At 61.0% G+C, this 112,974-nt stretch carries 109 protein-coding genes, 1 tRNA gene and 2 pseudogenes (2 of these 112 cut by a window edge); 57 read left to right on the top strand and 55 right to left on the bottom strand.

Annotated features, from left to right (window positions below; genetic code table 11):
* The 8 genes from IEX53_RS05795 to IEX53_RS05760 form a co-directional block, all read left to right on the top strand.
* Positions 1 to 1,126, top strand: the 3' portion of a protein-coding gene (locus IEX53_RS05795; protein WP_188822339.1) for a pyruvate dehydrogenase complex E1 component subunit beta. It extends 293 nt beyond the left edge of the window; only the last 1,126 of its 1,419 coding nucleotides appear in the window; the start codon falls outside the window, past its left edge; it ends in the stop codon at positions 1,124 to 1,126.
* Between the two features lie 17 nt (positions 1,127 to 1,143).
* The gene (locus tag IEX53_RS05790; RefSeq protein WP_188822337.1) at positions 1,144 to 2,484 is read left to right on the top strand and encodes a pyruvate dehydrogenase complex dihydrolipoamide acetyltransferase; all 1,341 of its coding nucleotides are present in this window, start codon (positions 1,144 to 1,146) and stop codon (positions 2,482 to 2,484) included.
* Between the two features lie 283 nt (positions 2,485 to 2,767).
* Positions 2,768 to 3,358 carry a GNAT family N-acetyltransferase gene (locus IEX53_RS05785; protein WP_188822336.1) on the top strand — a complete coding sequence of 197 codons (591 nt, stop codon included), beginning with the start codon at positions 2,768 to 2,770 and terminating at the stop codon, positions 3,356 to 3,358.
* A gap of 67 nt (positions 3,359 to 3,425) precedes the next feature.
* Complete coding sequence (gene lpdA / locus IEX53_RS05780; RefSeq protein WP_188822334.1) at positions 3,426 to 4,871, top strand: dihydrolipoyl dehydrogenase; 1,446 nt, start codon at positions 3,426 to 3,428, stop codon at positions 4,869 to 4,871.
* Between the two features lie 258 nt (positions 4,872 to 5,129).
* Positions 5,130 to 5,375, top strand: a complete 246-nt coding sequence (locus IEX53_RS05775) for a GlsB/YeaQ/YmgE family stress response membrane protein (protein ID WP_188822332.1) — start codon at positions 5,130 to 5,132, stop codon at positions 5,373 to 5,375.
* Positions 5,376 to 5,444: 69 nt separating this feature from the next.
* Positions 5,445 to 6,416 (top strand): lipoyl synthase, encoded by a 972-nt coding sequence (lipA, locus tag IEX53_RS05770; RefSeq protein ID WP_188822330.1) that lies wholly within the window; start codon positions 5,445 to 5,447, stop codon positions 6,414 to 6,416.
* Positions 6,417 to 6,422: 6 nt separating this feature from the next.
* Positions 6,423 to 6,872, top strand: a complete 450-nt coding sequence (locus IEX53_RS05765) for a type II toxin-antitoxin system RatA family toxin (protein WP_188822328.1) — start codon at positions 6,423 to 6,425, stop codon at positions 6,870 to 6,872.
* 26 nt (positions 6,873 to 6,898) lie between these two features.
* A complete protein-coding gene (locus IEX53_RS05760; protein ID WP_188822326.1) occupies positions 6,899 to 7,120 on the top strand; it encodes an amino acid transporter in 222 nt (73 codons plus the stop codon).
* 116 nt (positions 7,121 to 7,236) lie between these two features.
* Here the strand turns inward: IEX53_RS05760 and IEX53_RS05755 are convergent, their stop codons facing one another.
* Genes IEX53_RS05755 through IEX53_RS05745 form a run of 3 tightly spaced genes read right to left on the bottom strand, consistent with a single transcriptional unit; the run spans position 7,237 to position 9,107 of the window.
* A complete protein-coding gene (locus IEX53_RS05755) occupies positions 7,237 to 7,398 on the bottom strand; it encodes a hypothetical protein (protein WP_188822323.1) in 162 nt (53 codons plus the stop codon).
* A gap of 12 nt (positions 7,399 to 7,410) precedes the next feature.
* On the bottom strand, positions 7,411 to 7,917 hold the full coding sequence (locus IEX53_RS05750; RefSeq protein WP_188822322.1) for a CinA family protein: 507 nt from the start codon (positions 7,915 to 7,917) through the stop codon (positions 7,411 to 7,413).
* Positions 7,914 to 9,107 (bottom strand): bifunctional 2-C-methyl-D-erythritol 4-phosphate cytidylyltransferase/2-C-methyl-D-erythritol 2,4-cyclodiphosphate synthase, encoded by a 1,194-nt coding sequence (locus IEX53_RS05745; RefSeq protein ID WP_188822476.1) that lies wholly within the window; start codon positions 9,105 to 9,107, stop codon positions 7,914 to 7,916. Before IEX53_RS05745 ends, IEX53_RS05750 begins: the two co-directional genes overlap by 4 nt.
* A gap of 175 nt (positions 9,108 to 9,282) precedes the next feature.
* On the opposite strand from IEX53_RS05745, the gene dusB reads away from it, so the two are divergent.
* Genes dusB through ntrC form a run of 3 tightly spaced genes read left to right on the top strand, consistent with a single transcriptional unit; the run spans position 9,283 to position 12,859 of the window.
* Positions 9,283 to 10,269: a tRNA dihydrouridine synthase DusB gene (gene dusB / locus IEX53_RS05740; protein ID WP_236016058.1), complete on the top strand. Its 987-nt coding sequence runs from the start codon at positions 9,283 to 9,285 to the stop codon at positions 10,267 to 10,269.
* Positions 10,269 to 11,408, top strand: coding sequence for a two-component system sensor histidine kinase NtrB (locus IEX53_RS05735; protein ID WP_373288574.1), 1,140 nt, complete (start codon positions 10,269 to 10,271; stop codon positions 11,406 to 11,408). Before dusB ends, IEX53_RS05735 begins: the two co-directional genes overlap by 1 nt.
* The gene (ntrC, locus tag IEX53_RS05730; RefSeq protein WP_188822320.1) at positions 11,405 to 12,859 is read left to right on the top strand and encodes a nitrogen regulation protein NR(I); all 1,455 of its coding nucleotides are present in this window, start codon (positions 11,405 to 11,407) and stop codon (positions 12,857 to 12,859) included. The genes IEX53_RS05735 and ntrC overlap by 4 nt, the downstream gene beginning before the upstream one ends.
* A gap of 232 nt (positions 12,860 to 13,091) precedes the next feature.
* Here ntrC and IEX53_RS05725 read toward each other — a convergent pair whose 3' ends face one another.
* Entirely contained in the window at positions 13,092 to 14,159 is a 1,068-nt protein-coding gene (locus tag IEX53_RS05725) for a polysaccharide deacetylase family protein (protein WP_236016052.1), read from the bottom strand.
* Positions 14,160 to 14,356: 197 nt separating this feature from the next.
* Between IEX53_RS05725 and IEX53_RS05720 the strand changes: the two genes are divergently transcribed.
* The 4 genes from IEX53_RS05720 to hflX all read left to right on the top strand — a co-directional run bounded on the left by IEX53_RS05720 (position 14,357) and on the right by hflX (position 19,845).
* Positions 14,357 to 16,612 (top strand): sensor histidine kinase NtrY-like, encoded by a 2,256-nt coding sequence (locus IEX53_RS05720; RefSeq protein ID WP_373288573.1) that lies wholly within the window; start codon positions 14,357 to 14,359, stop codon positions 16,610 to 16,612.
* Positions 16,613 to 16,616: 4 nt separating this feature from the next.
* Positions 16,617 to 17,978, top strand: coding sequence for a nitrogen assimilation response regulator NtrX (gene ntrX, locus IEX53_RS05715; RefSeq protein ID WP_188822314.1), 1,362 nt, complete (start codon positions 16,617 to 16,619; stop codon positions 17,976 to 17,978).
* A gap of 218 nt (positions 17,979 to 18,196) precedes the next feature.
* Positions 18,197 to 18,436 (top strand): RNA chaperone Hfq, encoded by a 240-nt coding sequence (gene hfq / locus IEX53_RS05710; RefSeq protein WP_188822313.1) that lies wholly within the window; start codon positions 18,197 to 18,199, stop codon positions 18,434 to 18,436.
* 14 nt (positions 18,437 to 18,450) lie between these two features.
* Positions 18,451 to 19,845 carry a GTPase HflX gene (gene hflX, locus IEX53_RS05705; RefSeq protein ID WP_236016051.1) on the top strand — a complete coding sequence of 465 codons (1,395 nt, stop codon included), beginning with the start codon at positions 18,451 to 18,453 and terminating at the stop codon, positions 19,843 to 19,845.
* Between the two features lie 289 nt (positions 19,846 to 20,134).
* Here hflX and mazG read toward each other — a convergent pair whose 3' ends face one another.
* Positions 20,135 to 20,959: a nucleoside triphosphate pyrophosphohydrolase gene (gene mazG / locus IEX53_RS05700; protein ID WP_188822311.1), complete on the bottom strand. Its 825-nt coding sequence runs from the start codon at positions 20,957 to 20,959 to the stop codon at positions 20,135 to 20,137.
* A 157-nt stretch (positions 20,960 to 21,116) separates the two neighbouring features.
* Between mazG and galE the strand changes: the two genes are divergently transcribed.
* From galE to IEX53_RS05655, 9 genes are all read left to right on the top strand, one after another.
* On the top strand, positions 21,117 to 22,124 hold the full coding sequence (gene galE, locus IEX53_RS05695; RefSeq protein ID WP_188822310.1) for a UDP-glucose 4-epimerase GalE: 1,008 nt from the start codon (positions 21,117 to 21,119) through the stop codon (positions 22,122 to 22,124).
* 249 nt (positions 22,125 to 22,373) lie between these two features.
* On the top strand, positions 22,374 to 23,354 hold the full coding sequence (locus IEX53_RS05690) for a bile acid:sodium symporter family protein (RefSeq protein WP_188822308.1): 981 nt from the start codon (positions 22,374 to 22,376) through the stop codon (positions 23,352 to 23,354).
* A complete protein-coding gene (locus IEX53_RS05685; protein WP_188822306.1) occupies positions 23,351 to 24,172 on the top strand; it encodes a class I SAM-dependent methyltransferase in 822 nt (273 codons plus the stop codon). The genes IEX53_RS05690 and IEX53_RS05685 overlap by 4 nt, the downstream gene beginning before the upstream one ends.
* Before the next feature lie 107 nt (positions 24,173 to 24,279).
* The gene (locus tag IEX53_RS05680; RefSeq protein WP_188822304.1) at positions 24,280 to 26,202 is read left to right on the top strand and encodes a S9 family peptidase; all 1,923 of its coding nucleotides are present in this window, start codon (positions 24,280 to 24,282) and stop codon (positions 26,200 to 26,202) included.
* Positions 26,203 to 26,220: 18 nt separating this feature from the next.
* Complete coding sequence (locus IEX53_RS05675; protein ID WP_188822302.1) at positions 26,221 to 26,667, top strand: GNAT family N-acetyltransferase; 447 nt, start codon at positions 26,221 to 26,223, stop codon at positions 26,665 to 26,667.
* A gap of 100 nt (positions 26,668 to 26,767) precedes the next feature.
* Positions 26,768 to 28,027 carry an Hsp70 family protein gene (locus IEX53_RS05670; protein WP_188822300.1) on the top strand — a complete coding sequence of 420 codons (1,260 nt, stop codon included), beginning with the start codon at positions 26,768 to 26,770 and terminating at the stop codon, positions 28,025 to 28,027.
* Positions 28,028 to 28,262: 235 nt separating this feature from the next.
* Positions 28,263 to 28,847 (top strand): hypothetical protein, encoded by a 585-nt coding sequence (locus tag IEX53_RS05665; RefSeq protein ID WP_188822299.1) that lies wholly within the window; start codon positions 28,263 to 28,265, stop codon positions 28,845 to 28,847.
* Positions 28,848 to 28,855: 8 nt separating this feature from the next.
* A complete protein-coding gene (locus IEX53_RS05660) occupies positions 28,856 to 29,386 on the top strand; it encodes a hypothetical protein (protein ID WP_188822297.1) in 531 nt (176 codons plus the stop codon).
* Between the two features lie 102 nt (positions 29,387 to 29,488).
* Entirely contained in the window at positions 29,489 to 30,133 is a 645-nt protein-coding gene (locus IEX53_RS05655) for an HD domain-containing protein (RefSeq protein ID WP_188822295.1), read from the top strand.
* 18 nt (positions 30,134 to 30,151) lie between these two features.
* On the opposite strand, the gene IEX53_RS05650 is transcribed toward IEX53_RS05655, so the two are convergent.
* From IEX53_RS05650 to IEX53_RS05610, 9 genes are all read right to left on the bottom strand, one after another.
* Positions 30,152 to 30,961: an MBL fold metallo-hydrolase gene (locus IEX53_RS05650; RefSeq protein ID WP_188822293.1), complete on the bottom strand. Its 810-nt coding sequence runs from the start codon at positions 30,959 to 30,961 to the stop codon at positions 30,152 to 30,154.
* On the bottom strand, positions 30,954 to 31,751 hold the full coding sequence (locus IEX53_RS05645) for a TatD family hydrolase (protein WP_188822291.1): 798 nt from the start codon (positions 31,749 to 31,751) through the stop codon (positions 30,954 to 30,956). Before IEX53_RS05645 ends, IEX53_RS05650 begins: the two co-directional genes overlap by 8 nt.
* Before the next feature lie 5 nt (positions 31,752 to 31,756).
* The gene (gene metG, locus IEX53_RS05640) at positions 31,757 to 33,301 is read right to left on the bottom strand and encodes a methionine--tRNA ligase (RefSeq protein WP_188822289.1); all 1,545 of its coding nucleotides are present in this window, start codon (positions 33,299 to 33,301) and stop codon (positions 31,757 to 31,759) included.
* A gap of 88 nt (positions 33,302 to 33,389) precedes the next feature.
* Positions 33,390 to 33,563 carry a hypothetical protein gene (locus IEX53_RS05635; protein WP_188822287.1) on the bottom strand — a complete coding sequence of 58 codons (174 nt, stop codon included), beginning with the start codon at positions 33,561 to 33,563 and terminating at the stop codon, positions 33,390 to 33,392.
* A 19-nt stretch (positions 33,564 to 33,582) separates the two neighbouring features.
* Positions 33,583 to 34,653: a DNA polymerase III subunit delta' gene (locus IEX53_RS05630; RefSeq protein WP_188822285.1), complete on the bottom strand. Its 1,071-nt coding sequence runs from the start codon at positions 34,651 to 34,653 to the stop codon at positions 33,583 to 33,585.
* Complete coding sequence (gene tmk, locus IEX53_RS05625) at positions 34,650 to 35,297, bottom strand: dTMP kinase (protein ID WP_188822283.1); 648 nt, start codon at positions 35,295 to 35,297, stop codon at positions 34,650 to 34,652. Before tmk ends, IEX53_RS05630 begins: the two co-directional genes overlap by 4 nt.
* 83 nt (positions 35,298 to 35,380) lie before the next feature.
* Positions 35,381 to 36,502 carry a D-alanyl-D-alanine carboxypeptidase family protein gene (locus IEX53_RS05620; protein WP_188822468.1) on the bottom strand — a complete coding sequence of 374 codons (1,122 nt, stop codon included), beginning with the start codon at positions 36,500 to 36,502 and terminating at the stop codon, positions 35,381 to 35,383.
* A 308-nt stretch (positions 36,503 to 36,810) separates the two neighbouring features.
* A complete protein-coding gene (locus tag IEX53_RS05615) occupies positions 36,811 to 38,088 on the bottom strand; it encodes a septal ring lytic transglycosylase RlpA family protein (protein ID WP_373288572.1) in 1,278 nt (425 codons plus the stop codon).
* 308 nt (positions 38,089 to 38,396) lie between these two features.
* Positions 38,397 to 38,795: a rhodanese-like domain-containing protein gene (locus tag IEX53_RS05610; RefSeq protein WP_188822464.1), complete on the bottom strand. Its 399-nt coding sequence runs from the start codon at positions 38,793 to 38,795 to the stop codon at positions 38,397 to 38,399.
* A gap of 71 nt (positions 38,796 to 38,866) precedes the next feature.
* Here IEX53_RS05610 and ftrA point away from each other — a divergent pair, with 71 nt between their 5' ends.
* Positions 38,867 to 39,886 (top strand): transcriptional regulator FtrA, encoded by a 1,020-nt coding sequence (ftrA, locus tag IEX53_RS05605; protein ID WP_188822281.1) that lies wholly within the window; start codon positions 38,867 to 38,869, stop codon positions 39,884 to 39,886.
* 125 nt (positions 39,887 to 40,011) lie between these two features.
* A tRNA-Ser gene (locus tag IEX53_RS05600) sits at positions 40,012 to 40,101 on the top strand.
* Between the two features lie 230 nt (positions 40,102 to 40,331).
* Here IEX53_RS05600 and IEX53_RS05595 read toward each other — a convergent pair.
* Positions 40,332 to 40,575 (bottom strand): annotated as a pseudogene (locus IEX53_RS05595) (transposase); the annotation flags it as partial.
* Between the two features lie 194 nt (positions 40,576 to 40,769).
* Between IEX53_RS05595 and IEX53_RS05590 the strand changes: the two are divergent.
* Positions 40,770 to 41,150 carry a pentapeptide repeat-containing protein gene (locus tag IEX53_RS05590; RefSeq protein ID WP_188822279.1) on the top strand — a complete coding sequence of 127 codons (381 nt, stop codon included), beginning with the start codon at positions 40,770 to 40,772 and terminating at the stop codon, positions 41,148 to 41,150.
* 303 nt (positions 41,151 to 41,453) lie between these two features.
* Here the strand turns inward: IEX53_RS05590 and IEX53_RS05585 are convergent, their stop codons facing one another.
* From IEX53_RS05585 to IEX53_RS05565, 5 genes and pseudogenes are all read right to left on the bottom strand, one after another.
* Entirely contained in the window at positions 41,454 to 42,119 is a 666-nt protein-coding gene (locus IEX53_RS05585) for a DUF2726 domain-containing protein (RefSeq protein ID WP_188822278.1), read from the bottom strand.
* 16 nt (positions 42,120 to 42,135) lie between these two features.
* Positions 42,136 to 42,558 carry a type II toxin-antitoxin system VapC family toxin gene (locus IEX53_RS05580; protein WP_188822275.1) on the bottom strand — a complete coding sequence of 141 codons (423 nt, stop codon included), beginning with the start codon at positions 42,556 to 42,558 and terminating at the stop codon, positions 42,136 to 42,138.
* Positions 42,555 to 42,809, bottom strand: a complete 255-nt coding sequence (locus IEX53_RS05575) for a FitA-like ribbon-helix-helix domain-containing protein (protein WP_188822273.1) — start codon at positions 42,807 to 42,809, stop codon at positions 42,555 to 42,557. The genes IEX53_RS05580 and IEX53_RS05575 overlap by 4 nt, the downstream gene beginning before the upstream one ends.
* A 95-nt stretch (positions 42,810 to 42,904) precedes the next feature.
* Positions 42,905 to 43,321, bottom strand: a complete 417-nt coding sequence (locus IEX53_RS05570) for a hypothetical protein (protein ID WP_188822271.1) — start codon at positions 43,319 to 43,321, stop codon at positions 42,905 to 42,907.
* Positions 43,322 to 43,505: 184 nt separating this feature from the next.
* Positions 43,506 to 45,587: pseudogene (locus IEX53_RS05565) on the bottom strand (ParB/RepB/Spo0J family partition protein).
* On the opposite strand from IEX53_RS05565, the gene IEX53_RS05560 reads away from it, so the two are divergent.
* Entirely contained in the window at positions 45,538 to 45,744 is a 207-nt protein-coding gene (locus IEX53_RS05560; RefSeq protein WP_188822487.1) for a hypothetical protein, read from the top strand. The pseudogene IEX53_RS05565 and the gene IEX53_RS05560 sit on opposite strands and share 50 nt — an antisense overlap.
* Positions 45,745 to 46,413: 669 nt before the next feature.
* Here IEX53_RS05560 and IEX53_RS05555 read toward each other — a convergent pair.
* Positions 46,414 to 47,277 carry an AraC family transcriptional regulator gene (locus IEX53_RS05555; RefSeq protein ID WP_188822269.1) on the bottom strand — a complete coding sequence of 288 codons (864 nt, stop codon included), beginning with the start codon at positions 47,275 to 47,277 and terminating at the stop codon, positions 46,414 to 46,416.
* Between the two features lie 165 nt (positions 47,278 to 47,442).
* Between IEX53_RS05555 and IEX53_RS05550 the strand changes: the two genes are divergently transcribed.
* On the top strand, positions 47,443 to 48,492 hold the full coding sequence (locus IEX53_RS05550) for an aldo/keto reductase (RefSeq protein WP_188822267.1): 1,050 nt from the start codon (positions 47,443 to 47,445) through the stop codon (positions 48,490 to 48,492).
* 401 nt (positions 48,493 to 48,893) lie between these two features.
* On the opposite strand, the gene IEX53_RS05545 is transcribed toward IEX53_RS05550, so the two are convergent.
* A complete protein-coding gene (locus tag IEX53_RS05545; protein ID WP_188822265.1) occupies positions 48,894 to 49,451 on the bottom strand; it encodes a BA14K family protein in 558 nt (185 codons plus the stop codon).
* Between the two features lie 247 nt (positions 49,452 to 49,698).
* On the opposite strand from IEX53_RS05545, the gene IEX53_RS05540 reads away from it, so the two are divergent.
* Positions 49,699 to 49,962 (top strand): hypothetical protein, encoded by a 264-nt coding sequence (locus tag IEX53_RS05540; RefSeq protein WP_188822262.1) that lies wholly within the window; start codon positions 49,699 to 49,701, stop codon positions 49,960 to 49,962.
* A 69-nt stretch (positions 49,963 to 50,031) separates the two neighbouring features.
* Here the strand turns inward: IEX53_RS05540 and IEX53_RS05535 are convergent, their stop codons facing one another.
* The 4 genes from IEX53_RS05535 to ugpB form a co-directional block, all read right to left on the bottom strand.
* Positions 50,032 to 51,093: a sn-glycerol-3-phosphate import ATP-binding protein UgpC gene (locus IEX53_RS05535; protein WP_188822261.1), complete on the bottom strand. Its 1,062-nt coding sequence runs from the start codon at positions 51,091 to 51,093 to the stop codon at positions 50,032 to 50,034.
* Entirely contained in the window at positions 51,094 to 51,942 is an 849-nt protein-coding gene (gene ugpE, locus IEX53_RS05530; protein ID WP_188822259.1) for a sn-glycerol-3-phosphate ABC transporter permease UgpE, read from the bottom strand.
* A 10-nt stretch (positions 51,943 to 51,952) separates the two neighbouring features.
* Entirely contained in the window at positions 51,953 to 52,882 is a 930-nt protein-coding gene (gene ugpA / locus IEX53_RS05525; RefSeq protein WP_210311627.1) for a sn-glycerol-3-phosphate ABC transporter permease UgpA, read from the bottom strand.
* Positions 52,883 to 53,142: 260 nt separating this feature from the next.
* Positions 53,143 to 54,453: a sn-glycerol-3-phosphate ABC transporter substrate-binding protein UgpB gene (gene ugpB, locus IEX53_RS05520; RefSeq protein ID WP_188822255.1), complete on the bottom strand. Its 1,311-nt coding sequence runs from the start codon at positions 54,451 to 54,453 to the stop codon at positions 53,143 to 53,145.
* Positions 54,454 to 54,702: 249 nt separating this feature from the next.
* Between ugpB and rirA the strand changes: the two genes are divergently transcribed.
* The gene (gene rirA, locus IEX53_RS05515) at positions 54,703 to 55,164 is read left to right on the top strand and encodes an iron-responsive transcriptional regulator RirA (RefSeq protein ID WP_188822253.1); all 462 of its coding nucleotides are present in this window, start codon (positions 54,703 to 54,705) and stop codon (positions 55,162 to 55,164) included.
* Here rirA and IEX53_RS05510 read toward each other — a convergent pair.
* From IEX53_RS05510 to IEX53_RS05485, 6 genes are all read right to left on the bottom strand, one after another.
* Positions 55,161 to 55,949 carry a heme ABC transporter ATP-binding protein gene (locus tag IEX53_RS05510; protein WP_188822251.1) on the bottom strand — a complete coding sequence of 263 codons (789 nt, stop codon included), beginning with the start codon at positions 55,947 to 55,949 and terminating at the stop codon, positions 55,161 to 55,163. The two genes, rirA and IEX53_RS05510, sit on opposite strands and share 4 nt — an antisense overlap.
* An 8-nt stretch (positions 55,950 to 55,957) precedes the next feature.
* Positions 55,958 to 57,091, bottom strand: coding sequence for a FecCD family ABC transporter permease (locus IEX53_RS05505; protein ID WP_188822249.1), 1,134 nt, complete (start codon positions 57,089 to 57,091; stop codon positions 55,958 to 55,960).
* A 90-nt stretch (positions 57,092 to 57,181) separates the two neighbouring features.
* Positions 57,182 to 58,063 (bottom strand): heme/hemin ABC transporter substrate-binding protein, encoded by an 882-nt coding sequence (locus tag IEX53_RS05500; RefSeq protein ID WP_188822247.1) that lies wholly within the window; start codon positions 58,061 to 58,063, stop codon positions 57,182 to 57,184.
* An 11-nt stretch (positions 58,064 to 58,074) separates the two neighbouring features.
* The gene (locus tag IEX53_RS05495; RefSeq protein ID WP_188822246.1) at positions 58,075 to 59,130 is read right to left on the bottom strand and encodes a hemin-degrading factor; all 1,056 of its coding nucleotides are present in this window, start codon (positions 59,128 to 59,130) and stop codon (positions 58,075 to 58,077) included.
* A 9-nt stretch (positions 59,131 to 59,139) separates the two neighbouring features.
* A complete protein-coding gene (gene hemP / locus IEX53_RS05490; RefSeq protein WP_188822462.1) occupies positions 59,140 to 59,334 on the bottom strand; it encodes a hemin uptake protein HemP in 195 nt (64 codons plus the stop codon).
* A gap of 185 nt (positions 59,335 to 59,519) precedes the next feature.
* Positions 59,520 to 61,793: a TonB-dependent hemoglobin/transferrin/lactoferrin family receptor gene (locus tag IEX53_RS05485; RefSeq protein ID WP_188822244.1), complete on the bottom strand. Its 2,274-nt coding sequence runs from the start codon at positions 61,791 to 61,793 to the stop codon at positions 59,520 to 59,522.
* A gap of 124 nt (positions 61,794 to 61,917) precedes the next feature.
* Between IEX53_RS05485 and IEX53_RS05480 the strand changes: the two genes are divergently transcribed.
* The 6 genes from IEX53_RS05480 to rpmG all read left to right on the top strand — a co-directional run bounded on the left by IEX53_RS05480 (position 61,918) and on the right by rpmG (position 65,613).
* The gene (locus IEX53_RS05480) at positions 61,918 to 62,382 is read left to right on the top strand and encodes a hypothetical protein (RefSeq protein WP_188822242.1); all 465 of its coding nucleotides are present in this window, start codon (positions 61,918 to 61,920) and stop codon (positions 62,380 to 62,382) included.
* 25 nt (positions 62,383 to 62,407) lie between these two features.
* Positions 62,408 to 62,728 carry a heme-degrading protein HmuQ gene (gene hmuQ / locus IEX53_RS05475; RefSeq protein WP_188822240.1) on the top strand — a complete coding sequence of 107 codons (321 nt, stop codon included), beginning with the start codon at positions 62,408 to 62,410 and terminating at the stop codon, positions 62,726 to 62,728.
* Positions 62,729 to 63,135: 407 nt separating this feature from the next.
* Positions 63,136 to 63,447, top strand: coding sequence for a (2Fe-2S)-binding protein (locus tag IEX53_RS05470; protein WP_188822238.1), 312 nt, complete (start codon positions 63,136 to 63,138; stop codon positions 63,445 to 63,447).
* Complete coding sequence (gene bfr, locus IEX53_RS05465; protein ID WP_188822236.1) at positions 63,413 to 63,898, top strand: bacterioferritin; 486 nt, start codon at positions 63,413 to 63,415, stop codon at positions 63,896 to 63,898. The genes IEX53_RS05470 and bfr overlap by 35 nt, the downstream gene beginning before the upstream one ends.
* 304 nt (positions 63,899 to 64,202) lie before the next feature.
* Complete coding sequence (locus tag IEX53_RS05460) at positions 64,203 to 65,288, top strand: MFS transporter (RefSeq protein WP_373288586.1); 1,086 nt, start codon at positions 64,203 to 64,205, stop codon at positions 65,286 to 65,288.
* Positions 65,289 to 65,445: 157 nt separating this feature from the next.
* Positions 65,446 to 65,613, top strand: coding sequence for a 50S ribosomal protein L33 (rpmG, locus tag IEX53_RS05455; protein WP_188822232.1), 168 nt, complete (start codon positions 65,446 to 65,448; stop codon positions 65,611 to 65,613).
* A gap of 410 nt (positions 65,614 to 66,023) precedes the next feature.
* On the opposite strand, the gene IEX53_RS05450 is transcribed toward rpmG, so the two are convergent.
* Both IEX53_RS05450 and IEX53_RS05445 read right to left on the bottom strand, forming a co-directional pair.
* The gene (locus IEX53_RS05450) at positions 66,024 to 67,397 is read right to left on the bottom strand and encodes a PleD family two-component system response regulator (RefSeq protein WP_188822230.1); all 1,374 of its coding nucleotides are present in this window, start codon (positions 67,395 to 67,397) and stop codon (positions 66,024 to 66,026) included.
* A gap of 69 nt (positions 67,398 to 67,466) precedes the next feature.
* Positions 67,467 to 67,838, bottom strand: a complete 372-nt coding sequence (locus IEX53_RS05445) for a response regulator (protein WP_188822229.1) — start codon at positions 67,836 to 67,838, stop codon at positions 67,467 to 67,469.
* Between the two features lie 213 nt (positions 67,839 to 68,051).
* On the opposite strand from IEX53_RS05445, the gene IEX53_RS05440 reads away from it, so the two are divergent.
* Positions 68,052 to 68,351 (top strand): DUF3572 domain-containing protein, encoded by a 300-nt coding sequence (locus tag IEX53_RS05440; protein WP_188822227.1) that lies wholly within the window; start codon positions 68,052 to 68,054, stop codon positions 68,349 to 68,351.
* Positions 68,352 to 68,354: 3 nt separating this feature from the next.
* Positions 68,355 to 69,680 carry a DNA polymerase IV gene (locus tag IEX53_RS05435; RefSeq protein ID WP_188822225.1) on the top strand — a complete coding sequence of 442 codons (1,326 nt, stop codon included), beginning with the start codon at positions 68,355 to 68,357 and terminating at the stop codon, positions 69,678 to 69,680.
* Between the two features lie 399 nt (positions 69,681 to 70,079).
* Here the strand turns inward: IEX53_RS05435 and dnaE are convergent, their stop codons facing one another.
* Positions 70,080 to 73,544 (bottom strand): DNA polymerase III subunit alpha, encoded by a 3,465-nt coding sequence (gene dnaE / locus IEX53_RS05430; RefSeq protein WP_188822460.1) that lies wholly within the window; start codon positions 73,542 to 73,544, stop codon positions 70,080 to 70,082.
* Between the two features lie 611 nt (positions 73,545 to 74,155).
* Here dnaE and IEX53_RS05425 point away from each other — a divergent pair.
* Both IEX53_RS05425 and IEX53_RS05420 read left to right on the top strand, forming a co-directional pair.
* Complete coding sequence (locus IEX53_RS05425; protein WP_188822223.1) at positions 74,156 to 74,614, top strand: MaoC family dehydratase; 459 nt, start codon at positions 74,156 to 74,158, stop codon at positions 74,612 to 74,614.
* The gene (locus IEX53_RS05420) at positions 74,611 to 75,294 is read left to right on the top strand and encodes an aldolase/citrate lyase family protein (RefSeq protein ID WP_188822221.1); all 684 of its coding nucleotides are present in this window, start codon (positions 74,611 to 74,613) and stop codon (positions 75,292 to 75,294) included. Before IEX53_RS05425 ends, IEX53_RS05420 begins: the two co-directional genes overlap by 4 nt.
* Positions 75,295 to 75,299: 5 nt before the next feature.
* On the opposite strand, the gene IEX53_RS05415 is transcribed toward IEX53_RS05420, so the two are convergent.
* Positions 75,300 to 75,908 carry a flavin reductase family protein gene (locus tag IEX53_RS05415; RefSeq protein ID WP_188822219.1) on the bottom strand — a complete coding sequence of 203 codons (609 nt, stop codon included), beginning with the start codon at positions 75,906 to 75,908 and terminating at the stop codon, positions 75,300 to 75,302.
* Positions 75,908 to 76,498, bottom strand: a complete 591-nt coding sequence (locus IEX53_RS05410) for a nitroreductase family protein (protein ID WP_188822217.1) — start codon at positions 76,496 to 76,498, stop codon at positions 75,908 to 75,910. The genes IEX53_RS05415 and IEX53_RS05410 overlap by 1 nt, the downstream gene beginning before the upstream one ends.
* Positions 76,499 to 76,774: 276 nt before the next feature.
* On the opposite strand from IEX53_RS05410, the gene IEX53_RS05405 reads away from it, so the two are divergent.
* Positions 76,775 to 77,755 (top strand): RgsD C-terminal domain-containing protein, encoded by a 981-nt coding sequence (locus tag IEX53_RS05405; protein ID WP_373288571.1) that lies wholly within the window; start codon positions 76,775 to 76,777, stop codon positions 77,753 to 77,755.
* On the opposite strand, the gene IEX53_RS05400 is transcribed toward IEX53_RS05405, so the two are convergent.
* The 4 genes from IEX53_RS05400 to IEX53_RS05385 all read right to left on the bottom strand — a co-directional run bounded on the left by IEX53_RS05400 (position 77,719) and on the right by IEX53_RS05385 (position 80,675).
* Entirely contained in the window at positions 77,719 to 79,527 is a 1,809-nt protein-coding gene (locus IEX53_RS05400) for a recombinase family protein (protein ID WP_188822215.1), read from the bottom strand. The genes IEX53_RS05405 and IEX53_RS05400 overlap by 37 nt on opposite strands.
* 316 nt (positions 79,528 to 79,843) lie before the next feature.
* Positions 79,844 to 80,065 carry a hypothetical protein gene (locus IEX53_RS05395; RefSeq protein WP_188822214.1) on the bottom strand — a complete coding sequence of 74 codons (222 nt, stop codon included), beginning with the start codon at positions 80,063 to 80,065 and terminating at the stop codon, positions 79,844 to 79,846.
* Entirely contained in the window at positions 80,055 to 80,270 is a 216-nt protein-coding gene (locus tag IEX53_RS05390) for a helix-turn-helix transcriptional regulator (RefSeq protein ID WP_188822212.1), read from the bottom strand. The genes IEX53_RS05395 and IEX53_RS05390 overlap by 11 nt, the downstream gene beginning before the upstream one ends.
* Before the next feature lie 174 nt (positions 80,271 to 80,444).
* Complete coding sequence (locus IEX53_RS05385) at positions 80,445 to 80,675, bottom strand: helix-turn-helix domain-containing protein (protein WP_188822210.1); 231 nt, start codon at positions 80,673 to 80,675, stop codon at positions 80,445 to 80,447.
* A 166-nt stretch (positions 80,676 to 80,841) separates the two neighbouring features.
* On the opposite strand from IEX53_RS05385, the gene IEX53_RS05380 reads away from it, so the two are divergent.
* Both IEX53_RS05380 and IEX53_RS05375 read left to right on the top strand, forming a co-directional pair.
* A complete protein-coding gene (locus tag IEX53_RS05380; protein WP_188822208.1) occupies positions 80,842 to 81,495 on the top strand; it encodes a hypothetical protein in 654 nt (217 codons plus the stop codon).
* The gene (locus IEX53_RS05375; RefSeq protein ID WP_210311625.1) at positions 81,486 to 82,457 is read left to right on the top strand and encodes a HEPN domain-containing protein; all 972 of its coding nucleotides are present in this window, start codon (positions 81,486 to 81,488) and stop codon (positions 82,455 to 82,457) included. Before IEX53_RS05380 ends, IEX53_RS05375 begins: the two co-directional genes overlap by 10 nt.
* Here the strand turns inward: IEX53_RS05375 and traA are convergent.
* Positions 82,417 to 85,380, bottom strand: coding sequence for a Ti-type conjugative transfer relaxase TraA (traA, locus tag IEX53_RS05370; protein WP_188822206.1), 2,964 nt, complete (start codon positions 85,378 to 85,380; stop codon positions 82,417 to 82,419). The two genes, IEX53_RS05375 and traA, sit on opposite strands and share 41 nt — an antisense overlap.
* A 180-nt stretch (positions 85,381 to 85,560) precedes the next feature.
* Between traA and IEX53_RS05365 the strand changes: the two genes are divergently transcribed.
* Entirely contained in the window at positions 85,561 to 85,887 is a 327-nt protein-coding gene (locus tag IEX53_RS05365; RefSeq protein WP_236016050.1) for a conjugal transfer protein TraD, read from the top strand.
* A 1-nt stretch (position 85,888) separates the two neighbouring features.
* Positions 85,889 to 86,161 (top strand): conjugal transfer protein TraD, encoded by a 273-nt coding sequence (locus IEX53_RS05360; protein WP_188822204.1) that lies wholly within the window; start codon positions 85,889 to 85,891, stop codon positions 86,159 to 86,161.
* A 406-nt stretch (positions 86,162 to 86,567) separates the two neighbouring features.
* On the opposite strand, the gene IEX53_RS05355 is transcribed toward IEX53_RS05360, so the two are convergent.
* Positions 86,568 to 87,506: a hypothetical protein gene (locus IEX53_RS05355; RefSeq protein WP_188822202.1), complete on the bottom strand. Its 939-nt coding sequence runs from the start codon at positions 87,504 to 87,506 to the stop codon at positions 86,568 to 86,570.
* 186 nt (positions 87,507 to 87,692) lie between these two features.
* Between IEX53_RS05355 and IEX53_RS05350 the strand changes: the two genes are divergently transcribed.
* The 5 genes from IEX53_RS05350 (at position 87,693) to IEX53_RS05330 (ending at position 93,663) form a co-directional block, all read left to right on the top strand.
* A complete protein-coding gene (locus IEX53_RS05350; RefSeq protein ID WP_236016057.1) occupies positions 87,693 to 89,759 on the top strand; it encodes a type VI secretion system Vgr family protein in 2,067 nt (688 codons plus the stop codon).
* Positions 89,759 to 90,811: an ankyrin repeat domain-containing protein gene (locus IEX53_RS05345; protein WP_236016049.1), complete on the top strand. Its 1,053-nt coding sequence runs from the start codon at positions 89,759 to 89,761 to the stop codon at positions 90,809 to 90,811. Before IEX53_RS05350 ends, IEX53_RS05345 begins: the two co-directional genes overlap by 1 nt.
* Positions 90,812 to 90,814: 3 nt before the next feature.
* On the top strand, positions 90,815 to 92,191 hold the full coding sequence (locus IEX53_RS05340; protein ID WP_236016048.1) for a Tle-like phospholipase domain-containing protein: 1,377 nt from the start codon (positions 90,815 to 90,817) through the stop codon (positions 92,189 to 92,191).
* A gap of 69 nt (positions 92,192 to 92,260) precedes the next feature.
* Positions 92,261 to 93,253 carry a DUF2169 family type VI secretion system accessory protein gene (locus IEX53_RS05335; protein ID WP_236016047.1) on the top strand — a complete coding sequence of 331 codons (993 nt, stop codon included), beginning with the start codon at positions 92,261 to 92,263 and terminating at the stop codon, positions 93,251 to 93,253.
* Complete coding sequence (locus tag IEX53_RS05330; RefSeq protein WP_188822197.1) at positions 93,250 to 93,663, top strand: DUF4150 domain-containing protein; 414 nt, start codon at positions 93,250 to 93,252, stop codon at positions 93,661 to 93,663. The genes IEX53_RS05335 and IEX53_RS05330 overlap by 4 nt, the downstream gene beginning before the upstream one ends.
* Before the next feature lie 141 nt (positions 93,664 to 93,804).
* Here IEX53_RS05330 and IEX53_RS05325 read toward each other — a convergent pair whose 3' ends face one another.
* The 12 genes from IEX53_RS05325 to IEX53_RS05270 all read right to left on the bottom strand — a co-directional run bounded on the left by IEX53_RS05325 (position 93,805) and on the right by IEX53_RS05270 (position 108,282).
* Positions 93,805 to 95,352: a peptidoglycan DD-metalloendopeptidase family protein gene (locus IEX53_RS05325; RefSeq protein WP_188822195.1), complete on the bottom strand. Its 1,548-nt coding sequence runs from the start codon at positions 95,350 to 95,352 to the stop codon at positions 93,805 to 93,807.
* Positions 95,353 to 95,504: 152 nt separating this feature from the next.
* On the bottom strand, positions 95,505 to 96,158 hold the full coding sequence (locus tag IEX53_RS05320) for a protein-L-isoaspartate(D-aspartate) O-methyltransferase (protein WP_188822193.1): 654 nt from the start codon (positions 96,156 to 96,158) through the stop codon (positions 95,505 to 95,507).
* Between the two features lie 53 nt (positions 96,159 to 96,211).
* Positions 96,212 to 97,492 (bottom strand): serine--tRNA ligase, encoded by a 1,281-nt coding sequence (serS, locus tag IEX53_RS05315; protein ID WP_188822191.1) that lies wholly within the window; start codon positions 97,490 to 97,492, stop codon positions 96,212 to 96,214.
* 75 nt (positions 97,493 to 97,567) lie between these two features.
* Positions 97,568 to 98,395 carry a twin-arginine translocase subunit TatC gene (gene tatC, locus IEX53_RS05310; RefSeq protein ID WP_188822189.1) on the bottom strand — a complete coding sequence of 276 codons (828 nt, stop codon included), beginning with the start codon at positions 98,393 to 98,395 and terminating at the stop codon, positions 97,568 to 97,570.
* Positions 98,392 to 99,030 carry a Sec-independent protein translocase protein TatB gene (gene tatB, locus IEX53_RS05305; RefSeq protein WP_188822187.1) on the bottom strand — a complete coding sequence of 213 codons (639 nt, stop codon included), beginning with the start codon at positions 99,028 to 99,030 and terminating at the stop codon, positions 98,392 to 98,394. The genes tatC and tatB overlap by 4 nt, the downstream gene beginning before the upstream one ends.
* A gap of 102 nt (positions 99,031 to 99,132) precedes the next feature.
* Complete coding sequence (locus IEX53_RS05300) at positions 99,133 to 99,366, bottom strand: twin-arginine translocase TatA/TatE family subunit (protein ID WP_188822186.1); 234 nt, start codon at positions 99,364 to 99,366, stop codon at positions 99,133 to 99,135.
* Positions 99,367 to 99,876: 510 nt separating this feature from the next.
* Complete coding sequence (gene scpB, locus IEX53_RS05295) at positions 99,877 to 100,536, bottom strand: SMC-Scp complex subunit ScpB (protein WP_236016056.1); 660 nt, start codon at positions 100,534 to 100,536, stop codon at positions 99,877 to 99,879.
* Between the two features lie 61 nt (positions 100,537 to 100,597).
* Complete coding sequence (locus tag IEX53_RS05290; protein WP_373288568.1) at positions 100,598 to 101,452, bottom strand: segregation and condensation protein A; 855 nt, start codon at positions 101,450 to 101,452, stop codon at positions 100,598 to 100,600.
* Between the two features lie 15 nt (positions 101,453 to 101,467).
* Positions 101,468 to 102,487, bottom strand: a complete 1,020-nt coding sequence (gene nagZ / locus IEX53_RS05285; RefSeq protein WP_188822182.1) for a beta-N-acetylhexosaminidase — start codon at positions 102,485 to 102,487, stop codon at positions 101,468 to 101,470.
* A 210-nt stretch (positions 102,488 to 102,697) separates the two neighbouring features.
* Positions 102,698 to 105,103 carry an SPOR domain-containing protein gene (locus IEX53_RS05280; protein ID WP_188822180.1) on the bottom strand — a complete coding sequence of 802 codons (2,406 nt, stop codon included), beginning with the start codon at positions 105,101 to 105,103 and terminating at the stop codon, positions 102,698 to 102,700.
* A 192-nt stretch (positions 105,104 to 105,295) separates the two neighbouring features.
* Complete coding sequence (gene argS, locus IEX53_RS05275) at positions 105,296 to 107,050, bottom strand: arginine--tRNA ligase (protein ID WP_188822178.1); 1,755 nt, start codon at positions 107,048 to 107,050, stop codon at positions 105,296 to 105,298.
* Between the two features lie 29 nt (positions 107,051 to 107,079).
* Entirely contained in the window at positions 107,080 to 108,282 is a 1,203-nt protein-coding gene (locus IEX53_RS05270; RefSeq protein ID WP_188822176.1) for a deoxyguanosinetriphosphate triphosphohydrolase, read from the bottom strand.
* A 166-nt stretch (positions 108,283 to 108,448) separates the two neighbouring features.
* Here IEX53_RS05270 and IEX53_RS05265 point away from each other — a divergent pair, with 166 nt between their 5' ends.
* The 6 genes from IEX53_RS05265 to IEX53_RS05240 form a co-directional block, all read left to right on the top strand.
* Positions 108,449 to 108,778, top strand: a complete 330-nt coding sequence (locus tag IEX53_RS05265) for a HesB/IscA family protein (protein WP_188822449.1) — start codon at positions 108,449 to 108,451, stop codon at positions 108,776 to 108,778.
* Positions 108,779 to 108,933: 155 nt separating this feature from the next.
* Entirely contained in the window at positions 108,934 to 109,227 is a 294-nt protein-coding gene (locus IEX53_RS05260; protein WP_236016046.1) for a hypothetical protein, read from the top strand.
* 2 nt (positions 109,228 to 109,229) lie between these two features.
* Entirely contained in the window at positions 109,230 to 109,793 is a 564-nt protein-coding gene (locus IEX53_RS05255; protein ID WP_188822174.1) for a type II toxin-antitoxin system VapC family toxin, read from the top strand.
* Positions 109,794 to 109,862: 69 nt separating this feature from the next.
* Positions 109,863 to 110,147, top strand: a complete 285-nt coding sequence (locus IEX53_RS05250; protein ID WP_188822172.1) for an acylphosphatase — start codon at positions 109,863 to 109,865, stop codon at positions 110,145 to 110,147.
* A 73-nt stretch (positions 110,148 to 110,220) separates the two neighbouring features.
* Positions 110,221 to 112,593, top strand: coding sequence for a heavy metal translocating P-type ATPase (locus IEX53_RS05245; RefSeq protein WP_188822170.1), 2,373 nt, complete (start codon positions 110,221 to 110,223; stop codon positions 112,591 to 112,593).
* A gap of 4 nt (positions 112,594 to 112,597) precedes the next feature.
* Positions 112,598 to 112,974: the 5' end (the start) of an aminoglycoside phosphotransferase family protein gene (locus IEX53_RS05240; RefSeq protein WP_188822168.1), read on the top strand. Its footprint extends 508 nt past the window's final position; the window shows 377 of its 885 coding nt (coding positions 1–377); it begins with the start codon at positions 112,598 to 112,600; the stop codon falls past the right edge of the window.

The raw sequence follows: 112,974 nt of genomic DNA, 5'->3' as shown, positions 1-112,974 counted from the left end.
TACGCCTGCTGCCCCATCCGATGCCGCGGGCGGCAAGGCCCGCCAGTCGAGCGAAGAGCGGTCATCCTCCTCCGACAGCAGGGCGCCTGCCCAGCCGAAGGTGGAGGTCGCTTCCGACCCTGATATTCCCGCTGGCACCGAGATGGTGAGCATGACCGTCCGCGACGCGCTCCGCGATGCGATGGCCGAGGAAATGCGCCGCGATCCCGACGTCTTCGTCATGGGCGAGGAAGTGGCTGAATATCAGGGCGCCTACAAGGTCACGCAGGGACTGCTGGAAGAGTTCGGCCCGCGCCGCGTGGTGGATACGCCGATCACCGAGCATGGCTTCGCCGGCGTCGGCGTAGGCGCGGCTTTTGCCGGGTTGCGGCCGATCGTCGAGTTCATGACCTTCAATTTCGGCATGCAGGCGATCGACCAGATCGTCAATTCGGCAGCGAAGACGCTTTATATGTCCGGCGGCCAGATGGGCGCGCCTATCGTCTTCCGCGGACCGAGCGGTGCAGCCGCCCGCGTCGCCGCTCAGCATTCGCAGTGCTATGCCGCGTGGTACAGCCATATTCCGGGTCTGAAGGTGGTGATGCCTTACACCGCCGCCGACGCCAAGGGCCTGCTCAAGGCGGCGATCCGCGACCCGAACCCGGTGATCTTCCTCGAAAACGAAATCCTTTACGGCCAGCACTTCGACGTGCCGAAGCTCGATGATTTCGTCCTGCCCATCGGCAAGGCGCGCATCCACAAGGTTGGCAAGGATGTCACCATCGTCTCCTTCGGCATCGGCATGACCTATGCGATCAAGGCGGCGGAAGAGCTGGCGGGCCTCGGCATCGATGCTGAGATCATCGACCTGAGGACTATCCGCCCGATGGACCTGCCGACAGTGATCGAATCTGTTAAAAAGACCGGACGCTGCGTGACGGTCGAGGAAGGCTATCCGCAATCGTCAGTCGGAACCGAGATCGCGACCCGCATCATGCAGCAGGCATTCGATTATCTCGATGCGCCGGTCATTACCGTCGCGGGCAAGGACGTGCCGATGCCTTATGCCGCCAATCTTGAAAAGCTGGCGCTGCCCAGCGTCGCGGAAGTCGTCGAGGCGGTGAAAGCCGTAACCTACACCGCTTGAAGTGGAAGGATCAGGACATGCCGATCAATATCACCATGCCGGCCCTTTCCCCGACGATGGAAGAGGGCAATCTGGCCAAATGGCTGGTCAAGGAGGGCGACAAGGTCGCCCCCGGTGACGTGATCGCCGAGATCGAGACCGACAAGGCGACCATGGAAGTGGAAGCCGTCGACGAGGGCACGGTCGCCAGGATCGTCGTCCCGGCGGGCACGGAAGGCGTCAAGGTCAATGCGCTGATCGCGATCCTCGCCGAAGAGGGCGAGGACGTGGCCGATGCGGCGAAGGGCGGCGGTTCTGCCGCTCCGGCCAAGGCGGATGCGCCGAAGACCGAGGAAAAACCCGCTCCCGCCCCCGAGGCGAAAGCTGCCGAGCCGGCGAAGCAGGAACAGCCCAGGGCGGCTCCCGCTCAGGCATCCGGTAACCGTGTTTTCTCCTCGCCGCTCGCCCGGCGGCTGGCGAAGGAAGCCGGGCTCGACATATCGGCCATTTCCGGCTCCGGCCCGCATGGCCGCGTCGTGAAGGCGGATGTGGAGAAGGCAGCTAGCTCCGGCGGCGCAAAGGCTGCTCCGGCTGCCCAGCCGCAGGCCGCGCCGGCCATGGCCAAGGGCCCGTCCGATGAGGCGGTGCTCAAGCTCTTCGAGGAAGGCTCATACGAGCTTTTGCCGCATGACGGCATGCGCAAGACGATTGCGGCGCGCCTGACCGAATCGCACCAGACGGTTCCGTCATACTTCGTTTCGATGGATTGCGAGATCGACGCATTGCTTAAGCTGCGCGCCGAGATCAACAAATCCGCCCCGGTGACGAAGACGGAGAAGGGCGAGGTTCCAGCCTTCAAGCTCTCGGTCAACGATTTCATCATCAAGGCGATGGCGCTCGCGTTGCGCGACGTGCCGATGGCGAATGCTTCCTGGACCTCGACGGCCCGCGTCAAGCACAAGCACTCCGACGTCGGCGTCGCCGTGGCGATCCCCGATGGGCTGATCACGCCGATCATCCGCAAGGCGGAGACGAAGACGCTGTCCGTCATCTCCAACGAGATGAAGGACCTCGCCAAGCGCGCCCGCGACAAGAAGCTGAAGCCGGACGAGTATCAGGGCGGCACCACGGCCGTTTCCAATCTTGGCATGTTCGGCGTGTCGAACTTCACCTCCATCATCAACCCGCCGCATGCCTCCATCGTCTCCATCGGCGCGGGCATCGAAAAGCCGGTGGTGAAGAATGGCGAGCTCAAGGTCGGTACTGTCATGACGGCCACCTTCGCCTTCGACCACCGCGTCATCGACGGCGCGCTCGGCGCGGAACTGGCCTCCGCCTTCAAGCGCTACATCGAGAACCCGATGGGCATGCTGGTCTAATCAATGTTCCCCTCCCCCTTGCGGGGAGGGTGGACGCGTAGCGGACGGATGAGGGTGGTGACGCGCTGGAGCCCCTTCACCCTCGTGGTTCGAGGCTCATTCCGCTGCGCTCCAATCGCACCTCACCATGAGGGTGAAGGGGCGTCGGCGCTACCAGTAGCCCTCATCCTGAGGTGCTCGTGGAGCGCAGCGGAATGAGCCTCGAAGGACGTGGGCGCTTGGCGATTTTATTGGAGAGACGCTCCACCCCCTTCCTGCAAGGGAGAGCGGAACCCGGAGAGCAATGACGGTCGAACATCTTCACCTCCGCCCGGCTGAACGCCGCGAAGCCGCAGAGATCGCCATTCTGGTGGATATCTCGGCGCACGGTTTTGCGTCCTGGCTCTGGTATGGTGCGGTGCTCGACGGCCGCACCGAGACCGCTATGGAGCGTGGGCTGCAGATAATGCGCTCCGATGAGGAGCAAGGCTGGAAAAGCACGACCATAGCCGAATGGGGCGGCGAGATCGCCGGTTTGTCTGTCGGCTTTGCGCTGGATGAGAGCGTCACAGATTGGTTTGGGCGACATCCGGTGCTGGATCAGCTGATCGAATTGCAGCGGAAGGCGGTCGGCCATCGCTTTGTCGATAGCGTCGGCGTGTACCGGGAGTTCCGTGGCAAAGGCATCGGTCGCGCGCTTGTCGCCCATGAGATCGAGATGGCGAAGCGCAACGGCAATCCGGCGATCAGCCTCATCACCGAAAGCCACAATACGATAGCGCTTTCGCTTTATGCGGCGCAGGGTTTCAAGGAAATTGAACGGCTCGAAGCGCTGGAGCGCATCGGCCAGGACAAGAGACACGACTGGGTGCTGCTCACCCGTGAAGTGAACTAGAGCATGGTCCCAAAAAGCTGCAGACTTTTTTGGATAGGATCACGCGACCAAAACAAGGCAGGGTAGTATGGCCAACAACTACGACGTCATCGTTATCGGTTCCGGTCCGGGAGGCTATATCGCCGCCATTCGCGCCGCCCAATTGGGCATGAAGGTGGCGGTCGTGGAGCGTGAGCATCTGGCCGGCATCTGCTCCAACTGGGGCTGCATCCCGACCAAGGCGCTCTTGCGCTCCGCCGATGTGCTGACCACCGCGCAGCACGGCAAGGAATATGGCCTGACGCTCGACGGCACGATCAAGCCTGACATCAAGGCCATCGTCACCCGCTCGCGCGGCATCGCGCACAGGATGAACAATGGCGTCGGCTTCCTGTTCAAGAAGAACAAGGTCGACATCATCTGGGGCGAAGCGAAAATCACCAAGCCCGGCGAGATCACCGTCACCAAGCCGTCGAAGAAGCCGGTTGAGCCGGTCGGCCCCGTGCCGAAGAATACGCTGGGCGAGGGGACCTACACCGCCAGGCACATCATCATCGCCACCGGCGCCCGCCCGCGCGCGCTGCCGGGCATCGAGCCCGATGGCAAGTTGATCTGGACCTATTTCGAGGCGATGAAGCCGGAAGCGCTGCCGAAATCGCTGCTCGTCATGGGCTCGGGCGCGATCGGCATCGAGTTCGCCAGCTTCTACCGCGCCATGGGCGTTGACGTCACGGTCGTCGAGATCATGAACCAGGTCATGCCGGTGGAGGATGCCGAGATATCCGCCATCGCCAGGAAGCAGTTCGAAAAGCAGGGCATGAAGATCCATCTGGAGGCGAAGGTCGCCAAGGTGGAAAAGGGCGCGGATTCCATCACCGCGACCATCGAGAAGAAGGACGGCTCGAAGGAGACCATCACCGCCGACCGGATGATTTCCGCCGTGGGGGTGCAGGCCAATATCGAGAATATCGGGCTGGAAGCCGTCGGCGTGAAGACGGATCGCGGCTTCATCGTGATCGATGGCTACGGCAAGACCAATGTGCCGGGCATCTACGCCATCGGCGACGTGGCCGGCCCGCCGCTTCTCGCCCACAAGGCGGAGCATGAGGCGGTGATCTGCGTCGAAAAGATCGCGGGCCTGCCGAATGTCCACCCGATGGACAAGCTGAAGATTCCCGGCTGCACCTATTGCACCCCGCAGGTCGCCTCCGTGGGCCTCACCGAAGCCAAGGCAAAGGAGCAGGGCCGCGACATCCGCGTCGGCCGCTTCCCGTTCACCGCCAATGGCAAGGCCGTGGCGCTGGGCGAAGACTACGGCATGGTCAAGACGATCTTCGACAAGAAGACCGGCGAACTCATCGGCGCTCATCTGGTGGGCCCGGAAGTGACCGAACTCGTCCAGGGCTTCGTCATCGCCATGAATCTGGAGACGACCGAGGAAGAGCTGATCCACACGATCTTCCCGCACCCGACCCTTTCGGAAGCGATGAAGGAAAGCGTGCTGGATGCCTACGGGCGGGTGCTGAACGCTTAATTCGGGCGGATGCGCCAGGCACCCCCCTCTGGCCTGCCGGCCATCTCCCCCACAAGGGGGGAGATTGGATGAGATTGCCGGTTTCGCCAATCGCCTACGTTGCAGGATGTAGCTTGGCCATCGATGAAGGCCAATCTCCCCCCTTGTGGGGGAGATGCCCGGCAGGGCAGAGGGGGGTGTCTTGGCGCAACGTTCAATCGTTGCATAATTGCAAATAACCGCCCATATCATGGGGGGCTTTTTCAGGAGGGAATTCAAATGGGTGTGGGTTGGATTGCAGCTGTTATCATTGGGGGCCTGGCGGGCTGGCTTGCCGGGATCGTGATGGGCCTTCGTTTCGGCGTGTTCATGAACATCGTGATCGGCATTATCGGCGCGGTGCTTGCCAATGCCATTTTTGATGCCGCGAATATCCATATCGCGGCGGGATGGCTCGGCTATCTGGTGCAGGGCTTTGTCGGCTCCTGCATCTTGCTGTTCATCGCCAAGATCGTCAGGAATTGACGCAAGGCGTTTCATTGCATGACCCTGATCGTTTCGGGGTCATGCCAACGGGTTGAAAGCAGGTTTTCGATGGTCACCATTCTCGACAGGACGAACCTTTCTGCTGAAAAGCGTCTGCGTCACCCGGAAAAGGCGCATCGGCCGGATTCGGAGATTCTCAAGAAGCCGGACTGGATCCGCGTGAAAGCGCCGGTGTCGAGAGGCTATAACGAGACGCGCGAGATCGTCCGCTCGAACAAGCTGGTGACCGTGTGCGAGGAGGCGGGCTGCCCCAATATCGGTGAGTGCTGGGACAAGAAGCACGCCACCTTCATGATCATGGGTGAGATCTGCACCCGCGCCTGCGCCTTCTGCAATGTCGCGACCGGCATTCCCACGGCGCTCGACAGACAAGAGCCGGAAAATGTGGCGAAGGCCGTCAAGCAGATGGGCCTTACCCATGTGGTCATTACCTCAGTGGACCGTGACGACCTCGACGATGGCGGCGCGCAGCATTTCGCCGACGTCATCCACGCCATCCGCGCCACGTCGCCGGCGACGACCATCGAAATCCTGACGCCGGATTTCCTGCGTAAGGACGGCGCGCTCGAAATCGTGGTGAAAGCGAAACCTGACGTCTTCAACCACAATCTCGAAACCGTGCCGTCGAACTATCTCAAGGTTCGCCCCGGCGCGCGCTATTTCCACTCCATCCGGCTGCTGCAGCGGGTCAAGGAACTCGACCCGACGATCTTCACCAAGTCCGGCATCATGGTGGGTCTGGGCGAGGAGCGCAACGAAGTGCTCCAGCTGATGGACGATCTCAGATCCGCGGAAGTGGATTTCCTGACCATCGGCCAATATCTCCAGCCTTCGCGCAAGCATCACCCGGTCATCCGCTTCGTGACCCCCGAAGAATTCAAATCCTATGAAACCATCGGGCGGACCAAGGGTTTCCTGCTTGTGGCATCGAGCCCGCTGACGCGCTCCTCGCACCACGCGGGCGAGGATTTCGCCAAGCTCAAGGCGGCGCGCGAAGCACAAATGGCAGGACGAGCTTAATTACTCATGCCTCAGTTCACGACGATACGGCAGGTGCGGCATCGGGCTGAAGAGATGTTCGCGCTTGTCGCCGATGTCGAAAAATATCCGCAGTTCCTCCCCATGTGCGAGGCGTTGACGATCCGCTCGTGCAAGGAGCGCGACGACCGCACGCTGCTCATCGCCGACATGACGGTGGGCTACAAGCTGATCCGCGAAACCTTCACCAGCCAGGTGTTCCTCAACCCGGCGGAAAACATCATCGACGTCAACTATATCGACGGCCCGTTCCGTTACCTCAACAATCGCTGGTCCTTCCGGCCCGTGGGCGACGGATCGTCCTGCGAGATCGAGTTCTTCATCGATTATGAGTTCAAAAGCCGTACGCTCGGGCTGCTGATGGGCACGATGTTCGACATCGCCTTCCGCAAGTTTACGGAGGCGTTCGAGCGTAGGGCGGATGAGATATATGGGTGAATAATATCACTTGGGGGAGGGGTGGCATGACTTTGATTCATAACGAGCGCATCAAGCTGCTGGCGACATATCTCAATGGCATTGGCATTGCTCTTTTTGCTGTTGGCGGATTGGCTCCTCTTTTTTCCGCCCTGTACAGTAATTCTGGCCCAACGCTATTTTTAATTTTTATGAGCATGAATTGCGTTATCGTCTCCGCTGGCTTACATTATATGGCAAGCATAGCCCTCAGAAGGATGCGAACATGACAACGCTACAAATGCTGTCGCTGTTCATTGCCCCGGTTGGTGGACTACTCATCGGCGCTTGGGGGCTCTATTACGTGAGACATATACGCTGATATCCCGGCTTGTTTTCCTTCTGGTCATAACTCAACCACCTCCAGCGCTGTCAGCACCGTCGCGCGGCGCACGCCATCTCGGGTGGCTGCATCGGCAATAGCGGTGCACAGAACAACAGTTTCCGCACGGGCGAGCGATGTGCCTGACAGGATGCCAAGTAGAGCAATAGTTACCAGACGTCGCATTTGATTGCCCCGTCACTTGTTGGTTTCAGTCCCCAACACTTCCGCCACCAGCCCCAACGCGGTCAGCACCGTAGCGCGGCGCACGCCATCGCGGCCCAGATCGCCAAACCGGCATTCGCGGTGGACCGCCTTGCCGTCCCGGCGCATGGCGGCGATGTGGACGAGGCCCACGGGCTTTTCTTCCGAGCCGCCATCCGGGCCGGCAATGCCGGTGACGGCGATTGCGACGCCTGCATGCGAGTGGGCGAGGGCGCCTTCCACCATGGCGAGGGCGACTTCCCTGGATACCGCGCCGACCTGTTCGATCAGCGCAGCCGGGACGCCCAGCATCTCCTGCTTTGCCTCGTTGGAATACGTGATGAAACCGCGGTCGACCACATGGGAACAACCGGCAATATCGGTCAGCGCCGATATGATCTGGCCGCCGGTGCAGGATTCCGCCGTCGCGAGCATCATTCCGGCCTTGCGACAGGCGGCGAGCACGGCTTCAGCTTTTTCTTCTACAGCCTTGTCTTTCATTCGGGCACCTCTCCCGGGTAGATGACAGTTGCGGTGGCGATGGCCGCGATGCCTTCGCCGCGCCCTATAAACCCAAGTTTCTCATTGGTGGTTGCCTTGATCGAGATGCGATCCGGCGCAATGCCAAGCATATCGGCGAGGGCGGCGGTCATGCGCTCGCGATGCGGGCCGACCTTTGGCGCTTCGCAGATCAGCGTGATATCCGCATTGGCGATCCGCCCGCCCTTTTCCCGTACCAGCTTGACCGCGTGCTCGACGAAAATGCGGGAGGCGGCCCCCTTCCATTGCGGGTCGGAGGGGGGAAAATGCGTGCCGATATCCCCGGCGCCCCGCGTCGCGAGCAGGGCGTCGGTGAGGGCATGGAGGCCGACATCGGCATCCGAATGGCCGGAGAGTTTTTGCGTGTAGGGGATTTCCACGCCGCACAGCGTCACATGGTCGCCCGGCTCGAAGGCGTGGACGTCATAGCCATTCCCTGTACGCACGTCAGGGAACATTCCGCGCTCCTGCGCGAACCGCTTGTCGGCCATTTCGATATCCTTCGCCCAGGTGAGTTTGGTATTGTCGGCGGAGCCTTCCACCACGCGCATCGCAAGCCCGTGCCATTCGGCGATGGCGGAATCGTCGGTGAAATCCGCGCGGCCGACGCGCCATGCGGCTTCATGGGCGTCGAGGATCGGGCCGAAGGGGAAGGCCTGCGGCGTTTGCGCTGCATAGAGGCCCGCTCGCGGCACGGTCGTCTTCACATGCGCGTCCGGCCCCGCCTGCTTCAGCGTATCGGAAACGGCAAGCGCCGGGAGCACGCCGATAGCCGGGTGCAGCGTGCGGATGATGCGCTGGAGAAGGTCCTGCGCGATGAACGGGCGGACGCCATCATGAATCAGCACGTAATCCGGCTGGTGCGCGGTGAGCGCCAGAAGCCCGAGCCGGGTCGATTCCTGTCGCGTCGGACCGCCGGTGACGACGATCGCCCGCGCGCCGAGTTCCCCTGTCGTCTGCTCGTAAAGTTGATGGTCGTCGGGGTGAATCACACTGACGACATGGGCGATCTGCAGACAGTCGAAAAAGGCGCGCAGCGTATGCGCAAGCACGGCTTCGCCGCCGATGCGCCTATATTGCTTCGGCCCTTCGGTGCTCTGGCCGGCACGCTCTCCACGGCCGGCTGCGACAATGACGGCTGCGACTTTAATGGTACTTCTGCCTTATTTTCTGCTTCGATGCCGGATTAATGCCTGCTGTGGGGAAATACCAGACGGGAATCAATGCCATCGTTGCCAAGCACTGCTTTTCCTTGCGGAAATTCTTCTTCCTGTCTAATGACTAGGCTAACCAAGAGCAATGCACATGAAACAGGCAATGGCGAGCGTGATCAATCTCGGTGAAGCTTTATACGTAGGCGATATCAGATTGCGCAACCGCGTATTTCTGGCGCCGATGTCGGGCGTATCGGATCTCCCTTTTCGCAAGCTGGCATGGGCGGCGGGGGCGGGCATGGTCGTCTCGGAGATGGTGGCGAGCGCGGAACTGTGCTCGCGCGACCGTGAAAGCCTGACCCGTATGATGGGCGAGGGGCTGGAGACCCATGTGGTGCAGCTCGCGGGGCGCGAGGCGCGCTGGATGGGCGAGGCGGCGCGTATCGCGGAAGGCGAGGGCGCTCATATCATCGATATCAATATGGGCTGCCCGGCCAAGAAGGTGACGGGCGGCTATTCCGGCTCGGCGCTGATGCGCGATCTCGACCATGCCATGACTTTGGTCGAGGCGACGGTGAAGGCCGTGCAGGTGCCGGTGACGCTCAAGATGCGGCTCGGCTGGGACGAGAAGAGCATCAACGCGCCGGAACTCGCCCGCCGCGCCGAAGAGGCGGGGGTACGCATGGTGACGGTTCATGGCCGCACCCGCTGCCAGTTCTATGAGGGCAAGGCCGACTGGGACGCCATCCGCGCGGTGCGCGAGGCGATCAGGATTCCGCTCGTCGCCAATGGCGATGTGCTCTCGGCGGCGGATGCCAAGGAGATACTCGTCCGGTCAGGCGCGGATGGGGTGATGATCGGCCGGGGGAGCTATGGGCAGCCCTGGCTGGCGGGAGAAATTGCCAGCGGAACGCCGGCGAAGCCGGGCGATATCCTTCATTACGTCATCGCCCATTACGAGGCGATGCTCGATCATTACGGCGCGTCCACCGGAACCCGCCATGCCCGCAAGCATCTGGGCTGGTATCTCGACCGCCATGCGAGCGGCTTGTCCGCAGGCGACCGGGCGGCGATCATGACGGAAACCGACCCCGCCGCCGTCATCCGGAAACTGACCCAAGCCTTTTCCCAGCCAATCGAAATGAAGAAGGTGGCGTGATGAACGTGCGCGAGAAGTCGGCAACCGAGGCGATGGCCTCGATCGTGCTCAATACGATCAGTCATCCCGTCATCATGGTGGATGCGGAAGGCTACATCACCTTCGCCAATGCGGATGCGGAACAGTTTTTCCGCTCCAGCTCGAACATCCTCGCCCGCAACAAGCTCGACGCCTTCCTGCCCTTCGGCAGCCCGCTCACGGCGCTGGTGGAGCAGGTGAGGGCGCATCCATCGCCGGTCAACGAATACCGCGTCGATATCTCCTCGCCTCGTCTCGGTAGCGACCGGGTGGTGGATATCTATGTGACGCCCGTGAGCGAATTTCCGGGCGCCGTCGTCATCCTCTTCAAAGAAAAATCGATGGCGGAGAAGCTCGACCGGCAGATGACCCATCGCGGCGCGGCGCGCTCGGTCACCGGGCTTGCCTCGATGCTGGCCCATGAAATCAAGAACCCTCTGTCGGGCATTCGCGGCGCGGCGCAGCTTCTGGAAAGCGTTGTCAGCGACGAGGACCGTTCCCTGACCCGGCTCATCACCGACGAAACGGATCGGATCGTCTCGCTGGTGGACCGCATGGAGGTCTTCTCGGACGAGCGTCCTATCGACCGCGAGGCGGTCAATATCCATGTCGTGCTCGACCATGTGAAGGCCATCGCCCGCAACGGTTTTGCCAGCCACATCAAATTCGTCGAGGATTACGATCCCTCGCTGCCGCCGGTCTATGCCAATCGCGACCAGCTGGTGCAGATATTCCTTAATCTAGTGAAGAATGCCGCCGAAGCCATCGGCCATGACGAGGCGGGGGAGATCACGCTTTCGACCGCCTACCGCCCCGGCATACGGCTTTCCGTGCCCGGCGTGCGCGACCGTGTGGCGCTGCCGCTGGAGTTCTGCGTACATGACACCGGGCCGGGCGTACCGCCTGACCTGCTGCCGCATCTCTTCGATCCGTTCGTTACCACCAAGCCCAACGGCTCCGGCCTTGGCCTTGCCCTGGTCGCCAAGATTGTCGGCGACCATGGCGGCGTGATCGAATGCGATAGCCAAGGCAAGCGCACCACCTTCCGCATTCTCATGCCCGCCTGGAAAGGCGAAGAGACGGAAACCAACAGCCACAAAATGACAGGAACCGACGCATGAGCCTGGGCAGCATACTCATCGCCGATGACGATGCCGCGATCCGCACTGTTTTGAACCAGGCGCTGTCGCGCGCCGGTTATGACGTCCGCGTCACCTCAAATGCCGCCACGCTCTGGCGCTGGATTTCCGGCGGCGATGGCGATCTCGTCATCACCGATGTGGTGATGCCGGACGAGAATGCCTTCGACCTCCTGCCGCGCATCAAAAAATCCCGGCCCGATTTGCCCGTGCTGGTCATGAGCGCGCAGAACACCTTCATGACCGCAATCAAGGCCTCGGAGGCCGGGGCCTATGAATATCTGCCCAAACCCTTCGACCTGACGGAGCTCGTCAGCATTGTCGGCAGGGCGCTTTGCGAGCCAAAGAAAAAGCTCGAGGTGCGGGGCGCGGAAGAGCAGGGCGAGAACATGCCGCTCGTCGGCCGCTCGCCGGCGATGCAGGATATCTATCGTGTGCTCGCGCGGATGATGCAGACGGATCTGACCGTGATGATCACCGGCGAGTCCGGCACCGGCAAGGAACTCGTCGCCCGCGCGCTGCATGAATATGGCCGCCGCCGCAAGGGGCCGTTCGTGGCCATCAATATGGCGGCGATCCCGCGCGATCTGATCGAATCCGAACTGTTCGGCCATGAGAAGGGCGCCTTCACCGGCGCACAGAACCGCTCCAGCGGGCGTTTCGAGCAGGCCGATGGCGGCACACTGTTCCTCGATGAAATCGGCGACATGCCGATGGAGGCGCAAACGCGGCTGCTGCGCGTGCTCCAGCAGGGCGAATATATGACGGTCGGCGGGCGCACGCCGATCAAGACCGATGTGCGCATCGTCGCGGCGACCAATAAGGATTTGCGCATCCTCATCAATCAGGGGCTTTTCCGCGAAGACCTCTATTACCGCCTGAACGTGGTGCCGCTCCGCCTGCCGCCTTTGCGCGAGAGGAGCGAGGACATTCCCGATCTCGTGCGGCATTTCTTCAAGCAGGCAGTGAAGGACGGCCTGCCGGAAAAGCACATCACCGCGGCGGGCATCGACCTGATGCGCCGCTATCCATGGCCAGGCAATGTCCGCGAACTGGAAAACATGGTGCGGCGTCTGGCGGCGCTCTACCCGCAGGAGGAGATCGCGCCTGAAGTGATCGAGGCGGAGCTGAAATCCGATTTGCATGGGCCGGAGCCGGTCAGCGGATCGCTCGTCTCTGACAATATGACCATCGCCCAGGCGGTGGAGGTCAACATGCAGCGCTATTTCGCCTCCTTCGGCTCCGACCTGCCGCCCCCGGGCCTTTACCAGCGTGTGCTGGCGGAAATGGAATACCCGCTGATCCTCGCCTGCCTCACCGCCACGCGCGGCAACCAGATCAAGGCGGCGGATCTGCTGGGGCTCAACCGCAATACGCTGCGGAAGAAGATCCGGGAGCTGGGGGTGAATATTTACCGGGGGGCGAAGGGGTAGGGCATTCCGGCTCGCACCTTCCCTCCCCCTTGTGGGGAGGGTGGCCCGAAGGGTCGGGTGGTGACGCGTACGCTACATTCTTCGAAGCAAGCGCAAACGTCACCAACGCGTACGCTACATTCTTCGAAGCAAGCGCAAACGTCACCACCCCCATCCGCCCGCTAACGCGGGCACCTTCCCCGCAAGGGGGAAGGAGGGCGCGCAGCCGCGGACGTCCCGATATCACACCAATTCATCTCATTATGCGAAACAGCAGCCCCGATATCAGCGCCTCGACATAACGCTTCTTCTGGTAATGCCCATTCAGCGACACGCGTGGCAGTCCTGTCGGCTTATCAAGGCTAGCGCGGCTCAACACCCCCGGCTGTGTCGTGACGGCGACGGTAAAGCCCGCATCCGCCGCCGCGCGAAATTCTCGTTCTCCAGCAGCGGAGGGAAAGCCATAGGGGTAGGAGAACGAACGGGGACGAATGCCCACATAGCGCTCTATGGCATCCGCCGAGAGCCGAATTTCCCGGTCAAGGCGTTCCGCACTTACCCTACGCAGGTTCACATGCGTGACGGTGTGCGCGCCGAAATGAACGAGCGGATCCCTTGCCAGTTCCAGCAATTCCCGTTCGTTCATGACGAGATCGTCGACAATGGCCATCGGATCGATCCGGTGAGCTATTGCCATCTCATCGATCTTTCGCACCGCTTCGTCTTCGTCCGTTGAGTGGACGAAGGCAGCCAAACGCTCGAATGCCGCGAATTTCTGGGTCACCGTCGCCGTTTCGATCACCTCCGGCCCATCGCCGAAATCGAAGCGGATCACAGAGGCGTCTTTTATCGCCGCCGCCGCAGTTTCCCACCAGATTGTGCGTGTCCGCTCGACAAATCCCGGCGCGACAAAGATCGTATAGGGCACTTTGAATTTGCGGAAGACCGGCGCCGCAAACGCCGCATTGTTCCGGTAGCCGTCATCGAGCGTGAAGGCAACGAATGTACGTTTATCGTTGGGGTTTGCCAGCAGCGCTGGAAGGTCATGTAGGTGAACGGGCAGGAGACCATGCGCCAAGGCCGCATCGATTGCCTGTTCCAGGAATTCCGAGGTAACGGATAGATGGGCATTGGGCGCAAAGCCGGTTTCCGTCTCCGGACGGACATGGTGGAGCGTGAAGATCACCCCGCGTCCGCCGGATGATGGAAAGAACCTCCCTAGCCGTGAAAGTGCAACCGCCTCAAGGCCCGCGCGTATTGTAGCATATTTCACATAACGCATGATCGCGCCGCGGGGAATCAGCAGGTGAAAGCTTTTCAAAACGGCAAATTCCCAGGCAAGTTTGACGGCTGCATTGAGGAAATTGGTTACATCTCGTGACGGCAATTCGCAACTTCTGCAATGCGAGGCTTTCATTCCGAGGCTTTTCACAATTTTCGCCGTAGCCTCGTCAAAAGCGTTGCAATTTCGCCACAATGCGTTGCACTGATGCAACGCATTCGTTTAAATTGGAAGTCATGGCGATATTGAATCGGTTGAGTCTTCTAGAGCAACTGACCGCATCCTCCCGCAATGGCGAGGGGCGCAAGCTGCTCGCCCTGCCTGGCATCATCACCGTCATCACGGCGCTGGTGACGGCGGCGGTGTCCTTCGTCATCCTGATCGGATTGACGCCGATCACCCCCGACCGGACCGTGACGCTGGCGCTGACGACGATCAACGTGGCGCTGATCCTGGTGCTCATCCTGCTCATCTGCCGGGAAATCTACCGCATCGTCCATGCAAGACGCCATGGCAGGGCGGCGGCGCGGCTGCATGTGCGCATCGTCGCGCTTTTTTGCCTCATCGCCGCGATCCCCGCGATCATCGTGGCGATCGTCGCCTCGGTCACGCTCAATCTCGGCCTCGACCGCTGGTTCGAGACGAACACCAAGCAGATCATCGAATCCTCACGCAATCTCGCGGATGCCTATATCAACGAAACCGCCCGCAACCTGCAGGGCACGACCTATTCGATGCTGCAGGACCTCGATTCGCAGCGCACGCTCTATAGCCTGGACCGCAGCGGCTTCATCAAATTGTTGTCGCTGCAGGCGCGGGGGCGCGGCATGCTGGGCGCCTTCCTCCTGCGCGAGAATGGCGACATCATCCTGAAAAGCGATCTCGGCTCCGAGAAGGCGCTGCCGCCGCCCCCACCCGGGACGTTGGAAACCGCACAAGACGGCAAGGCCGTTCTGATTCCCCCCGGTACGACCCATTATGTCGGCGCCATCATCAAGATGCGCCAGATACCGGACGCCTATCTCTACACGATCCGCCAGGTCGAGCCGCAGATCCTCGATTCGATGAATCTGATGGAGGCCAACAGGCAGCGCTATCAGGCTATGGAAGCGAACCGCATTCCGACGCAGTTCGCCTTTGCGCTGCTCTATTTCGGCTTGACGCTGGTTGTGCTGCTTTCGGCCATATGGACGGGCATTGCCGTCGCCGACCGGCTGGTGCGGCCTATCCGCCTGCTGATCGGCGCGGCCGACGATGTGGCGTCGGGTAATCTCGACGTGTCCGTTCCGGTCAGAAGCTCCGATGGCGATGTGGGCGCCTTGTCCGGCACCTTCAACAACATGGTGGCGGAGCTGAATAGCCAGCGCAACGAGCTGATCGCCGCCAAGGACCAGATCGACGAGCGACGCCGGTTTTCGGAAGCGGTGCTGTCCGGCGTCACCGCTGGTGTCATCGGCATCGATACGGACGGGCTCATCAGCATCGTCAACCGCTCGGCGGAGCATATGTTCGGCATCAAGGCGAGCAAGGCCATCGGCAAGAGCCTGTCGGGGATCGCGCCGGAAATCGGCCAGGTCTTCGAAATCGCGCGCTCGGCAAGACGCCCGGTCAATCGCGAGCAGGTGACCATGACACGGGGCGGCGCGGCGCGGACCTTCAACGTGCAGGTGACGGTGGAAGACGCTCAATCGGACGAGCATTCCTATGTGGTGACGGTGGACGACATCACCGATCTCGTGCAGGCGCAGCGCTCATCTGCCTGGGCGGATGTCGCGCGCCGCATCGCGCACGAGATAAAGAACCCGCTGACCCCGATCCAGCTTTCCGCCGAGCGGATACGCCGGCGCTATGGCAAGGTCATCACCGAGGACCGCGAGGTGTTCGACCAATGTACGGAGACAATCATCCGGCAGGTGGGCGACATAGGCCGCATGGTCGACGAATTCTCGGCCTTCGCGCGCATGCCGAAGCCCGAAATCAAGCCGATGGATCTGCGCGAGGCGCTGCGCGAGGCGGCATTCCTGATCGAGGTGAGCCGCAGCGATATCCGGTTCGAGCACGCCTTCAATGGTGAGCCGCTGGTCGGCGATTTCGACAGCCGCCTGCTCGGACAGGCATTCGGCAACGTCATCAAGAACGCCAGCGAGGCGATCGACGCCGTGCCGAAGGAGGAGAGGGGCGGGGGGCATATCCTGGTCCGCGCCTTCCGCGAGGACGGGCAGCTGGTCGTGGAGGTGATCGACAATGGCAAGGGCCTGCCGGGCGAGAACCGGCAGCGGCTGCTGGAGCCCTATATGACGACGCGCGAGAAAGGCACTGGGCTGGGCCTCGCCATCGTCAAGAAAATCGTCGAGGAACATGGCGGGCACATGGAATTGCATGACGCGCCGGTGGATTTCCACAGCGGCAAGGGCGCGATGATACGCATGGTCTTCCCCGCGAAGGAAGAGGGTGGGGAGAAATCCCTGATAAAGGCGAAGGCAGGCAGGTGAACTGATGGCGGCTGATATTCTTGTTGTGGACGACGAAGCAGATATCCGTGATCTCGTGGCCGGTATCCTGAGCGACGAGGGGCATGAAACACGCGTGGCTCATGACGCCGACAGCGCTCTGGCGGCAATCGGCGACCGGGTGCCGAGGCTGGTGTTCCTCGATATCTGGATGCAGGGCAGCCGGCTCGACGGCCTGGCGCTGCTCGACGAGATCAAGAGCAGGCATCCCGGTTTGCCGGTAGTGATGATTTCCGGCCACGGCAATATCGAAACCGCCGTCTCCGCCATCCGCCGCGGCGCCTATGATTTCATCGAAAAACCGTTCAAGGCGGACCGGCTGATCCTCATCGCCGAAAGGGCGCTGGAAACATCGAAGCTGAAGCGCGAAGTTTCCGACTTGCGCAAGCGCAGCGGCGACAGCCTCGAACTGCATGGCAGTTCGCTCGCCATGAACCATCTGCGCCAGACCATCGAGCGCGTCGCGCCGACCAACAGCCGCATCATGATTATGGGTCCCTCCGGCTCGGGAAAGGAACTGGTGGCGCGCACCATCCATGCGCTTTCCAGCCGCGCCCATGGGCCCTTCGTGACGCTGAACGCGGCGATGATCACGCCGGAGCGCATGGAGATCGAGCTTTTCGGCACCGAGATGGACGGCGGCGAACGCAAGGTCGGCGCGCTGGAGGAGGCGCATGGCGGCATCCTCTATCTCGACGAAGTGGCCGACATGCCGCGCGAGACGCAGAACAAAATCCTGCGCGTGCTTGTCGACCAGCAGTTCGAGCGCGTCGGCGGCACGAAGCGGGTCAAGGTCGATGTCCGCATCATTTCGTCCACGGCCCAGAACCTCGAGGGGATGATCGCCGAAGGCCGGTTCCGCGAGGATTTGTTCCACCGTCTCGCGGTCGTGCCGGTCATGGTACCGGGCCTGGCGGCAAGGCGCGAGGACATTCCGGCGCTGGTCGAGTTTTTCATGAAGCAGATCGGCGAGCAGTCGGGCATCAAGCCGCGCAAGATCGGGCCGGACGCCATGGCCGTTCTGCAGGCGCATAGCTGGCCGGGCAATGTGCGCCAGCTGCGCAACAATGTGGAGCGGCTGATGATCCTGGCGCGCAGCGACAATCCCGACGCGGTGATCACCGCCGACCTGCTGCCGTCGGAGATCGGCGACACGCTGCCGCGCGCGCCGACCGAATCCGATCAGCACATCATGGCGCTGCCCCTGCGCGAGGCGCGGGAATTGTTCGAGAAAGAATATCTGATCGCCCAGATCAACCGCTTCGGAGGAAACATCTCGCGCACTGCCGAGTTCGTCGGCATGGAACGGTCGGCGCTTCATCGGAAACTCAAGTCTTTGGGCGTGTAAAAACGGCAGGCTGCAATAGTTTCTTAATACAATCAATTTTCGGATTGCAGAAAAAACGCCATCCTGTTACCCAAAACAAAGAGGGGTGGATTTGGCGTTCGCATAGCCTGCCACTGTCGGCTCGATTGGCCTTGAGCCGCTTGGCTTTTTGAGGCAAGCGAGCCTATGCCACATACCGCGTATGAGTCAGTTGCTGATCGAATTAAAGGATAAAAACAATGGCTGAGCGATCGCAAAATCTTCAGGATCTCTTCCTCAATTCCGTACGGAAGCAGAAGATTTCGTTGACGATCTTTCTCATCAACGGCGTCAAACTGACCGGAATCGTCACGTCGTTCGACAATTTCTGCGTGCTTCTGCGGCGGGATGGTCATTCGCAGCTCGTTTACAAGCATGCGATCTCCACCATCATGCCTAGCCAGCCGGTGCAGATGTTCGAAGGCGAAGACGCGCAATAAACTGGACAGATAATTTGAGCAAATCAAAAGGGCGCACGCCACAGGGAGGCGACGCGGAGTTCGGATTCGACGCCTCCGCGAAAGGCCCCACGCGCGCCATCGTCGTCGTTCCCGTGCTGCCTGAGCGCATGCAGGATGCTGGGCAGGGGGATGATGCTCACCGCCCGCAATTCCGCCGCAGCAATGAGGCGCGGCTGGAGGAGGCGGAAGGGCTCGCGCGGGCCATCGACCTCGACATCGTCCATTCCGAGATCGTCACCGTCAGCAATCCGCGCCCGGCAACCCTTTTGGGAACCGGCAAGGTTGAAACGGTCGCGGAAGCCATCAAGGAAAAAGAGGCCGAACTCGTCATCGTCGATCATGCACTGACGCCGGTGCAGCAGCGCAACCTCGAAAAGGAATGGCACGCCAAGGTCATCGACCGGACAGGGCTGATCCTCGAAATCTTCGGCCGGCGGGCGCAGACCAAGGAAGGCGCGCTACAGGTCGAGCTTGCGCATCTGAATTACCAGAAGGGCCGCCTCGTCCGCAGCTGGACCCACTTGGAGCGGCAGCGCGGCGGCGGGGGCTTTCTCGGCGGCCCGGGCGAAACCCAGATCGAGGCCGACCGGCGTATCCTGCAAGAGAAAATCCTGCGCATCCGCCGCGAGTTGGAGACGGTCGTGCGCACCCGCACCCTGCATCGCCAGAAGCGCAAGAAGGTGCCGCATCCGATCGTGGCGCTTGTCGGCTATACCAATGCCGGCAAATCGACGCTGTTCAACCGGCTGACCGGGGCCGAAGTGCTGGCCGAGGACATGCTGTTCGCCACGCTAGACCCGACGCTGCGGCGTATCCGTCTTCCCCATGGCGAAACGGTAATCCTCTCCGATACGGTGGGCTTCATCTCCAACCTACCGACCCATCTCGTCGCCGCCTTCCGGGCAACGCTGGAAGAGGTGGTGGAAGCAGACCTCATCCTGCATGTCCGCGACATCTCCGATCCCGACAATGCGGCGCAGGCGGAAGACGTCGAGAGCATCCTCGTAAGCCTCGGGATCGAGCGCGGCGACAACAGGCGCATCCTGGAAGTCTGGAACAAGATCGACCTCCTCGACGAAGGCGCGCGCGAAGCCGCCCTGCGCCTGAGCGCGGCGGCTCCGGAGGAGGCCCAGCCCATCCCCATCTCCGCCGCGACAGGCGAGGGCGTCGATCGCCTTCTTTCGATCATCGAAAGCCGCATATCGGGTGTTCTGGAGCATGTCGAGCTCACCCTCACCCCCGATGAACTGCACTTGGTCGACTGGATCTACCGCAATGGCAGCAATATCCGCCGCAAGGACATGGAAGACGGTTCCATCCGGATCGAAGCCGACCTGACCGCCACGGCGCGCAAGACGCTGCAGGAGCGGGTGAAGGGCGGGAAGTAGAGCATTTTATTTTAGACGGAAGCAACGAAGCTTGATCTTCGTCGTGACTGGAAACTTTACCGTAGAGGAATGGATCCCAGTGACAAGCACTGGGATGACGAGGCGGTGAGGTATTCGCCCTGCTAGACAACCATTGTGGCATGCGGAACGGTTGGAGATTATCGAGAACATCCAACCCACCCGTCATCCCAGTGCTTGTCACTGGGATCCATTCCTCTCCCTATCCACTTCAACAATGACAAAATGGCAAGCAGTAGATTCCGTCATAAGACGATTGCTGTAGCAGCCGCTATTCCTTCGGCTTCTTCGCCGCCTGCCATAGCGCTTCCATCTCCTCCAGCGAAGCTTCGTCCAGCGAGCGATTCCGTACTTTCAACGACTCCTCGATGAAGTGAAAACGGGAGCGGAATTTCTCGTTCGTGGCGCGCAGGGCGCTCTCCGGCTCTATGTCGAGATGGCGGCCGAGATTGACGAGCGCGAAGAGCAAGTCGCCATATTCTTCCGCGATGTCCGCCTTGCGCCCGCTCTGCATCGCCTCGCGCAGTTCCGCCGTCTCCTCCGCGATCTTGTCGAGGATCGGCTCGGCTTCGGACCAGTCGAAGCCCACCTTCGCCGCCTTCTGCTGCAGTTTCAGCGCCCGCATCAGCGCGGGGAGGGCTTGCGGCACGTCGTCGAGGAAGCCGTTTCGCTCGCCCGAATCGAGGCCTAGCTCCGCCCGGCGTCTGGCGCGCTCGGCCTTTTCCTCCGCCTTGATGCGGTTCCATGCGCCCTTCGCCATGCCCGCCTCACGCGCTTCTTCATCGCCAAAGACATGGGGATGGCGGCGGATCATCTTGGTGGTGATGGCTTCCACGACGGCGCCGAAATCGAAAGCGCCTTCTTCCTCGGCCATGCGGGCATGGAAAACGACTTGGAGCAGCAGGTCGCCCAGTTCCTCACGCAGATCGTCGAGATCGCCGCGCTCGATCGCGTCGATGACTTCGAACGCTTCTTCCAGCGTATAGGGCGCGATGGAGCGGAAATCCTGCTCCAGGTCCCACGGGCAGCCGGTAACGGGCGTGCGGAGCGCGGCCATGATCTCGATCAGGCGGTCGATGTCGCGGGAGGGTTTCATGGCAAAAATCCTTGGGGCTTAAGCGGAAATTGTTCGTTGACCGAGATGTGACGCGGGCGGGCTTGCGGGGAGGGGACATTTTGCCTAGAGCCTAGCTGAGCTCCAGTCTCATCCCGTCAGACTGAATCCTTCTATCGCGGCGAAAAGGCGGATCGCAATGACAATTCTCGTGACCGGCGGCGCCGGCTATATCGGCTCCCACACCTGCGTCGAGCTTTTGCAGGCAGGGCAGGATGTGGTGATCGTCGATAATTTCGACAACAGCCATCCGGAAGCCTTGCGCCGCATCGAAAAGATCACGGGAAAAGCCCCGGCGCACGAAACCGGTGATATCCGCGACCGCGCCTTTCTCGAGGACGTACTTCGCCGCTATGGCTGCACGGCGGTGATCCATTTCGCCGGGCTGAAGGCGGTGGGCGAATCCAGCGAGAAACCGCTTCACTACTATGATTACAATCTCGTCGGCACGCTGCGCCTGCTGGAGGCGATGGGCGCTGCCGGCGTGAAGAAGCTCGTCTTCAGCTCGTCGGCTACCGTCTATGGCGAGCCGCAGAAGCTGCCGCTGGAAGAGGACCACCCCCTCTCCGCCACCAACCCCTATGGCCGGACGAAGCTGATGATCGAGGAAATGCTGCGCGATCTGCATCGCAGCGATTCCTCCTGGCACTTCGGCATTCTGCGCTATTTCAACCCGGTCGGCGCGCATGAGAGCGGCCTCATAGGCGAGGACCCCAAGGGCATTCCCAACAACCTGATGCCCATCATCGCGCAGGTCGCGGGCGGGCGGCGCGAGAAACTGCATGTCTGGGGCAATGATTATCCGACGCCTGATGGCACGGGCATCCGCGATTACATCCATGTGGTCGACCTGGCGCGGGGGCATCTGAAGGCGCTGGAGAAACTAGACGAGCCGCAATGCTTCGCCGTCAATCTCGGCACGGGGCAGGGCTATAGCGTGATGGAGGTAATCAAGGCCTTCGAGCACGTTTCAAACCGCCAGGTCACCTATGAAATCGCCCAGCGCCGCGCCGGTGACGTGGCTGCATGCTATGCCGATCCCTCCCATGCGCGGGATTTCCTCGGCTGGTCGGCAACGAAGGAACTGCGAGAGATGTGCCAGGATATGTGGAACTGGCAGGTGAAGAACCCTGATGGGTATGAGTAGAGCGGTATTTTTAATGGCATCGCTAGACACCCCCCTCTGTCCTGCCGGACATCTCCCCCACAAGGGGGGAGATTACGCCTTCATAGGTCGTTCGCGCCAATCGCGGACCTTGCAGAATATGCGTCGCGTACGATGCCAGCCAATCTCCCCCCTTGTGGGGGAGATGCCGCCCTTCGACAAGCTCAGGAGGGCAGAGGGGGGTACTGTCCCGCCAACATTTCAAAACGAAATGCCAAGGTAACTGCCTCCATGCGTTTCCTCCCCGACAAATTCATCTTGAGCCTCATTTGCGCGGTCGTCCTCTCCTCCTTCCTGCCTGTCCGGGGAGAGTTCGCCGAATGGTTCGCGCTTGCGACGAAGATCGCGGTGGGGCTTTTGTTCTTCCTGCATGGGGCACGGCTGTCGCGGTCGGCGGTTGTGGCGGGGCTGGTGCATTGGAGGCTGCATCTGGTGGTGCTTAGCGCCTCCTTCATCCTCTTTCCCATTCTGGGGCTTATGGCGGGGTGGCTCGTGCCGGGCCTGCGCGCGTCGGCCTTCTACACCGGCATCCTCTTCCTCTGCGTGCTGCCCTCGACAGTGCAGTCCTCCATCGCCTTCACCGCGATTGCCGGCGGCAATGTTTCGGCAGCGGTCGTCTCGGCCTCCGCCTCGAATTTGCTCGGCATGTTTCTGACGCCGCTGCTGGTCGGCCTGCTTTTCACCGTGCAGGGCCATGGCATGTCGTTCCATGCGCTTGAGGAAATCCTTCTGCAATTGCTTGCGCCCTTCGTGCTCGGGCAATTGCTGCAGCCCCTCATCGGCGATTTCATGCGTCGGCATAACAAGGCGCTTGGGCTCGTCGACAAGGGCTCGATCCTGATGGTCGTCTATCTCGCCTTCAGCGAGGCGGTGGTGGCCGGGCTCTGGCACAGCGTGTCCTGGCACGACCTCGCCATGATGGTCGGCGTCGATATGGTGTTGCTGGCCCTCGTGCTTGTCATCACCGCCTATGGCAGCAAATGGCTGGGCTTCGGGCTGGAGGACCGGATCACCATCATGTTCTGCGGCTCGAAGAAGAGCCTCGCCAGCGGTGCCCCCATGGCGAATGTGCTGTTCGCCGGGCAGAATGTCGGCGGCATCGTCCTGCCCCTGATGCTGTTCCACCAGATACAGCTCATGGTCTGCGCCATGCTGGCGCGCAGATATGCGGACAGAAAACTGAAACTCGAAGCGGCGGAAGGCAAGGCATGAGCGGATTTGACGAGGAAGCGCTGGCGGAAGCCTATAACCGCGCCCTGGCGCTGGAAAAGGCCGGCGATTTCGACGCGGCGGCGCGCGCCTATACGCAAGTGCTGGCGCTGGACCCCGACGATCATGGCGGCGCAACGGTCAGGCTCGCCAGCATCGGCCGGGGCGAGACGCCGTTCAAGGCCCCCGACGCCTATGTGGCGACGCTGTTCGATCAGCATGCGGAGATGTTCGACACCATCCTCGTCGACGAGTTGGGCTATGACGTGCCGCTGCAATTGCGCGACATGCTGCTGGAGCGAAACCCCGAGGCGCAGTTCTCGCGCATGCTGGATCTGGGCTGCGGCACCGGCCTCTCCGCCGACGCGCTCCACGACATGGCCGAGCACAAGACCGGCGTCGACATATCGGAAAACATGATCGAGATCGCCCATGAGAAGGGCGACTACGACGCGCTGTTTGTCGGCGAGGTCGTGAACTTCCTGAACCAGACGCAAGGCCCGGCCTGGGACCTGATCGTCGCCACCGACGTGCTGCCCTATATGGGCGCGCTCGACGCCTTCTTCGCAGGAGTGAGCCGCCACCTTACCCCCGGCGGCACCTTCGCCTTTTCGAGCGAGACGCTTCCGGACGCGGCGCTGGAGGGCAGGCCATTCATGGTCGGCCCGCACCAGCGCTTCGCCCATTCGGAAGCCTATGTGCGAAACATGCTCCAGGAAAACGGCATGGCATGCGCCCACTGCCTCGACATCACCGTGCGCGCGGAACAGGGGAAACCGGTGCCGGGTCACCTCATGTTGGCGTTGAAGAAGCTGAAATGACAATTGAGAATATGCGTATAACTAATTGATTCTATACGCATATACGAAAGCGTTTGACGCGATGGCACTCATCGGATGTTCTATCTCCAGCAGGAGGAGGACACGCGATGACTCGATACGAAGCGGGCACACTTGTTCCACGGCGGCTTTTCTTCGACCCACCGGAGAAGCGGACGGTACGAATCAGCCCCGATGGCCGATGGATCGCCTTCCAGGCCCCGGTGGATGGAGTCCTCAATCTCTGGCTCGCTCCTATAGACAAGCCGGAAAATGCCAAGCCGCTCACCGCCTTCCCGGACCGCAATCTCGGACCGCTGCTCATCTGGGCTTATGACAATCGTCATATTCTGACCATTCGCGACAAGGCCGGCGACGAGAACTGGTGCGTCTGGAGCATCGATATCGAGACCGGCGAGGGTAGGGCGCTCTCGCCCATTGACGGCGTAAAAGCCTATGTTCAGGAGACTTCGCAGCATTTTCCCGATGAAGTGTTGATTGCGCACAATGCCCGTGACAGGCGCTATTTCGACATCTACCGCTGCAATGTCGCGACGGGAGCCAGCGCCCTCGTGATGCAGAACGAGGGCTTCTTCGCATATTGGACCGACCGGCATTTCCGGATACGGCTCGCGCAGAAATATGACGATGAGGGCGGCATCGAATTCCTAGCCCCCGACGAAGGCGGCCAATGGTCGAAACTGCTTGCCCGTATTTCGATAGAAGACAGCCTGACGACACGGCCGCTTGAATTCAGCGACGATGGCGAAGATATCTTCTGGATGGATAGCCGGGGCCGCGATACCGTCGCCCTGACGGCGGAAGATATGAAAAGCGGAAAAATCCGCGTGCTGGCCGAGGATGCCCGGTCTGATATCACGGGTGTGCTGCTCGACCCGGTGACGATGCGTCCGGTGGCCGCCGCCAGCTATTATGACCGCGTCCATTGGCAGGTCCTCGATCCCGAATACCGGCAGGATTTCGAAACTTTGCTGGAGCGCTTCTCCGGCGATCTTGTCATACCCAGCATATCGGGTGATGAAACCAGGCTCATCATTGCTCACTGCCGGGATACCCGCCCAACCGAATATTACTGCTACGACCGCTCCACCCGACAGGCCACAAGGCTCTTTTCATCCCAGCCGCGGCTCGAGAATCTCCCGCTGGCGCCGATGGAGCCGGTTGTCGTGCGGGCACGCGACGGGCTCGACCTCCTCTGCTACCTCTCGCGTCCGCCGGAAAGCCGGGATGGCCCGGTGCCGATGGTGCTTCTCGTCCATGGCGGCCCGTGGGGACGAGACGAGTGGGGTCTCAACCCGGTACACCAATGGCTGGCCAATCGCGGCTATGCCGTGCTGAGCGTCAATTTCCGTGCTTCCACCGGTTTCGGAAAAGCATTCGTAAATGCCGGCAACCGGGAGTGGGGCGGGCGGATGCAGGACGATCTCATCGATGCCGTGGATTGGGCGATCGCCGCAGGGATCGCCGACAGCAAACGCGTGGCGATCATGGGCGGAAGCTATGGGGGCTATGCGGCGCTTGCCGGCCTCACCGTCACGCCGGAGAAATTCGCCTGCGCCGTAGATCTCGTCGGCATCTCCAATCTCGTGACATTCATCAATACGATCCCGGACTACTGGCGGACATGGCAGTCCGAGTGGAAGCTGCGAATGGGCGACTATACCACGGAAGAGGGGAGGCGTTTCCTGGAGGAACGGTCGCCCTTGAATTATGTGGACCGGATCGTGCGCCCTCTCCTCATCGCGCAGGGCGCCAACGACGTTCGTGTAAAGGTCTCGGAATCGGACCAGATCGCCGCAGCGATGACGGCGCGGGGCATTCCGGTGACCTATATTCTCTATCCCGATGAAGGCCATGGCGTGGAGCGGGCCGAAAACCGCCGCTCTTATTTCGCGGTGGTGGAAGCATTCCTGAGCGCGCATCTGGGTGGGCGGTGCGAGCCTGTGGGAGACGATTTCACGGGCTCGTCTATCGAGTTCAAAGCGGGCAGGGAACTGATCGAAGGGTTGTGAAGGAAGGAGGATAATAGAATGCCCTACGAACTCCACCCCGTCACCTCCGCCGAAGAGTGGCGTCAAATGCATGCAATCCGTCGCGCTGTTCTTTTCGCTCCGGGGCGCGTTCCCTTTGCCTATGACGAAAACCATCCGGATGACCGCGCGGACGGCAATGTCCCGTATCTGCTGTTGCTCGACAAACGCCCTATCGGCGTCGTCCGGCTCGATTTCCGGAAGGATGTGACGACAGTCCGGCTGGTCGCCATCGCTGAAGAAGAACAGGGCAAGGGCCATGGGCGGATGCTGGATGCGCTGGTCACTGCCGAGGCGAAGCGGCGGGGTGTCAGGATTTTGCAAGTCAACGCCGCGCCGGATGCGGTCGGCTATTATGAAAAGACGGGATGGCGCCGTGCAGGCTGGGATCCGTCCGAACTCAGGGGCATCGCGGCGAACTGCGTCCAGATGACCAAGCATTTGTGACGGCTGCGAGGGGTTCCCATTCGCCTTACGATGGGCTACAGACGCGCCTCCCGATCATTCCGCGCCATCGCGCCCCATCGCTATCCCCACGAGCGTTCCCATGAGCCGTTATTCCTGTGGCGTCGATTTCGGCACCACCAATTCCACTGTCGGTCTTTGCGAGAAGGGCCGGGACCCGTTCCTGATTCCCGTCGAGAGCGATCACGTCACCATCCCCTCCGCGCTGTTCTTCAGCCTGGAGGATAGCAGCGTGCATTTCGGTCGCTCCGCCGTGCATGAATATATGGACGGCGCGGAAGGGCGTTTCATGCGGGCGTTGAAGTCGATCCTCGGCACCAGCCTGATGAAAGAGACAACGCTGGTCGGGCGCGAGCGCATGACCTTCCAGCAGTTGATCGGCCGCTTTCTCCGGCATCTGAAGCTTCGCCTGGAAGAGCACACCGGCGGCCTGCCGGATGCGGTGGTGCTGGGCCGGCCCGTCTTCTTCGTCGATGGCGATGAGACCGCGGACCGTGCGGCGCAGGACCAGCTGGGGGCAGCCGCACGCGGGGAGGGGTTCCGTAATATCGAATTCCAGTTCGAGCCGGTCGCGGCGGCGCTGCATTTCGAGCGCACCCTCAATGCCGAATCGCTGGCGCTGGTGGTGGATATCGGCGGCGGCACGTCGGATTTCTCGGTGCTGCGCCTTTCGCCCGAGCGTGCGCAGGCGCCGGACCGGCGCGGCGATATATTAAGCACCTCCGGCGTGCATGTCGGCGGCACGGATTTCGACCGCATGCTCAATATTGCTCAGGTCATGCCGCATATGGGCCTCGGCACCAGGACCAGCGACGGCAAGCGCCATCTTCCCGTCTGGTATTTCAACGACATGGCGACCTGGCATCGGATCAACCAGCTCTACACGGCGAAGAACCTGCGCGACATTCAGTCCCTGGCGCGCGAGGCGGCGGAGCCGGAGAAACTTGCCCGCTTCGAGCATCTGCTGACCTACCGCTCCGGCCACAGGCTGGCGGCACAGGTGGAGCGGGCGAAGATCGAGCTGACGGATGCGCAGGAAACCACCATCCGCTTCGACGAGCCAGACCTGTCGCTGTCCCTGCCGGTAACGCGCGAGGCATTCGATGCCGCATGCGGAGAGTTGGCGGTCAAGATCGATGGCGCGATTGACGAAGCGCTGCAAAGGGCAGGGGTGGCGGCAGAGGCGGTCGACACCGTGATCATGACCGGCGGCGGCGCGCTGGTTCCGCTGGTGCGAACCACTGTCGACGCCCGTTTCCCGCATGCCCGCATCGCGCAATCCGACCAGTTCGGATCGGTCGGGCTTGGGCTGGCGCTCGATGCCGTCAGGCGTTTTGGCTAGTTGGCGGATTATTAGGCTCATAACCGCCGGCGAGCACCGATACAGGTTCCGGTGATTATGAGCCAACCCAAAACATTATTTCACTCATCCCAATTTTAGGGGATTGGTTCGGCTCCCGTTTTCCGCCATTGAGCGGTTGAGGAGGCGGGCCCTTAAGCTCGCCATAAAGAGAGATCGCCGGCAGCGGGCCGGTGATCGCAACATGCCGCTCAGGGGGAGCGGAAAGGAGTGGGGTATGTTTGCTGGAAATCTCCGGCTGCGCGGATGGACCAGAGCGGTTCTTGCCGTGATCATCGCCGCCTTTGTCGTGACAGGATGCACTACGCGCGATCCTCGTCTCGTCGAAGCCTTGAAAGGTGTGCGGATCACCGAAATCCAGGTGGAATCCACGCCCGATGTGGCGACGGGCTTGCCGATGATTAATGGCAAGACACCGGAACAGCAGGTCGCCATTGTCGAAAACGCGCTGCGTGCGGTCGCCACCCGCGACCTGAAAGGCTATCCTGGCGGCTCAAGCCCGACGCGCCTGGTGATCACCCTGCAGCGCGCCGACCTTGCCTCTGCGCAAGGCCGTGTGCTCATGGGAAGCAACAGCTCCATCACCGGCACGGTTCGCCTGGAAGACGTAAGCACCGGACGGCTGATCGCGCAGAACCCGCGCATTTATGGTGAGAACAGGGGCGTGAAAGGCGGCGATCTGGGTGGCCATCTCATTGCTATAGCCATCAATGCGGCCATGACCAAAAGCCAGGAGGCGCTGGCGGAAAAGCTAGCGACGGATTTTGTCGGGCACGTCAAAACCTGGCTCACGCCAAAATAAGCAACGGGATGAAGAGCGAGATTATGGAACTGAAACCGGTAATCATGGCCGCAAGAACGTGCAGGAACGGCATCGCATTGGCGGTCGCGCTGGCGTTTCTGACCGGCTGCAGCACGTCTTCTTCGAACACGGATGTCGCATCTGCGACAAAGACGGTTTCGGCCGACTATGCGGGGATAGAAACATTCAAGGATGTATGCCTCGCGACCGCGCCGTCATTCGATGGAGCCGTCGAGGCCGCCAAGCGGCGCGGCATCGTGAAATATTTACCGCTGGGTAAAGCGCAGCTCGGCTCGAATGCCGACAATTCGGTATCGGTGCAGGTCGAGCCGAACCACGAATGTGCCGTCACCACGCCGAACTACACAGCGGACGCGACGGCGCTGCGCGCTGAATTCATTGAGGCGGTGTCGAAGGCGACCGGCGCGCAGGTGAGCGGCACGAAGGTTCCGTTCACCGCGGAGATCAAAGGCGCCAAATTCATCTTCATGCACGACAGACGTGGCGGCGAAGCCTTCGTAGCGCTTCGAGCAAAGTGACAGCCCGCTCGCCCACGAAAGTTCCATAATCTATCTTATCTGATTTGTGTATGTGTCCTGTTTCGGGTTACGGTAACATGCCGATTCCCCGGAAAACGAAACATGCTGCACGATCGCTTTCTCCATCCTGAACTCGCCCGCGTCCTGCTTCCCCTTGCCTTCGATGCACGGGATGGCGCCCATGACGAGGCGCATTTGCTGCGCGTCTGGCGCAACGCCGCGAATATTATCGATGGCGAAGAAGGCGGTGACGCGGAGATACTCGTGGCAGCAACCATCCTTCATGATTGCGTCTGGGTCGACAAGGCGTCGCCTGAGCGAAGCCGCGCTTCCCGGATGGCTGCGGCCAAGGCCAGCCAGATTCTCTCCTCGCTCGGCTGGCCAGAGGACCGCATAGGCCCGGTTGCCCATGCAATTGAGGCGCACAGCTTCTCCGCCGGCATTCCTCCGCTCAGCCTTGAGGCAAAGATCCTTCAAGATGCAGACCGGCTGGACGCCATCGGCTATATCGGCGTGGCGCGCTGCTTCTATATCGCTGGAATGTCGAGGGCATCGATTTATGACCCCGCCGACCCATTGGCAGTGAATAGAGCACGTGATGATGCTTCCTACGCCCTCGATCATTTCCAAACCAAGCTTCTGAAGCTCAGTGACAATTTCTGCACCCCAACCGGACGCAGAATGGCAGCGGAGCGCGCTACGCGGCTTCGGGACTATTATGAGGGCTTGCTCAGCGAGATTTGCTGAATTCCCAGCGCCCTGCCCTTAAATCTCCACCTCGAACTGCAGTCCGTCATAGGCCGGCTCGACGTGATCGGGCGTTTCTCGCATGACTATTTCATAGTCGAGCGGCACGTGCATATGCGTCAGGATCGCGCGTTTGGGCTTGAGGCGCTCGATCCATTCCAGTGCTTCGCCAAGCGAGAAATGGCTGGGATGCGTGCGGTATTGCAGGGCGTCGATGATGAGGATGTCGAGCCCTTGCAGGCGCTCGACGGTTCGCTCCGGAAAGGCGCTCACATCCGGGCAATAGGCGACGTCGCCGATACGGTAGCCGATGGACATGATGTCCCCATGCACCTGCGGCAGCGGTTGGAACCGGATCGCGCCGCCCTCACCTCCGATTTCGAACGGTACGTCCTCATCGATCTGGTGCGCTTTCAGGATCGGCGGGTATTTCGAACCCGGCGGCGTTTCAAAGCAATAGCCGAAAGCTTCGTCCAGGCGCGCGAGCGTGGCGCGGTCGGCATAGATGTCCATAAGCTGGCGCTTGTCGAGCACATAGGTCCTGAGATCGTCGACGCCGTGGATATGGTCGGCATGGCGGTGGGTGTAGACGACCGCGTCGAGCGGCCCTGCCCCGGCATCGATCATCTGCGCGCGGAAATCCGGCCCTGTGTCGATGACAACAGTCGTCACCGCGCCGTTCTCCGCAATGCGCTCCACCAGCATGGCCGTGCGGCGGCGGCGGTTCTTGGGGTTGTTTGGGTCGCAATTGCCCCAGTCGCCATTGATGCGCGGCACGCCGGGCGAAGAGCCGCAGCCCAGAATGGTGAAGCGCAGCCGGTCAGGCATATTCGCCTTCCGTCGGCTTCGGCATTCTGGAGAATAAGCGGAACACGTTTCCGGTTGTAATCCGCGCCAGTTCCGCCTCGTCCACACCGATCGTTTGGGCCAGCACCGCCGCCGTGTGGCGGACGAAGGACGGCTCGTTGCGCTTGCCGCGATGCGGTACGGGCGCAAGATAAGGCGCGTCGGTCTCGAGCAGCAGGCGGTCATGCGGGACGATGCGGGCGATGTCGCGCAACTCCTCCGAGTTCTTGAAGGTCAGGATGCCGGAGAAGGATATGTAGCCGCCGAGCGCAAGGCCGGTTTCGGCGAGCGCCCTCCCCGATGAAAAACAATGCAGGATGAAAGGGAAAGCCCCCTTCCCCGTTTCCTCCGTCAGGATATCAGCCATGTCCTCGTCGGCGCTGCGCGCGTGGATGACGAGCGGCAATCCCGTCTGCCGGGCCGCCTCGATATGGGCGCAAAAGCTCTTCGCCTGCACTTCCGGCGGCGCATAATCATAGTGATAGTCGAGCCCCGCCTCCCCGATCGCCACCACCTTCGGATGCTGCGCGAGTTGAATCAGCTCGTCAGCCGTCACGTCAGGTTCTTCATGCGCATTGTTGGGGTGCGTGCCGATGGAGCAATAGACCTCGTCATATTGCTCCGCGATTGCGCGGATCTGGTCGAAGCGCCTGACGCGGGTGGAGATCGTCACCATGCGTCGCACGCCGGCATCGAGAGCGCGCTGGATGATCGCATCGCGCTCCTCGGCGAAGTCAGGAAAATCCAGATGGCAATGGCTGTCGATGAGCATCCGCCTCAATCCTGCTTGTCGGCTTCCACATAGCGCGGGAAGACGGGCTGCGGCGCGGGCAGCGGCGAGCCGCCGACGAGCGCACCGCTTGTCAAATCGGCAAAATTGCGCTTGTCCTCGGGCACGGCCAGAATGTCGAGCAGCTTCACCGCAGAGCCGGGGATAAAAGGCTGCGTGAGGATGGCGACGCGGCGCAGCACTTCAGCCGTAACGTAGAGTACGGTCGCCATGCGGGCGGGATCGGTCTTGCGCAGCGCCCATGGCTCTTGCGCCGCGAAATAACGGTTCGCCTCAGCGACGACGGCGAAGATCGCCGCGAGCGCCTGATGCGGAGCCTGCTCGCCCATGGCCTTGCGCGCGGTTTCCAGCGCCGCATTGGCCTGGTCCAGTATCGCCTTGTCCGCGTCGGTGAAAGCGCCCGGCTCCGGCACCTTGCCGTCGCAATTCTTGGCGATCATGGAGAGCGAGCGCTGCGCCAGATTGCCGAGATCGTTGGCGAGATCGGCATTGGTGCGGTTGACGATGGCCTCATGGCTGTAGCTGCCATCCTGCCCGAACGGCACCTCACGCAGGAAGAAATAGCGCACCTGATCAAGGCCGTAATGCTCGACCATGGTGAAAGGGTCGATCACGTTGCCGACCGATTTCGACATCTTCTCACCGCGGTTGAACAGGAAGCCATGGGCGAAGACGCGCCGCGGCAGCTCGACGCCCGCCGACATCAGGAAGGCCGGCCAGTAGACGGCGTGGAAGCGGACGATATCCTTGCCGATGATGTGGACGGCGGGCCAGAAGCCGAATTTCTCCGCCTTGGTATCGGGATAGCCGATGGCGGTCAGATAGTTGGTGAGCGCGTCCACCCACACATACATCACGTGTTTTTCGTCGCCGGGAACCGGAATGCCCCAGTCGAAGGTGGTGCGCGAGATCGACAGATCCTTCAGGCCGGATTTGACGAAGGACACCACCTCGTTGCGCCGCTCGGACGGGCCGACAAAATCCGGCTGGCTTTCATAGAGCGCCAGAAGCTTGTCCTGATAGGCGGAAAGGCGGAAGAAATAGCTCTCTTCCTCCACCCATTCGACCGGCGTTCCCTGCGGGCCGTAACGCACGCCATCCTCGCGGACGGTCGTCTCGTCCTCGCCGTAATAGGCCTCGTCACGCACCGAGTACCAGCCCGAATAGCTGTCCTTGTAGATGTCGCCATTGGCTTCCATCGCCTTCCAGATGGCCTGCGAGGCGGCATGGTGGCGCTTCTCGGTAGTCCGGATGAAGTCGTCGTTCGAGGCATTCAGTGCCTCCGCCATGCGCTGGAACTCACCTGCATTGCGATCCGCCAGCTCGCGCGGCGTAATGCCTTCCTTCTTGGCCGTCTGGAGCATCTTGATACCATGCTCGTCCGTTCCGGTCAGGAAATGCACGTCCTTGCCGTCCAGCCGCTGGAAACGGGCAAGCGCATCGGTGGCAATCAGCTCATACGCATGGCCGATATGCGGCTTGCCGTTCGGGTAGGAAATCGCAGTGGTGATATAGAATTTCTCGCGGCTCATGCGTGACCTGACTCAAATTTACCGATTGGAGCCGTTGGAATAGCTCATAAAAGCGGTGAATGCTACGGTGATCGAGGATTAGCCTAAATCAGGGCCGGGCGTCCCGAATCTGACCGCGCTTGGCTGTATCTTGGCGTTTGCTCTCGATCATGACTTTTATACGCCTTTCCATCGCCGTTGCGGAGATCACCGGCCCATCCAGTCGCCTCTGAATCAACACACGAAGCACTTCTGCCGTTTTTACGTCCATCTCGCCATTCATCGGGATGTTTCCTTTTGGCTTAATCCGGCACCCCGTTTTGAAACGCACGGTGGGTCTTTTCCAACAGGATCAGCACCGCCTGCTTACGGTCGAGGTTGAAGGCCTGCGTTTCGGTGATTTCGCGGCGGATGCGGTCCCAGAAGGCGGACCAGGCGTTGGCGGGCCGGATTGCCCCCTCCTCCGCGTGGCGGCGGGCCTCGGCGGCGATGCGTTCCAGCAGATGATCGAGGAAGAGATCATATTGGATTTCCGCCTCGCGCCCGCTCAAAGCTCCGGCCAGCGCCAGGGCCTGCGGCAGGTCGAACTGCTTTTTCTCGAGGATTGCATCCGTCGTGCCGGCGATTTCAAGACCGCCATGCGCGATGAGCAGCGCGGCCTTGCGCACACTCCCCTCCGAGCGCTCGATCAACCCCGTTAGCCCCTGCCCCGCGTCGAAACCGATGCCCGGCCCGATGGCGGCAAGGGCTTTACCCATTGACGCATCGTCCAGCGGCTTGAACTGTAGCGTCTGGCAGCGGGAGCGGATGGTGGGCAACAGGCGCCCCGCAGAATGCGAAATCAGGATAAACAGCGCCCGGCCGGGTGGCTCTTCCAGCGTTTTCAAAAGCGCGTTCGCCGCATTGCGGTTCATGTCGTCGGCGGGATCGACGATGACGATCCGCCACGCGCCGTCATGGGAGGTGCGGCCAAGGAAATGCGCCACCCGGCGGATTTCCTCGATGGTGATGCCGGTCTTGAACTTGCCGGTCTTCTGGTCGAGCGGGCGGTCGATATGCAGGATGGCAGGGTGCATCCCCCCGGCAATCTGCCGGTATAGCGGGTTTGTGAAATCCGGCGCGGCGATCTCCTCGGGGGCCTCGGCACTGACGGGATGCTTCAGCATATGCCCGGCAAGGTGAAAGGCCAGCGTCGCCTTGCCCACCCCGCGCGGCCCCTCGAACAGCAACGCATGGTGCATCTTGCCGCTGCGATAGGTGCGGGCGAGAAAGGCGCGAATATCTTCATGCCCGGCGAGAAAGCCATTCGCCGCCGGCGCAAGCACGCCGTCAATGGCGTCATGCGTGTCCTGCGCGGTGATCTCGCCGATCATACGCCCCGCCCCCGGCTTGCAATCAGCCTGTCGACAATGGCGATGATCTCGGCGCTCACTTCATCCTCAGGACGGCCGGCGTCGATGATCCTGCAGCGCTCCGGTTCACCCGCCGCGATGGCGAGAAACGCCTCACGACGCGCCTCGTGACGTTCGAGCGTCTCCTTCTCGAAGCGGTCCGCACGCTCCTCCCCTCGCCTCTTCATGGCGCGGGCGAGCCCCTCCTTAGCCGGCAAATCAAGGATCAGCGTAAGATCAGGCATAGCGCCGTCGATGGCCACGCGCTCCAGCATGTCGATAAGATCAGGATCGAGATCGCCGGTCACGCCCTGATACACGCGGCCCGAATCGATGAAGCGGTCGCAGAGCACCGTCTTGCCGGCCTCGAGCGCCGGGCGGATCACCTGCTCCACATGGTCATTGCGGGCGGCGGCGAACAGCACCGCCTCCATGGCCGGTCCGAACGCCTCGGCCGCGCCGCTGAGAATAACGTGCCGCACCGCCTCCGCGCCGGCGGAGCCGCCCGGCTCGCGGGTGACGAGCGTATCGATGCCCTCATCGGCAAGATGGGCAGCGAGACGCTTGATCTGGGTGGATTTCCCCGCCCCTTCCCCGCCTTCGAATGTGATGAAGATTCCTGCCACTGGCGCTCCCTTCGTGAAGCCATGGCTTTTAGATCATGAAAAGCGAATAGCGAAGAGGCCATTTCAGCCGGACTCTTCGCTTATCAGAGAAACTGCCTGATCCACCCCGTGGTGAGTTCGACCGCCGCGTCGAGCGCCTTCTTGCTAATGCTGCCTTCCGGCACGGTTTCGGCGGCGAAGACGGGCCGTTCCTGAAGCAGCGTCTCGCCCATCCAGATTTTCAGCGTACCGACTTCCTTACCCGCCTCGATGGGCGCCTTCAGCGGACCATTATAAACGACGCGGGCCTTGAGCGGAGGACGGTCTTTCGCGGGCAGCAGAAGCTCGACTGCCTCCCCCGTGCGCAGTTTGACCGAAGAGCGCACGCCGCCATAGACGCTCGCCTCGCCCAAGGGATCATTCGCCGGGAAGAGCAGCACATCCTCGAAACTGCTCATGCCCCATTCAACGAGCTTGCGAGCCTCCGCGGCGCGCTCCTTGTCACTGGCAAGGCCGCTCATGCCCAGGAACAGCCTGCGCCCATTGCGCTCCGCCGACGCGACCAGCGCATAGCCCGAGCCCTCCGTATAGCCGGTGCCTAGCCCGTCCGCGCCCATATCGAGCCGCAGCAGCGGATTGCGGTTGCGCTGGGTGATGTTGTTCCAGGTAAAGCTTTCCTGCGAATAATATTTATAGAATTGCGGATATGTACGGTGGATATGGCGAGCAAGTGTCACCAGTTCCGCAATGGTCACCTCCTGCCCCGGCGCGGGCAGTCCGGTCGAGTTGACGAAAGTCGATTTTTGCAGGCCCAGTTCGCGGGCGCGCTTCGTCATGCGTTCGGCGAATTGCGTCTCGCTGCCTGCCATGCCCTCGGCCAGCACGATGCAGCCATCATTCGCAGACTGGACGATGACGCCCTGGATCAGATCCTCCACCCTCGGCGTCGATTTGATCTTGGCGAACATGGTGGACGTGCCCGAAGGCGCGCCGCCCGTGCGCCAGGCATATTCGCTGACGGGAAATGTCTGCTCCAGCGACAATTGCCCCTTGGCCAGCGCGTCGAAGACGACCTCCATCGTCATCAGCTTCGCCAGCGACGCGGGCGGGATAAGCACATCGGGATTTTTGGATAGAAGGACCGTGCCGGTCTTCTCGTCGATCAGCAGGGCGTGGGGCGCTTTGGTTTCGATGGCGGCTGCGAAGGAAGCCTGAGGCGCGGCCATCGCTCCGATCAGCCAGGACAGGAGAGCTATGGCGTATGTCGCGGAAGCGATTCTTGTTACGCGCTTGCGCCAAGACACCCCCCTCTGTCCTGCCGGACATCTCCCCCTCAAGGGGGGAGATTGGCTGGGAGGTCCGCTTTCGCTAATCGCCGCGGCAGGATTAGGTGCCGCCATAGATGAAGGCCAATCTCCCCCCTTGAGGGGGAGATGTCCGGCAGGACAGAGGGGGGTACTGTCCCGCCAACGCTTCCATTTCAATTTGAAATGCTCCAACGGCATGTCAGCCCCGCCTCGAGCAGAAGATCAGCCTACTCCGGCCGCACCACGAATGCATCCGTTGCACCGGCGGCCCAGGCGGCCTGAAGCAACGCATCGCTGCTTCCTGCGATGGTTATGCCATAGAGCTCGCCATTTTCCGTCGGCACCTTCGTGCGCTGTACCTTGCCATAAGGAACAAGCGCGGCGGCAATGCGGTCGGCCTCGGCCTTATCGTTGAAGAAACCGGCGTCGATATATTCCGCGCCCTGCGTAGCGCTCGTTTCCACACCGAGCTTCTTCCAGGCGTCCGAAACCGCCGAAGGCGTCAGCACGCTGGCATAGGCATGGGCCTGGACGCTGTTCGCGCTCGCAACGCGCTCATCCGCATAGCCGGCAAGCGTCGAGCCTCCATTGAGGCCGCGCGCACGGGCGACGCCGAACAGGATGGCCGGCTTCTCGGTCACGATCGGCCCGATGGCCGGGAGCACCGGATCCCCCTCGCCCACCGCGCCGGGCATTTGCGGCACGGGGGGCTGCAAGACGCCCTCGCCGGAGCCCGGCTGCATTGCCACCGGCATCGCCGGATTTGTCATCATGGCAGGCATGGGGCGAGCCCCCGGCAGCGGCGCGGTCGGCGTCGGACCGGCCATGGCGATCATCACGCCGCTCGCTGGCTGGCCGATGGGATCGGAGCCGCTGCGGAACGATGCCAGCAGGAATTCGTCGTCGCGTCCTTCAAGCGGCGCGCGCCCGACATATTCCACCTTCACATTCGTGGTGCCGTGATGCTTGTAATCGAGCATATCCGCGGCGCGCTGCGACAGGTCGATCACCCGGTCGCTGGCATAGGGGCCGCGATCATTGACGCGGACGATGACGGAATTGCCGTTGGCGAGATTGGTGACGCGCGCATAGCTGGGCAATGGCATGGTCGGATGCGCGGCGGACAGATGGTTCATGTCATAGACTTCACCATTGGCCGTCAGGCGTCCGTGGAAGGCCGAACCATACCAGGAAGCCTTGCCGGTTCGCGCATAGCCCGGCTCTTCCTTGGGATAATACCATTTGCCGCGCACCTGATAGGGCTTGCCAACCTGGTCGCGCCCGCCGCCGCGCGGCATGTTCGAAACCGCCTTGGCGATGATGCGCGGGCTCGCCTTCACGCCATATTCGGATTCAGCGAAGAATTCCTTCGGGCGGTGTTTCTTCGGCTTCGGCTCCGGCGAAGCGCAGGCGGCAAGGCAGGCGCCCAGAATGAAGATACCAGCCACGCGCAAATGGTTGCGCCCCTTCCGGTACCCGTTCGATACGTCATTTTCAGCCGTCAATTGGCCGTCCCCGTCTTCCAACCCATTGCAATTACCCACGTTTCTACGCAACGCTGCGATTAACGCGGCAACCGGTGGTCACAACCAGCCCACTCGAAACTCTTGCCATCGATTCGTTGACACGACATTAAAAGAATGTGGCCCCGCGGTGACGAAACAGCGACACGAACCACTGGCATAGTCTTGTCCGACCCGTAGCCCCTTGGCAAGACCCCGCCCCCACACTTTTCAACAAGCCGTTGAAATATTAGCGGAAGTGCGGACGGGGCTTACTTTTGGTATTATAAAATACAGGGTGAATCGCTGAATCAGCCCTCGCCGATGGCCAAATCGAATCCTTCATCCAGCCATCCGGTGACGCCGCCGGCCATGATTTTCACCGGGCGCCCCAGCTGCGCCAGGCGCAGTGCCCCGCGCGCTGCGCCATTGCAATGCGGGCCCGCGCAATAGGTGACGAACAGCGTCTCCTCCGGCCATGCCTCGATTTTCGAGCGCGTGATCTTGCCATGCGGCAGGTTGATCGCGCCCGGAATATGGCCCTTCGCATAGAGTGCCGGGCCGCGCACATCGAGAAGCACGAAATCCGCTCCCCGCGCCAGCGCGTCATGCACGTCCCAACAATCGGTCTCGAAAGTGAACGCGGCGGCGAAATGATCGGCGGCAATGTTGCTCGGCGCGGCGGGAATTGCGGTGACGGCGGATGTCATCATGGGCTCCTTGTTTGATTGGCTATCGCCTGCATATGGCCGCGCCATGCTTTTGCTTGCAATTGGCGCGAATGACAATGTACGTAAAGATCATGCCATCAGTCGCAAACACCTGCTCCCGCATGGAGCCGACCGGTCCCCTCGTCGTGGCGCTGCTCTACGACGGGCTATGCACCTTCGAATTCGGCATCACCGCCGAGGTCTTCGGGCTTCCACGCCCCGAAATGGGGCCGGGCTGGTATCGTTTTGCAAGTTGCGCGATCGAGGCAGGTCCGCTGCGCGCCCATGGCGGTTTCGTGATTCAGCCCGACAACGGGCCGGAGCTTTTGGAGAAGGCCGACATCATCGTGGTTCCCGGCTGGAAGGGCGCGCAAATTCCCGTGCCGGAGACGCTGTCGAACATGCTTCGTGACGCCCATGCGCGCGGGGCACGGCTCATGTCGATCTGTTCGGGCGCTTTCGTGCTGGCGGCGACCGGATTGCTTGACCATGGCGTGGCGGCCACCCATTGGCGCTATGCGGAAGCCTTGCAGGCGCGCTTTCCGAAAGTCCGCGTCGATGCCGCCTCGCTTTACCGGGCGCATGGCCGGGTCTTCACCTCGGCGGGGAGCGCCGCCGGGATCGATTTGATGATCGACATCATCAGGCAGGATTTCGGCCCCGAGGCGGCCAATTCCGTTGCAAGGCGGCTGGTCGTGCCCGCGCACCGCACCGGCGGCCAGGCGCAATTCCTGGAACGCCCAGTGCCAGCCCAACCCGGCGGAGAGATCGCGCCTCTTCTCGACCAGATGCGCGAGAATCTCGCCCGCAACTGGACAACGGAAATCATGGCGCACGAATGCCGGATGAGCCTGCGAACCTTCCTGCGCCGCTTTCATGAGGCAACGGGCCGCAGCCCCGGCGACTGGCTGATCGAAGAACGGGTCGAGGCCGCCAAGGCGCTGCTATGCGAAGCGCCCCTCCATATCGAGACAATCGCCGCCAGCGCCGGATTCGGCTCCGCCCACGCCCTGCGCCATCATTTCCGGCAAAAAGTCGGCCTGACGCCAACGGAGTACCGCTCCCGGTTCATCCCGGAGCGCAGGGCATAATTACCGAGCCTGTTGACGACGCATTCCGCTGCACTGTAAAGACAGATTATTCGGTAGCAGAATGGCAGCAACGGGACATCGTCGCCGGTGCTCGGATTCCTGAAGGCTAGCGAAAATAGACGGTTGGAGGGGTGGCCGAGCGGTTTAAGGCACCGGTCTTGAAAACCGGCGTGCGGGAGACCGTACCGTGGGTTCGAATCCCACCCCCTCCGCCATTAAATACACCTACGCAGTTGATTTTGTTACGCTTTCCAAAATCTTTCTTGGTCTATTCCCCCAAAAAATCCCCCAATAGATTTTTGTACCCCTGAAACGTGCTGGAATTGGCCGGAATATTCCGTCGCCACGAATTAAGATTGCGGTACCCGTAATGCCGCGAGCCGCGTTTGATTTCCGTTGATTAAATTCAAGTCGGAGGGCCACAGCCTCGCGTCCGCGCGTACTGCTCGACCTCCAGACGGCGGCTGGAGCGCACCCGGTTGACGTATCCATAGATGTAGAGCTTCAGCATGTCGGCCGGATCGAAGCCCGGTCGCCCCGTCTCCTTCGCCGAAGCCGGCGGCGGCAAGATCTAGGCCGTCGACAAAAGCCTCGATGAAGCGAACTGGGTTGTCCGGCCCCACATAGTCGTCAACCGCCTCGGGCAGAAGCAGCAGTTGCGAACGATCCGTTCCTGAAAGATGTGCCATGGCAGGAATCTACCATTTACGATCACCATCAGGAATCGCCTTCAGCGTTTTGGGGCAGCCTCCGAGATTTTCGCGATAAACGGCACGGCCAGAATTGGCGTGGGCTCGTTTCAATTTCAGATTCGACGGTCGCAAATGATTGCGCAATCTGGCATTCTTTGGGTCGCAATCATGATTGACCTTAGGAAACGACAATGAGCGATCACCAAGAACACAACCCATTTGATGGCCCTCAGATGCAGGGAATGCATTACGAGCGAGCCGATATGTCAGGGGCTAATTTCGATGGCGTAAACCTCGCAGATGCACGGTTTTACGCTGTTTTGACCAAGGCAAAATTCACCGACACCAATTTGAGCGAAGCGGTTTTTGACGATATCAGCCTTGCGGATGCGCGCTTTAACAACGTTAATCTGTCCGGAGCCGCCATCACGAATGCAAACCTATCGCGATTGACCATAAGCGGCGTCACGTTGGCAGATTCAGACATCAAAGATGCCGATTTGACTGGGATGCGGATCAATGGCGTTCTCGTAACCGATCTATTCATGGCCTATGAAAAGGCGAAGACCTGAAGGCCATTTGCTTCCGAGACAATGCACAACGTCGCAGAAATCCTGCAGACCGTCCAAAAACGCTGGCGGCTTGTGCTCCTGGACGTTTTAGGACGGTCTGCCCAAAACATGCGACAGTTTTGCAGTCGATTTTTGCAACGCAAGCGCCTTGATGTCCAGGGGCCGATTATAAAAGCGATTGAAGCCGAATGGCGGAAACGCGCCGCAGGCGTGGTTTCGGCGCAGCCGAAAGCACGGCCCGTAGGGCAACGCCCATTCTCTCGCCCCGTTGCGAGTTAGTTCGCCGGACTCAGAGGAGTGAGGTCAGGTCGCCAGCACCGTATCGGCAACCATGCGAACGATATCCGACTTCGAGGTCTTGGCTGGAATCTCGACCAGCGGAATCCCCGCGCGTGCCAAGGCCAAGCGCTTGACTTCCATGCGACCAGGCGCGTCGTCGGACAAGTCGTGCCCCGTGCCGTTATATTCGACCACCAGCATGGGTTGGCCGAACCTGTCGATCAGCAGGAAATCGACCCGCTTGCTGTTGTAGGAACTGAATGCCGCCTTCTGCATCCGGTCCTCGGGATCATAGGAGGTTTTGATGAAGGCCCCCATGGAGACCTCGAACGCCATGCGCCAATCGGGCCGGTGGGTGACGATCCACTCATCAAGCGCATAGAGGACGCGCACGGCCTCCTTGTTGACTGGGCGAACGGCGCGCAGCTCGGTCTGGCTGATGAACCTGATCTGGTTCTCGACATCGGAAATGTCGTTTTCCTCGAAGAAGCGTTTGCGACGGGCAACCTCGTCCAGCCTTCGGGATTCGGCGCCGTGCATGGCGACGATCTCGCGCCGGAGCGTGGCGATCTGTTGATCGAGCGCATCGGCGTGGCGTTTCGCATTCGCGGCTTCGGTCTTCGCGCGCAGCCCTCGGATATAAAAACCGGCCCCGAAGCCGATCAGCAGCAAGATGATCGTGGTTTCCATCGTCAGAACGCAACCCTTAGTGTCCGGCCTTCCAAGGATCGATCACCGGAACGCCCGCCGCTTTGAAGGCGCTGTCGTCACGCGTGGCGACCGCGAAGCCGTGGGCGGTTGCGATGGCCGCGATATAGCCGTCCGGGGTCGGAAAACCCTTGCCCGCGTTGCGCGCCGCCACGGCGAGATCGGCATAATGGCGGGCGGCATCCATATCGAAGGCAAGGATTCTGCCGTCGAACAGGGCAAGCAACCCGTCAAGCGTGGTGGCGAGCTGCTGCTTTCGCCGCCCGTCCGGCAACGCGCCGATCCCGAACAGCAGCTCCGCGACGGTCACGCTGGAAAGGTAGAGGGTTTCGGCGGCCTGCTCGTCCAGCCAGTCGCGCACGACGAGGGCTGGCTCCGGCTTCATCGCCTCGGAAACGACATTCGTATCCAGAACGATCATTCAAAGCTCATGGGAGCAGCGGGCGACCGGTCGCGGGCCTGTTCCAGTGCCTCGAAATCGGCATTGGTCAGCCCGGTCTCGCGGCTCAACGCCGACAGGGCAGAGCCGATGCGAAGGCGGTTGGCGGGGCGAACCGCCGCTTCCAGAATGTCGCGCATTTCAGCTTCAGCACTGCGGCCATGATGGGCCGCGCGCACCTTGAGGGCGCGGTGGGTCTCTTCGGATAGGTTGCGAATGGTGACAGCGGGCATCTGATGGCTTCTCCGACCAGTTGATGGCGACGCTATCAATATAGTGAAGTTGCTATCATGCCGCAAGGCGCGACCTCATCCGAAGGGCAAACCCGCTATCTCGCGGGCTGGCCGATGCCTGCCGCCAGTCGCATCCACGCTGCCACGCCGACGAAACCGCCGCCGATGATGCAGAAGATCTGGCGCCAGACTTCGGATGGCACGGCTTCCTTGGTGATGCCGTGAACCAGCGCATAGCCTGCGACAGCAGCAGGCGCGGCGAAGATCAGCGCCACGATCAGGCGAAGGACAGGCGAGCGGATCGTCTCGAACAGCAGGGCCAGGACGCCGAAGGCCACGCCCGCCGAGAAGAGGCCGACAAGTCCCGGGCCGATGAAACCGGAGCCAGTCTGATACGCGAATTGCGCAGCAGTCAGGCCAAGCAGGAAGGGCAACGCATAGATGGCAAGCGTATAGGCAAGGACACAAAGAAGCGCGACCAGCGCAACGCTCATGAACATGACGGCAATCATTGAACTTCACCTCACTATCCGGCGGCACCGCCTTTCGTGTCGCAATCGTCTGGCAGATCGAACAATCTGCATGGTGCCGATGTCTGTTTGACCTGTCGAGGTCATCGGCCGCGCGGAGAAGCCGCGCGGCCGCGATTTTTGCCAATGAGAAGCCGGGACCGCTGAGGCGATCCCGGCTCTCCGGTCATTCCGCCGCGACGGCGAAATGGTCGTCGTTCTGCGCTTCCGGCGCGGTCTCGACGGCGACGGTGGCGAAGGCGTCGGCCTGCTGGTCAGTGAGCCATGCGGGCCGCTCGGTGCGCAGCACGGGCGGAAGCCAGTCAGTTCCGGCTAGAAGCTGCTCGGCGGCTTCGGCCATCTCCACCTTCTTCTTGTCTGCAATCCGCTCCGCTGCCTCGTCGCCTAGGGCTTCGCGCACGGCGGCGAGGATATGGGCCTTGGTGACACGACCGAGATACGCCCGCACGGTCGGCGTCCAGTGCGCCGTCATGTCGAGCGTCACGGCCGTCGCCAGCTTGTCCGCCGTCTCATGGGCGCGGCGCTTGTTGCTCTCCCATGGCAATTTCACCGCATTGACGGTGAGCGAGGCGCAATGCGCGAGCAAGGCCATCAGGCTCGCATAGTCCAGACCGGCGACGAAGCCCCAGAGGTCGGCCACGTCGCGCGGCATATCCGCCGCCCATCCGGCATGGCGATCCGCCAGCATCTTCGCCGCCGCCGTGTCCTCAATGCCGTCCGCGTGGGCCGCGAGATAATTGCTGGTCGGGCGGATTTCGAGGCAATGGGCCTCGCCTCCCCCCTTATAAAAGGTCTGCGCGGCTAGCGTGTGGATGACCGCGATCAGCGCCATATCCGGCTGCTCGCCAAGGGTGAGACGCAGGGCAAGGGTGCGATGCGCGGTCAGGTCGCGGATTAGCGAATCTGGCAGCGGCTTGCCATCATCCCCGCCATCTTCTTCTTCCGGCTCACTTGCGGAAACGTGGTCGCCTTCGCCGTCCTGCTCGTCGCCGTCGATGATCTCGCCATCGCCGTTGACACGCACCCCGTCGATAACGGTTTCACCATCGTCGGCGGCTTCGGGTTCCAGGGCTTCGTCCTCGGCCCGGATGAACCCACGTTCGATACGGGCTTCCCCGTCATGGGCCACGACGACGAACACTCCGCCGCACGCGATCTCATCCGGGTCGTAGGCGTGGCGCATGGCGTCGATACGCTCGATCTCGGCATCAAGCTCCGCGAACCGCGCATCCACCTCGGACGGGAGGTCAACATCGGCGTCCTCCCATTCCGCCGTCAGGCGCTCATGCTCGTCCTGCGCGGCATCGTAGGCAGCGGCGTCCGCTTTCGAAAGCTCCACCAAACGCGGATAGGCGCGGCGCATCCCATGGGCATGGGGAAAGTCGAGATAGGCGGCAGTCCACTTCCAGCCTTCGGCCTCCTGCACTTCGGCGGCGATCCGTTCCAGCTTCTCGACAGCGAGCCGGTCCAACAGCGCGGGGTCTTCAAAGAAGCCGCCGCGATCCTCGGTGAACAGGTCGCGGATGATGTTGCCGCCAGCCTCCGTATAGGCGCGCCAACGAAGATCGCGCACCGATCCGTTGCGGGCACATTCATCTTGGTCAGGTCGCGCCGGATGATGGACGGATCGCGGTTATAGGACAGGTTTTCATAGACGTGTTCCTGCCGCGCATGATCCTCGGTGATCCCGAAGGCCATCAACTGGTCCAAGGTCAGTTCGCCATCACGGTAAACCTGCATTAGCTTCGGGCTCACAGCGCCGAGACGCATCCGCTGCTTGACCACGTGCGCGGTGACGCCGAAGCGGGCAGCGATTTCCTCCGCGCCCCATCCACGCGATTCCGCAAGTTCCCGGAATCGCTCGAATTGATCCGCAGGCGAGAGGTCTTCGCGGGTGACGTTCTCGTCCAAGCTGATTTCAGCGGCGTCGTTCGCCGTGTCGATGACGCAGCGGATCGGTTCGGTCTTCTTGATCTGCTTGCGCTTCACGCGCAACAACTGTGCCAGCCTGCGGCCTTCACCGATGCTGACCAGATAGCAGCCGGTCGGTTCGCCCGCCGCGTCAAGCTCGGGCTCCACCACCAGATTTTGCAGGATGCCCTTGGCGGCAATGCTCGCCGCCTTCGCTTCGATGGATGCTTCGCTGTGCGGGGGTCTTGCGGGCATTCTTCGGGTGCTTCTTGAGCTTGTTGAGTGGGATGAAAACCGTTGCACCATTTTCGACGGTCGGGGTGGTGTTCGTGGTCATGGTCTTTCTCCTATGGGCTTGGGTTGAAGCGCAGCGCTGCGCTGCAACCCTGCCCGTCGGCGAGACCGGGGTAGCAAAGGGCAAGAGCGGTCGGGCGGAGGGGGATCACCCGGCCTGCACAAGCGAATTCCCGCTTTTCGCAGGATCGCAAATCTGAATCCGCGCGGAAGGCTGGGGATACCGCCCGCCCGCTCTTGCCCGCCGCGAGGGCGGAGCCCTTAGCGAACAAGCCCGGCCAGAGCGGAGCGGCGGCCGGGCACATAACCTGATCAGGATATGAGAAACCGGAAAGCCGGAAGCCCCGACATCCTGATCGCGGCTTCAAAAATCGGTCGAAAAGAATAGAGTGGTCGGAGTTGCCGGAAATCGGAGGGGCGGCTTTTCGATGACCGAGAAACGGAACCGAGAGATATTGCGACGCCACCGGGCTGGCGATACGTTTGCTGTCATAGCAGAGGATTTTGGTGTTTCAGAGAACGAGTGCGCCAGATTTTCGAGCGAGAGGAAAAGCGAGACGCACGGCGACTTGAATTGATCGAGGCTAACCGTCGCCCCGATCAGCCCAACCCTTGCATCTAGTGCCGCGATTGCGGGCGAAGCTCGCCGAAGTCTGCGGCAAGGCGGATTTCACGCCGGATGACATTGAGGGGTCGGCACATAGAACGGACCCAGATATACGCTAAGCGCTGGCAGGCCCGCTCAGGCGGCGGAAGACACCTATTTGTCGCCGGTGTCACAGCTTTCCCGCAAACGATGTTGTTTTGGGAAACTCGGTTAGATCGTCAGTGACAGGATCGGTCGGATTCACACCAAATGTGCGGCCACATTAATTCCTGCCAGCCCGTAGCCTTCCAGCATCGCGCGCAGGTGGTGTGCCGAACATCCGCGTGTACTCCCGACTGAACTGCGACGCGCTTTCATATCCGACTGCAAATGCTGCGCTTGTCGCGTCGGTGTCGGCGAGCAGTAGCCGCCTCGCTTCCTGCAGGCGGAGAGTCTTCTGATATTGCAGTGGGCTCATGGCAGTGGCAGCTCGGAAATGGCGATGAAATGTTGCCACACTCATCCCGGCAATTTCCGCCAGTTCTTCAATTCTGATAACGCGATCCAAGTTCATGCGCAAATGGGCGATAGTATCGCGAACCTGTGAAATCCGGCTACCGGCTCGGGCTGCCTGGCGAAGCAGCGCTCCTTGCGGGCCTTGCAAAAGGCGAAAAAGAATCTCGCGCTCGATCAATGGCGCCAGCGTGTCGATTTCGTCTGGCGCATCGAGCAACCGCAGCATCCGTGACCAGGCATCGAGCAATTCAGGCGTCATAGCGCCCACCGCAAAAGCTATGGTATCTCCCTCGGCTTTGCCAGCTATGTCAACAACCAGATCCGAAAGGATATCCTGGTCGATCGCAAGCCGTACTGCGACGTAGGGCGCCCCGGGCAAATCCTCGATCGTGACGCGCGATGCCGGCACGTCGATCGAAGCGATGAAAAAATGATTACTATCGTAGCGCAGCGTGCGGTCTCCGATGACCACTCGCTTGGTGCCTCGCAAGACGATGCCAAGCATCGGCTGATATAGAACCCCAACCGGCCAGCTCTCCTTCTGCGCGGCATGGAGGCTAACTCGCGGGATCGACGCTCCTTCCGATTGAGTGGCGTGGCGGTATGCGAGATCAGCGAGAGTTTCGTGCATTAAATCTATATGGATTTCACCGAGTGTCTAAGCAAGACTCCGCCGGATTAAAAACTGTCAGTGATCGGATCAGGCAAGAACTTGCGACAATCGGGCGCGAAGAAGCCGGGGGCAGGTGCCATAAAAGGGATACGCCTGCCCGTTTCGTTCACTCAGGAGAGCCCCATGCGCTATAACATCCTCGGCCGCACCGGCCTGTTCGTTTCCGAACTCTGCCTCGGCACCATGACCTTCGGCGGCGGGAGCGGTATCTACAGCAGCATGGGCGGCCTACAGCAGAAAGAAGCTGACGGTCTGGTCAAGACCGCGATTGATGCCGGCATCAACTTCATCGATACCTCCGACGTCTATTCAAAAGGTCATTCCGAACAGATCACGGGCCAAGCGTTGCGTAACCTCGGGATCGCACGTGAAGATGTGATCGTCGCCACCAAATTCTTCGGGCCTACAGGCGACGGCCCGAATGCGCGTGGCACATCTCGCTCGCATATGCTCTATGCCCTGGAGGGCAGCCTCAAGCGCCTTCAGGTCGACCATATCGACCTTTACCAGATCCACGGCTTCGACCAGATTACGCCGATCGAAGAGACGCTGCGCGCGCTTGAAACGGTCGTCCAACAGGGCAAGGTCCGCTATATCGGCGTCTCCAATTGGGCCGCCTGGCAGATCGCAAAGGCGGTCGGTATTTCCAACCAGTTCAACCTGGCCCGCTTCGCTTCGCTTCAGGCACATTATACGATCGCCGGACGCGATCTGGAGCGTGAACTGGTGCCGATGATGGAATCCGAAGGCATCGGCCTGATGGTGTGGAGTCCGCTGGCGGGCGGTTTTCTGTCAGGAAAATATAGCCGCGACGGCGCTAAGGAAGGCGACAATCGCCGCGCCACCTTCGATTTCCCGCCGGTCAATGAGGAACGCGGCTACAACGTCATCGACGCGATGAAGCCGATCGCGGAAGCCAAGGACGTCTCGATCGCCCAGGTCGCACTCGCCTGGCTGCTCCACCAGAAGGCTGTCACCAGCGTAATCATCGGTGCCAAGAAGCCAGAGCAACTCGATGATAACATCGCCGCGACCAAGGTGGTGCTGACCGACGCCGAACTGAAAACACTCGATGAGGTCAGCAAGTTGCCTGCGGAATATCCCGGCTGGGTTTTCGAGTTCCAGAGCAAGGTCCGTGGTGACCAGCTCAAGCAGGAACCGCGCGGGACCTGACCGTGCTGCGGCGTCGGCCAGCATTCAGATGGTCCTCAAATTAAGAGGAAACAGCAGGAGGTATTCATCCGAATCTGAAAGGCACCGAGACGAGGGAGCGCGCGTAGCAACCGGCAGCAAACCCGCCGATTGCTGCATGAGAAACGAGACTTCATTGCGTTTTCACGTAATTAGCAATCCGCTTTCAGGACTCAATCGGGAGGGCTATAGAGTAGATGTCGCGCCCATCTGGTTCTCGCACGGCCCGCCATAAGCCATTGATTATAGTAGAAATTTTTGCTCATCTCACTTAGCGAACCGTAACCTCCCGAAAGCACGACATCGTCCGATTGTGGCGTGCAGATGCAACAAAAAGGCGACTCCGGGGAGCCGCCTTCATCGCACATCGATATTCCTGCCGCTCACCGATAAGGCGAATTGCACGCGCGGCGGTACGGGCTGTTATAGGGTTGGAAGGTGTTGTCATAAGCCCGGTAGGACCGGTACTTCGCGGCACACCATGCGACATGGGGATCCGTATAGCGTGGCACGACACGGGTCGGCTGGTTGGCGATCGCGCCGCCTATAGCCGCGCCGAGGCCGAAGGCCGCGAGCGGATACCACCAGCCGTCATTATAGCGCCGGTAGCCGGGCCGGTAATACCGATAGCCGCGATAACCGCGGTAATATCCCGCGCGGTAGCCCTGACGCCATCCATGGCGGTATCCAGGCCGATAGCCGTGGCGCCATCCGGGAGCGGGCCGGTTCCATCCACGGCGATGCCAGTTTCTCCGCTCGCTCCGGCCATGGCGCCATTCCCGCCGGCTGTGACGCCACTCGCGGTGCTGGACCTCCACCACATTCGATGCCGGCTGGATCTCGACCGCCCGAAACGGAGCAGCGCCCGCCGGAACGACCGATGTGAGGGCAACCGCGAGCGCCAGCGCGCCGCTGCAAATTGCCGATAAGAACTTTTTCATGACACCTCCTATTGAAGCGAATCTCCGTCACACCAGACTGATGCAATATTGATGAATGCGCAATGAACGCTCATTGCGGCGCGATCTATATTACAATTAGGTGGAAAATTTGATCGAACACTGGGGCGGCTGCAAATAGGAACAGAATTAATTACTGCACGTCGCAAAACGTGATCTTGCGCAATGCAACCCCCGTCATGTTCGCGCACTAACAAGCAATTACCCTACTCAAGGCGGAGGCATGATCATGCGGCTTCATGAAGCGCACAGACGCAATGCCGTTTCAACGCTGACACGCGCACAGCGGCAGGCGGAGGAGGATTTTCACCGGGCTACGTGCCATAAGCGCCTGCCCGATGATGTCCTGGGCGGCCTTACCGGGCGCTGCACCACGGAAATGGCGCCCGAGAATTATCTGGTTGCCGAAGATTTCAACCTGACGGTCCACCACCGCCGCAAGCGCTTCAGCTTCTGGCGGCGAATAGTGCGCAAGCATCCCGGCGCGCTCTAACCCTTTGTTTTTGCGCGTGATCTTACCTGGAAGTCCGCAACTTTTCAGTCAATATCATGCTCTGGACGATCAGATTCGCCTGCCCGTCTCGTCGAACACGTGCAGATCCGCTGCACTTGCGCCGACGCGTATTTGCGCACCCGGCTGCATCAGCGTCTTGCCGGGAACGCGGATAACGAGCGGTGTCTTGCCGGTCTCGCCGTGGATATAGCTCTCCGCGCCAATGGGTTCGGTCGCGCGCACGGTGATTTCGAACATCGCATCGGGCTGGCCCTCGCCCTCATTCACGACAAACAGGTTCTCGGGCCGGATGCCTAGCGTAGCTGACGACGCCGCGAGCGTCAGCTTGCCGATGGCTGTGCCATCGGCAAGTGTCGCCTGCCCTTCCCCATGTTTCACCGGCAGGAGGTTCATGGGCGGCGCGCCGATGAAGCTTGCGACGAAGAGGCTCGCGGGTTTTTCATAGACTTCCAGCGGCGCGCCGATCTGCTCGATATTGCCGCCATTCATCACCACCAGAATGTCGGCAAGCGTCATGGCTTCCAGCTGGTCATGGGTGACATAGACGCTGGTGACGCCAAGCGAGCGCTGCAGATTGCGGATTTCCACGCGCATCTGGCCGCGCAGCTTGGCGTCGAGATTGGAGAGCGGCTCGTCGAACAGAAACACTTTCGGATTGCGCACGATGGCGCGGCCCATGGCGACGCGCTGGCGCTGGCCGCCCGAGAGCTCGCGCGGGCGGCGTTGCAGGAGGTGCGCCAGTTCCAGCGTCGCCGCCGCCTCGCGCACCCGGCGGTCGATTTCCGGCTTCGCCATGCGGCGGTTGCGCAGGCCATAGGCCATGTTGTCATAGACGCTCATATGCGGATAGAGCGCGTAGTTCTGGAACACCATGGCGATGTCGCGCTCGGCGGGGCCCAGATCGTTCACCCTTCGCCCGTCGATGGCGATTTCGCCTTCGGTGATAGATTCGAGCCCGGCGACCATGCGCAGGAGCGTGGACTTGCCGCATCCGGACGGCCCGACCAGAACGCAGAGCGCGCCATCCTCTATCGCGAGGTTCACATTCTTCACGGCTTCGACGCCACCGGTATAGGTCTTGCGGACATTCTTCAGATCGACGGGCGCCATTTATTTCTCCATTTCGACGAGGCCGCGGACGAACCAGCGCTGCATGAGCAGGACGACGAGGATCGGCGGCAGGATGGCGAGGATCGATGTCGCCATCACCAGATGCCATTGCGTATCGGCATCGGCGAAGGAGATCATCTTCCTGAGGCCGATGACGATGGTGTTCATGTCGTTGCGGTTGGTGACCAGCAGCGGCCAGAGATATTGCGTCCAGCCATAGATGAACTGGATGACGAACAGCGCGGCGATGTTGGTCTTCGACAATGGCAGCAGGATATCCCGAAGGAAGCGCCACGGCCCTGCCCCATCCACCCGCGCCGCCTCGACCAGCTCGCCGGGAATGGTCATGAAGAACTGCCGGAATAGCAGCGTCGCGGTCGCAGAGGCCATTAGCGGCAGGGTCAGCCCGGCATAGGTATCGATCAGCCCGAAATCGACCATCACCTTGTAAGTCGGCAGGATGCGCACCTCGACCGGCAGCATCAGCGTGATGAAGATGAGCCAGAAGAAGGTCATGCGCAGCGGAAAGCGGAAGAACACCACTGCATAGGCCGACAGGATGGAGATGACGATCTTGCCGACGGCGATGAGCACGGCAACGACGGTGCTGTTCCAGAGCATCTGCCACACGCCGACGCCGCCCATGCGGATAGCGCCGCCAAATAGTGCGTCCGTATAGTTTTTCAGAAACTCGCCGCCCGGCAGCAGCGGCAGCGGCGGGCGCAGGATCGTCTGCAGCGAATGGGTCGAGGCGACGAAGGTGTAGTAGATCGGAAAGGCGACGACAAAGACGCCGAGCAACAGGACGGCGTGGGCGAGAATGCGGCGCGAGGAGCGGTTTTCGATCATCTGGTTTCCCTCACCCGTAATGCACACGGCGTTCGACATAGCGGAACTGGATGGCCGTCAGCCCGATGACGATCACCATAAGGATCACCGACTGCGCGGCGGAGTCGCCCAGGATCAGATTGACGAAGCCGTCATTATAGACCTTGTAGACCAGCGTTTCGGTCGCCTTGCCCGGCCCGCCGCCGGTTACCGCATGGATGATGCCGAACGTGTCGAAAAAGGCGTAGACGGTGTTGATGACGAGCAGGAAGAAGCTCGTCGGCGCCAGCAGCGGGAAGATTATGGTCCAGAAGCGCTTCGTCTCCCCTGCCCCGTCAATGGCCGCCGCCTCGGTCAATGATTTCGGGATTGCCTGGAGCCCGGCGACGAAGAACAGGAAATTATAGCTGATCTGCTTCCACGCCGCCGCCGCGACGACGAGGACCATTGCCTGCGGACCGTTGAGCAACGGATCCCAATCAAGCCCGAGCTTGCGCAGCATCACGGCGATGGTGCCGATGGATGGGTTGAACAGGAAAAGGAACAGCATTCCGGCAATGGCGGGCGTGACCGCATAGGGCCAGATCAGCAGCGTGCGGTAAAGCCCGCGCCCGCGCACCACCTTGTCGGCCATCACGGCGAGGTACAGCGCCGGGATCATCGCCAGCGCCGCGGTGGCGATGGAGAAGATGACCGTGACTTGAAGGGCGTGGAGATAATTCGGATCGGAGAGGACACGCTCGAAATTGGCAAGCCCGACAAATTGCGTCGAAAGGCCGAACGGATCTTCCCGCAGCATCGACTGATACATCGCCTGCAGCGCCGGCCAGTAGAAGAATATGGCGGTTATCGCAAGCTGCGGCGCGAGGAGAAGGTATGGCAGGAGCTTGTTGGGAAAGATCGCGCGGGCCACTGGGCAGTTCCTGTTTCGAGGAGATTCGCTAGCGAATTCTTCTCTCATCGTTGTCATGGTTGAACTGTCGAGGAATGGATCCCAGTGACAAGCACTGGGATGACGGATGGGGCGAGCGTTGCCGACAAACTTCAATGTATCCGCCGGCCATCGCTTCACATGAGAGCGAAGCCATCTCCACTTCGTCATCCCAGTGCTTGTCACTGGGATCCATTCCTCTACGGCGCCACTACGACAACCTGAAATAATAGAAGCACGCAATCCCGCCCGCGCGGTAACGAGGGCAGGATTGTACTAAAATTGCGAGATTACTTCCCCAGCGCCTGCTTGATGGCCGCATTCCCGCGAGAGACGGCATTGTCCAGCGCCTGCTGCGCGGTTTGCTGGCCCGCGAGCATCTTTTCGAACTCTTCGTTCTCGATGTCGCGTACCTGCGGCAGGTTGACGAGGCGGACACCTTTGGAGTTCTCGGTCGGCGCCTTGCCCATCATCTGTAGGATCGGCGTCTCGCGGCCCGGGTTCTTCTCGTAGAAGCCCGACTTCTTCGTTTCCTCATAAGCCGTCATCGTCACCGGCAGATAGCCCGAGACCTGATGCAGGCGCGCCTGGATTTCCGGCTTGGAGAGGAATTGGAAGAAAGCGGCGATACCCTTGTACTTCTCGTCCGATTTTCCGGCGAAAACCCAGAGGCTCGCGCCGCCCGGAATGGTGTTCTGCGGCGCGCCCTTGGCATCCGAATCATAGGGCAGCTGGCCGATGCCGTAATTCATGCCCGACTTGACGATATCGCCGAGGCCGCCCGAAGATTCGGTCAGGATGCCGCATTCGCCGGCGAGGAAAATCTGCTTGGCTTCGGAAACGCGGCCGCCATAACGGAACACGCCATCCTTGGCGAGGTCGGCGATCGCCTGGAAGTGCTTCACGAAGATCGGCTTGTTGATCTCCAGCTCGACATCGAGCCCGGCGACGCCATTCTCCTTGGTGCCGTAGGGAACATTGTTCCAGGCGGCGAAATTCTCAAGATGGATCCAGGTGAGCCAGGTGGAGGTGTAGCCGCAGGGCGCGGCACCCGAGGTCTTGATCTTGCGCGCTGCTTCCCAGACCTCATTCCAGGTCTTGGGCGGGTTGTTCACATCGAGCCCGGCCTTCTGGAAGATGTCCTTGTTGTAATAAAGGATCGGCGAGGAGCTGTTATAGGGGAAGGAGAGCATGGTGCCGTCGGGCTTCGAATAATAGGCGACGATGCCCGGCAGATACTGGCTCTTGTCGAAGGTCGCGCCGCCTTCCGAGAGCACTTCGGCGACCGGCTTGATCGCGCCTTCGGCTCCCATCATGACGCCGGTTCCAGCATCGAAAATCTGGATGATGTCAGGCGCCTGCTTGGCGCGGAACGCGGCAATGCCGGCATTGAGCGCTTCCGGATAGGTGCCCTTGAAGGACGGGACGACCTTATATTCGCTCTGGCTTTCGTTGAATTCCTTCGAAAGCGTCTCCACCACTTCGTTGTTGGCGCCGGTCATGGCGTGCCACCAGCTGATTTCGGTGACGGCGAAGGAGGATGTCGTGGACATCAGAGTCACAGCGGCGGCGAGGCCGATGGAAAATCCCTTGGCTTTCATGAGTAGTTCTCCCTGTCATGCCCGCGTCTGATCGCGCCGGCTTGAGGGCAGTATCGGTTTTATGTGACAGTCCGACAACCGCAATTTTGCAGTTTTGTGAACAATCGGGAGGGACCACATCTCGCGAGAGGCTGCATTTTGTGCTTTAAAGATGAGAGAAAGTTTCATATATATGTTTTTCAGAAGAGTTCTAAACTAGGTCCAGTTCGGCGGTTCGCCGGAGGCCCACCAGGAACAAGGAATCATGCCATGCGCCTCACCCGCCAGACCAATTACGCGATCCGGATGCTGATGTACTGCGCGGCCAATGACGGCCGGCTGAGTCGCGTTCCTGATATCGCCCGGGCCTATTCCGTCTCCGAGCTGTTCCTTTTCAAGATTCTCCAGCCGCTCGTGGAAAATGGCCTTGTCGAGACGGTGCGCGGCCGCAATGGCGGCGTGCGGCTGGGACGTCCGGCCAATACGATCACCATCTTCGACGTGGTGCGCGTGACGGAGGAGAGCTTCGCAATGGCCGAATGCTTCGAGGTCGATGGCGGCTCGGAATGCCCGCTGGTCGACAGCTGCGCGCTCAATTCAGCGCTGCGCGAGGCCCTTGGCGCATTCTTCGAGGTGCTGGCGAAATATTCGATATCCGACCTGGTGCAGGCACGGCCGAATGTCCGCACGCTTCTTGGGCTGGAGGAATTGCAGCAGCTGGCGGCGAGTTAAGCCGCCGATTGAGGCAGCACGAACGGCGCACCGCCCGCCGGACTGACGCCGACCTTCAGGGCGCATTCGTAAACGCGCAATATCCGCTCGTCGCAGAGCATGTCCCCTGCGTTCCCCGCCCCGTCCACCTTCCCGCGATGCACCATGACCACCTTGTCCGCGAACATCGCGGTGAGGTTGAGGTCGTGCAAGATGGCGATCACTCCCCCGCCCCGCTCCGAGAAGCTTTTGGCAATGCGCATGATGATGAGCTGGTGCTTGATGTCGAGGCTCGACACCGGCTCGTCGAGGAAGAGATAGCGCGGCTCTCCGTTCAAAACCGGTTCCCATATCTGGCAGAGCACACGGGCAAGCTGCACGCGCTGCTGCTCCCCTCCCGAGAGCTCCTGATAGAATCGCCCGGCAAAGCCTTCCAGATCGACCAACGCCAGCGCGCGGTCCGGCAGGGTTTCGATGTCGTGCGAGCCCGCCCCGGAATAGCCGCTGGTGAGGCCGAGGCGCACGATTTCCCGCACCGTATAGGGAAAGGCAAGCGTCGTCGCCTGTGGCAGCACGGCGCGCAGGCTTGCCATCTGCCATGGTTTCAGCGTCTCGAACGGCTTGGCGTTGATGGAGGCGCGGCCCGTGAAGGGCAGATCGCCGGAGAGCGCGCGCAGCAGCGTCGTCTTGCCTGAGCCATTCGGCCCGACAATGGCCGTCAGTTCGCCGGGGCGCGCCTGAAAATCGACGTTTTCGATGATCCGCTTGCGGCCGATGGCGACGGAGAGATTGCTGGCTTCGATCATGGCTGGCCTTAGAGATCGACGATTCCGCGCCGGCGCAGCAGAATCCAGAGGAAGAATGGAGCGCCGGCGAGCGCGGTGACGATGCCAATGGGCAGCTCCGCCGGAGCGACGATGGTGCGGCTCACCGCATCGGCGATGAGCAGCAGAATCGCCCCCAGCAGCGCCGATGCGGGCAGCAGATAGCGGTGATCAGGGCCGATCACGAGGCGCAGGAGATGCGGCACGATAATGCCGACGAAACCGATGCCGCCGCTTACTGCCACCGAAGCGCCGACCGCCGCCGCGACGGTGACGATGGCGACATTTTTCAGCCGCTGCACGGGAATGCCGAGATGGTGGGCCGAAGCCTCGCCCAGCGCCAGCCCGTTGAGACCGCGCGCCAGAAACGGTGCGGCAATGAGCGACAACGCAATGATCGGGCCGGACGCAGCGATCTTGGTCCAGGTCGCGCCTGCCAGCGAGCCCATCTGCCAGAAGGTGATATCGCGCAATTGCCGGTCGTCAGCGATGTAGATGAGCGCGCCGCTCAGCGCCACCCCCAGCGCAGCCAGGGCGATTCCGGCGAGCAGCATGGTGGCAACGGATGTCAGGCCACGCCGCGTGGCGATGCCGTAAAGCAGGAAGGTGGTGACAAGGCTGGCCAGGAAAGCCATGAGCGGCAGCGTATAAATGCCCAGAACCGCCGCTGCCGGGGCAAGAACCGTGCCGCCGAAAATGATGCTGGCAATTGCTCCGACGCTCGCCCCCGAGGAAACGCCGACCAGGCCGGGGTCGGCCAGCGGATTGCGGAAAAGCCCCTGCATGACCGCCCCCGATACGGCCAGCGCTGAACCGATCAGCACACCCATGAGAATGCGCGGCAGGCGGATGTCGAGCACGATGATCCGGTCACGCTGCGGTATTTCCTGCGCGGAGAGCCAATGACTGACCACGCTCCACGCGGATGCGTCGGACGCGCCGGCGGTGAGGTTGAACAGCATGGTCAGCAGCAGGAGAATGGCGAGGATGACGATGCCGACGCGGGCGGTATGGGAGCGATCGCCTTGCGGGAATTGCCCCTCACCCTTACCCTCTCCCCGTGAAGTACGGGGAGAAGGGGGCGTTGACGTCGTTGCCTTTTTCTTCCGCCCGGCGCCTGGCATGAATAAGGGGGCGGAAGTGTCTATGTCCCCCTCTCCCCGTACTTCACGGGGAGAGGGTAAGGGTGAGGGGCATTCCACGACAGCACTCACTTATTTAATAGCGTCGCCATAAAGCGCGACCGACAGATCATGCGCGGCCTTGGCGGTGCGCGGGCCGAAGCCAAGGAGATAGAGCGCATCCATGCGGATGAGCTTCTGGTTTGCCGCGGCGGGGGTACCCGCAAAAGCGGGGCTGCTGAAAATCTGGTCGTCGCTTGCCGCGTGATTACCAGCGCGATCCATCATCAGGATCACATCGGGCGCCGCTTTGCCGACCGCCTCGTCGTTCAGTTGCTTGTAACCCTCGTACCCCTCGACGGCATTGACGCCGCCAGCAAGCTTGACGATACCGTCAGCGGCGGTGTTCTTGCCCGCTGCCAGTATACGGTCGCCCTGCATCGACAGGATGAAGAGCACGCGCTTGCGCTCCTTGATGCCGGAGGCGTTCTTCTCCGTCGCCGCCAGATCCTCATCTACCGAAGCGGCGAGCTTGTCGGCCTTGTCCTCTACGTCAAGCGCCTTGCCGACGGCATGGATCTTCTCGATCACACCCTCACGCGTGTAGCGATCCGGCACCGTCACCAGCGGCACGGACGCCTTTTTCAGCACATCCAGCGCCTCGCGCGGGCCGCTGCCTTCGATCATGAGAATCCCGGTTGGGTTGACGGAAAGGACACCCTCCGGCGAGAGCGCGCGCATATAGCCGACATCGGGCAGTTTCTGCGCCTCCGCCGGATAAAGGCTGGTGGAATCGCGCGCCACGAGACGTTTTTCCTCGCCCAGCGCGTAGACGATCTCCGTCAGCGCACCGCCGACGGAAACGATCCTTGAGCTATCCGCGAAGGTCACCGCCTCCTCGGCCTGCGCGGAAACGCCGGCCGAAGAAGACGCAATAACGAGAATCGCGAGAAACCGGCGCAAAGCCTTGGTCATGTCGGGCTTCCTCATGCCGCCGTCGATTGCGCCACGGGCGGCAGGCTCTCGACGAGCGAGCGCCAATCGGTCCGCTCGACTTCACCCTCGTGCCGCTGGCCGAAGAACTGGATGATCAGTTCGCCACTTGCGTCATAGGCTTCGAGCGAGGTGACATGGCCGTCCTTGGTCGGCTTGCGGACGCCCCAGACTTCGCGGATATGGTCGGTGCGCAGGTGCAGGTGAAAGGTCGGGTCCATCACATTGAGCCACGGCCCCATGGGCTTAACCTCATGGATCGGCCCGGAATGGATCTGGATGCAGCCGCGATTTCCGACAAAGCACATGATCGGCTGTCCGATTTCGGCGGCCCGGCCCATCATGTCAGCGACGGCCTCTGTCCCGAGTTCCCAGGCATAGTCCTCGCCGACGACCTTCACCGCCTGATGCCGGTTCAGCTTGAAATCCTTGAGGATGCCGACAAACTGATGCACATCGGTCATCTGGCTCCAGCGCTTGCGGAAGTCGTCGCGGTTGAGTTCCTCCACATCAGCATATTCCTTCGCGCCATAGGCCACCGTCTCGATGCTGCGCGACTGGTCGTCGGAACGCATGGATTCGACCAGGGCGAAATAGGCGTTGAGGTCGGAGGCTGGGCGCAGATGGATCTTATGCACCGCCTCGCCCGATTTATCGAAGAATTGCAGGCTGCGCCTGATCTCGTCGCCATCGCGCTTTTCGACCGCGAAGCCATGCGCCCAGACCTTCGGGAAAATGCGCAGGTCGATATCCTTGCCCAGCGTCAGCGCCGCATGCTCGCCGCGGTGGATGTTCTCATAGACGCCGATCTTCTCATGCACCGCGCTTTCATTGCGCGTCAGCGCCATCACCTCGCCGATCGCCTCGATGCCGGAAAGCAGAGCATCCACATCAGCACGAAGGCGAATGACGCTGTCGCCGCATTGCGCGGCCACATAGTCCGCCTCGGAAATATTGAGCAGCTGGGCGAAATCGCGCTCGCGCATCTTCGGATTCTCGGCGCGCGCGGCCAGGATTTCGTCAGGAGAAGGCTTGGAATTGTCGGTCATGTCGATTGCCTATTTATTCAGGATGAGTTTGCCTTGCCGGGTGATCTTCAGCCGGTAGAGGGAACCGGCATGCTCGATCCCCACCTCGGTGGAGCCTTCGAAAAGCTCGCTGCTGCCATAGGTTTTCAGGGGATGCAGCGGTTTGCGGCCCGAAGACGCATTGGGCGATCCGGCGGACGCCCCTGCCCCATGCGGGGCTTTCATGTCGATGAAACTGCGGCTGTTCATTCTCGCATCCCCTATTTCCGGAAGGTTCGGCGCGATGCCCCCGCGCCGAACTTTATTCTTGATAGAAATTATCACCTTTTTAGTCCGACGCAATAGAGGAGTTTAATACTCAACTTATCAGCAACACCCACCTTCCCCCTTGCGGGGAAGGTGGGCGGGAATTAGAACCGCTGCGTCAAAGAGATTTTGAAGGTGCGGCCGGGTTCGGTGAAATAGTCTTTCGGGATGGAGCTTGGGCGACCGCTTGGGTCGGGATCGGGAAGGTCGACTGCGTTCCAATACTTCTTATCGAAGAGGTTATAGACGCCTGCCTGTACCCGAAGGCCCTTGAACTCCTTCGGCTCCCACCAGCCGGTGATATCGAAGGTCGCATAACCAGGGGTCTTGTTGTAATCGGACTGAGGATACTCAACTTTGTCGCGCCTGCCGACTGCGGTCATCGCAAAATCAGCACCCCAAGTCTCGGTCGCGTAGCTCAAGCCTACAATGCCTTTCAGTGCCGGAATGGAGTTGAGATACACATCCTCGTCCGTATCTTTACCTTGCGCGAAGGCGATACCACCCCAAGTCCTCCAACCATTGCCAAAGGCGTAATGAGCCTTGGCCTCCGCACCGTAAATCTGAACATGCGGGCGATTGACGTATTTATAAACAAATGCGTATTCGCCCGGGACGCCGGCTTCTTCCGGTGAGAGACTTACAGTGTCGATATAGTTCCTGTAGTAGTTGTTGTAGATACTGATCGATCCGCCGAATTGATCGTCACCAAACTTGGCACCGATATCGAAGCCATTGCTGGTTTCCGGCTTCAGGCCAGCATTGCCAATTTGAAGATATGTTCCCGGGGCACCGTAAGTCATGTAGAGTTCTGTTGAACTCGGCGCGCGGAAGGCCTGCGCCCATTGCGCATAAAGAGTCACGTTGTCTGTCGCGTCCCACTCGGCCCGGAGCTTGGGGGAGAAGCGAGAATCACTTGAATCCGCTGGATAGCCCGAGAACATAGGATTTTTCTCGTAGAGCGGAGTATCCTGAGGTTCACGCTCATACCAATCGAAGCGTAATCCCGGCGTGATGCGCAGCCGATTGTCGTAAAGGGCGATCTGGTCTTCGACGAAGAGTCCGAACGTGCCACCATCCACCTTTGGCATTTCCGCCTGATTGGTGTGGAGGAACATGCAGCCAGGATCATTTGGGCCGTTGCAATTATCCTTGCCGAACGCCGCCTGCTTAACCGTACTCAGATAGCCATCGACCCCAAACTTGAAGCTGTGGACGTATCCGCCAAGTTCAGCTTCCTTCAGCCCGACAGCATTGATGCCGACATTTGTTTCTTCAATTGTATTGTCGCGACGATAATTGCCAATCGGATATGTGCGGCGCACAGCACGCGTATCGTTGCCCAACTCCTGGCGCTGCCAGTAAAGGATTGCAGAGGCCTGATCCAGCCAGGCATCGCCCGTTCCATCATAGTCGTATGTAGCGGATATACGTTCACGCTTGCGGGTCTTGTTTTCCCAGAACGATCCCGGTTTGTAAGTACCGGAGGTGCCTGCCGCATTGGACGAAGCATCCAGCTTATGGATATCCTCATCCTGATAAAACCGCTCCGCAGCAATCCCGAACCGATGCCCGCCGTCGACATGCTGGTTGAGCTTGAACAGCAGATTGTTCTGGTCGTATTCCGCCGGGTTCTTCTCGGTGCGGGTCGTGCCAAATCCGCCGATGTCGCCCATGTTCTCGCGTTCCTTGCCGGCGCGGTAGCCGCCCTGGAACAGCACATAAGTATTGTTTGCCCGCGCGGCGAAGGCCTGGTTGACGCTCCAGCTGCGGTCGGAACTGTCATAGGAGCCCTTGGTGATGCTGCCCCAGTTCTTGCCCTCGGTGATGAGGTCCTCGGGATTCAGCGTGCGCAGCGAGATGACCCCACCCAGCGCGCCGGAGCCGAACAGGCTCGAATCCGCGCCCTGAATGATATCGAGCGTCGAGAGCGTATCGAAATCGACCGTAGACAAGCCGCCCCTCACCCCGCGCGCGCCGTCGTCGAGCCAGGGAATGCGGATACCATCCACCGTCGTCAGCACGCGGTTGTCACCAAGGCCGCGAATGTTGATGCTGTCGCTGGTGCGATTATAATTGATGCCGGGATCGAGACGGCCGATATCATCGATGCGGTCGACCTGCCGCTCCTGCATCTGCTTTGCCGTCACCCGCTCCGTCAGCACGGTTGGGGCGTCAATCGCTGTCTTCTTCGCCTTGCCTTCCACGACGATCGGCTTCAGCTCGACCGCATCCTGGTCTTTCGCCTCCTGAGCACCCGCCATCGAGGCATTGAGCGCGCCGACTGCAACGCAGCCGAGCCAGAATTTCTTGGAAAACTTGTGCATAGCCCCACCCGCATGAAAATCACGAAATGATGTTGGCTGGCGCAGGCGCAACGGCCTTGGGCTGGCTATGTGAAGCCGACGTACAAAATATGATATTTTCCGTCAAGATAATTGTTGCAGCTCAAACAGCTTTGAATTAGCTTTTTGGTATCCAAGGGTTTGACAGGGGATCAAGATGCAGCACCCGATGAAGACTTGCCGATTTCTGACCGCGGTTTTGGCTTTTTCCATTGGTGCTGCCGGGCAGGCGCTGGCCGAGGACACGGCCCCGGCGCCTGCCCAAAATTCCACCCCAGCGCTCAATCTTGAGCTCAACGCGCTCGATCCCTCGGAAAAGGGCTGCCGGCTGACCTTCGTCGCCACCAACGGGCTGAACGTGCAGCTGGACAAGGTGACGTTCGAGATGGTGCTGTTCAACGCTGAGCAACGGGTCGAGCGGCTCACCCTTCTCGATTTCAAGACGCTGCCCGCGGGCAAGACCAAGGTGCGCCGCTTCGACCTCGCCAATATCCAATGCGACGCCATCAGCCGCATTCTCATCAACGATGCGACGGAATGCACGGGCGAAGGCGTGGCCGCGGATGCCTGCATCAAGCAGCTCAAGACGGATTCCAAATCGTCCGTCCGATTTGGCATATGATACCAGCGTAAAAGGACGTCAGCGAATGTATATCGCCATGAACAGGTTCAAGGTGCAGAGCGGCTCGGAAGAGGCGTTCGAAACCGTCTGGAAAAACCGCGACTCGAACCTGAAGGAACTGCCTGGCTTTATCGAATTCCACCTCCTGCGCGGCCCGCGCAATTCGGAAGAGAACTACACGCTCTATGCCTCCCACACAGTCTGGCGCAGCGAGGATGATTTTCTCAACTGGACGAAATCCGAGCAGTTCCGCGAGGCGCACAAGAATGCCGGCAGCAGCAAGATGCTTTATGTCGGGCCGCCGCAATTTGAAGGTTTTTCGGCAGTGGAAGGCGCTGCTCGCTAAATTGTGATGATTTGCCGCACCGGACGCTTCCCCTTCCTCCGGTGCGGCAAAGGCAAATTTTCCTTTTAAAGCTGGCAGCTTCGCTCAAGTTTAGAATTCTTCTAACTTATTGATTCCAGTGTCATTTAAGAACATGTCATTTGACAATCCCGCCGGTTCTCCTCCATATGAATGGAGCGCTTGTTGATCGAGCACCTTTGATGTCTGGGCCTTTAACCCTTTCGATTGGAGGAACCTGTGACCGGTTCAGTATGGCCGCAAACTATTGCGGCGTCTCTTTCCTGGAATAGTTCAAGACGTTCTGCGTCCGAGGCTCGTTTTTACGCAAGCGGCCCGGTGGACAATTCTTGTTTTACACCGGCCAATTCTTTCAATCATTTCAATCACATCGGAGGCTTCGACTTCTGATGCTGGTGTGCCATTGCAATATTATTACCCAGAAGGAAATCGAGGAGACGATCATCTCTCTTCTCGATCAGGATTGCTGGCAGCTCATCGTGCCGGCCAAGGTTTACCACGCCATGAGCAAGCGCGGCCGCTGCTGCGGGTGCTTCCCAAATGTCGTCGAAACGATCATAAGGGTCACCGAAGAATATCATCTTCGGCACGACCAGAACGACAGCAAAGTCATATCGTTCATCGATCGTGTTCGTTCGCTACGACAAACGTACGGGAGCATGCAGCATGAAAGGCGACAAAAAGGTCATCGAGCGGCTTAACGAGGCGCTGTTCCTCGAGCTTGGGGCGGTCAATCAATATTGGGTCCATTACCGGCTTCTCGATGACTGGGGCTATACGCGCCTTGCCAACAAGGAGCGGGCCGAATCCATCGAGGAGATGCATCACGCCGATCGTCTCATCCAACGCATCATCTTTCTCGAAGGCCATCCGAACCTGCAGACCGTCGCGCCGCTGCGCATCGGCCAGAACGTGAAGGAAGTGCTCGAGGCCGACCTCGCCGGCGAATACGACGCCCGCGCCTCCTACAAGAAGTCCCGCGAGATTTGCGACGAGCTCGGCGATTATGTCTCCAAGCAGCTTTTCGACGAGCTGCTGAAGGACGAGGAAGGCCATATCGACTTCCTCGAGACCCAGCTCGAACTGCTCGCCAAGATCGGCGAGGAGCGCTACGGGCTGCTCAACGCCGCCCCAGCGGATTCCTCGGAATAAGCGCTGTCAATGCTGGCGGGACCGTGCGCGCTGTCCCGCCAGTCATCTCGCAAGCAGGAAGTGTCGCTGTGATTTCTACTGTTTCACAATCAAAGGCGTGGCAGGGTAAAGAGCCGTCACGACGGCGGCGATGCGCCCCTTAGCGGGCAATACGGCTAGCGGTTGAGAGGGGGCGCTGTCCCGCCAGCGTTTTTTAATGAATAACTCTGGTAGTTCCCATAATTCCCGGACGGACGGCGCTTCAGGCCACCCCACCGCCTGGCGGTCGCTTGCCGCCGCCATCGCCACGATCAGCGCGGTCGGCATGGCGATCGGCCTTGGCATACCGCTGTTGAGCGTCCTTCTCGAATCACGCGGCTATTCGGCCAGCCTCATCGGCGCGAACACAGCCGTGGCGGGGCTTGCCTCCATCGCCGCCGCTCCGCTCGCCTCGCCCATCGCCGCGCGCTTCGGCGTGGTGCGTTCGATCCTGGCGATGCTTCTGACCGGCGGCTTCGCCTTTCTCGGCTTCCATTTCTTCGATGCGCTTTGGGCGTGGTTCGCCCTGCGGATCGTGCTGCACTTCTCGCTGACCGTCCTCTTCGTCCTCTCGGAATATTGGATCAACGCTTCCGCCCCGCCGGAAAAGCGCGGGCTGGTGCTCGGCATCTATGCCACCATGCTCTCGCTCGGCTTCGCCGCAGGCCCCTGGCTCTTCTCCCAGATCGGCAGCACAGGCATGATGCCCTTCGCCGCCGGCTTTGCTATCATCATGCTGGCGACGATCCCCGTGCTGCATGCCTGGAGGGACAGCCCGGATTTCGACGATGGCGAGCATGTGCCGTTCCTGCCATATATTTTCACCGTGCCGACCGCGACGGCGGCTGTCTTCGTCTTCGGCGCGGTGGAGACCGGCGGCTTCGCCCTCTTCCCCATCTTCGGCACGCGCATAGGCTATTCGGAAAGCGAGGCGGCGCTGCTGCTCACCATGATCGGCCTCGGCAATGTGCTTCTGCAAATTCCGCTCGGGCTTATCAGCGACCGGGTGCGCGACCGCCGCAATCTCCTCATCGTCTGCGCCGCGATCGGCCTTGCGGGCATGGCCATCCTGCCCTTCATCATAGGCAACTGGTATCTGGTGGCCGCCCTCCTCTTCGTCTGGGGCGGCGTGGTGGCGGGACTCTATACGGTGGGCCTCGCGCATCTCGGCTCAAAGCTGACCGGACGCGAGCTTGCCTCGGCCAACGCCGCCTTCGTCTTCTGCTATGCGCTCGGCATGCTGGCGGGCCCGCAGGCGGTCGGCATCGGCATGGATGCGATGGGGCCGAAGGGCTTCGCCGTGGTGCTCGGCATATTTTTCGCGCTTTATATGCTTATTGCCCTCTTCCGGCTGCTTGGGCGCAGAGCATGATCCCAAAAAGTTGCAGACTTTTTGGATAAGATCATGCGGCTAAAACAAGGGTTGACTTTTCGCGGTATATTCGTAGTGTCGCGCCGAATTTCCGCTGCCGGATGAGATCGCCGGAATCGCAGGCGGTTTCAATTTTAAAAGAGCAGGTACTCAGAAAATGGCCAAGGCTACGACCATCAAGATCAAGCTTTTGTCGACCGCCGACACCGGCTTCTTCTACGTTACGACGAAGAACAGCCGTACGATGACGGAAAAGATGACGAAGCGTAAGTACGATCCCGTCGCGAAGAAGCACGTCGAGTTCAAGGAAACCAAGATCAAGTAATCGCTTGGTTTTTTAGGTTTACAAAACGCCGTCCGAAAGGGCGGCGTTTTTGTTTGTCCTCCAATTTGATGGAAACGCTTACGCTCTACGTCGCCCCCCTCTGCCCTGCAGAGGGGGGCGACGTAGAGCGCGGCGGTGAAAAAGTTCAGCGAAAAAGGGGGTCGGTCGGCGATGAGGCAGCGGTACGAGGATTCCACTTTTGTGCCAACGCCGACCGACCGACCCCACGGACCCAGGAGATGCGGCGGACCTGAGCATCATGGGGTTTTGCCTGCGCGGTCGCTCCTGCTACGCGCTCTTACAATTACAAAATTTGCTCAAATGTGGGAAAAAAGCAACTAAATCTTAAAACTTTACTAACCATATCGTAAAACATGGTAAATGCGTATTTACGCATTAATGCACTTGCTTCACGCTACCGCGCCAACCACGCGATTCCGGCCGCTTTTCTTGGCCTCGTAGAGCGCCAAGTCGGCACGCTTGAAAAGTTTTCCCACGCTGTCGTTGCGCGGCTGCAACGAGGCGATGCCGATGCTGATCGTCACATCCACGCTGGCCGTGCCGGTCCGGATAACGAAGGGCGTGGAAGCCACGGTTCCACGGATGCGTTCCGCCACCACCGCTGCCATGCGCTGGTCTGTATCGGGCAGCACCACGACGAACTCCTCTCCACCATAGCGGCAGGCAAGGTCGATCCCGCGAATGTTGCGGTTGAGGCGGCCGGCGAAATCGCGCAACACATCGTCCCCGGCATCATGGCCGAACGTGTCGTTGATCCGCTTGAAATGGTCGACGTCGATGATCAGCACCGAGAGCGGCCGCTCGCGCGAGACCGCCCGCTCGAAAAGCGTCGGCATGTGCCCGTCGAGATAGCGCCGGTTATGCAGCCCGGTCAGGCTGTCAGTCACGGCCATCTCGATCGTGCGGGTCAGGCTCTTGCGCAGGAGATCATTATAACGCTTGCGCTTGACCTGGGTGCGCACCCGAGCGAGCAACTCGTTGCGGTCGAGCGGACGCATCAGATAGTCGTTGACGCCCAGATCGAGCGCCCGTGCGACCAGGTCGGTCTCGCCGGGGTCTGCGATGAGGATGACGGGCAGCAGCCGCGTGCGCTCGATGGCGCGCATCTGCGAGCAAAGCCGCAGGGGATCGTAATCGGCGAAGCCGGTGGAGACGATCACGCAATCATAATTGCCCTCGACCGCGCCGAGCAGCCCGGCGGAAGGCTCGCCGATCACATCGACCCGGTTGTCAACGGACAGCAGCGCCTTCAATCGCGCGGCAGCGGACTGATTCTCGTCGACGACGAGCAGGTTTGCGTCCTTCCCCGTATCGTCGGCGCGGGCAAGGAAAAGCGCCTCCATGTCGGTTTCGCGCGTCGAGGCGGCGCGCAGGAGGAGCTCGTCCGACAGGCTTTTCAGCCGCGCCAGGCTTTTCACGCGCGACAGCAATTGCAAATCCTTCACCGGCTTGGTCAGAAAATCGTCCGCACCGGCTTCGAGCCCGCGGATGCGGTCCTGCGGCCGGTCGAGCGCAGTCACCATCACGATGGGGATATGCACCGTCTTGGCATCCGTCTTCAGGCGACGGCAGACTTCGAAACCATCCATGCCGGGCATCATGACATCGAGAAGCACTATATCGACATTGCTGCTCTGGCAGATATCGATCGCCTGCTGCCCGTTCGACGCGGTCACGACATCGTAATATTCCGCGAGGAGCCTCGATTCGAGAAGCTTCACATTGGCTGGAAGATCGTCCACGACAAGGATACGAGCGGTCACGGAAGGTTCCTTCAAGTGCATTTCGCAGCCAGGCGCAGCGCCCGGGCATTGCGTAAATGCGGCTACTCTCTACACATCGCCCAGATAGGACTTGATGGTTTCGATGAAACGCGGGACGGATATGGGCTTGGAGATATAGGCCTCGCATCCTCCCTGGCGAATCCGCTCCTCATCGCCCTTCATCGCAAAGGCGGTGACGGCGATAACGGGGATGTGGCGCAGTTCATCGTCTTCCTTCAGCCATTTGGTCACCTCGAGGCCCGAGACCTCCGGCAACTGGATGTCCATGAGGATCAGGTCCGGCCTGTGTGCCCGGGCAAGGTCCAGCGCTTCCAGGCCGTTGCGTGTGCGGATGGTCTCGTATCCGCTCGCCTCGATCAAATCCCGGAAAAGCTTCATGTTCAGCTCGTTGTCTTCAACGATCATCACTTTTTTTATCATTGAAAACTTTCTCGAATATGGCCGCGCCTGAGTTCTGATATCATTGCGCGCAGCAATAATCCCGCCCCATGCCGCCCAGCCAGCCATCCGTACCTTAGAACCATTTGATTTACGAAAGGCAAATGTCGACCGCGCCCGCTATAAGATAGCTTAGTATAAAGTTGCGGAACGGAATGGCTAGTCCTAAAGATTCGCCGGACAGGAACGGGACAAATGAAGAACACTGATATCAAGGCCGATGCGGCCCAGAACATCGCAATCGAGGCGCTGGCCTTTCTCGCACAGGATAGCGAACTCCTGCCGCGCTTCCTCGCGCTGACGGGCATCCAGGCCGAAGACATAAGGGCGGCCGCACGCGCACCGGGCTTTCTCGCGGGCGTGCTGCAATTCTATCTCGCCCATGAGCCGACGCTCCTGCGTTTCTGCGAGGCGAGCGGCAACAGGCCGGCGGATTTGCAGCGCGCGCTCCATGCGCTGCCCGGCGGCGACGAGGCTTGGGACCGGCAGGTTTAAATCATGCAGAATGGGGGCGCGCCGAATGACCCGCTTTCCGGCTTCTGCCGCGATTGCCTGGGATTCCAACGCGCAGCGGGCCGGCGCTGCCAGGCCTGCGGCAGCCCGCGGCTCGTGCGCCATCAGGAACTCTACCAGCTTTCGCTCGCCCATATCGATTGCGACGCCTTCTATGCGGCGGTGGAAAAACGCGACAACCCGGAACTGCGCGACAAGCCGCTGATCATCGGCGGCGGCAAGCGCGGCGTTGTCTCCACCGCCTGCTATATCGCGCGCATCCATGGCGTGCGCTCGGCCATGCCGATGTTCAAGGCGTTGGAAGCCTGTCCACAGGCGGTGGTCGTCAGGCCCAACATGGAGAAATATGTCGCGGTGGGGCGCGAAATCCGGCGGCTGATGCTGGAACTGACCCCGCTGGTCGAGCCGCTTTCGATCGATGAGGCGTTTCTGGATTTGAAGGGCACGGAAAAACTGCACCGCGATCCCCCTGCCCGCGTGCTCGCCCGTTTTGCCCGGCGCATCGAGGACGAGATCGGCATCACCATTTCCGTCGGCCTCTCCTATTGCAAATTCCTGGCCAAGGTCGCCTCCGATTTCGAAAAGCCGCGCGGCTTCTCCATTATCGGCGAAAAAGAAGCGGTGTCTTTCTTGCGCGACAAGCCGGTGACTCTGATCTGGGGCGTCGGAAAAGCCTTCGCCGCCACCTTGCAGGCGGATGGCATCCGTACCATCGGGCAATTGCAGGACATGGACGAGTCGACGCTGATGAAAGCCTATGGCCAGATGGGGCAGCGCCTCCATCGCCTCGCGCGCGGGCTGGACACAAGGCGCGTCGAGCCTGAGAACGAGATGAAAAGCGTTTCGGCGGAAACCACTTTCAACACGGATCTGTCATCCGCTGACGATCTGGTACCGATCCTGCGCGGACTTTCGGAAAAAGTGTCGCGGCGGCTCAAGGCCGGTGGCATTGCCGGGCGCACCGTCGTTCTCAAGCTGAAAACTCAGGATTTCAAATCCAGAACCCGCAACCGGCAGCTCGCCGACCCCACCCAGCTTGCCGACCGCATTTTCCGCACCGGGCTCAACCTGCTGGAGAAGGAGATAAACGGAACAAAGTTCCGCTTGATCGGCATCGGCGTCAGCGATCTCTCCGACGCCGGCCGCGCCGACCCGCCCGATCTGGTGGACAGCCATGCAACCAAACGCGCCGTCGCCGAAAGCGCCATCGACAAGCTGCGCGGGAAGTTCGGAAATGGCGCGGTGGAGACGGGGTATACGTTTGGGAAGGGGCGGAAGGAGCGCACGGCGGAGACGGAGGGGGATGGGTGAGATAGACGGTCGAGAGCTTGGCATTCTGGATGGAAACGCTGGCGGGACAGCGCCCCCCTCTGCCCTCCTGAGCTTGTCGAAGGGCGGCATCTCCCCTCTTCCCCTTTGCCTTGGATCCTCGGGCTTGACCCGAGGATCCAAGGCAAAGGGGCGGATACGATATTATCATCCGCAAGGGGATCATGAATCGTCAGGCTGATATCGAGGAAACGATGTTTTCGTTTACTGGAACACGTCGAGGCGATGGATAAGTTGATGCTCCCTAGCCGTGGATCCTCGGGTCAAGCCCGAGGATGACGACTGAAGGAGGGGGGAGATGTCCGCCCTTCGACAAGCTCAGGAGGACAGAGGGGGGCGCTGTCCCGCCGACAGTTCAACTCGAAAATGATCCGCCCTAAATCAAACCAACTCCACATCCACGACCCCCCGAATCGCCTTCATGGCGCTGGCGATCTGGGGGGTGACGCGGTAGCGCTGGGGGAGTTCGATTTCCACCTCGCGCAGGCCGTTTTCCTTGATGACGATCAGGCTCACCTGGCCATCGCCGCGCGTCGACAGATGCGGTTTGATCTGCGCCAGCGCTTCGCTCGAACGCAAGTACAGCCGCAGGGCTTTCTGGATGCGGCTTGCCTCGTCTTCCAGCGACTGCACGGTCTGGATGCGCAAGGAGATGCCCTCGGGCCGGTCTTCCGCCGCCACCGTGATCACCACCGACTTGCCGGATTCGAGCAGGTCGCGATATTGCGCGAGGCCTTCGGAAAACAGTACCGCCTCGAACTGGCCGGTCGCGTCGGAAAGCTGCACGATGCCCATCTTGTTGCCGGTACGGGTCTTGCGTTCCTGCTTCGCCGTCACCGTGCCGGCGAGACGCCCGGCGCTCGCCCCGCGCTTGACCGCGATGGAGAAATCCGCCCAGCTCTGCACGCGCATCTTCTCCAGCACCGAGCGGTATTCATCGAGCGGATGGGCCGAAAGATAGAAGCCGACCGCCTGGAACTCGCGATGAAGCTTTTCGGAGGGAAGCCAGGGCGCGACGATGGGGAGCTGCAATTTCTCCTTGGGGCCGCCGCCTAGCCCGAAAATATCGGCCTGGCCGCTGACGGCGTTTTCCTGCGTGCGCTGAGCGTAGCCCATGATCCGGTCCAGCCCGGCGCTCATCGCCTCGCGCTCGCGCTTGAAGCAATCGAGCGCCCCGGCATTGATCAGGCTTTCCAGAACCCGGCGGTTGACGACGCGCGGATCGATACGCTCGCAGAAATCCTCAAGGCTTTCATAGGGTTTCTCCTGCCGCTTCTCGACGATATGGTCGACGGCGGCCTCCCCCACCCCCTTGATCGCGGAGAGCGAATAGAAAATCTTGTTCTCACCCACCTCGAACGGGCGGAACGAGCTCATCACCGAGGGCTGCACCACCTCGATGCCGAGCCGGTTCGCCTCGCGGCGGAAATCGTTGAGCTTGTCCGTATTGGACATATCGTAGGTCATCGACGCGGCGAGGAACTCGACCGGGAAATGCGCCTTCAGATAGGCCGTCTGGTAGGATACGATAGCATAGGCGGCGGCGTGCGACTTGTTGAATCCGTAGTCGGCGAATTTCGCAAGCAAGTCGAAGATGGTGTTGGCCTGCGCCTTGCCGACGCCGCGCTCGACCGCGCCCTCGACGAAGCGAATGCGCTGCTTGTCCATCTCCTCGCGAATCTTCTTGCCCATGGCGCGGCGCAGCAGGTCCGCTTCGCCGAGCGAGTAGCCGGCAAGCTCCTGCGCGATCTGCATCACCTGTTCCTGGTAGACGATGACGCCCTGCGTCTCCTTGACCAGATGATCGATCTTGGGATGGATCGAGGCGATTTCCTCCTCGCCATGCTTGCGCGCATTATAGGTCGGGATATTCTCCATCGGGCCCGGGCGATAGAGCGCCACGAGCGCGATGATATCCTCGATGCGATCGGGCTTCATGCCGATCAGCGCCTTGCGCATGCCCGCGCTTTCCACCTGGAACACGCCGACCGTCTCGCCGCGCGACAGCATCTCATAGGTGGGCTTGTCATCAAGCGGCAGGTTGGAAAGGTCGATCTCGATGCCCTTGCGGGCGATGAGCTTCACCGCCGTCTGCAGCACCGTCAGCGTCTTGAGGCCGAGGAAGTCAAACTTGACCAGCCCCGCCTGCTCCACCCATTTCATGTTGTACTGCGTCACCGGCATGTCCGAGCGCGGATCGCGATACATCGGCACCAGTTCGGACAGGGGCCGGTCGCCGATGACGATGCCCGCCGCATGGGTCGACGCGTGGCGGTAGAGCCCTTCGAGCTTCAATCCGATATCGAGCAGGCGGGCGACGACCGGCTCCTTCTCGCGCTCCTCGATGAGTTTCGGCTCGCCTTCGATCGCCTGCCCCAGCGTCACCGGATTGGCCGGATTCTGCGGCACGAGCTTGCAGAGACGGTCGACCTGGCCATAGGGCATTTCAAGCACGCGGCCCACATCGCGCAACACGGCGCGGGCCTGTAGCGTACCGAAGGTGATGATCTGCCCCACCTGGTCGCGGCCATATTTGCGCTGGACGTAGGATATGACCTCGCCGCGCCGGTCCTGGCAGAAGTCGATATCGAAGTCCGGCATCGACACGCGATCAGGATTGAGGAAGCGCTCGAACAGCAGCGAGAACCGCAAGGGGTCGACATCGGTGATGGTGAGCGCATAGGCGACGAGCGAGCCCGCGCCCGAGCCGCGCCCCGGCCCCACGGGAATGCCCTGCGCCTTCGCCCATTTGATGAAGTCCGACACGATGAGGAAGTAGCCGGGGAACTTCATCCTGGTGATGATGCCGATCTCATATTCGAGCCGTTCGGCATATTGCTCGCGCGTATAGCCTTCCGCGAGGCCCTGCGTCTCGATGCGCATCGCCAGGCCCTCTCGCGCCTGCCGCGCCAACTCGTCGGCTTCCGCCTTGACCGCCGCTTCCGGATCGTCTGCGTCGCCGGTGAAGCGCGGCAGGATGGGCTTGCGCGTCTCAGGATAATAGCAGCAGCGGCGCGCGACCTCGATCGTGTTCTCCAGCGCCTCCGGCAGATCGGCGAACAGCGTCGCCATCTCGGCCTGGCTCTTCAGATAATGGTCCGGCGTCAGGCGGCGGCGCTCGTCTGACGAGAGCAATTGCCCCTCGGCAATGGCGAGCAGCGCGTCATGCGCCTCGTAATCCGCGCTTTTGAGGAAAAATGCCTCATTCGTCGCCACCAGCGGCAGCCCCTGCGCATAGGCAAGCTCGACCATGCGGGCTTCCTGCACGCGGTCATAGGCCGCCGGGCGCTGCAACTCGACATAGAGCCGGTCGCCGAAAAATCCCTGCAGGGATTTGAGCCGCGCAAGCGCGCGGTCCGGCTGCCCGGCGGCAAGCGCGCGCCCGAGCGGCCCCAGCGCGCCGCCGGTCAGCGCGATGATTCCATCCGCGCGGCCCTCCAGCCAGCCCGCCTCGATATGAACGGGATCGCCGGGCGATGTGTCGAGATAGGCACGGCTGACGAGCCGCACCAGATTGGCATAGCCCGCCTCGGTGGCGGCGAGGAGCACGATGGGCGCAAGCCCCAGCGCCTCGCGCCTTGCAGCATTGCGGTTGTCATCGCCGCTATCGCCGAAGCCGATATCGAGCTGGCAGCCCACAATCGGCTGTACACCATCCTTGACGGCCTTCTGGGCGAATTCCAGCGCCCCGAACAGATTGTTGGTGTCGGTGATCGCAATCGCCGGCGCGCCGTCCCCCACCGCATGGGAAATGATCTTGCCGACCTGCAGCGCACCCTCGAGCAGGGAATAGGCGGAATGAACCCGAAGGTGGATGAAACGCGGGCCTGCCCCGCCCGCCCCCATATTTCCGTGTGAACCGTCCGCCACCTGTCCATTCCTTATACCTGGGGTAAGCGACTCCGGGCCGCCTCACTCTTTAGTCTTAAGGACCATGCAGGCGCCCTGTCCAGACAAAGGCGCGCGACTTCAACAGCCAGCCGCGTCAGATGGCGCTGACCCAGATCGCGAATGTGGCGATAAACAGGCTGATGGAAACGAAGGACAAAACGTCATGGATAAGATCGGGCATGGCTGCGCTCCTCTTGTTCGCTTATATTTCTCTTTTTGTTCTATTCATGTTCCAATGTCAAGCAAGTTTTCCCCGCTATTTCCGTCGCATGGTTTCCCGTTGGTTAATTTCAGCCAATACTGAAGTGAGGCGGAAACATGGAACTGGCGGAACCAATTCGATTGTGAAATGTTCCCCCGCGAAGCTTCATCGGTGCCGGGCTTGCCTGTCGGCATGTCAGATTATAAGCTTTGTCTAATTTTCAAAAAGCGGGGTATGAGTCTCGCCATCGCTGATTTGCGTGGGGGCGCAAATTGGACGGGGTGGGTTCGCAGATGGGGACGCTCACGCGCCTCAGCCGTCGTTTGCGGGCCGCCATCAACCCGAGCCATTCCAGGAGAGTTTTATGCGGGGACTATATCTTGAGCAATTCGAATTGGGCCAGGTGTTTCGTCACGCCTTGCGCAAGACCATCACGGAGGGAGACAACATGCTGTTTTCCACGATGACGCTCAACCCGCAGCCCCTGCATATCGATTTCGACTTCGCCATAAGGAGCGAGTATGGCAGGCCCACCGTCAACCCCATGCTGACCCTCGGCCTCATCGTCGGCATCTCCGTGCATGACACCACTTTCGGCACGGCGCTCGCCAATCTCGGCATGAGCGAGGTCGTCTTCCCTGCCCCGGTCTTTCACGGCGATACGATACGCGTGGAGACGGAGGTCATCGCCGTGCGGCCGTCCCGGTCGAAATCCGATCGCGGGATCGTCGAGTTCGAGCACCGCGCCTTTAACCAGAACGATGTCCTTGTCGCCCGCTGCCGGCGGCAGGCCATGATGCTGACCCGGGCGAGCGCCGCATGATGCGCTCGCTGCTGCTGGTTCGAGACGGTTCGGAAGCAGCCATCGAGAAGGCGCTTCTCAGTGGTGCGGATGCGCTGGTGCTCGATCTGGCAATGGCGGCGACGGCGGGAGTGACCGGCTTGCTACAAGATGCAGCCAAAGACGGCCTCCCGCTTTATGGCCGCATCGATATGGCCAAAGCGGACGATCTCACCGGCATTTTCCCGATCACACCGCGCGGGGTCTTCCTGCCCCAATCGAACGGCCCTGCCGATATCGTCCGGCTCTCAGCGCGACTCAATGTGTATGAGGCGGAAGCGGGGCTGGATGAAGGCTCCATGCAGATCATCGCCATTGCCGCCGCGAATGCCGTTGGTGCGCTGTCGATGGATTACCGCGATTCGACACCGCGCCTGACCGGCCTCGGTTGGGATGCCGGCAGCCTCGCAGGAGCGATCGGGCCACGGACAGCGCAGGATGAAAACGGCGATTATATCGAACCCCTCCGCCTCGCGCGCGCGCTGACAATTCTCGGCGCCAAGGCCGCAGGCGTCATGGCCATAGACACAGCCTATGCCAATCTGAACGATGAGGCCGGGCTTGGCCGCGAATGCGCAGCTGCCGCGCGTGATGGTTTCACCGCCAAAATCGCGCTCCACCCGGCGCAGGTGCCCGCCATCAACGCCGCCTTCACGCGCTGATCTACCTATCGGTCCTCCCACCGAGGACGCAGCATCTGGTAGACTTCGCTGGTGGTGGCAAAGTCCATATAGCCGAGGCGGCTGACGGACTTTGCCTTGCGCATGTCGATCATTCCATCGGTAAGAATCGCCTCATCGAGATGAACGCCCACCACCTCGCCCGTCACAAGCCAGTTGCCGCAGGGCCTGCCATGCCTGTCGGTGGCTTCCCTGATGTCGGTGACCACGCATTCGAGCGCGGCATGCGCCTCGCCCACACGCGGCGCGCCGATGAGTTCGCAGGGAACCGGCGTCAATCCTGCATAGTCGAACTCGCTCACCCCGCGTGGCGCGTTGACGGAACTTGCGTTCATCTTTTCGAGCAGATCCTCGGTGACGAGATTGACGGCGAATTCACCCGTCTCTTCGATGAAGTTCAGGCTGTCCTTGCGTCCGCTCGATGAGAAGAGCACGAGCGGCGGCTTGTCGCAAATCGCGTTGAAAAAGGAATAGGGCGCGAGATTGACCGCCCCGGCCTTCGATCGCGTCGATATCCAGCCGATGGGCCGTGGCGCTACGATCGCCTTGAAGGGATCATGCGGCAGGCCATGCCCGTTGCGCGGTTCGTAGAACATCAGTTTTCTTCCCGCCAAGGCCCGGCATACTCGGAAACCACATCGGCGAATTCGGCGCGCGGGCGTTCCGGCACCTTCATATCGCAAGTGCCGATATGGACGAAGCCCGCCACCCGCTCATGTGGCGCAAGGCCCAGGAGTTGCCGGCCCTTCTCATCGGAGGAATACCAGTTGGAGATCCAGTTCGTGGCGTAGCCGAGCGCATTGGCTGCGATGCAGAGGTTCATCGCCGCCGCGCCCGCCGAAAGAAACTGTTCCCACTCAGGGATCCGCTCATGCGCGACCGGCGAGGAGATGACGCCGATGACCAGCGGCGCGCGGGCGAAGCGCTTCAGCTCCTGCTCGCGCCGTGCTTCCGGCAGCGGCCCTTCCCGCTCCTCCGCCAGGTCGGCGATATAGAGTCCCACCCCTTCCCGTGCCGCGCCACGATAGAGAATGAAGCGCCAGGGCGTTAGCCGTCCATGGTCTGGCACGCGGATCGCAGCGCGAATCATCGTCTCGATGTCGGCGTCACTGGGCCCCGGCTCGCCGATGGCCGAAATTGGGGTGGAACTGCGCTGCAGGAGAAAATCGAGAATGGGAGAGGCCAAGATAGCTGTTCCTTCTGGAGGCGGGCTAGAGCATTTCACCTTTTGATGGAAACGATCGGATATTCTTCCTCGTTGGGGCGGCACAACTGTTGAGGCGTGGATTCCTGTGACAAGCACAGGAATCCACGCCTCTCCCGCTCCGCTACAGCAACGGGGCCAAAATGGTATCCAAATGACTCCATCAAAACATGAACGTCTCTAGCGGGGTCTTATAAAACGTATGACAAGGAATTTCAGCCTTGAAATTGCCATCCGTTTGGCCCCAAAACTTGAGCTATGGGATTTATTCGTCTGTCATTTCTGCTGCAGCGTCTTCCGCATGTCACGGGGACCCTCGTGCTTGCCTTCGCCTCGCCCGGCATGGCGCAGGAGAACGCCGCTGCCCCGCAGAACCTGAAACTGCCCGGCATCAGCGAGTATGCCAATCCGCAGGCGCCCGAAAACCGTCCGCTCGCCAAGACCTCCGAGCTGATTCTGGAAGCGAAGCTGAAAGACGGCAACCCGGACATCCAGCGCGGCCTCGTCTGGCGAGTCTTCTCGCCTGAGCCCGGCGACGACGACAAGCTGCCGCTGGTCGCCACCTCCAAGGGCGGCACGGCCTCGTTTCATCTGCCGGAGGGCAGCTATCTCGTGCATGTCGCCTATGGCCGCGCCGGCGCCACCAAGCGCATCACCATGCGCACGGGCACAAGGCGCGAAAGCATGATTCTCGACGCGGGCGGCCTCAAGCTCAATGCCGTGCTGCCGGATGGCGGACATATCCCGGAAAAGCTCCTGCGCTTCTCCATCTATGAGGGCGACGAGGACAATGCGAACGACCGCTCGCTGATCCTTCCCAATGTGAAGCCGAACAGCGTCGTGCGGCTCAACACCGGCACCTATCATGTCGTGTCGAATTACGGCGCCGCCAACGCCATCATCCGCGCCGATATCCGCGTCGAGGCCGGCAAGCTGACCGAGGCGACGGTGGAGCACCGCGCCGCGCAGGTCACGCTGAAGCTGGTGCGCGAGCGCGGTGGCGAGGCCATGGCTGATACGTCCTGGTCGATCGTCAATACGTCGGGCGATCCGGTGCGCGAAAGCGTGGGCGCCTATGCCTCCATGGTTCTGGCGGAAGGCGAATATATCGCCGTCGCCAAGAACAAGGACCGCATCTACCAGCGCGATTTCAAGGTGGCGTCAGGGCAGGACCAGGAAGTCGAAGTGTTGGCGAACAGCGATTACGACGCCTCGGCCAGTGGGGATTCGATGGAATAATCCATCAGACCGTCATTCTTGGGCTTGTCCCGAGAATCTACCAAAAGAAAAAGATAAGCGATTGCCGTACTGACAAGATTCCCTCTTGGCAGATTCTCGGGACAAGCCCCGGTTTTAACCGAGACCAACAAACGGGCTGAGGCAGTGTCCGGCTTGTAGCCGGGTTTTCCGGTGCGCTCAATCCAGTCGAGGATTTTGCCAAGCTCGCCTTGCAGGGTGATGGGGAAGTCGCCACGCGTCGGGCCGGGGGTGATGACGATGCGGTCGATGATCGTGCGAAGCGCTTGGGCTGCCTCTGCCGCGTCGTCTGGGTGGTCGAGTGCAGCGATCAAGCGTTCGATCCTGCGCCGGTATGTTTCGGCGATGCCGGGGTGAATGTCGGGAACATCCTTTGGCGGGTTGGCGAGACGGGCGGTTAGGCTGTCCTGTTTGGTTTCAAGCTCGGTTAGCCGGTCCGACAAAGCGCGGTGCCAGCCGCCTTGTTCGATGACGCGCACGATCTCGGCGATGGCTTTCGTCGTCTCGGTCAACTCCCTGCGGGTGGCGTCGGCAGAGTTCCGGCGCTCGCGGTTGAGCCGGTTGGTTTCTTCGGCATAGGCGCGCATGGCCTCTGCCGCTATTTCTGGCGTCATCATGCGCTCACGCAGACCGTTGAGTACTCGCGCTTCCAGCACCTTGCGGTTCACGGTGCGGGTGTTGTCGCAACCGTTTCCAAGCACATGGTTGGTGCAGGCGTAGCGGTCCTTCCCGCGACCGGCATAGGAGCCGCCGCAGCAGCCGCAAAACAGCAGGCCGGAAAGCAGGGTGCGCGGGCGGTGCGTGGCGTTGAGTGCGCCATTTTTGGCGAGGCTGCGCTTCACGCCTTCGCGCGATGCATCGATCTGGGTCTTGTAACGCGCGGTCAATTCGTCTTGCCGCGCCTTGGCGGCGTCCCATAGCTCCTGCGGTACGATGCGAAGCTCGGGTGCCTCGGAGCGTATCCATTCGCTCTCTGGATTGAGCCGATAGGCAAAGTGGCCGGTATCGGGGTTCTTCAGTTTCTTCTGCCGGTTCCAGCGGATGACCCCGATATAAAGCTCGCAATTGAGGATGCCGGAACTGATGATGCGGTTGCCCCGGATCGTGGTGTCATTCCAGCGTTTGCCGGTGGGGCTTGGAACGCCGTCACGGTTCAACTCAGAGGCAATGCGTTGCGGTCCTTTGCCCGCGACATATTCACGGAAGATGCGGCGCACGATTTCGGCCTGCTCTTCGATGATCTCGCGCTCGCCCCGGATCGGCTCGCCGCGTTCATCAAACTGATGGACGACGCGATAGCCATAGGCGTTGCCGCCTCCGATCTTGCCGGCTTCGACGCGGCCCCTGATGCCACGATGCGTCTTGAGGGCGAGGTCTTTCAGGAACAGGGCGTTCATGGTGCCTTTGAGGCCGACATGAAGCTCATCGATCTCGCCTTCCGATAGGGTGAAGATCGTCACGTTCGCGAAGCGCAGACGCTTGAAGACACCCGCCACGTCCTCCTGGTCGCGGCTGATGCGGTCAAGTGCTTCGGACAGCACCATGTCGAAGCGTCCGGCTTGCGCGTCGGCGAGAAGCGACTGAATGCCGGATCGGATGAGGGACGTGCCGGAGATGGCGCGGTCGGAATAGGTGTCCACCACGGTCCAGCCCTCACGCGCCGCCCGCTCGCGGCACTGACGCAACTGATCCTCGATGGAAGCATCACGCTGATTGTCGGATGAGTAACGGGCATAAAGGGCAACGCGGGTCATGGTATGGCTCCTCCTTCATCGGGCAATGTTCTGCGGCTGGGCCGGGTCTGTCACGGCTGGCGCTGCCTACCAGCGCACGCCCCGCCTTTTCTGCTTCAGAAGCCCACGCCGGAAGGAAGCCGACCGGTCAAGGCTGGCGCGCAGCGCCACCGCGAAGCGGCTTGGCCTTGAGGGGGCGGCTTCCTTCCGGCCCACTACCTGCAAGCCAAAAAAGGCTTTCATCGCACCACACAGGTTCGAACTGTACAGTCTTTCTTGAATCCTAAATGGAAGCAGCGCCTCGAGGCAAGCCGTTTCCGCCCCGGACAGCGACACGCTAATCGTCATCCGCTGTCTTTGCCTCTCGATTATCGTTTGCGGCAATCCGGGTCGCGAAATCTTCCTGCGCCATCCGCCTGCCGATCAAGCGGGCAATGGACAGCACAACCGTATCAAGCTTTTCGGAAGCATCGGTCGTGACCTCGCTCTCCTGTCCGTCGGGCTGGCGGTTGTCATTCGCCGGTCTCTCCCTGCCCGCATGGTTTTCATCATCGGCCATCGCTGCGCCCTCCCTCTGGCTGCCACGCCACGGGGTTTGCGATCCAGCGATTGATGTCGGATTCCCGCCATCCCGCGCCGTTGATGCTGATTTTGATCTGAGCGGGGAATGTACCCTCGGCTATCTTGCGGTAGATGGTGGAGCGGGACAGCCCGGTGCGCGCAAGGACGGTTTTGAGGCGAATGATACGGTCGGGTTCGGGCATGGCGGCACTGCCTGCTGCTGGTCGTTTATGCTGCCCCTCAAACAGGAAGAATAAAGATTTATCGTTTTGCAAGAAATATTTAGCCGCCGTCGTACTGCTGCGTAGAGACGGCGGTAAAAAGGAAAGTTCTACAATCCAACTCCCCGGTCTCGTCCAAGCCGTGGGTGCTTATCATTAACGCGCGGGTTTCTTAGCCAGCCGCACGCCCGGACCGTCGCCGTTCTCCGGGAGGAACGCAATGCCTTCAGCTTCAAGAACGGTACGAATCTTCTGCTGGGTTTCGGAAGATACGGCGGGTATGTTTTCCCCCCCACTTTCGCAACGCTTAATCGTCGGCACAGAAACTCCGGCCCGGCGTGCGAGCTCTGCTTGAGATATTCCAATAAATGCGCGAGCTGCCCGCATCTGTCCTGGTGTTACCAAAGTCTATTGATCTCCTTAGATCATTTTGGTATGATCCAAACGGATCAAGAATATCCTTGGATCATTGGTCCTATAACGCGGCTGAACACGGTGTTGGAGCACCGCGCTCAGCCTGACCACAACCCAAGCTGATTAGGAGCTCGGATCAATGGCTGATTCGGACGATACCACGACTTTGCCTTCCGTCACGCGCAGGATGTTGCTGACGGGTACGATGGCAACCACGGCGACCCTGTCGTTCGAATATGGCGCGGGAGCTACGGAGGCGCTGGCCGACAATACCACCACCGACCCCGCGATGGCGCTCTGGCGCGCATGGCAGGCGGCATGCCTCAACACCGCCGCCCTGTGCGAAAAACAGCAGCGCCTTGAAACCCAACTCATCAACACCGTCGGCTTTCCACATGCCAAGGTCTACCTGCCGGACGAAGACGCCACTTTCTCTGTCTGGTGGCAAGGCGACATTGGGGCGGACTATTTCGGCGGCGATCCCGATATCCGCACCAAAGCGGAGGCCGATCTGGCCGCCCATCAGGCTCGTTGGGACGCCGAGGATGAACGCGTTGGCTACTCCGCCGCCAAGCGGGCGGAACAGGCAGCCGCCGACCAACAGCAGGAACTGGTGGACGCCCTGACGGACACACCCGCCACGACGCTTGCAGGCATAGCGGGCAAGCTCGATACCGCTATAAGCGAAGGCGCACCTTCCGAAGATTGCACGGAGTTCCCTTGGCCGCTGTTACGCTCGGCGCTCGATGACATTCTGCGTATCATGCGGCACGGGGGCGCGTCATGTATGTGACGCTGGCTGAACGCCTCGGCCATCTTCCCGAGAGCAAGCGCAGCGAACTGGAACGGGTCGCACGCATCCTTTTCGATGAATTCGAGGACGCGCAAAAGGGCAAGCTGTCGGAGAACGCGAAGCGTGGACGTATCCTTAAATTGGTTCTCTTCGGCTCTCATGCACACGGCGACTGGATCGAGGACGGCAAAAGCGATTATCGTTCCGATTATAATTTGCTCGTCGTCGTCACTACCAAAACCTTTGCCGATCCACGTTTCTGGTATCGGGCAGAGGATCGCTTTTTGCGGGAACTGACTGTTACCAGACATCTGGCAACGCCGGTTAACTTCATCGTTCACTCCATCATGGATTTGAACAACCAGCTCGCGCTCGGTCGGCCCTTCTTCGTGGACATCGCCCGCGACGGGATTTTGCTCTACGAGATGCCGGGCTTTCCCCTCGCCCAACCCAAGCCGCTGGACCCGGAGGGCGTTAAGGCTGAAATGCATCGGCATTTCGACCATTGGTTTTCAAGCGCCGCGCATCGCTTTGAACTGGCGAAGGAAGCCATGCGGCACAGCTACGACAGGGAAGCCGCCTTTGATCTGCACCAGACCGTCGAACGGCTCTATCATTGCACCTTGCATGTCCTGACGCTCTATAGCCCGAAATCTCACCGGCTGGTCTTCCTGCGCACTCATGTGGAGCGGGTCGCGCCCGTGCTGGTTGACTTCTGGCCAGACGACCATTTTGCTAATCAGTGCTTTGACCGCCTCGACCGCGCCTATGTCGAGGCCCGCTATTCACGGCACTACAAAATCACCGGCGAAGAATTGGCTTGGCTGGCCGAGCGCGTGAAGGTGCTGCAAGAAACCGTCGCCGTAATCTGCGTTGCACATCTCGATGGGTTCGATTGCAACGATTCTGGCTGCGCGGAAATCAAAGTCCAAGCCCCCGCCCTCTGCCAAGCCCATGGCTGAGGGTAAGCTGTTTGCCTACACTCATCCCGTCGAAATCCATAGAAATGCCGAGGTGCTGCTTGCGGTTGGTGAGGATGGATTCAAGCTGCGGGTCGCGCTCAAGGCTTTTCGCCATCTCGCCCATCGCTGACCGCGTGGCCCTATAGCCCGACATATCGCCTTCCCTGTATTGCCGCTGACTGGCGTGATCGAGCTTCCGCCAGCGTTCCACGAAACGATCCGCACGGCGCTGTGGATCGGTGCGGATTTCGGTTTCAAGCTGGAGCGCACGAATGGCCCGGCTCGTCCTTCCGGTTCCGGCTTCACGGGCAAGGTCCGTATCCTTGGCATAGGCGGCTTCCGCGTCCTGCCAGCCATACGGGCGGACTTCATCGAACGCCTTGCGGGATTCCACCAGTTCCTTCCACTGTTCCGGACTTGCCTTGCGACCCGCATCATCGGCGGCGAAGATGGCATCGATAGCGCGGGCATGACGCTTGAGCGCTTCGGTGCGAGCCTTGCGCAATGCCGCCTCCGGGTCTTCGCTGATATCGCGGGCATGGTCTGGCGCTGCGGTTTCGCGCCGTGACTCCGCTCCGGCATTGTCCCGGTCCGGTGCGCCATGTCCGCCCCGGCTATCGAACAGGATGCGCCGCTTGTCCGGTTCCGGTTTCAAGGCGATTTCGGCAATGTGTTCCTGCTCACGCGGGACGATGCTGCGGCGCTCGGCATAGTCCTGCACTGGATCGCGTTGTTCGTAGTCGGAAGCCATGTCCTTCGAGCGGTCGCGTGACATGGTGTTTACCAGCTTGTCCCTGCTGGCAAAATCGTCACGGCCATAATGCAGGCCCATGCGGTCGCGATGCCGCGACAGGGCAACATAGCTGGCATGAGCATCCAGCCCCGGCGTTGCCAGCACATGGGCGCGGTCCACCGTCATTCCTTGAGCCTTATGGATCGTCGCCGCATAGCCATGGTCGATCTTGTTGTAATCCTTGAGGTCGAAATCAACGGAACGGCCATCGTCGGTGCGCACTGTCATGCTCTGCGCGCTGACTTCCTCGATAATGCCGAGCGTGCCGTTCTTAACGCCAAGGCCGCGCTCGTTTTGCAGGAACATGACGCGGTCTCCGCTGGCAAAGCTGCGTGCGCCGCGCTCGACGGTGACGCGCACATCCTCGCCTAGATCGCCCGCTTCGCGCATTCGTTCGCGGGCTGCTTCGTTGAGTTCTCGCACCTCCGCATTGGTGTGGGTGAGGATGATCCGGCTTTGATCCGGTTCCGCTCGCCGGTCACGATCCCAGCGGTCGATCAGATCACCGCGCGCCTGCTCCCGTGTTTGCGCCTGATGCACCAGGCCGTGACGGTCATAGGCATGGATCGCCGCGCCGATCCTGCCGGTCGCCAGATCGCGGGTGGCGTCACGCTGCCAGTCCTCGCGCTGGCGGCGGACTTCGCTGATTTCCACGCCGCCATGACGCTCATGGATTGAGCGGAACGCAGCCCCGGCTTCGATGGCCTGCAATTGCTGCGGATCGCCAACCAGAACGACCTTCGCGCCGACCTCGGCGGCATGCGATAGAACCCGCTCCATCTGGCGCGTGCCCACCATGCCCGCCTCGTCAATGACAAGCACATCGCGCGGTGTGAGCATATCGCGACCCTGTTGCCAGCCATGTTCCATGCTGGCGATGGTGCGGGACGCGATGCCCGATCCGCTTTCAAGATTTTCCGCCGCGATGCCGGACAGGGCAACGCCGCGAACCTCGAAACCTGCCGCTTCCCATGCCTCACGAGCCACGCCAAGCATGGCGCTCTTTCCCGTCCCGGCATAGCCGATGACAATACCAAGATCGCGCCCATCGGTGACATGCGCCAGCGCATCGGTCTGCTCGCCGGACAAGACAAGGCCACGCTGCTCGGCGCGCGCAAGTGCCACCTGCCTGCCTCTGTCATCCACCGCATGACGCTCGCGCTCCGCCATTAGTTCCGCCGCGCGGTGCAGGCGCTGTTCCGTTTCGATCATGTCGCGGGTGGTGAAGCGGTCCTGCCCAAGCCCGTCCTTGCCCAGTTCCACCAGATCGGGCGAATTGCCCATCGCGCCCATCACCTCGTTGAACTGGTCGATGCCGTCGCTGTGGCGATGCGCGAACATTGCCATGTCGCGTCGTGTGAAGGTCGATTGCTGGTGCGTGATGGCGTCGAGGGCGATGGTAGGATCGGCAATGAGGCGCGCGCCGTTGTTGCGGGCGATCTCGCGGTGCAGTTCCGCACGGTCTGCGGCTTCGATGCCTTCGCCCTCGATGCGCTGCGCGGGCGCGCCGATCTGGGTTTGCGGCTCCAGTTCGATGCCTTGCGCTTCAAGGCTGCGATGATCGATGCGGGCGTCGATGTCGAGGTCGGCCAGCCGCTCATTGACGTGCTCGGCCCAGCGTTCGCGCCAGCGCTCCACCATCTGCGTGCTATTCCAGTCGCGGACCTTCGGGCCGAAACCGTTCTCGTCCACCGACCGCATGGTCAGCATAACATGGGCGTGGGGTTTCGGCAGGCCGTCCTCGCCGATGTCCCAATGCACATTGAGGTCGGCAATCATGCCCTGTTTGACGAATTCGCTTTGCACGAAATCGCGGGCGAGTTCGATGCCCTGCGCCTGCGTCATCTCGCGGGGAATGGCGAATTCCACCTCGCGCGCAAGCTGGGCGTCTTTGCGCACCTCGAAGGCTTCGACATCGTTCCACAGCCGTTCGCGGTCGCTCCATGCCTCCGGCGCGTTGTCCGGCAGCAGCACCTCGGAATGGACGACGCTGCGCTTGGCCGAGAAGTCATGGCTGCGGTCGAGCCGCTCGTCGCGCAGCCGCGAGGCCGAGCGATAGGCGGCGGAGGCCACCGCGCTGGAGCCAGCCTTGCGGCCAATGACCTTGACGTGAAGATGATAGATCGCCATCGCGATCAAGAAATGGCACGGCCAAGCGCACGTCGGAACGACGTATAAGCGCGCCCTCCCTCGAAAAAATCTCGGGAAGGATTACCCGGTGCCAGACCGTCTCACCGACCTTACAGCATTGCGCACGGCACTGAAATATCATGGCTGCATCGACAACGAACGATGACGATGGAGACGACGTTGCGCAAACCGAGAGATTATGACGCGGAACTGAAGGCGCTGGAGGACAAGGCGCGGGAACTCAAAGCCCGCAAGGTGCAGCAACTGGGCGAACTGGTCATCGCCACCGGGGCAGACAGCCTCAGCACCGAGGAACTGGCCGGGGCGCTGATCGTGCTGGCCGAAACGAAAGATGAGGACAGGAGGGCGGCATGGGCGAAGCGCGGGGCCGCGTTCTTTCGCGGAAAATCGCGCCGATCTGCTCCGGCAAATGATGACGACGCGGTCGGCCATCAAACGCAACCGGGCGGCGCGCAACCGGCACAGGGCAGCACGGGCGCGGCATGACATGCGAAGCTGGCAGGTCGACCGCCGCAAGCGCACACGGCATCTGATCGAACTCGGCGGTCTCGTCGTCAAGGCGGGCATCGTCGACCTGACCGGCGACGACCGCGCCACCATCCTCGGCGCGCTCCTCTGGATGGCCGAAAAGCTCAAAAGCGAGCAAGGCGAACACGCGCGGCAGCTTTGGGCCGGAAAGGGGAAGCAGGCGTTTGCAACGGAGCGGAAAGAGCAGAGGACGCCCACTGTCGCACAAAAGCTGCACGACGGTCTGGCGTGATGGCGGGCGGCGCGGAGACCTCAACTATCGCAGCGCTGCCCGCCATCACGCGGCTCGCCGCGCGGGTCGTCGTTGATGGTATAACGATGAAAAAGCGGAGGCAAACGACCCGAGCGCACTGAGGCGGACGATATCGGTTGATAAAGAGCGGAGCCGAACTACGAAAGCGGGGGCACTATGCGGTCGGCGCTGTTCCCTGTTCCGCTTCAACGAGCGACTTCACCAGCGCGATCACCTCTTGCCGCTTCACAGCGCTTTCATCTGCGAGAACACCTGTATCAACCGGCGCGAATCTTCAATGCTCTCTCTGTGTGTGGCCATCCAGTTCGACGCCTCTTCATTGCTCACGTTCATGTTTCCCACTGGTTGTTTGGTTGCGCCAATCAGCATGCACCACCCATAGGTGTCAATTCACAGCTGCGGCAAGTTCATCCGGCAGCAGAACGCCCACGCGGAAACCTGTTTGCGCATCGAAACACTCAGGATCGAGCAGATAGCCATGCTTCTCCATAAACCAGCGGGCGACACCAAGGTCGTAGAGTTCGGTGATAGCCTGCTCGATTCTGACGCGAGCCTTCGTGAGAACCTCCGGCAGCGTTTGCTGACGCAGTCCGGCTTCTCTTTGCAGCTTGCGAGCGGGCCGCCCCGCATCGGAAACCACGATGCTCATACGCCCACGACTTCCGCTCGCGCAGTTCACGCTGACCCATAGCCGCAAAGGCCGCATCGCATCGAAGCATGCATTGATCGCAGCAAGACGGGCGTTGATTTCAGCTTTCGGCATTTCCGTCGGCAGCACATCCGGCTTGTCATCCGCCAGTTCTGCAAGACGCTGCCCGGCTTTCAGTTTCGTATAGGAACCGACCGTGCCGAAATACTCAACCTCCCATTCGGAAAGCCATTGCTGGCGCTGGGCTATAGCCATGGCCCGGGCTTCCCACTCACCATATTTCGTCGCCGGGAATAACTTCCGTTTCGTGCCTTCCGCCAAATGGAGATGCGCTTCCCAGAACACACCGGCTTCCTTTTCCACGCGATAGATACCGGGGACGCCTGTCGTGTTGTTGCGCCGCAATTGCACCGCGTGCTCACGGTTTGTCATTGGCGGCAATATATCGATGACTGCGTTGCGATATGCCCTTGCCTGTGCCAGCGCCGCCTCGCTTGAGCCGTAGACAGCATCCTTGAAGTTGCGCAAAACAACAAGGCCGCGCCGTTGAATGCTTACTCGCCAGCCCTTACCGTGGGTTGGTTTTTTAGGTTTTTCGCGCCAGATACCAAAATTCTCGATATCCTGCTGGGATATACGATCAACCGGGATTAATTCCCGCTTTCGTTCCGACATATGCGCTCCACCTGCGATTATTCGGTTTTTACGCTAACATCCGCGCAACAGATCAATGTTGCAAGTTCTGATACGAAAAGTTCCCGGGAGGATCTTGCAACCGCTGAGGGTGTGAATATAGTCCGATTATAATATACGCCGCGACTGCATCAATTGACTTCACTGGAGGGGATATCCGTGAACGACATGCCGTTTATTGACGAGTTCATTCAGGCGTCTCGCGTTCTCAAGCTTTCCACTTCGCTCGGCGAGGATGTGCTTCTGCCGGAACGGGCAAGCATCACCGAGGGCGTCAACCAGTTGTTCGAAATCGAAATCGCGGTGCGTTCGAAAAAGAACATCGCGCCCGCTGATTTGATCGGCAAGCCGGTCGATTTGGAACTGGAAGTCTCGCAAGGCGAATACGGCGAAGAGCCGGTGCGCCGCTGCTGGAACGGCCTCGTCACCGAGTTGCACGAAGGCCCCGCCGTCACCCGCGGCTTACGCTCCTATCATCTGGTGGTGCGGCCTTCGCTGTGGCTCCTGTCGCAAACGCGCGATTCCCGCATCTGGATGGACCAGGATACGCTGCAAGTCCTCGAAACGCTGCTGAAAGAGCATGGCCTGACCCAAGCCGACACGGGTGGTGTGCTCAGGCGGCGACCGCCGATCCATTATTCCTGCCAGTTCAACGAGAGCGATCTGCGTTATCTCCTGCGCCGCTTCGAGGAAGAAGGCTATTTCTACTGGTTCGGCCATGAGAAGGGTTTGCACAGGCTGCACGTCGCCAATTATGCCAATAGCTGGCTGAAGCCGGAGGGTGACGGCAGGGTGCGCGTGGCATATGGCTCCAGCGATTCAAATCATATCAACGAATGGAAGCGCCGCTTCACCTATGTTCCGGGCAAGCGCTCCGGCGCGGACTGGAACTACAAGACCTTCGGCCATATCCCGATAGAAAGTACGCCCTCGCTGGTGGAGCTTCCCGGCAATGCCAAACGGGAAATCTTCGAATGGCCGGCCCGGGCGATGGACCTGGATGAAGCCAGACAGGTGGAGAAGCTGCGCATCCAGGCAAGCGAGGCCGACCATGAACGCGTCACCGGCACCTCCAATGTCCGCATTCTTGAACCCGGCCGCCGCTTCCAGCCTTATGACGCGGCCAATCCGGACGCACGGTTCGAGGAGCATGTGATCATCGCCGCCGAGCACGTGATCGTCGACCGCTCCTACGAAACCGACGGCGGCTCCCTGCCGGAATATCGCAACCGCTTCGAGGCGATCCCCTCGCGCATTCCGCTGACGCCGCACCGCACCACGCCCAAGCCCAAAATTGAGGGATTGCAGGTGGCGGTCGTTGCCGGGCCGCAGGGCGAGGAAATTTTTTGTGACTCCGATGGATGCGTCAAGCTCTGGTTCCCCTGGCAGCGCCACAGGGCAAAGAAGGACGGCACGGACACGAAGTGGATACGCGTCTCGACCAACTGGGCCGGACAGGGCTGGGGCGGACAGGTCATCCCGCGCATCGGCATGGAGGTGCTGGTCAGCTTCCTCGACAGCGACCCGGACAGGCCAATCGTCGTGGGGCTGGTGCCGAACCCGAGGAACAACGTGCCGTACCCGCTGCCAGTCAACAAGACCAAAACTGTTTTCCGGACCAACACCCATAAGGGCCAGGGCTTCAACGAGCTGACCTTTGAGGATGAAAAAGAACGCGAGGAGGTCTACGTCCACGCGCAGAAGGACCAGAACATCAAGGTCGAGAACAATTATTCCAAGCGTATAAATGTCAACAAGATCGAGAGCGTCGGCCATAATAAGGGTATCGAAGTCACCAACAATCATTACGAGGTGATCGGCGGCGACATGGATATCCGGGTCGGTCCATCAAACAAGTGGACCATCACTCCCCGAGCGGCAGACAAAGCCTTGGAGGGGATAGGACAGGTTGCCAATAGCTTGGGATCAAAAGAGCAAGCGCCAATTGGCGAGGGCAATCTCCATCTGGTGGTTCAGAAGAACAAGACTCAAAAGATCGGGGACACCCACACGGAGGATGTCGGTCGTTTAAAGAAAATAGATGTCGGGAGCGAATACAATCTTCGAGCCGGGGAAGATGTCATCATCGAAGCCGGAAAGAGGCTAATATTGAACTGCGGCAAAAGCCGGATTGTGCTCAACGCAGACGGCACCATTACCATAAGCGGTAAAAAGATCGTCGGGTCCGCTGATGAGATATTCGATATCTTGGGCGACATGGTGAAAATCAACTGATGCCGTCTCTCGTCTTCGCACGCCATCGCCGAAAGCTCTTGGCCGTCGTCGCGTTGCTGCTGCGCGCTATATTGATTGCGACGGCGTTAGGTGCGGCGGGATGCAGTGATAGCAAACAAGACGATCCGTATAAGAATTTCAGTCCGGAAGGGCGTGCGCTTATGGAAACAAAGAATTTGACCACGGAGCAGAAACAGAAGTTGAAGCTGGTGGAAATCGATTATGCGAAAGCGCCGCCGGAGATGCGCGCCATCGCCCATAAGATTTTTCTGGGCCAGACGCCCACGCAGCAGGAACTGAAAGCGCTGGGCGGGAATATCGATAAATCCTTTCCGACCCGGAAGCCGAATGGATTATACCGCCATGGGCGCACACTGCTGTTCACGGCTGTCGAAAACCATAATCTGGCTGCCGTTGATGCACTGCTCGCCGCCGGGGCCTCCCCCTATGTCTCGATTGATCCAGGCAATGAATCAGCGCAGGTTCGGGCGTGGAATTTTATATATCTAGTCTTGCAAGAGGAGGGAGAGCAACTTCCAAATGAAGAGAGATTTGACAAGACTTATGCCAATCAGCTCCTGGAACTTTATCTTAAAAACGGGGGCGATGCTAATTACAGATGGCCAGATGGAGACACATTGCTGGATGCCACATTTGGCATGAACCTTGATGGCTTCAAGATATTACTTAAAGCTGGTGCTGATCCGTGGGTGCATGACAGGAATCATGACCCCCTGCCTGTTCAGTTAGTATTATCTGGAGGTTATAACGCCCCTCGATTTATTCACTATCTCGCAGAGCAGGGATATTATGACAATATCCCTGGCGCTTACTTGCAAGAAATGATGAATGCTGTGACCAGGAAGTTAGATTCCGGCATTCGATCAGACCCCAATGAGATGGGAAAATATTATGTTCAATTTGCACAATATGCAGACGCCATTAAGCTGGTTCTGAACCGCGCACATTATTCGTTGCCAAAGGATTCCGAGCTTTATCGTTTGCTCTACGTCGATGACCATCTTTACCGCAAGCCGACGAGGGGGGATTAAATATTGAGCGCCGGCAACGAAGAACCCACCATCGTACTGGACCCCATCGTCATCAAAGCTGATCGGAGGAATACGCGCAACACAACCACGATCAGCGGCAATACCAGCATGGACAAATGCTTGCGCAAGGCCGCATGGCTGATCTTCGACGTATATGACCAAGAATATAATCACATGGCCTCGGAAACGCGGCCTATGCTGGCCGATGTTCGCAAGAACTGGAGCAAGATATTCGATGAAAAAAACGGTCGGGCTGGCTATCGTGCCGTGCTCTATCGACCCAATGGCAGCGATGCCGAGAAGGCGACGCTTTGCCCTCCTGCATTGGTGTTTAGAGGTTCGGATTTCACCGAGGAGGAATTTTCCGGTTTCGCCATATCGATCGAACTGGCCTACCGTTGGGATTGGGGGATAATTTCCGCCAATCCCGACCGGGAACCGCTTGAACACTTTGAATACGTCTTTTCTCCCAACTCTGCCGTTGCGCAGATGAAACCCGCAGACTTGGCGAGAAATGGCTTCACCCCGACGTCAATCGTAAAAAATGATGCAGGGCATATATCGTTACGAAGCACCGCCTTTCCAATCGCCAGTCTTCCCTTTGTTGTTGCAGCCCAATGGTCGGCTACAATTACGGTTTGGACCAAAAACAGAGGTGACTGGGCCACAAATTTTCGCCAAGGCGTGGGTTTGGAAACCGATCAATATGACAAATATGCGGTGCGGGATGCTTTGAGAGCAGCGAAAATCGCCATGAGTGATTGGAATGGGCGGTTGATGATCCTCGGCCACTCACTCGGCGGCGGTCTGGCAAGCTTGGCCGCCTGCGTGGCACAGGAAGAATACCCCAAGCTGAAGCTGGGGGCCAGAACGTTCAATGCAGCCGGCCTGCATGCAGCAACGGCTGTTCGGGCTGCTACTTCGCTGAGCGCCGCGACGGTGATGTCTTATGCGGTTGAGGACGAAATCCTCACCACCATGCAAAAGAAGTTCTCTCCGATTCCGCTAATCAAACATATTCTACGCTGGGCTGGGCGCGACCTCCCCGAAGCCATCACCGGCCATCCTTTCGAACGACGCAAACCCGGCATGGCCGATCTGTGGCCGGTCCCAGCGGAAGAATTTCCCATGTTGACCGAGGTGGATCGGATAGCGGTCGGCTGCCCCTCCTTGTCCGCCTTTGCGCAGCGCCTGGCTGAATATCTCTGGAGTCCTGCGGCGATCAAAGCAGCGTGGAACGTGTATAAGGGAAAGGGGGAGAGTGAAAGGATAGCGCAGCGCGCCGTAAGGGCCGTCGAACTTCATAGTATGCCGTCGGTCGCCCACACCTTTCCCGACCGTTTTGAGCGGCACCTTCCGCCCGCAAAGCCCGGCAAATAGATGCGCATCCAGACCAAACTCCCTCTCCCCATGTTTTCCTTCCGCCATTGGGGACGAGACGATCACGAAATGGGTGTCTTGCTCGTCAAGACGACCCTTCAGATCAATGAGACCGAGCCGCTTGGCGATCTGGTTATCCCCTATCCCGAAATCCTGCTCACCGATGTTTTTCACGGGAAAGCCAATTCCACGGCCCTCAAGCAGGAAAGCGAGATCGCGCCGTTCAAGCCCAGGACGGACATAACCATCAATGCCGTGGCGCGATCGCCAGAGGCCAAAGAACTGGAAAGCTGGCCGGTGCGTCTCGAAGTTCAGGGCCGACTTTCTTACGGCTTCCATGTATTCGGAGAGCGGTTGTGGGAACCCGGCAGAACGTTGATGGGCCGGAAATGGAAGCTCTCCTCAGTCGCCCGAATGACGGAATTGCCACTTACCTATGCTCACGCCTTCGGCGGGACGGTCAAGACGGGCGAGGACGAAGAGACGAGCCATGCCTACAATCCCGTTGGCCGCGGCCTTCTCAACGACTATCTCTTATCGCTGGGCGAGGCTGTTCCTGCACCACAGATCGGGCTTTATGGCGAGTTTGCCAGCCTCGCGCCAGATAATGTCATGACAGTCTGCGGTTTCGGCCCGGTCACTAAATCATGGCTACCCCGACTTGCTCTGGCCGGGACCTTTGACGATGCCTGGCGTCATGAACGCCACCCGCGCATGCCGACCGATTACGATTACGCATACTGGAATGCCGCGCCAGTGCAACTGCAAGCGGACCCGTATCTGCAAGGCGACGAAACCATCACGCTCACCGGCATGAGGCACGACCCGAAGCCCTACACATTCAAGCTTCCGAATGTTGCACTGGCGAGCCGGATAACGCGTTCAAACATCGCCGATGTGGAAGAGAAGCTCTTGAACCTCGACACGGTGCATTGCGATGTTTCCGATGCCGATCCAAATAAACATCACGTCGCGCTTGTCTGGCGGCTCACATTGCCGGAGCCCGACGCTATCGAGAATATCGACATCTTTGCCAGACGCCTGAAAGGAGACGGGGCATGAGCCATTCTGCCGCGCGCTACGCAAAAAAGGGAAATAGCATCGTTTGTCTCTCACCCGACGTCTGTCTGACGCCGCGCGGTTCGAAGGATGTGCCTGTCCCCTATATGATCGTTTCGAAGCTGGAATGGAGCGAACGCACCGTTTCGAATGTAAGCTTTGGTGGAGATGAAGCGTTCACGATGGCGAGCCGCACCGGGACAGTAACCGGAAACGAGCCCGGAACAGGCGGAGGCGTGCAATCAGGTGTAAATGTCGGTTGGTGCCGTCCGCAGTCGAATAAGTCGAATTTTTTCGTAAAGGGTCAACAGGTCATTCAGGACGATTGCCTCTATGAAATGAACTGCACGGGTCCAGATGGCTCATCGAACACCGTCGGCAAACTTGCTTATGACGACAGCCAAAGCGCGTGAATATCGCTGCCGCGTAGGCGGTTCAAACCTTTGTTATACCGGGACGGGCTGCGTCGGCTTCAAATCTCCACAGTTAGCAAGTGTCGATTTCGGTCAAAACCTGCCCGAGAATGACGGCGGGAAAGCGTTTAATCAGCTCCGCTACGATTCCAGATATTTCGACGGATTGACCGGCGAGGAATTCTTGCGCACCTCGAAATGGAGCTTCGGCGATTTGGCGTTGCCGCTCATGCCGGAGCGGGCGATTTCCTCGCCACGGCGCACTTTCTGACCGCGCTGGACCGTGATCTGGCTGTTGTGGCCGTAGACGGTCACGAGGCCGTTCTCATGGCGCACCAGCACGGTGTTGCCGAATTCCTTGAGGCCGTCGCCGGCGTAGATGACGACGCCGTTTTCCGCAGCCTTCACCGGCGTACCCTCCGGCACCATGATGTCGATGCCGTCATTGACCGAGCCGCCTTCGCGCTGGCCGAAGCTGGAGAGCACGCGGCCGCGCACCGGCCAGCGCATCTGCGAGATGCCGGTCGAGGACGGGGCGGATGCCACGTCGGTCTCGGCATCCTCGATAACCTTCTTGCTCGTCTGCGGCGGCGTATAGGGCTTGACGTTCGACGGCGCGGGCTGCTGCGGTTGCGCTTGCGGCCCTGCCGGGGGCGGCGTCGAGCCGGTCTTCACCTGGTCAAGCTTCGGCTGGGCTGCAGCCACCTGCGTCGTAGCCGCGGGAGCCGCGCCGCCGGGGATGACCAGCGACTGGCCGACGCGGATCGCGCCATTGGCGAGGCCGTTCGCCTTCTTGATCTCCTCCACGGAGGCGCCCGTCTTCTGCGAAATCCCGTAGAGCGAATCGCCGCTCTGGACCATATAGCTACCGCCCCTCGCCGGGGGCGTGGTTGCAGTGGGTGCGGTCGAGGACTGGGCGACAACGCCCGGCTGCTTTTCCTTGATGGTCGGCGTCTGCGGCAGGATCGCGACATCGCTGTTGGCGGGACGATGCGCAGGAGCAGCCGGGTTCTGCGGCAGCTGGCCCAGAACCTTGCCCTGCTGCGCACCACTGCCGGACGTCCTCGTGCCGTCAGCGGCAATGACGCCGCGGCCGGAACCGCCCTGGCCGCCGGGCAGCTTCAACCGCTGACCAGCCTGGATCCTGTTGGCGTCCGTGATCCCGTTCGCCTGCATCAGCGCATTGGGCGACACGCCGACGCGATTGGCAATTCCGAAAAGCGATTCGCCGGGCTGGACGATGACTTCACCCGCCGCGCCGCTGACCGGCGGGGGATTGGCCGAAGCCATTTGCTGGGCGGGTGCAGGCTGAACGGTCTGTGGCGCACTCGCCGCCACCGGCGCGGGCTGGCGGGGCGGAGTGGCTGCGGCAACCGGCGCCGACGATACGGGCGGCAGGCTGGCGCGCTCGACACCCGGGCTGCGCGTTACCGGCGTGACGGCGGCGCGGCTGATGGAGCCGGTATAGTTCCGGTCCACTGCGGGCGCACTGGAAGCTGCCTGCGGATAGGGCTGAGCAGCGGGCCGCTTGTTTATTGTCGACCGCTGGTTGGGAGTCGATCCTGTATAGATGCCATCGGTGAAACGCATCACGTCCGTGCTGCAGCCGGCGACAAATCCGGTGATCAGAATGATCGCCGCAGTCTGCAAAAACCGCTGGGACGCCTGGTCCAAAACCCTAAAACGCATGTTCAACCCGTCCATACTCACTACTCGAAGCATGGTGAATTAAAGCGTGTTAATCTTACTGGGGCGTTAAAACGGTACGATCTTTATTAGAAATCTAAGGGAATGGAGCCCCTGCCAATAGGGCAATATGTTAACCTTTCGCGATGCCCTTTTCAAAGCACCGACGCAACGCCCTCGATAAAGGGCTGGTAGCGGACGAGCATCAGATCCTCGCGCTCGAAGCGGCTCCCTGTCTTGGCGAGGCGCGCAACCACCTGCTGGCCGTCGCCCGGACCGATGGGCGCGACCATTACGCCATTGCTGGCAATGAGATCGACGAAATGGCGTGGCAGGCTGTCGAAGGCGGGCCAGACGATGATCCGATCGAACGGGCCGCCGCCCGGAGGGCCATGCCGCCCATCCGCCTGTTTTATCAAGACATTTTCGATCTTGAGCGCCGTCAGCCGCTGACGCGCCTGGTCGATCAGCGTCTTGTAGCGCTCCAGCGTCGTCACGCGCCCGCCGAGCCGGCCCATGATCGAGGCGGAATAGCCGGAGCCGGTGCCGATCTCGAGCACGCGATGTCCCTCCTCCACGCCCAGCGCCGAGATCATCCGCGCCTGGTCGTCGAGCCCCTCGATATACTCGCCGCAATCGAGCGGAACGGTGCGGTTCTTGTAGGCGACATCGGCCCAGACCGGGTTGACGAAGCCGCGCCGGGGCGTCGCCTCGATGGCGGAGAAGAGGCGCGGATCGTTGAGCCCGCGCCCGCGCATCCGAAGCACGAAGGCGGCGAATTCCTCGCGTTCCGTCAGTTTCGCCGACATTTAACCTCGATTCCGCCACGATCCGGGGGCGTTAAAAGGCGTCTGTGTCACAATCATGCGGCTAAAATCCTCGTTAAGCCGCCCATATAGGGGATAAGCGCCTCGGGAACCGTCACGCTGCCATCGGCTTCCTGATAGTTCTCGAGAACCGCAATGAGCGCCCGGCCGACCGCCACGCCCGAGCCGTTGAGCGTATGGACGAAGCGGGTCGCCTTCTCACCCTCGGGCCGGTAGCGCGCGTTCATGCGCCGGCCCTGGAAGTCACCGCAGACCGAGCAGCTGGAAATCTCGCGATAGGCCTTCTGTCCCGGCAGCCAGACCTCGATGTCATAGGTCTTGCGCGCGCCGAAGCCCATGTCGCCGGTGCAGAGCACGACGGTGCGGAACGGCAGGCCAAGGCGCTTCAACACTTCCTCGGCGCAAGCGGTCATGCGCTCGAGTTCGGCCAGGGAGCTATCGGCATCGGTGATCGACACCATCTCCACCTTCCAGAACTGATGCTGGCGCAGCATGCCGCGCGTATCACGTCCCGCCGACCCCGCCTCCGAGCGGAAGCACGGCGTCAGCGCCGTCATGCGGATCGGCAATTCCTTCACATCGAGGATTTCCTCACGCACCAGATTGGTGAGCGGCACCTCGGCGGTAGGAATGAGCCAGCGCCCATCGGTGGTGCGGAACGAATCTTCCGTGAATTTCGGCAATTGCCCAGTGCCGTACATGGTCGCGTCGTTGACGAGAATCGGCGGGCTCACTTCCGTATAGCCATGCTCGGTCGTATGCAGGTCGAGCATGAACTGGCCGAGCGCGCGTTCGAGCCTTGCAAGTTGGCTTTTCAGAACCGTGAAGCGGCTGCCCGAGAGCTTGGCGGCGCGCTCGAAATCCATGAAGCCGAGCGCCTCGCCGATCTCGAAATGCTCTTTCGGCGAGAAGGCAAAGTTGCGGATATTGCCGACGCGGCGAATCTCGACATTGTCGGTCTCGTCCTTGCCGACAGGCACATCCTCAAGCGGCATATTCGGGATGACCGCGAGCGCGTCGTTAAGTTCCTTGTCGAGGCGGCGTTCCTCTTCCTCGGCCAGTTGCAGCCAGCCTTTCAGCTCGGCGACCTCGGTCTTCAGCTTCTCCGCCGTGGCGCTGTCCTTTTGCGCCATCGCCTTGCCGATTTCCTTGGATGCGGAATTGCGGCGCTCCTGCGCCTCCTGCACCTTGCCGACATGCTGGCGCCGCTTCTCGTCGAGCGCGATCAGATCAGCGGAGAGCGGCGCTGCCCCGCGCTTGGCAAGCGCCTTGTCCAGTGCCTCAGGGTTTTCGCGTATCCATTTGATATCGAGCATTGGGAATGGCCATGAAAATGAATTGAACAGGCGGATGCTGGCGGAACCAGCATCCCGGAGTCTTGGGAAAGCCAATCAATCGTTTACGGAAGGAAGATTATCCGAGTCCTGCTTCCCGGCTTCGGCTTCGCGCTTCCGCTCGATCAATCGCGCCATCCAGATGGAAATCTCGTAGAGAAGGATGGTCGGCAAGGCAAGGCCGATCTGGCTCGCCGGGTCTGGCGGCGTCAGCACCGCCGCGACGACAAAGGCGATGACGATGGCATATTTGCGCTTGTCCCTCAGCGCCTGCGCGCTGACGAGCCCTGCCCGCGCCAGCAGCGAGGTGACGACCGGAAGCTGAAACACTAGGCCGAAGGCGAAGATCAGCGTCATGATGAGGCTGAGATATTCGGACACCTTGGGAAGCAGCGAAATCTGCACCTCGCCGTTCCCGCCCGTCTGCTGCATGGCGAGGAAGAACCACATCACCATCGGCGTGAAGAAGAAATAGACGAGCGCACCGCCCATCAGGAACAGGACTGGAGAAGCAATCAGGAACGGCAGGAAGGCCGCGCGCTCATGCCGGTAAAGGCCGGGCGCGACGAATTTATAGATTTGCGAGGCGATGACAGGGAAGGCGAGCACGACGCCGCCGAACATCGCCACCTTGACCTGCGTGAAGAAAAATTCCTGCGGCGCGGTATAGATGAGCTCGGCCTTGGAGGCGTCCATGCCCGCCCAGGCGATCGCCCATTGGTAGGGCAGCACCAGCAGGTTAAACAGATGTTTCGCGAGGGAGAAGCACAGGATGAACGCCAGGAAGAACGCCAGGATCGCCCAGATCAACCGGCGGCGCAATTCAATCAGATGCTCCAGCAGCGGCGCGGCGCTTTGTTCGATTTCGTCGTCTACCCGGGTCACGCTTTTGTCTCGTCTGCTTTGGCCTTTGGCGTTCTGGCCGTGCGGGGTTTGGCAGGCTTGGAGGCGGGTTCAGCGGTCTTCCTGGCAGAAGAAGTCGCGGCCCTGGGAGCCGCCGTCTTCCGCGCCGCCCGCACGGGCTTTTTCGTCGCAGCCGGCTCCACGCTGGGCGTACCGGCCGGTACGGTTGACGTAACGGCGGGGGGCGCCGCAACAGGCGTATTTGCGGCTACGGCAGGCGCAGCTTCCACCGGGGCGGGCGCCGGTGCGGAGGTGATCGGCTCGGGCGGCGGGGGCGGAACAAGCGTGACGATATCCTGCGCCGGAGTCGTCTCAGTGACCGGCCCATGCAGGCTCTGGCGCAACTCCTCCCCGGCGGAGCGGATCGGATCGAACATCTTCTTTATGTCGGTGCGCGGATCGAGGCGGCGCGCATCCTCGACGACGTTCTTCACGTCCTCGAGCTCGGCCTCTCGCAAGGCTTCATCGAACTGGCGGCGGAACTGGTCCGCCGTGCTGCGCATCCGCGCCGTCGCCTTGCCGAAGGCCCGCAGCATCTTGGGCAAGTCCTTCGGCCCGACGACCACGATGATGACGATCATGATCACCAGGATTTCGGACCAACCGACGTCAAGCATGATACCGTCCCTGCCCGCGCGAACCTGAAAGGCGCACGGGAATTAAAGCATGATCCCCAGAAGTCGCAGACTTCCAGGCAAAGATCATGCAGTTGAACACCCTCAGGATTTTGAGGTCTTCTTCGCGTTTACGGAAGAAACCGGCGCATCGGGATTGTTGTCGATGGTCCTGGCCGCATCGGCAGTATCGGTCTCATCGTTGTCCGACATGCCCTGCTTGAAATTCTTGATTCCCTTGGCCACGTCGCCCATCAGCTCGGGTATCTTGCCACGGCCGAACAGCAGAAGCACGACGGCAAGCACGATCAGCCAGTGCCAGATTGAAAAACTGCCCATAACTTTCCTCTTGGTTACCCCGGATCACGATCCGCGATTGATGTAAGCGTTTTCTCGGCATGTTTCAAACAGAACCATACCGTGAGATCATCACAATGGCGATTTTGCCGCGTGTTACGTTGATTTATGACACCGAAGTTTGTCAGAATTAATTTGACAAATCGCTCAAGCGGCTTGCCCGCAAACATGATGCCTCGATGTGTGTTTCTTTCTTTGATGGAATCGCCAAGTACCCCCTCACCGTCCGCTTCGCGGCCACCTCTCCCCCGCAAAGCGGGGGCGAGGTGCGCCAAGTTATCCGGTCTTGGCGTTCCTCTCCCCTACGAAGTGGGGGAGAGGTGGACGCGAAGCGGACGGTGAGGGGGCACTTGGCGCTGCGCTAAATCGGATGAGACATGCTGGGCGTTTTCAGCAAAGAGCGAAATACCTAAGTGGTCGATGCCCTGATAGAATCGTGGGCATACCCCTTCTCGGCGTTTCCGTTAAACGTTTCCGTTAAAAGTGAATTATCTAATCCTCCGCCTTCGGCGGCAACAGCCCCAGTTCCTCCAGGTCGATATCCCTAAGCGGCTCCTCATCGTCGGTCAGTTCATCCGGGTCGACCGACGGCGTGGGGATGGAGAATTGCGACGGCATGCGGGCGGAGAGCAGCCCTGCCCCGCGCAGTTCCTCCATGCCCGGCAGGTCACGGATGTCGGGCAGGCCGAAATGGTCGAGGAAGCTTTCAGTCGTGCCGTAGGTCACCGGGCGGCCCGGCACACGGCGGCGGCCGCGCATCTTGACCCAGCCCGTCTCCATGAGCACGTCAAGCGTACCCTTCGATGTCTCGACGCCCCTGATATCCTCCAGTTCCGCCCGCGTCACCGGCTGGTGATAGGCGATGATGGCGAGCACTTCCAGCGCCGCGCGCGACAGCTTCTTCTGCTGCACCGCCTCGCGGTTCATGAGGAAGGCGAGGTCCGGCGCGGTGCGGAACGCCCACGCATCGCCCACGCGCACCAGATTGACGCCGCGCCGCTGATAATCCGACTGAAGCGCCCTCAGCACCTTGGAAAGGTCAATGTTCGACGGCAGACGCTCGATCAGCGCCCGCTCCGTCACCGGATCGGTGGAAGCAAAGATCAGCGCCTCGACCATGCGCACGGCTTCGCGCAGCGCCAGCCGCGCCATCGTGTCGTCAGCCGCGTCCGTATCCAGGCCCGGCAAGGTCATGATCTGCGCCCTGCCCTTTTCAGACATCGCCTGCCTCCTCTTCATCGTCGAAAGAAGAGCCCGGCTTCTTGCGCATGTAAAGCGGCTTGAACGGGGATTCCTGGCGGATTTCGATCTTGCCCTCGCGCACCAGCTCCAGGCTGGCGGCGAAGGAGCTGGCAAGCGCCGTCGCCCGCTCGCGCGGGCTTGGAATATAGGCGATCAGGAATTGGTCGAGGGCCGTCCAGTCGCTGATCCGGCCCATCATCCGCGTCAGGACGGTGCGCGCCTCCTTGAGCGACCAGACGCTGCGCTGGGCAATCTCGACGCGGCTCACCACCTGCCGCTGGCGCTGTGTGGCATAGGCCGTCAGGAGGTCGTAGAGCGTGGCGGAGAACTGGTGCTTCTTTTCCACCACCACCATTTCCGGCATGCCGCGCGCGAACACGTCACGCCCCAACCGGTTGCGGTTTACGAGCTTCACCGCGGCGTCGCGCATGGCTTCGAGGCGCTTCAGGCGGAATTGCAGCACCGCCGCCAGTTCCTCGCCGCTCTCGCCTTCGTCGCCGGGTGTCTTGGGGATCAGCAGCTTGGACTTGAGATAGGCCAGCCACGCCGCCATCACGAGATAATCGGCGGCCAGTTCCAGCCGCAGTTCGCGCGCCTCATCGATAAAGATCAGATATTGCTCCGCCAGCGCCAGCACGGAGATGCGCGCCATGTCGACGCGCTGGCTGCGCGCCAGATGAAGCAGCAGGTCAAGCGGGCCTTCGAAGCCCTGCACGTCGATGAGAAGCGCCGGCTCGCTTTCGGCGCGCTCGGCATCGGTCTGCCACAGCGCCTCCATAGACCCCGCCGCATCACCCGTGCCTGTCGCTTTCGCGCCCGCTGCCAAACCCGACTATCCTTTTTACGCTACCGCCTGAAAGAAGCCCTGAAACTCCAAGCGCAATTCCGCCTCGTCCGACAAATCGGGCTCACCGGCGAAGATTTCGGCGATGTCCGCCCGCTGCTTCGCCTTGCCGCCTAGGACGCGCGCGCGCGCCGCCACCTTGGATAACTCCTCCATCACGCCGTTGCAATGAAGCACAACATCACAACCGGCGGCAAAGATTGCGTCTGTCAAATCCCCGAAATCCCCAGAAAGCGCCTTCATGGAGATGTCATCGCTCATGACGAGCCCGTCAAAGCCGATGAAGTCCCTTATGATCGTCCCGACGACGGTGGGAGAGAGCGTCGCCGGATGAGCCGGGTCGATCGCCGTGTAGATGACATGGGCCGTCATTGCCATCGGCAGGTCCGCCAGCGCCTTGAACGGGAAGAAGTCGCGCTCTTCCAGATCGCAGAGCGGCACATCGACCTTCGCCAGTTCCTTATGCGTGTCGGCAAAGGCGCGGCCGTGGCCGGGAATGTGCTTCATGACGGGCAGAACACCACCGGAAAGTAGCCCCTCGGCGGCGGCACGCCCCAAGGCGGCGACGATGTGCGGGTCCTTGGCATAGGCGCGGTGACCGATCACGTCATGCGCGCCCTCCACCGGCACGTCGAGCACCGGCAGGCAATCGGCGTTTATGCCGAGCCGCATGAGATCGAAAGCATGGAGCCGCGACATCAGCCACGCCGCGCGCAATCCGGCTTCCTGGTCGCGGCGATAGATTTCGCCCAGTTCCGCGGCGGGCGGATAATTTGGCGCAAGCGGCGGGCGAAGCCGCTGCACGCGCCCGCCTTCCTGATCGATGAAGACTGGTGTGTTCGGCCTGCCTGTCAGCTCGCGCAGATGGGCGGTGAGGTCCGAAACCTGATTCGCCTCGCCGATATTGCGGGCGAAGAGGATGAAGCCCCAAGGCCGCTCATCGCGGATAAGGGCAATTTCATCCGCCGTCAGGCTGGTGCCGGACACGCCTGCGATGAGTGCTTTGGAGTGGGTCATGGGTTGGTTTTACCTGGCGCATTATTTTAATTGGACCGACAGCGCGAGGACTCGCACCCTCCTTCCCCCTTGCGGGGAAGGTGCCCGCGTCAGCGGGCGGATGGGGGTGGTGACGTTTGCGCTTGCTTCGAAGACCCTAACGCAAACGTCACCACCCCCACCCGACCCTTCGGGCCACCCTCCCCGCAAGGGGGAGGGAGAGTCTGAACCCTACTGCGTCACGAAGCAGCTACCGCCTGCGGCCTTGTACTTGGTGCAAAGATCGATGGCCTCGCTCTTCGAACCGGCATTGATGCGGACGCGGTAGAAGGTGCCCTTGCCCGGCACGTCGGCGCGGCGGATATCCACGCCGCGGCCGCCGATGACATTGCCATAGCGCCGGGACAGGTTGGCATAGCTCTTCTTCGCGTCTTCCGGCGAGGGCGTCGAGGCGATCTGGATCGCGTAGCCGCCGGCGCTTGCCGTTGCGGTGGCCGCGGCGCCTGCCGCCGAGGCGACCTGCGTCGGTCTGGCCTGTCCGGCCTGCGTCGCGTCGCCGACGATCCGCGTCGGCTGCTCTGCGGGGCGCGACGGCACGACCGGCACGTTCTTCGGCTTGGCGACCGGGCTTTCCGGCGTGATCGCCTGCGTCTTCACCACGCGGGCCGGGGCGGCAGGAGCCTGCGCCGCATTGGCGGGCGGCGGCGGTGTTTGCCGTGTCTGGACCTCGCGCGGCGGGATCGCGCCCGTCTGCGCCGGGGCATTGTCGGCGGCGTTCGCGGGAGCGGCGGTGGGGGTCAGCGCCGCCACTTCCGTACCCGCCGGACGCGCCCTCGGCGCTGCCACATCGCTGGCTGCCGGGGCGGCGGGGGCCGCTTCCTGCTGCACGATGGTGCCATCCGGCTTGACGATCATCGTCTGCACGCGGCGCGGCGCGAAGGCTGGCTGCGCGCCGGAATTGTTTGTCGTCACGGTTTCGAGCGCCGAAGGCTGGACGCGATCGTTGACCGCCGTGTCGCCATCCATGCTGCCGTCATCGTCCTCGGCCATGGCGATGTCGACGGGGTTCTCCTCGCTGCTGATGAGGGTCTTCTGCTCGGGCGCCTCGGGCGCGGTTCCCGCAACCCGGTCATAGACCGCCTTGTCCTGGTTCGGCACCGGAGCGCCGCCGGGATTTTCCGGCTGGACCTTGGTGGGCTGGCTGTCGGCTGCGATGACGACGGGCGCGCCGGTGCCGCCGGAGGAAAGGCCGTAATAGCCAAGCCCGCCGATCAGCAGCGCCGCGCCTGCGACCGAAGCCAGCACCAGGCCGCGCCGTCCCCAGCCGGACTGGTTCTCATTGGCGGCGGGGGGAATGCCGAGACCATCAGCCGATTGCTGGTCGAAGCTGAAATCCTGCTGCCCGGAATTGGCCCAGTGATTGTAATAATCGCCCGCATTGCCGGATGCCTGCGGGGCATAATCGTCAGCCGCGTAAGCAGCCTGCGTGCCCGCTTGGGCAGCATTAGCCGCGCCATAGGCTCCGTAGACATCGTTGAAGATTTCCTCGAAGGCGCGTTCCGCCTTGGCTTCGGGCTGCTGCGGTGCTTGCTCATCCACATCGATGGAGGTGAAGACTTCCGCGAATTCGCTTTCAAGCGCGCTCAGGCCCTGATTCGCAGTCGGCCCGGGCTCATACTCCACCTCGGGCAGGTCGAGCGCATCCGTCGGCTCCACCCGCGCCTCGGCGACCGATACGGTCTCCACCTGCGGGGCGGCCTCGGGCGCGGTGTAGCGGTAGCTGGAATGATTTGCGTAGGACGCCGCCTGCGCTGCCGGAGCTGCCTCGGCCTCATACTGTCCATTGTCCTCGCCGAAGAAATCCTCGTCGAGCTGCGGCTCGTCGCCATCCCAGCCATGGGCTTGCGCCTGCACTGCCGGCTCCTGATACCGAGGCTCGGCGGGTTGCGGCGCCGGGGCGGCATAGCTGCGGGACGGTGAATGGAAAGGATAACGCAGCTCCGAGACAGGCTGGGCCTGTGCCGCGGCATAGGCGGGCGCATATTGCGGCGCCTGCGCATAGGCCGGCGCGGGAGCCTGTTCGGCAACTCCGCCACTGCTCGCGAGCATCATCTCCAGCTCGTCTTCAAGATTGGGAGCAGCCACATAAGCAGACGCAGCCTCCTCTTCCGGCTCGAAGGCAGGCTGGTAGATCGTCAGATCCTCATCCTGCTGAGCTAGCTCGAACGGCGCATCGAGGGAGAAATCCCCCGGCTGCTCGACATCGTCATCGAGCGAAAGGTTCAGCTCGTTCTCGAGCGAGGCGGAGAAATCGAGCTTTTCCTCGTCCCGGCCCGCCAGCTGGCGCGGCACCGTCCAGCCATGCTGCGCCGCCGGCTGATAGCTCTGGCGCGCCGCGGGCTGGTAATGGTTCCGGCTATCGGAATGGCTGGCTTGCGGGGTGGTGTGAAGCTCAGCTTCGACCGCGCCCACCAGTTCCTGTTCCAGATCGAAGGAGAAATCGTCCGTCCCCTCCCGCGAAGCAGCGTTTTTCACCGGTTCGTCGAAGCCGATGATCCGTGACAACTCCATCAGCGGATCGTCTTCCTGCGAAGAGCGCCCCCCATAGTCACGGTTTCTGTAATTGCTGTCCGTCATGGCGTTATCCTGTACTCATAACACGGGGCGCCCGCCGACGTCACCCACTATAGCGATTACCAACGCATTGTGGGCAAATGGTGACAGTAATTTCCAACGCTTTTTAGAGCACGACCCGAAAAAGCTGCCGCCTTTTCGGGGAACATCACGCAACTAAACTCGAAACAGGATGTTCGAGAATTACATCCTGCCTTAGCGCATTTCCGTCGGGGCATCCGCGCCGATAATCGACAATCCGGACGCCAGGACATCGGAAACGACCTGCACCAGCCCTAGCCTGGCTAGCGACAAGTTTGGATCGTTAACCTTAATAAAACGTAAGTCCGGATTTTCCGTGCCTTTATTCCACTGCGCATGGAATGCGCTTGCAAGATCATAGAGGTAAAATGCCAGCCGGTGCGGCTCCTGATGCTGCGCCGCCGTCTCGATCAGGCGCGGATATTCCGCCAGCTTGCGGACGAGCGCGATCTCGCTTTCGTCGGTGAGCTTGTCGAGGTGCTTGCCCAGCGCTTTCCGATCCAGATCGGCAAAACCCGCCTCTTTCGCCTGCCGGAACACCGAATGGCAACGCGCGGAGGCGTATTGCACGTAGAAAACCGGGTTGTCCTTGGAGTGCTCCGTCACCTTGGCGAAGTCGAAATCGAGCGGCGCGTCATTCTTGCGGTAGAGCATCATGAAGCGCACGGGATCGCGCCCGACCTCGTCCACCACCTCGCGCAGCGTGACGAACTCGCCCGACCGCTTCGACATCTTGACCGGCTCGCCCGCGCGGAAGAGCCTCACCAACTGGCAAAGAATCGCCGTCAGCTTCGCCTCGCCGCCCGAGACGGCCCGCGCCAAAGCTTCCATCCGCTTGACATAACCGCCATGATCCGCGCCCAGCACATAGATCATCTCGTTGAAGCCGCGGTCGTACTTGTCCTTGAAATAGGCGACGTCGGCGGCGAAATAGGTGAACCCCCCGTCCGACTTCATCAGCGGGCGGTCCATGTCGTCGCCGACATCGGTGGAACGGAACAGCGTCTGCTCGCGGTCTTCCCAATCCTCCGGCACCTGCCCCTTCGGCGGCGGCAGCTTGCCCTTGTAGATGTGGCCCTTGAGCGTCAGATCGTTGATGGCCGAGCGAATCACCCGGGCATTGTCCGTGTGGAGCGAGCGCTCGGAATAGAACACGTCATGCTTGACATTGAGCGCGTCGAGATCGGCGCGGATCATCGTCATCATCGCTTCGATCGTATGGTCTTTGATGATTCCGAACGCCTCGTCTTCAGGCATTTCCAGAAGCTGCTGGCCATATTGTTTAGCCAGTTGCTGACCGACAGGAACAAGGTAATCGCCGGGATAGAGTCCCGCCGGGATCTCGCCGATCTCCTCGCCCAAGGCCTCGCGGTAACGCAGCATCACCGAGCGGGCGAGCACATCGATCTGCACGCCGGCATCGTTGATGTAATATTCCTTGGTGACGTCGTAGCCCGCAAATTTCAGGAGGTTGGCGAGCGTGTCGCCCACCACTGCGCCCCGGCAATGGCCGACATGCATGGGGCCGGTTGGATTGGCCGAGACATATTCCACATTCACCTTGCGGCCCGCGCCGAGCGTCGAGCGCCCGTAATCGGTCCCCGCCTCGATCATGTCAGAGAGCTGCCGCTGCCAGTAAATGTCTTTCAAACGCAGATTGATGAAGCCCGGCCCCGCGACATCGACAGAGGCCACATCCCCGTCCTGCGCAAGCGCGGCGGCAATACGCGTCGCCAGCTCGCGCGGAGACTCGCCCACAGCCTTGGAGAGCACCATCGCCGCATTCGTCGCCACATCGCCATGCGAGGCATCGCGCGGCGGCTCGACGCTCACGCGCGACAAATCGAGCACCCCGCCGTCTTTTGCTTTGAGATCAAGCGTTTGCAGCGTGTTTTTGATGCGCGTATCGAAATCTGCGAAAATATTCATGTTCTGTCTCGAATTGACTCGGACCCGGATTAGTTCAAATCGGGTGTGTGGTCAAACAGCCTGACATGTTCGCGCAGGGCATAATTGTCCGTCATGCCCGCGAGGAAATCGGCGATGCGGCGCGCCAGCACCGGCGGCTCGCATTTTTCCAGCCCTTCATGCCATTCTCCCGGCATCGCATTCGGATCACTCATATAGGCGTCGAAGAGGTCGCGCACGATGCGGTCTGCCGAGCGGCGGGCGGAGACGACCTTTTCGTGGAAATAGAGGTTCTTGTAGAGGAAGCGCTTCAGTTCCTTCTCCGCCTGCCCCATATCTGGCGAAAACGTCACCAGCGCCATCCCTGCCGCTCGCACTTCCTCCACCGAGGCAGGCCCCAGCGTGGCGATATTGGCCTGCGATTGGCCGATGACATCCTCGACCATGATGGTGATCTGCCGCCGCACCAGCTCGTGCCCCATCCGCACGGCGTCGAGAGAGGGATAGCGTTCGCGCACCTGATCCAGCAATCTGCGCGTCAGCGGCACCTCATCGAGAATATCGAGCGTCAGCAGCCCGGAGCGCAAGCCATCATCGATATCATGCGCGTCATAGGCGATGTCGTCGGCGATGGCGGCGCATTGCGCCTCGAGGCTGGCGAAGCTCGCAAGTTCCAGATCGTGCCCGGCGCTGTAGTCCAGAATCGGCTGCGGCACGGTTTCATCCGGCGCGTGGGGACCGATGAGCGGGCCATTGTGCTTGACGAGGCCTTCCAGCGTCTCCCACGAAAGGTTCAGTCCGTCGAAATCCGCATAGCGCCGCTCCAGCTTGGTGACGATGCGCAGAGACTGGGCATTATGGTCGAAGCCGCCGAAATCCTTCATCCGGTCATTGAGCGCGTCTTCGCCGGTATGGCCGAAAGGCGTGTGGCCGAAATCATGCACCAGCGCGATGGCCTCAGCCAGATCCTCGTCGAGCCGCAAAGCGCGGGCCAGGGCGCGGGCGATCTGCGCCACCTCGATCGTGTGCGTCAGCCTTGTGCGGTAATGGTCGCCCTCATGGGCGATAAAAACCTGAGTCTTGTGCTTCAAGCGACGGAAGGCGGTGGAGTGGATGATGCGGTCGCGGTCGCGCTGGAAGGGCGTGCGCGTCGGGCTTTCGCTTTCCGGCACGAGCCGTCCCCGGCTTTTCGCCGGATCGCAGGCATAGGCCGCCCTCTCGCGGTAGCCGAAACCGATATCCCGAAACACCATCCAGATTCACCGTAATATGATTACACTCAAGCATGATCCCAAAAAGTTGCAGACTTTTTGGATAAGATCATGCGGCTAAGAAACCTGGCCCGCATTGACTTCGCTCATGTCAGTTCATAGCTATCTGGTAAAGCTTTTCAAAGTCGGGAATACCACCATGAGCGAAGTGACAGGCGTTTCCGTATCCGATGCCGCCGCCAAGCGCATCGCCGCCATCCTGAAATCCGAGCCGGACAAGACCGCGCTGCGCATTTCGGTCGAGGGCGGCGGCTGCTCGGGCTTCTCCTATAAATATGATCTGGTCGACGGCGCGGCAGCCGAAGACGACATCGTCATCGAGAAGAACGGCGCGCGCGTGCTCATCGACACCGTATCCCTGCCCTATATGGACGGCTCGGAGATCGATTTCGTCGATGACCTCATAGGCCAGTCCTTCCAGATCAAAAACCCCCACGCGGTGGCCTCCTGCGGCTGTGGCACGAGCTTTTCGATCTAGCACCGTGTACATTTCTATCATTATCACATGGCTCCGGTTTCTCCGGAGCCATTTTCGTTTGGAAGAAGTACTTTGCCCTCCTTTCGGTGCGCCTTGAAAAAATCCCCCACCATGTTATGTTGTACGAAACAGAAATTTCGTTGAACGGTGATGCCATGACGATTGCCAGAAAAGCGGTTCAAGATCGTGCCGACAGCATCATGAAGAAGCGGGTCGACGCCGTGATGCAAGCTGCGCGGCAAAGCGGCCTGATCGGAGAAAAAAGCGGACGTATCGCGGGACGGATCAGCCCTGTTCTCGTTGAGGAAGCAAAGAAGGCCACCGGCCTGCAGTCGGATACCGAACTGCTTGAATTTGCCCTTGCCAATGTAGCGCTTAAGGACGATTTCGCCAAAGAATTCAAAAAGCTGAAAGGGACCATCGATCCGACGCTCGACCTCGAGTTTTGATCTTGGCTGCGTTTGATTTCGATAAGGTGGTCAAATGGGCCAGACTTGACCGCCGGCTTTCCCTCTCTCGCAGGCCCGACAATGAATTGCCTTTCTTGTCTTCCGTCAGTCCGAATACGGAACTCCTTCTCGACACTTGCGTCTACATCGACCAGTTCCAAGATAAACTCCCGCCATCCGTTGACGCGCTCATGGAGATCAGGCTGTTGAATCACAGCGCGATCGCGGTGTCGGAAATGATGCATACCGTTGGCCGGTTGGATCCAGCCGACCCGCGAACACCAGAAGCAATCGAACTCATCGGTCGCGCAATCAAGCTGATGCATCCGCATCGGATGTTTGCCCCGGATACCGACATTATCGGGCGGGCGGCAATTCTGGGCGGAATCCTCTCCCGCATGCAAGGATATCAGAAAGATGACCGCCTCCGCGCAGTCAACGATTGCATCCTGTTCCTGCAAGCCGCCAAGCTCGGCTTCACGGTTCTGAGCCGAAACGTAAAGGATTTCGATTTTCTGCTTCAGCTTGTGCCAGCCGGACGCATATTGTTTTATCGCTCGGTGTGACCTTTCCGGCTCCAGTTTCGAGCGATGACTCCGGCGTGCCAAACTGTCCTGTGATGGAGGAAACAACAAATGAACTCCGATCAGATCGCTGTGCTGGTGCGGATCACTGGCAGAGTGCAAGGCGTCAGCTTCCGCGCATGGACCCGCGCGGAGGCCGTGAAGCTTGGCCTCACCGGCTGGGTGCGTAATGAGGCGGATGGCTCGGTGATGGCGCTTGTCGCCGGGCCGGAAGAGGCCGTCGCTGCGATGCTGGAAGCGTTCTGGCAAGGTCCGCCCGGCGCTTCCGTCTCCGATGTGATTTCGGCGAAAGACTATACGGGCGAAATACCCGGCGATTTCAGCATAACTGGATAGCGCGCGGCCCTTGACCTTCCCACGATTGGAAGCCCTATCTTGCCTTCAAACGGAATTTGAAAGGGCTCAAATCATGGCTGAGTGCTGCAAACATCACGGGCACGATCACCACGGCGGCCACCATCACGGACACGGCGCTGCGGCAGCTGACACGCTGGCGAAGGACCCTGTCTGCGGGATGAATGTCGATCCCAATGCGGGGAAGCCTTCGGCGGAATATAACGGAACACTGTTCCATTTCTGCTCCGCGGGCTGCAAGACGAAGTTCGAGGCCGACCCGGAGCGCTATCTGAGCGGCAAGCCGCGCCAGGACGAACCTGTAAAACCGGGTACGCTCTACACGTGCCCGATGCATCCGGAGATTGTTCAGGACAAGCCCGGCTCCTGCCCGCTCTGCGGCATGGCGCTGGAGCCGATGGGCGTCCCTACCGGCGACGAAGGGCCGAACCCGGAACTCATCGATTTCACCCGCCGGCTCTGGATCAGCGCCGCCTGCGCCATCCCTTTGCTCATCCTCACCATGGGACCGATGATCGGCCTGCCCATCCGCGACTGGATCGGCGAACGCGTCGCCGCATGGGCGGAACTGGTGCTGGCGACGCCTGTCGTGCTCTGGGCCGCCCTGCCCTTCTTCAAGCGCGGCTGGGATTCGATCATCAACCGCAGCCCGAATATGTGGACGCTGATCTCCATCGGCGTCGCCACCGCTTATATTTACAGCGTCATCGCTACCCTTTTCCCGGATATTTTCCCGCATTCCTTCCGCGGTCATGGCGGTGCGGTTCCTGTTTATTTCGAAGCGGCGGCGGTCATCGTCGCGCTGGTCTTCCTGGGCCAAGTGCTGGAACTGAAGGCGCGCGAGCGCACCGGGTCGGCGATTCGCGCCCTTCTCAACCTCGCGCCCAAGACCGCCCGCCGCATCAGCAAGGACGGATCGGAAGCGGACGTGCCGCTCGATGAAGTTCACACCGGCGACCGGCTGCGCATCCGCCCCGGCGAATCCGTGCCCGTCGATGGCGTAGTGCTGGAAGGCCGCTCCTCCATCGATGAATCGATGCTCACCGGCGAGCCGGTCCCGGTCGAGAAAACCGAAGGCGATAGCGTAACAGGCGGTACGCTCAACAAGAACGGCACGCTCGTCATCCGGGCGGAGAAGGTCGGGGCGGAGACCATGCTGTCGCGGATCGTCGAGATGGTGGCGAAGGCGCAGCGCTCCCGCGCACCCATCCAGGGCCTGGCGGATGCGGTTTCCTTCTATTTCGTGCCGGCGGTGGTGCTCGCCGCCCTCCTCGCCTTCGGCGCCTGGGCGATTTTCGGGCCGGAGCCAAGCATGGTCCATGCGATCGTGTCCGCCGTGTCGGTGCTCATCATCGCCTGCCCCTGCGCGCTCGGGCTTGCGACGCCCATGTCCGTCATGACCGCCACGGGGCGCGGCGCGCAGGCGGGCGTGCTCATTAAGGACGCCGAGGCGCTGGAGCGCTTCGCGAAAGTGGATACCATCGTCGTCGACAAGACCGGCACGCTCACCGAAGGCAGGCCAAAGCTGACCGATGTCATCGCCGCGCCCGGCTTCGATGAGAACGAAATCCTCACCCTCGCCGCCAGCCTCGAAAAAGGCTCGGAGCACCCGCTCGCCGAAGCGATTGTCGAGGGGGCGGCGGAGCGCAAGCTCAAGCTTGAGGACGCCACGGATTTCCAGGCTGAAACCGGCAAGGGCGTCAGCGGCACGATCGGCGGCCGCGCGGTGGCGCTCGGCAATACCGCTATGATGTATGCGGTGAACCTCCCAGTCTTCGCCCTCAACAAGCAGGCGGACAAGCTGCGCGCCGGCGGAAAGACGGCCATGTATGTCGCCGTCGACGGCAAGCTGGCGGGCCTCGTCGCCGTGGCCGACCCGATCAAGGCGAACGCGGCGGATGCGATCCGCGAGTTGCACGCGCTAGGCCTTGAGGTCATCATGGCGACGGGTGACGAGGAGCGCACGGCAAAGGCCGTCGCGCAGAAGCTCGGCATCGACGAGGTGCGCGCCGGCATCCTGCCGGAAGGCAAGAAGGCGCTCATCGACGAATTGCAGGCCAAGGGCGCCAAGGTGGCGATGGCCGGCGACGGCGTCAACGACGCCCCGGCCTTGGCCAGCGCCTATGTCGGCATCGCCATGGGCACCGGCGCTGATGTGGCCATGGAAAGCGCCGGCATCACGCTCGTCAAGGGCGATCTGACCGGAATCGTCCGCGCCCGGCGACTGGCGGAGGCGACGATCGGCAATATCAAGCAAAACCTCTTCTTTGCCTTCGTCTACAACGCGCTGGGCGTCCCCATTGCCGCTGGCGTGCTCTATCCAATCTTCGGCCTCGTGCTCTCCCCAATGCTCGCGGCGGCGGCGATGAGCCTGTCGTCGGTGTCGGTGATTGCGAACGCACTGCGGCTGCGAACAGTGAGGCTGTGAGGCGATGCCGGAGACCAGCTTAGCCATTGATGTCCCGCTCGTCCGGCATCTCATCGCAGCGCAGTTGCCGCAATGGGCCGGCCTGCCGATAGAGCCGGTCGAGCCCGGCGGATGGGACAATCGCACGTTCCGGCTGGGGGAATCCATGTCGGCTCGCCTGCCGAGCGCCGCCGCCTACGCCGCGCAAGTGGCGAAGGAGCATCGCTGGCTCCCCTTTCTTGCGCCGCACCTGCCTCTGCCCGTTCCAGTACCACTGGCCCAAGGAACGCCGGACGCCCGCTATCCCTGGCCGTGGTCGATCTACCGTTGGCTCGACGGCACCCCCGCCGGTGATACCAAGATTTCCGATGCAGGCGCATTTGCGCGGGACTTGGCAGCCTT

Source organism: Paramesorhizobium endophyticum, assembly GCF_014640615.1.
Classification (GTDB): domain Bacteria; phylum Pseudomonadota; class Alphaproteobacteria; order Rhizobiales; family Rhizobiaceae; genus Paramesorhizobium; species Paramesorhizobium endophyticum.
This window is presented reverse-complemented; position numbering and strand designations above follow the sequence as displayed.

Excerpts from the sequence above, each read along its gene's own strand:
- IEX53_RS05260 (WP_236016046.1), top strand. The coding sequence starts at position 108,934 with ATGACGATTGCCAGAAAAGCGGTTCAAGATCGTGCCGACAGCATCATG.
- IEX53_RS05670 (WP_188822300.1), top strand. The coding sequence starts at position 26,768 with ATGAGCCGTTATTCCTGTGGCGTCGATTTCGGCACCACCAATTCCACT.
- IEX53_RS05735 (WP_373288574.1), top strand. The coding sequence starts at position 10,269 with ATGAACGTGCGCGAGAAGTCGGCAACCGAGGCGATGGCCTCGATCGTG.
- IEX53_RS05425 (WP_188822223.1), top strand. The coding sequence starts at position 74,156 with ATGCGGGGACTATATCTTGAGCAATTCGAATTGGGCCAGGTGTTTCGT.
- IEX53_RS05460 (WP_373288586.1), top strand. The coding sequence starts at position 64,203 with ATGGCGATCGGCCTTGGCATACCGCTGTTGAGCGTCCTTCTCGAATCA.
- IEX53_RS05755 (WP_188822323.1), bottom strand. The coding sequence starts at position 7,398 with ATGCGACGTCTGGTAACTATTGCTCTACTTGGCATCCTGTCAGGCACA.
- IEX53_RS05415 (WP_188822219.1), bottom strand. The coding sequence starts at position 75,908 with ATGTTCTACGAACCGCGCAACGGGCATGGCCTGCCGCATGATCCCTTC.
- IEX53_RS05510 (WP_188822251.1), bottom strand. The coding sequence starts at position 55,949 with ATGATCGAAGCCAGCAATCTCTCCGTCGCCATCGGCCGCAAGCGGATC.
- hmuQ (WP_188822240.1), top strand. The coding sequence starts at position 62,408 with ATGTATATCGCCATGAACAGGTTCAAGGTGCAGAGCGGCTCGGAAGAG.
- galE (WP_188822310.1), top strand. The coding sequence starts at position 21,117 with ATGACAATTCTCGTGACCGGCGGCGCCGGCTATATCGGCTCCCACACC.
- mazG (WP_188822311.1), bottom strand. The coding sequence starts at position 20,959 with ATGAAACCCTCCCGCGACATCGACCGCCTGATCGAGATCATGGCCGCG.
- IEX53_RS05535 (WP_188822261.1), bottom strand. The coding sequence starts at position 51,093 with ATGGCGCCCGTCGATCTGAAGAATGTCCGCAAGACCTATACCGGTGGC.
- IEX53_RS05380 (WP_188822208.1), top strand. The coding sequence starts at position 80,842 with ATGGCTGATTCGGACGATACCACGACTTTGCCTTCCGTCACGCGCAGG.
- IEX53_RS05355 (WP_188822202.1), bottom strand. The coding sequence starts at position 87,506 with ATGTCGGAACGAAAGCGGGAATTAATCCCGGTTGATCGTATATCCCAG.
- IEX53_RS05335 (WP_236016047.1), top strand. The coding sequence starts at position 92,261 with ATGGGTGTCTTGCTCGTCAAGACGACCCTTCAGATCAATGAGACCGAG.
- tatB (WP_188822187.1), bottom strand. The coding sequence starts at position 99,030 with ATGCTTGACGTCGGTTGGTCCGAAATCCTGGTGATCATGATCGTCATC.
- ntrX (WP_188822314.1), top strand. The coding sequence starts at position 16,617 with ATGGCGGCTGATATTCTTGTTGTGGACGACGAAGCAGATATCCGTGAT.
- IEX53_RS05360 (WP_188822204.1), top strand. The coding sequence starts at position 85,889 with ATGCGAAGCTGGCAGGTCGACCGCCGCAAGCGCACACGGCATCTGATC.
- nagZ (WP_188822182.1), bottom strand. The coding sequence starts at position 102,487 with ATGACCCACTCCAAAGCACTCATCGCAGGCGTGTCCGGCACCAGCCTG.
- hemP (WP_188822462.1), bottom strand. The coding sequence starts at position 59,334 with ATGAAAGCCCCGCATGGGGCAGGGGCGTCCGCCGGATCGCCCAATGCG.
- IEX53_RS05320 (WP_188822193.1), bottom strand. The coding sequence starts at position 96,158 with ATGTCGGCGAAACTGACGGAACGCGAGGAATTCGCCGCCTTCGTGCTT.
- IEX53_RS05400 (WP_188822215.1), bottom strand. The coding sequence starts at position 79,527 with ATGACCCGCGTTGCCCTTTATGCCCGTTACTCATCCGACAATCAGCGT.
- IEX53_RS05300 (WP_188822186.1), bottom strand. The coding sequence starts at position 99,366 with ATGGGCAGTTTTTCAATCTGGCACTGGCTGATCGTGCTTGCCGTCGTG.
- IEX53_RS05350 (WP_236016057.1), top strand. The coding sequence starts at position 87,693 with ATGCCGTTTATTGACGAGTTCATTCAGGCGTCTCGCGTTCTCAAGCTT.
- IEX53_RS05280 (WP_188822180.1), bottom strand. The coding sequence starts at position 105,103 with ATGACGGACAGCAATTACAGAAACCGTGACTATGGGGGGCGCTCTTCG.
- IEX53_RS05250 (WP_188822172.1), top strand. The coding sequence starts at position 109,863 with ATGAACTCCGATCAGATCGCTGTGCTGGTGCGGATCACTGGCAGAGTG.
- IEX53_RS05675 (WP_188822302.1), top strand. The coding sequence starts at position 26,221 with ATGCCCTACGAACTCCACCCCGTCACCTCCGCCGAAGAGTGGCGTCAA.
- IEX53_RS05620 (WP_188822468.1), bottom strand. The coding sequence starts at position 36,502 with ATGGCCGCGCCTCAGGCTTCCTTCGCAGCCGCCATCGAAACCAAAGCG.
- serS (WP_188822191.1), bottom strand. The coding sequence starts at position 97,492 with ATGCTCGATATCAAATGGATACGCGAAAACCCTGAGGCACTGGACAAG.
- traA (WP_188822206.1), bottom strand. The coding sequence starts at position 85,380 with ATGGCGATCTATCATCTTCACGTCAAGGTCATTGGCCGCAAGGCTGGC.
- IEX53_RS05445 (WP_188822229.1), bottom strand. The coding sequence starts at position 67,838 with ATGATAAAAAAAGTGATGATCGTTGAAGACAACGAGCTGAACATGAAG.
- argS (WP_188822178.1), bottom strand. The coding sequence starts at position 107,050 with ATGAATATTTTCGCAGATTTCGATACGCGCATCAAAAACACGCTGCAA.
- IEX53_RS05500 (WP_188822247.1), bottom strand. The coding sequence starts at position 58,063 with ATGACCAAGGCTTTGCGCCGGTTTCTCGCGATTCTCGTTATTGCGTCT.
- IEX53_RS05580 (WP_188822275.1), bottom strand. The coding sequence starts at position 42,558 with ATGATCGTTCTGGATACGAATGTCGTTTCCGAGGCGATGAAGCCGGAG.
- IEX53_RS05420 (WP_188822221.1), top strand. The coding sequence starts at position 74,611 with ATGATGCGCTCGCTGCTGCTGGTTCGAGACGGTTCGGAAGCAGCCATC.
- IEX53_RS05570 (WP_188822271.1), bottom strand. The coding sequence starts at position 43,321 with ATGATTGCCGTCATGTTCATGAGCGTTGCGCTGGTCGCGCTTCTTTGT.
- IEX53_RS05655 (WP_188822295.1), top strand. The coding sequence starts at position 29,489 with ATGCTGCACGATCGCTTTCTCCATCCTGAACTCGCCCGCGTCCTGCTT.
- IEX53_RS05585 (WP_188822278.1), bottom strand. The coding sequence starts at position 42,119 with ATGGAAACCACGATCATCTTGCTGCTGATCGGCTTCGGGGCCGGTTTT.
- IEX53_RS05375 (WP_210311625.1), top strand. The coding sequence starts at position 81,486 with ATGTATGTGACGCTGGCTGAACGCCTCGGCCATCTTCCCGAGAGCAAG.
- IEX53_RS05760 (WP_188822326.1), top strand. The coding sequence starts at position 6,899 with ATGACTTTGATTCATAACGAGCGCATCAAGCTGCTGGCGACATATCTC.
- scpB (WP_236016056.1), bottom strand. The coding sequence starts at position 100,536 with ATGGCGCGGCTGGCGCTGCGCGAAGCCGTGCGCATGGTCGAGGCGCTG.
- IEX53_RS05480 (WP_188822242.1), top strand. The coding sequence starts at position 61,918 with ATGCAGCACCCGATGAAGACTTGCCGATTTCTGACCGCGGTTTTGGCT.
- IEX53_RS05680 (WP_188822304.1), top strand. The coding sequence starts at position 24,280 with ATGACTCGATACGAAGCGGGCACACTTGTTCCACGGCGGCTTTTCTTC.
- ftrA (WP_188822281.1), top strand. The coding sequence starts at position 38,867 with ATGACAATGTACGTAAAGATCATGCCATCAGTCGCAAACACCTGCTCC.
- ugpE (WP_188822259.1), bottom strand. The coding sequence starts at position 51,942 with ATGATCGAAAACCGCTCCTCGCGCCGCATTCTCGCCCACGCCGTCCTG.
- IEX53_RS05555 (WP_188822269.1), bottom strand. The coding sequence starts at position 47,277 with ATGCACGAAACTCTCGCTGATCTCGCATACCGCCACGCCACTCAATCG.
- IEX53_RS05345 (WP_236016049.1), top strand. The coding sequence starts at position 89,759 with ATGCCGTCTCTCGTCTTCGCACGCCATCGCCGAAAGCTCTTGGCCGTC.
- lipA (WP_188822330.1), top strand. The coding sequence starts at position 5,445 with ATGGTCACCATTCTCGACAGGACGAACCTTTCTGCTGAAAAGCGTCTG.
- IEX53_RS05685 (WP_188822306.1), top strand. The coding sequence starts at position 23,351 with ATGAGCGGATTTGACGAGGAAGCGCTGGCGGAAGCCTATAACCGCGCC.
- IEX53_RS05550 (WP_188822267.1), top strand. The coding sequence starts at position 47,443 with ATGCGCTATAACATCCTCGGCCGCACCGGCCTGTTCGTTTCCGAACTC.
- IEX53_RS05635 (WP_188822287.1), bottom strand. The coding sequence starts at position 33,563 with ATGAATGGCGAGATGGACGTAAAAACGGCAGAAGTGCTTCGTGTGTTG.
- IEX53_RS05495 (WP_188822246.1), bottom strand. The coding sequence starts at position 59,130 with ATGACCGACAATTCCAAGCCTTCTCCTGACGAAATCCTGGCCGCGCGC.
- IEX53_RS05785 (WP_188822336.1), top strand. The coding sequence starts at position 2,768 with ATGACGGTCGAACATCTTCACCTCCGCCCGGCTGAACGCCGCGAAGCC.
- IEX53_RS05790 (WP_188822337.1), top strand. The coding sequence starts at position 1,144 with ATGCCGATCAATATCACCATGCCGGCCCTTTCCCCGACGATGGAAGAG.
- IEX53_RS05690 (WP_188822308.1), top strand. The coding sequence starts at position 22,374 with ATGCGTTTCCTCCCCGACAAATTCATCTTGAGCCTCATTTGCGCGGTC.
- ugpA (WP_210311627.1), bottom strand. The coding sequence starts at position 52,882 with ATGAGAGAAGAATTCGCTAGCGAATCTCCTCGAAACAGGAACTGCCCA.
- IEX53_RS05505 (WP_188822249.1), bottom strand. The coding sequence starts at position 57,091 with ATGCCAGGCGCCGGGCGGAAGAAAAAGGCAACGACGTCAACGCCCCCT.
- IEX53_RS05560 (WP_188822487.1), top strand. The coding sequence starts at position 45,538 with ATGAAAACCGTTGCACCATTTTCGACGGTCGGGGTGGTGTTCGTGGTC.
- dnaE (WP_188822460.1), bottom strand. The coding sequence starts at position 73,544 with ATGGGGGCGGGCGGGGCAGGCCCGCGTTTCATCCACCTTCGGGTTCAT.
- bfr (WP_188822236.1), top strand. The coding sequence starts at position 63,413 with ATGAAAGGCGACAAAAAGGTCATCGAGCGGCTTAACGAGGCGCTGTTC.
- IEX53_RS05650 (WP_188822293.1), bottom strand. The coding sequence starts at position 30,961 with ATGCCTGACCGGCTGCGCTTCACCATTCTGGGCTGCGGCTCTTCGCCC.
- IEX53_RS05545 (WP_188822265.1), bottom strand. The coding sequence starts at position 49,451 with ATGAAAAAGTTCTTATCGGCAATTTGCAGCGGCGCGCTGGCGCTCGCG.
- IEX53_RS05660 (WP_188822297.1), top strand. The coding sequence starts at position 28,856 with ATGAAGAGCGAGATTATGGAACTGAAACCGGTAATCATGGCCGCAAGA.
- IEX53_RS05630 (WP_188822285.1), bottom strand. The coding sequence starts at position 34,653 with ATGATCGGCGAGATCACCGCGCAGGACACGCATGACGCCATTGACGGC.
- IEX53_RS05390 (WP_188822212.1), bottom strand. The coding sequence starts at position 80,270 with ATGCCCGAACCCGACCGTATCATTCGCCTCAAAACCGTCCTTGCGCGC.
- IEX53_RS05270 (WP_188822176.1), bottom strand. The coding sequence starts at position 108,282 with ATGGTGTTTCGGGATATCGGTTTCGGCTACCGCGAGAGGGCGGCCTAT.
- rpmG (WP_188822232.1), top strand. The coding sequence starts at position 65,446 with ATGGCCAAGGCTACGACCATCAAGATCAAGCTTTTGTCGACCGCCGAC.
- metG (WP_188822289.1), bottom strand. The coding sequence starts at position 33,301 with ATGAGCCGCGAGAAATTCTATATCACCACTGCGATTTCCTACCCGAAC.
- IEX53_RS05405 (WP_373288571.1), top strand. The coding sequence starts at position 76,775 with ATGGGATTTATTCGTCTGTCATTTCTGCTGCAGCGTCTTCCGCATGTC.
- IEX53_RS05470 (WP_188822238.1), top strand. The coding sequence starts at position 63,136 with ATGCTGGTGTGCCATTGCAATATTATTACCCAGAAGGAAATCGAGGAG.
- ugpB (WP_188822255.1), bottom strand. The coding sequence starts at position 54,453 with ATGAAAGCCAAGGGATTTTCCATCGGCCTCGCCGCCGCTGTGACTCTG.
- IEX53_RS05435 (WP_188822225.1), top strand. The coding sequence starts at position 68,355 with ATGCAGAATGGGGGCGCGCCGAATGACCCGCTTTCCGGCTTCTGCCGC.
- IEX53_RS05750 (WP_188822322.1), bottom strand. The coding sequence starts at position 7,917 with ATGAAAGACAAGGCTGTAGAAGAAAAAGCTGAAGCCGTGCTCGCCGCC.
- hfq (WP_188822313.1), top strand. The coding sequence starts at position 18,197 with ATGGCTGAGCGATCGCAAAATCTTCAGGATCTCTTCCTCAATTCCGTA.
- IEX53_RS05440 (WP_188822227.1), top strand. The coding sequence starts at position 68,052 with ATGAAGAACACTGATATCAAGGCCGATGCGGCCCAGAACATCGCAATC.
- IEX53_RS05665 (WP_188822299.1), top strand. The coding sequence starts at position 28,263 with ATGTTTGCTGGAAATCTCCGGCTGCGCGGATGGACCAGAGCGGTTCTT.
- IEX53_RS05395 (WP_188822214.1), bottom strand. The coding sequence starts at position 80,065 with ATGGCCGATGATGAAAACCATGCGGGCAGGGAGAGACCGGCGAATGAC.
- rirA (WP_188822253.1), top strand. The coding sequence starts at position 54,703 with ATGCGCCTCACCCGCCAGACCAATTACGCGATCCGGATGCTGATGTAC.
- ntrC (WP_188822320.1), top strand. The coding sequence starts at position 11,405 with ATGAGCCTGGGCAGCATACTCATCGCCGATGACGATGCCGCGATCCGC.
- IEX53_RS05645 (WP_188822291.1), bottom strand. The coding sequence starts at position 31,751 with ATGCTCATCGACAGCCATTGCCATCTGGATTTTCCTGACTTCGCCGAG.
- IEX53_RS05330 (WP_188822197.1), top strand. The coding sequence starts at position 93,250 with ATGAGCCATTCTGCCGCGCGCTACGCAAAAAAGGGAAATAGCATCGTT.
- IEX53_RS05540 (WP_188822262.1), top strand. The coding sequence starts at position 49,699 with ATGCGGCTTCATGAAGCGCACAGACGCAATGCCGTTTCAACGCTGACA.
- IEX53_RS05765 (WP_188822328.1), top strand. The coding sequence starts at position 6,423 with ATGCCTCAGTTCACGACGATACGGCAGGTGCGGCATCGGGCTGAAGAG.
- IEX53_RS05245 (WP_188822170.1), top strand. The coding sequence starts at position 110,221 with ATGGCTGAGTGCTGCAAACATCACGGGCACGATCACCACGGCGGCCAC.
- IEX53_RS05775 (WP_188822332.1), top strand. The coding sequence starts at position 5,130 with ATGGGTGTGGGTTGGATTGCAGCTGTTATCATTGGGGGCCTGGCGGGC.
- IEX53_RS05590 (WP_188822279.1), top strand. The coding sequence starts at position 40,770 with ATGAGCGATCACCAAGAACACAACCCATTTGATGGCCCTCAGATGCAG.
- IEX53_RS05325 (WP_188822195.1), bottom strand. The coding sequence starts at position 95,352 with ATGCGTTTTAGGGTTTTGGACCAGGCGTCCCAGCGGTTTTTGCAGACT.
- IEX53_RS05385 (WP_188822210.1), bottom strand. The coding sequence starts at position 80,675 with ATGCGGGCAGCTCGCGCATTTATTGGAATATCTCAAGCAGAGCTCGCA.
- IEX53_RS05575 (WP_188822273.1), bottom strand. The coding sequence starts at position 42,809 with ATGCCCGCTGTCACCATTCGCAACCTATCCGAAGAGACCCACCGCGCC.
- lpdA (WP_188822334.1), top strand. The coding sequence starts at position 3,426 with ATGGCCAACAACTACGACGTCATCGTTATCGGTTCCGGTCCGGGAGGC.
- IEX53_RS05610 (WP_188822464.1), bottom strand. The coding sequence starts at position 38,795 with ATGACATCCGCCGTCACCGCAATTCCCGCCGCGCCGAGCAACATTGCC.
- IEX53_RS05720 (WP_373288573.1), top strand. The coding sequence starts at position 14,357 with ATGGCGATATTGAATCGGTTGAGTCTTCTAGAGCAACTGACCGCATCC.